Genomic DNA, 112,468 nt, shown 5'->3' with positions numbered 1-112,468 from the left:
GGGTGAACGGCCGGGCCTGTGTGTCGACCCGCCCGGAGCTGCTGTCGCAGCTGACCGCCGTGGGCAAGCCGCCGGCCAGCGCACTGGTGCTGGGGATCGAGGAGGTGTACCCGCACTGCCCCAAGTCGCTGCTGCGCAGCGGGGCCTGGAAGCCGGACGAGTGGCTGCCGGCAGACGCCCAGCCGACCTCGGCGGAGGTGACGCTGGCCCAGCTGCGGATACCGGAGCTGACCCTCGCCGACATCGAACAGGCGGAGGCGGACTCACTGAGGTACCGGTACGAGTGACTCCGACATCGAACAGGCGGAGGCGGACTCACTGAGGTACCGGTACGAGTGACCGGCCGGCCCCCGCACGCCGAGCGCCCAGCCGGTCGCCGGTGACCCCGGCCCCTGGGCGCTCGCCGACCTCCAGGGCTTGTACCGCCGGCTACTTCGTCTTCCGGTGCGCGCGAAGGCAGGCTCTTTCCGGAGCGCACGCAGCCAGAGGTCGCCGCCCAGCAACGCCTCGAACTGCACCGACATGAACCGCATCTTTTTCCGGAGGGAGGGGCTTGTCGGCGCCTGATCGACTTCCCTGAGCGGGCAGCGCGGGGACCAGCTCCTCCGTTCCCCTGCGGGGTATGACACACGGCGCGTCAGCACACCCTCGGGCCTCCCCCAGGGCGGCGGGCTGGTGACCGGGAGCCGAAGGCGTCACGCGTATGGCGGTACGCCGTGTCGCAGTCGATGTGGGTGGTCCTGGATCCCGCCTGTCGCGCGGTTCCCGGCGCGATCAGGTAATCAGGAACGGTGAACAAGGATGCGAACGACCCCTTCGTGCATGTCCGGGGCGCCAGTGAGAACAACCTGCGGAACATCGATGTCGACGTTCCGCGGGACGCGATGGTCGCCTTCACCGGCGTCTCCGGTTCGGGCAAGTCCTCGCTCGCGTTCGGCACGCTCTACGCGGAGGCCCAGCGCCGCTACTTCGAGTCCGTGGCACCGTACGCCCGAAGGCTGTTGCAGCAGGTCGGCGCACCGCACGTGCACGAAATCACCGGTCTGCCACCGGCCGTGGCCCTGCAACAGCGACGCGGGTCGCCCAGTTCGCGCTCGACGGTCGGCACCATCACCACGCTGTCCAATCTGCTGCGCATGCTGTACTCCCGCGCCGGCACCTACCCGCCCGGGGCCGAACGGCTGGAAGCCGAGTCGTTCTCACCCAACACCGCGGCCGGCGCCTGCCCGGAGTGCCACGGGCTGGGCGTCGTGCACGACGTCGCCGAGGACCTGCTCGTCCCGGACCCCTCGCTGAGCATCCGCGAGGGGGCGATCGCCGCCTGGCCGGGCGCCTGGCAGGGCGCCAACCTGCGCAGTGTCGTGAACGGCCTGGGCATCGACATCGACCGGCCGTGGCGCAGGCTCAGGAAGAAGGACCGGGACTGGCTGCTGTACACGGACGAGCAGCCCTCCGTGTACATCGAGCCGGAGGAGGACCGTATCGACTACGGCTACCAGGGCAAGTTCTGGAGCGCCCGCAAGCACGTCATGCACGTCCTCGCCGACTCCAAGAGCGAGAGGATGCGCGAACGGGCGCTCCGGTTCGTCAGGAGTGTGCCCTGCCCCGAGTGTCACGGCAGCGGACTGCGGCCCGAGGCGCTCGCCGTGACCTTCGCCGGACGTTCCATCGCCGAGATCAACGCGATGCCGCTCACCGAGGTCGTGGCGCTGCTGCGGCCCGTCGCACAGCGGTCGGAGGCCGACGCCACCACCTCGACCGCCCGTTCCGGGGAGACCACCGAGGTCGCGGTCCGGATCTGCGGCGATCTGGTCGCGCGGATCGACGTACTGCTCGACCTGGGTCTCGGATATCTCAGCCTCGGGCGCCGCTCGACGACCCTGTCGCCCGGCGAGGCACAGCGCCTGCGGATCGCCACCCAGCTGCGCTCGGGGCTGTTCGGCGTCGTCTACGTCCTCGACGAACCCTCCGCGGGCCTGCACCCCGCTGACGCGGAACCGCTGCTGGACGTGCTGGACCGCCTCAAGGCGGCGGGCAACTCGCTGTTCGTCGTGGAGCACGACATGGACGTCGTACGGCGGGCGGACTGGGTGGTCGACATCGGCCCCGGCGCGGGCGAGGGCGGCGGACGCGTGCTGTACAGCGGCCCGGTCGCCGGTCTTGAACGGGTCGGGAAGTCCGCCACGAGCCAGTACCTGTTCGGGCGCGCCCAGCCGCTCGATCACCGCCGGCGTACACCGCACGGCTGGCTGCACCTGCGCGGCGTCTCCCGCCACAATCTGCGCGACGTGTCCGTCGACGTACCGCTCTGCGTCATGACGGCGGTGACGGGGGTGTCCGGTTCCGGAAAGTCGACGCTGGTGACGCAGGTGCTCGCCGAAGTCGTCCGCGGCCACCTCGGACTCGCGCCCGAGGAACCCGACGAGGCGCAGCTGGAGGTCGACGTCCAGGACGCGTCGGGGGTCGAGTCGTTCGACCGGCTGGTCCTGGTCGACCAGCGGCCCATCGGCCGAACTCCCCGGTCCAACCTGGCCACGTACACCGGGTTGTTCGACGCGGTGCGCAAGCTGTACGCGGCGACGGAGGAAGCCAGGACACGCGGCTACTCGGCCGGGCGGTTCTCCTTCAACGTCCCCGAAGGGCGGTGCGAGACCTGCCAGGGCGAAGGATTCGTCGCCGTCGAACTGCTGTTCCTGCCCGGCACCTACGCGCCGTGCCCGACCTGCCACGGCGCCCGGTACAACGCCGAAACGCTGGAAGTCACCTACCGCGGCAAGAACATCGCCGACGTACTGGCGCTGTCGGTCGACGCTGCCGCCGACTTCCTGTCCGCCGTCCCGGCCGCCTCCCGCAGTCTGGAGACGTTGCGCGAGGTGGGACTGGGGTACCTGCGGCTGGGCCAGCCCGCGACGGAACTCAGCGGTGGTGAGGCGCAACGCATCAAACTGGCCACCGAACTGCAGCGAGCCCGCCGCGGCCACGCGCTCTACCTGCTCGACGAGCCGACGGCGGGACTGCACCCCTCGGACATCGCGCTGCTGCTGCGGCAGTTGCACCGGCTCGTCGATGCCGGCAACACCGTCGTCCTCGTCGAACACGATCTGGACACCATCGCCACCGCCGACTGGATCATCGACCTCGGTCCGGGCGGGGGCGACGCGGGCGGGCGGGTGGTCGCATCGGGCCCGCCGGCCAAGGTGGCGAAGGCCCGCCGCAGCGCCACCGCACCCTATCTCGCGGCCCGGCTCGCGCGCCCCTGACGACAGGATCGCGGTCGCCGGTCCGCAGGCACCTGCGGCGCGACCCGGTGACCGGGTGGTCCCGCGCACCAGCGCGGTGCGCGAAAACGCCGACGTTACGGCAACCGCGGGACCCGACCCGCCGCGTCCGCTGCGCAGCCCGGCGTTGAGTGGTCGCGTGGGGCAAGAATGCCCCCATGCACTTGGTGATCGCGGGTGGACACGGAAAGATCGCGCGTCGGCTGACCCGGCTGCTCTCGGCGCGCGGCGACAACGTCACAGGGCTGATCCGCAACCCGGACCACGCCGACGACCTGCGCGCGGACGGCGCGGAACCGGTGGTGTGCGATCTGGAGCACGCCTCGGTGGAGGAGGTGGCCGGCCACCTCGGGGGAGCCGACGCGGCATTGTTCGCCGCGGGCGCCGGACCGGGCAGCGGCGCGGAACGCAAGCAGACGGTGGACCGGAACGCGGCCATCCTGCTCGCCGACGCGGCTGAGCGCGCCGGGATCCGCCGCTTCCTGGTGATCTCCTCGATGGGTGTGGACAGCCCCCCACCGCCCGGCACCGACCCCGTGTTCGCCGCCTACCTGAAGGCCAAGGGCGAGGCGGACGCCGACATCGCCTCCCGCCCGGGACTGGACTGGACGATTCTGCGCCCGGGGATGCTGACCGACGATCCCGGCAGCGGGCGCGTCACGCTCGCCGAACACACCGACCGCGGCCGGGTGCCGCGCGATGACGTGGCTGCGGTTCTGGCCGCCCTGCTCCACGAGCCCAGGACCGCCGGGCGCATCCTCGAGCTGATCAGCGGGTCCACCCCGGTGGAGGAGGCGGTGCGCGCCGTGGCCGGCGGCTGACGCCGCCCTCGCCCGGGTGCGGGTGATGACTCACACCCGGGCGGTGCGACGGGCGCAGCGCAGTCGAGGCCGCGAGTCGCGCATGATGGGGCCGCCCGCCGCAGGGTGATCGAACACGGTCAGCCCAGCACTTCTGCGATCGGGGCGTCGGCGTCCACGTAGCGCACGAGCTTGCGGTTCGCGAATTCCACGATGCCCACGTCGCCGAGTTCGCGCCCGTAGCCGGAGCGCTTGATCCCGCCGAAGGGCAGCTCCGGCCGGGACGCGGTCGGGTGGTTGATCCACACCATGCCCGCCTCCAGCCGGTCCGCCACTCCGCGAGCACGTGCCGGGTCGGCGGCGAAGACCGCGCCACCCAGGCCGTAGGGGGAGGTGTTGGCCAGTGCCACGGCCTCGTCCTCGTCGGCGACCCGGTAGGCGACGGCGACGGGGCCGAAGAGCTCTTCCCGGTAGGCCCGCATCTCCGGTGTGACGTCGGTGAGAAGGGTCGGCTCGACGAAGGCGCCCGGCAGGTCGGGCCGGCCGCCGCCCAGCACCACCGTGGCCCCCTTGTCCACCGCGTCACGAACCTGCTCCATCAGGAGGTCGGCCGCGGCCTCGGAGGACAGCGGGCCGAGCGTGGTGGCGGGGTCGGCCGGATCTCCCGGTCGCACCTCGCTCATCCGGTCACGCAGCCCGGCGACGAAGGCGTCGTAGACGTCGGCGAGGACGATGAAACGCTTGGCCGCCACGCAGCACTGCCCGGTGTTGCCCATGCGGCCGAGGAACGCGGCGTACACGGTGCGCTCGAGGTTGTGATCGTCCAGTACGACGAAGGGATCACTGCCACCCAGCTCGAGGACGGACTTCTTGACGTTGCGGCCGGCGATCTCACCCAAGCTCACGCCCGCCCGCTCGCTTCCGGTCAGTGACGCTCCTTGCACGCGCGGGTCATCGATGATCTTCCCGACGTCTTTCCCCCGCACGAAGAGATTCGTGTAGACCCCGGTCGGCACACCCGCGTCCGTGAACAGCTGCTCGAGTGCCAGTGCGGACTGGGGGCAGCTGCTCGCGTGTTTGAGCAGGATCGTGTTGCCGAGGACGAGGTTCGGACCCGCGAACCGGACGACCTGGTACAGCGGGAAGTTCCACGGCATCACACCGAGAAGGACGCCGAGCGGCTCGTTCACCAGCACGGCCGTGCCCTCGGGCACCGGCAGGGGCCGTTCCTCCAGCAACTCGGGGCCGTGCTCGCCGTAGTAGGTGAGGATGTCGGACGCCAGGTCGACCTCCGCACGGCTCGAGTCGATGAGCTTTCCGACCTCAAGGGTCAGGAGGTGCGCCAGTTCCTCCTTGCGCTCCCTCATGAGCCGGCCGGCGCGTTGCACGACGGCCCCCCGGTCGGCCGTCGACCGGGCACGCCAGTCCGGAAAGCCGGCGTGTGCCGCGTCGATCGCGCGCCCTACGTCGTCCGCGCTCAGCGCCGGGAACTCACGCACCCGTTCACCGGTGTACGGGTTGACCGTGGCGATGGGGCTTCCCTGGGCAGTGACATGGGCGTCCATGACGCCTCCCTGCAGTCGGGGCCCTTCGGGTTTCCCCGCCCGGGCCCGCTCACACGTGCTGATTCGCAGCATGCCGCGGCATGCTGCGGCGTGGGCAGGCGCGGGCCGGGTCGGCGTGACAGGCTTGCAGGGATCCGCGCCGTTCGTCGCAACACAGCAGCGAAGGAGGACGACGCATGGATGAGCAGGAATTCGTCCGCACCGTCGCCGAGCGCACCGGACTGAGCCGGCAGGAGGCGGGGGACCTGACCCGGGCCACACTCGAGACGCTGGCCCACAGGCTGAGCCCGGGGGAGGCCAGGGACTTGATCATCGAGCTCCCGGAGGGCCTCGCTGAGGCGGTGCGCCGGGGAACCACGGACCGCATCGAGCGCTTCGGCCACCGCGACAGCGTCCGGCGCGTGGCCGAACGCACCATGCTCAAGGAGGAGGAAGCCGACCGGGGTGTGCGGACCGTACTGGCCGTGCTCCGCGAGGCGATCAGCGAGAAGGAGTTCAACGACCTGCTGTCGCAGCTCGGATCGGACTTCTCCCAGGCCATCGAATCCGCCGGGTGACCGGGGCCTCCAGCAGGGCGCCCGTGGTACGGCGCGGCGGCCCTGACGCTGCGGTGTGCCGCGGCACGTGAGCATTCCTCCGGCGGGCCCGGGCCTGTCGCGGTGGCGAACGACCCTGGTCCGCCGCCGGAGACCGCTCGGGCTCTCGCCCCGCTCGCCCCTCCCTCCGGCGTGTGCGACACGGCTGTCTGGGAGGCGCGGGCCTGGGCACCCGGTGCGGGTGCGCGTGACTCTAATCCGCGGCGGACGGGAGGCCCGAGATGTCTGCGGAATCGGCCAGAACGATTGCGCTCCCCGCCGGTGAGGAGATCCCGGCGCTCGGGCAGGGCACCTGGTACCTGGGCGAGGACCCGGCCCGGCGTGAACAGGAGATCGCCGCGCTGCGGCTGGGCGTGGACCTGGGCATGACCGTCGTCGACACGGCGGAGATGTACGGCGACGGCGCAGCCGAGGAGCTCGTCGGGGAGGCCCTCCGAGGGCGGCGGGACGAGGTCTTCCTCGTCAGCAAGGTGCTGCCCGGCCACGCCGACCGGAAGGGCACCGTCGCCGCCTGCGAGAACAGCCTGCGGCGGCTGCGTACGGAACGGCTGGACCTGTACCTGCTGCACTGGCGGGGACGGTGGCCACTCGAGGAGACCCTTGCGGGATTCACCGACCTGATGGAGACGGGGAAGATCCGTCACTGGGGCGTGAGCAATCTGGACGTCGCCGACATGGCCGAGCTGGCCACCCTCCCCGGTGGCGACGCCGCGGCCGTCGACCAGGTGCTGTACAACCTCTCGCGGCGCGGCATCGAGTGGGACCTGCTCCCCTGGTGCCGCGAGGCCGGGGTCACGGTCATGGCCTACTCCCCGATCGAGCAGGGGCGGATCCTGGAGGCCGAGGCACTGGGCGCCGTGGCCCGGGCCCTCGGAGCAACACCGGCCCAGGTGGCACTCGCCTGGGTGCTGGAACAGGGGGTGGCCGCGATCCCGCGTTCCGGATCACCCGACCACGTCCGGGAGAACCACGGCGCGGTGGACCTCCGCCTTCCCACCGAGGCGCTCGACGCCCTCGACGAGGCGTTCCCGCCACCCGGCGGGCCCACGCCCCTGGAGATGCTCTGACGGAGGTGACAGGATGACGCGCCCGCTCGTCGTCGGAATGGGAGGATCGCTGCGCACCCCGTCGACCAGCCTCACCGCACTGTGTGTGGCCGTCGAGGGGGCGGCCGACGCGGGTGCCGACACCCAGGTGCTCGACCTCAAGCGGCTGGGTCTCCCGCTCTACACATCCGAGCGCGAGGCCCCTGACTCCGCCCGTCGGCTCGCGGACACCGTGCGGGCCGCCGACGCCCTGCTGTGGAGCAGCCCGACCTACCACGGGTCGGTCAGCGGTGCGTTCAAGAACGCGGTGGACTGGCTCGCCCTCCTGGCCGGCCATGACCCGCCCTACCTCAGCAACAAACCCGTCGGGATGCTGACGACCGCCGGTGGAGTGCAGGGCCTGCAGGCGATCAACGCGATGGAGTTCATCGTGCGGTCGCTGCGCGGCTGGGCCGTGCCACTGGTGTTCGCGGTCCCACGGTCCTCCCGGGTCTTCGACGGCGACGGACTCCTCACCGACCAGGCGGTCGCGGACCAATTGCGCGGCCTCGGCGCCGAGGTGACCAGAGCGGCCCTGCAATTCCGGGCGGAGGGCACCTGCGACTACGCGCAGGAGCGGCCGGCCGGGGCCGTGCGGGACTGAGCTCGCCCCGTCGCACAGGGCGTGCCGGGCTTGAACCCGCCCCATCACACAGGGCGTGCCGGGCTCGTGCTCTCTCAGGGCCCGGTCCGCTCCACGGGCCGGTGCTCCTCGCGCATCCCGGAGCGTCCGGGCGGGAAGTGCGGCAGCACGTGTTCGGCCAGTTCGTCGATCACTTCGGCGACCGGCCGGCGGCTGTGCTTGAAATTGATCATCAGCTGGTCGATGCCGATGCCCTGCCAGGCGCGCATCATCGCCAGGAGCGACACCCGGCCCACCGAGAAGCCCTGGTGGATACGCCGGGGCAGGGCCAGTGGATCCTCGGCCAGATCCAGATACGTGGCCTGCGCGAACGGCTTGAACCCACCGTCAGCGCCCCGGCTCAGCTCCCGCCACCGCTCGATGGTCTCGGCCTGCTGCTCGAGCGGCGGGGTGTAGTACAGCCAGCCGTCCGTGTTGTCGGCGATCCACCGGACGTCCTGCCTGCCGCGCCCCGTCATCAGTACCGGGATCCGCCGGTACACCGGTTTGGGCAGCAGATCGGTGCCGCCCATCCGGCCGAGCGGGGACTCCACGTGCGGGAAACGGTGCTCGAGGACGACACGGAAGTACTCCAGCGACTGCCGGAACCTCTCGGCCCGGCCGCCCAGATCCTGACCGAAGGCCGGGAACTCCACGGGCCGGTCACCGGTGGCCACCCCGAGCAGGAGCCGTCCGCCTGACAACTGGTCCACCGAGGCGGCCGCCTTGGCGGTGTGCAAGGGATGCCGTAGCGGCATGACGATGCTGGCGGTCCCCAGTGTGATCGAGGTGGTGCGGGCACTGAGCAGCCCCAGGTACACCCACGGGTCGAAGACCTGCCCGGTGTCTCCGAAGCTCGGGTCCAGCAGCGGCACGTCACGGACCCATACCGAGGCGAATCCGGCCCGCTCGGCCTGCTGGATCCGCTCGACGTGCCCGGCCAGGGACGGCACGGGCCCGTCGAAGCCCTCCAGGGGCGTGATGGCGCCGACGGTCATCCTGCCGCCGGGGTACGCCCTGGCCATGGCCGCGTGCTCGGGGAACGGCCGCTGTGCCTCGCCCTGGACGTCCACGGGGGCATCGGCTGAGGGAACGGTCGGTTGGGTCATGCGATCCTCCGGCGAATCGGGCGTGTCAGGTTCCGCGTCCGTGCGCTGGCTGACCGGGCGTCTCATCCGTCGACCGTGGCACGGGCGGCACGAACCGCGGTGAGGATGGTCCGGGGGTTGGCCGGCACCGGGACGCCCTGGACCGCCACGGTCGGCGTTCCCCCCACCCCCCGCTGGACGGCTGTCGCCGTCACGTAGGAGCTCCAGTCCAGGTACACGCCCTGCCTGACGCACGCGGCGAACGAGCTGTCCGCCAGTCCCACCGCGCGGCCGAGCTGGACCAGTTCATCGTCCGACAGGCCCGGCCCGCCCTCGGGGGGCTGGTTGGCGAACAGCGCGTACAGGTACTCCCTGAAGTGCCCGCCGTCGGACGCGCAGCCTGAGGCCGCCGACGCGCGGGAGGAGTACCGGGTGGTGGACAGACCGTCGAGAAATCCCATGGGGTGATGGACGAGACTGATCACCTCGTCCGCCACCAACTCGTCGAGGAGCGGCCCGCTCTTCCCCTCGAACTGCTTGCAGAACGGGCAGAGGAAGTCGATGAAGGCGTCCACCAGTACCGGCCCGGTTCCGACGACGATCCCGTCCCCGCTCGGCGAGGCACCGGCCGGAACGCGGGAAGGCGAGCTGATGCGCGGCGTCTGAGTACTCATACCGATCTCTCTGTCGGTCGGTCGATGGAATGGGCGTCATCCACACGCGGCAGGAACGGCAAGCCCCTGCCCCTCGACGATGGCGCCGACCTCGGCGGTCGTGGCACCTCTAGCCCGGGGCGCCGACGAGAGCCTCGAAGTCCCGGGGGAGCTGGGACATCACGTGGCGGAACTCGCCGTCACTGACCGCGTCCTTCAGAGTGCTCAGCTCGGCCCGTACGCCCTCGCGGGCCTCGTCCGGGCTCACCCCTGCTCGCCGGCTCACCCGATCGATGAACTCGTCGAGTCCGAAGGACTCGGCCTCCGGAGTGGGAGAGACCAGGGGTTCCTTCAGCGGCTTGGGCAGTTCGGAGGCGAGGTCCTCCGCCTCACCCCTGGTGAGCCGCTCGGCCAGGGTTTCCAGGGTGGCTCGGGTGAGAGGCTCGGCCTTTTCCGGGGGGACAGAGGCGCGCCGGGTGATGGTGTCGATGAAAGTGTTGTAGTCCACGAGTGGTCCCTCTTCTGAAGCCTTGCGGCTGTCACAGGCGGAGTGGCATCGGACCTCTCCATGCTCCGGACGCGAGACGCGCTCTGCCTGCTCCCTGCGGGAGGAAAAGCAGTGGGCTCGGTACACCTGCGAGCACAAGCGGTTCAGCCATGCCTCCGGTCCGAGGCCCGGCGCATTCATGCTGCTCTGCCAGGGCAGGAGGAACGGATCCTTTTCGGCCTCGGGTGCGGAGGCGCTCAGCGGAGGGCTCTGCGAATCTCGACCGGGTAACAGCCGACGGCGGCGCGGACGCGAGCGGACGACGCCGTCCGGTTCCTATGCGAGAAGCGAGCCGGCGAGAGGCATGTCCGTGATGGGTGTGCCGGAGTCCGAGTGGTTCGCGCCGCCCGTCGCGACGACGGCTGGATCAAGCGCGGACCCTTCTGGATGTCCTCGCCGCTCGCCTCGTCCTACCGGCGACTCATGAAGGGAGCTGTACCGTGACACAGGAACTCCGAGGAATGCGGGTGGGAATCCTGGCCACCGACGGCGTCGAACGCGTGGAACTCGACCAGCCGCGCGGTGCGTTGCAGGGTGCGGGGGCGAAGACCGAAATCCTCTCGCTCCATCACGGCGAGATCCAGGCCCGCCAGTTCGACCTCAACCCGGCGGGAACCTTCCCCGTGGACCGCCTGGTCGCCGACGCCTCCGTCGACGACTACCACGCCCTGCTCCTGCCCGGCGGCACCATGAACCCTGACCAGTTGCGCATGGACCGCGACGCGGTGCGGTTCGTCAGGGACTTCATGGCCAGCGGGAAACCGGTCGCATCGATCTGCCACGGCCCGTGGACCCTGGCGGAGGCCGACGCCGTGCGCGGCCGCCGTCTGACGTCCTGGCCCAGCATCCGCACCGACCTGCGCAACGCCGGCGCCGAGGTCATCGCCGACCAGGAGGTGGTCGTCGACGGGCAGCTGATCACCAGCCGAGGCCCGGCCGACCTGCCCGCCTTCTGCGCCGCCGTCGTGGAGCAGTTCGCCCGGGCACACCACCCCATGCCCGGCTGAACCCACCGGCCTGGCTGCGGCCGTCCAGGCGCCGGTGCGCCGAGTGATCACAACGGCGCGCCGAGGGCCGGGACAACAAGTCACCTGCCCAGAGAGGTTCGTTACGCCGGACACGCCGCTGTCCATGGCGGTCGGGGTCGACGGCGGCTCACAAGCCGGGATCATCGAACTGGTCGAGGTCGAACTGGTCGAGCAGGAAGTCGACCGGTGCGAGGCCCGAGGCGGTGGATTCGCCGCCGTGGAGAAGCTGCTCCGTCCAGATGACCTTGCCGCGGGTCGTGTACCGCGTTCCCCATCGCTGCGCGAACTGCGCCACCAGGAAGAGCCCCCGCCCGCCCTCGTCGGTGGTCGCCGCCCGCCGCAGGCGCGGCGAGGTACCGCTGCCGTCCGAGACCTCGCAGATCAGACAGCGTCCGTGCAACAACCGCACGCCGATCGGCGGCGAGCCGTACCGGATCGCGTTCGTGACCAACTCGCTGACGATCAGCTCCGTGGCGAATCCGATCTCCTCCAGCCCCCACTCCCGCAACGTCTCCCTGCAGCGCGCCCGCACCGAGGGAACCAACGCCGGATCGGGCTGCACGTCCCACTCGGCCACGCGCGAGGGCGGGAACATCCGGGTACGGGCCGTCAGGAGCGCGATGTCGTCGGAGGGGCGTGAGGGCTTCAGCGCGTCGATCACCGCCTGACACATCTCCTCCGGAGTGCGTTTCCCGGACCCGCTCAAAGCCCGGCGCAGCCTCTCCAGCCCGACGTCGAAGTCGTGGGCGCGGTTCTCCACCAGGCCGTCGGTGTACAGCACCAGGTGTGCACCCTCCGGCAGGGACACCTCGCTGCTCTCGAAGGGGTAGCCGCCCAGACCGAGGGGCGCCGAGACCGGCACACCAAGGGAGGTGACCGTCCCGTCCGGGCGCACCACCATCGGTTCCGGGTGTCCCGCACGGGCCGTCGTGCAGGTCCCCGCCACCGGGTCGTAGACCGCGTACAGACAGGTCGCTCCGGTCACCGCCTCCCCTTCGTGGCCGTCCATGGCATCACCGCTGTTCTCCTCGTTGTCCATGCGCACGACCAGGTCGTCCAGGTTCCCGAGCACCTCGTCCACGGGCAGGTCGAGGGTGGAGAAATTGTGCACAGCGGTGCGCAGCCGCCCCATCGTCGCCGCCGCGTGCAGCCCGTGACCGACGACGTCACCCATCACCAGGGCCACGCGCGCGCCCGGAAGCGGGATGACGTCGAACCAGTCCCCGCCCACCCCCGCCTCCGAGGGCAGATACCGCCAGGCCACCTCCAGCGCGTCCTGCTCCGGCTGTCCACGCGGCAGCAGACTGCGCTGCAGCGCCACCGCCGTCGCGTGCTCCCGGGTGAACCTCCGGGCGTTGTCGATGGCTACCGCCGCCCGTACGGCCAGTTCCTCCGCGAAGGTGAGATCCTCCGGCTCGAAGGCAGGGGAATCCGCCGTCCGGTAGAAGTTCGCCACGCCCAGCGGTACGTTCCGTGCCCGCAGCGGCACGGCCACCAGCGACCGCAGCCCGCCCTCCAGGACCTTCCGGGCGCGCTCCGGGTCCTGTTCCCGCCAGCCGTGTGCCCGGCGCAGGTCCGTCTCCAGCATCCCCCGCCCCTCCTGCAGTGTCCGCATCTGCGGGGTGCGGGGCGAGAACGCGATCACTTCGTCCAGCGGATACACCGGCATCATCCGGTGTTCGCCGCCGATCGCCGCCCGGCGCAGATGCCGCCAGCCCTCCGCCGTCGGCTCCCACCCCCGCAGCACCGCGTCGAGCAGATCCACCGTCACGAGGTCGGCGAACTGCGGCGCCGCCACGTCGGCCAGCTCCTGGGCCGTACGCCGCACATCCAGCGTCGTCCCGATCCGCACCCCGGCCTCGTACAGCAGCCTCAGCCGCTCCCGCGCGACCTCGGCCCGACCCGAGATCTCCGCCAGCTCCGTGGTGTCCCGGAGGGTCACCACGCTGCCTCCCCGGTCGCCCTGCGGGTACGTCGGCCGTTTGTTCACCGCCAGCAGTCGGTCCCCCGCGCGAAGCACCTCGTCGGTGGCCTCCTCCGGCGACGACAGCAGGCTCACGACCGGCTCCGGCAGTCCCAGCTCCCGCACCGAGCGTCCCCGCACGTCAGCCGGCAGTCCGAGAAGCCGCGTGGCCTCGTCGTTCGCCAACAGCAGCCGGCCCTCGGCGTCCGTGATCAGCACCCCTTCCCGCACCGCGTGCAGGACCGCGTCGTGGTGCTCGTACAACTGTGCCAGCTCCACCGGAGCCAGGCCGAAGGTCTGCCGCCGCAGCCGCCGGGACACCAGCGTCGTTCCCGATATGGCCAGCGCCAGCGCGACCGCGCCACTGGCCAGGATGATCGGCAGCTGCGGCAGCCACCGCCCCGCCACGTTCTTGACCGTGATTCCGGCGGAGACCAGGCCGACCACCTTGCCGCGCGAGTCGGTCACCGGGACCACCGCCTGCACGGCCGTCCCCCCGCCCGCGGGCAGCGGCGGCCCACCGGCCTGCTCGACGACGGTACGGCCCTTCAGCGCCGGTGCGATGGTGCCGACGAACTTCTTCCCGATCTCCTCCGGATAGGGGTAGGTGTATCGAATCCCCTCCGTGCTCATGACGACGACGAAATCCATGCCTGTGCGCTTGCGCGCCGCCTCGGCCCGCGGCTGGAGCACCGCCGAGGGGTCCCGGCTCTGCAGTGCCGCGGCCACGCCAGGGGCACTCGCGAACGACTGGGCCGCGATGACCGACTCCCGTCGCCCCTGCTGCAGAGCGTCACTCGCCGTTTGGAGCACCATGGCCACCACCGCGGCCACCACCAGCAGGAACACGATGACGACCTGGAGGAGGAACACCTGACCGGCCGCACTGCGCAGGTGCGTCCAAGAAGCGCGACCTTCGCGCGTGCGTCCGACGGGCGGATGACGTTCCGGGCCCGGAGGGCGTCCGGAGAATGCCTCCATACACCCTTGATAACACCATTGTGGGCAAGCCGACGCTGACCAAATCCGCCTGCTCACCGGGAGCAGACGCAGCCGTGACACGGCTTCCCGCCACCTGCGCGGAGCACTCCGGAGTCGCGGGGCGCCTCCAGCGGACGGCGCACGGCGACGGCCGGGATGTCGTCATCGAGCCTTCCGCCGCTGTGATGCAGGAGGCACCTGGCGACAGCTGACCGCGCATGCGAAACGTTGTAGCCTCCGAATACCGCCCTTGACCTGCAAGAAGCAGGCAGGGAGCAGACAAACCGGGAGTGTTCTCCATGTTTCGCACCATGTTCAAGTCCAAGATCCACCGAGCCACCGTCACCCAGGCCGACCTGCACTACGTGGGATCCGTGACCATCGACGCCGACCTGCTCGACGCCGCCGATCTGCTGCCCGGCGAGCTCGTGCACATCGTGGACATCACCAACGGCGCCCGTCTCGAGACGTACGTCATCGAGGGCGAGCGCGGATCCGGTGTGATCGGGATCAACGGAGCCGCCGCCCATCTCGTCCACCCCGGCGATCTGGTGATCATCATCAGCTACGCCCAGGTGACGGACGCCGAGGCGCGGGCACTCGCCCCCCGGGTCGTGCACGTCGACCACGACAACCGGATCGTGGCCCTCGGCGCCGACCCGTCCGAGCCGGTGCCGGGCTCGGACCAGCAGCGCAGTCCGCAGGCCGTCGGGGCCTGACGGACGCATCCGCAGCAGAGGAGGAGCGTGTCCATGAGCGACCCGGAGATCCGCGACGACCGGGCGGCAGGCCGGCTGGAGGCCGTGTCCGGCGGCGAAGTCGTCGGCCGCATCGAGTACTTCGTGCTCGAAAGCCCCGAGCGTGCGCTGGTGCCCGTCCACACGGTGGTCGAGCCGGCCCACGAGGGCAAGGGCATCGCCGGTTCGCTCGCGCGCGAGCTGTTCGCCCTCGCCGGACGCGAGCACAGCGCCGTCGTCTCGCTCTGCCCGTACGTCACCAAGTGGGTCGAACGCCACCCGGACGAGGCCTCGCCGGCCGATCATAAGCTGCTCGCGGCGGCGAAGGACTGGCTGAGGGCCCACCCCGGCCGTTTCTGAGGGCCCATCCCGGCCGTCTCCGAGGGCCCACCCCGGCCGTCTCCGAGGGCCCATCCCGGCCGTTTCTGAAGGCCGTTCACGCCGCCGACCCCGGTACCCCCACCTGGTCCCCTCCCCGTCGCGCGGGGGAGTGACTGCGGAGGCGGGTGCCGGGTAGGCGGGGGTAGTCCAGAGCCGGAGCCGTCTACTGGCTGGAGGACCTGATGACGAACCCGATCCCCGACCCCGTACCGCCGGCGCCCACCCCCGGCCCGGATCCCCAGCACCCGGATCCGCACCCCGACCCGGTACCGAACCCGCAACCCCCGCCGGGCCCGGAGCCGACCCCGCCTCCGCCGTCGCCCACGCCGCCCCCGGGGCCCACCCCGCCCGGCCCCGACCCCGTGCCGGGCCCCGACCCGTCCCCGATCCCCCCGGGACCGGAACCGGTGCCGAACCCGGAGCCCGGGCCGCCGTTGTCCTGACCCCCGCACCGCTGCGTCGGCGGCGCCGCCTACGCGGAGGTCTCCGACCGGTCCCCGCCCCACAGCGTGTGGAACGAGCCGTCACGGTCCACCCTCCGGTACGTGTGCGCACCGAAGTAGTCCCGCTGCCCCTGCGTCAGCGCCGCCGGCAGCCGCTCCGCGCGCAGGGCGTCGTAGTAGGCGAGGGCCGCGGCGAAACCGGGCGTCGGCACACCCTGGCGGGTCGCGGCGACCAGCACCTCGCGCCAGTCGTCCTGGGCGTCCGCGATCTCCTGCGCGAACGTCTCGTCCGACAGCAGGCTCGGCAGGTCCGGTCGGGCGTCGTACGCGGCCCGGATCCGGTCCAGGAACGCCGCACGGATGATGCAGCCGCCCCGCCACAGGGCCGACACCGCGCCGAGGTCGATGTCCCAGCCGTACTCGTCGCGCGCCGCGTCGATCTCGTGGAAGCCCTGCGTGTACGACACGATCTTCGAGGCGTACAGCGCCTGCTCCACCCGGTCCGCGAAGGCCCGGGCCTCCGCCTCGCTCAGCGGCTGCGCCTTCGGGCCGGCCAGCTCGCGCGAGGCCTCCCGCAGCGCCGCGTGGCCCGACAGGGAGCGCGCGAAGACCGCCTCGGCGATACCGGAGACCGGCACACCCAGGTCCAGCGCGATCTGCACGGTCCAGCGGCCGGTGCCCTTCTGCTCCGCCTGGTCGACGACCACGTCCACGAACGGCTTGCCCGTCTCCGCGTCCACGTGCGACAGCACCTCGGCCGTGATCTCGATCAGGTACGAGTCGAGACGGCCCCGGTTCCAGGTCCGGAAGATCTCCGCGATCTCGGCGGGGGAGTACCCGGCGACGTCCCGCAGCAGCTGGTACGCCTCGCCGATGAGCTGCATGTCGGCGTACTCGATGCCGTTGTGCACCATCTTCACGAAGTGCCCGGCGCCGTCCGGACCCACGTGGGAGACGCACGGCGAGCCGTCGGCCGCCTTGGCCGAGATCTTCTCCAGCATCGGGCCCAGCGAGTCGTAGGACTCCTTCGGCCCGCCCGGCATGATGCTCGGGCCGTTCAGCGCGCCCTCCTCGCCGCCGGAGACACCCATGCCGACGAAGTGGATGCCCTGCTCGCGCAGGTCCCGCTCCCGGCGCCGGGTGTCCGAGAAGTGCGCGTTGCCGCCGTCGATGATCATGTCGCCGGGCTCCAGCAGCGGCGCGAACTCCTGGATCACCGCGTCCGTCGGCTCACCGGCCTTGACCATCACGACCAGACGCCGCGGCCGTTCCAGCGCGGCCACGAAGTCCTTCGCGCTCTCGCACGCGACGAACTCCCCCTCCCCGCCGAACTCGTCCACCAGGGCGTGCATGCGCGCAGGCGTCCGGTTGTGCACCGCGACCGTGTAGCCGTTGCGGGCGAAGTTGCGGGCGAGGTTGCGGCCCATGACCGCGAGACCCGTGACGCCGATCTGCGCTGTACTGCTCATTCGGTTCGCTCCTAAAGACCTCGGTATCGGTGCTGCCGGTGGGGCCCCACCAGCATGCCCCCGTCGACCATCCTGACGTGCCGCTACTTCGTCCGCACGCGCGGGTCGCACGACGTCGCGCAGGCTGATACGGACGGAAGCCCCGTCGCGCTCAGCGATGGCATGCGTCCCCGCGCACGCCGCACCCGCGCACCGGGTGCCGTACACGATGCACCGCCGGGGCGCACGTCGCGCAACAGGTGCCTCATACCGGCCATTTGGGCTCCCGGGCGGCGAAAAGCCGTCTTGTTCTGGCCGGTTCGCAGCGCTTACTTTTGCCCCTCCTGACGCATGTCTAGGGGGGCTTTCGATGGCCGTACGCGGCCGGCACCGCCGGTATCAGCCGAACAGGATCAACCGCGCCTCACTCACCGTCACGGCGGGCGGGGCGGGCATGGCACTGCCGTTCATGGGCACCGGCGCCGCCGAGGCGGCGGACATGGACACCTGGAACAAGGTCGCCGCCTGCGAGTCGACCAGCAACTGGAGCATCAACAGCGGCAACGGCTTCTACGGCGGACTGCAGTTCACCCAGTCCACCTGGGAGGCCTACGGCGGGCGGGCCTACGCGGCGCGCGCCGACCTGGCGACCAAGGACCAGCAGATCGCCGTCGCGGAGAAGGTGCTCGACGGGCAGGGCCCGGGCGCCTGGCCGGTCTGTTCCGCACGGGCGGGACTGACCCGGGGCGGCGGCGAACCCGACATCCGGCCGGCCACCGGTCACACGAAGCACAGGGACACGAAGAAGACCTCCATCGAGGAGGTACGGCCGCAGTCCACGCCGCAGTCCCGGGCGGGCAGCGCCGAGATGTACACCGTGGTCCGCGGCGACACCCTCTCCGGCATCGCCGACGACCAGGACGTCCGGGGCGGCTGGCGGGGCCTGTACGCCGCCAACCGGTCGGCCATAGGGTCCGACCCCGATCTGATCGTGCCCGGCCAGCGCCTCGCGCTGCGCGGCGAGGGCGCCACCAGGACGCGCCCGGCGCACAAGCCGTCGCCGTCGGCCGAGCCCACCAGGAAGAAGCCGGCCCAGGACCGGGTCGAGGAGCGGCCGAAGGAGCGGACCCGGGACAAGAAGGAGCGGACCCGGGACAAGAGCGACGAGCGGGCCGGCCGTTCCACGGCCACCCGGCAGGGTCTCGTCGCCCCCGTGAGCGCCTCCCTCGGGACGCCCTACCGCAAGGCGGGGTCCTCCTGGTCGAAGGGCTACCACACCGGCATCGACTTCCCCGTGCCCACGGGCACCTCGGTGAAGTCGGTCGGGGCGGGCAGCGTCGTCAGCGCCGGGTGGGGCGGCTCGTTCGGCTACCAGGTCGTCGTCCGGCACGCCGACGGCCGCTACAGCCAGTACGCCCACCTGTCCGCGATCTCCGTGCGGTCCGGGCAGTCGGTCAGCGCCGGCCAGCGCATCGGCCGTTCCGGCTCCACCGGCAACAGCTCGGGCCCGCATCTGCACTTCGAGGTGCGGACGGGGCCCGGTTTCGGCTCGGACGTCGACCCGGTGGCGTACCTGCGGGCCGGGGGCGTCACGATCTGACGCGTATGCGGTGCCGGTCGACCGCGGGGAGCGGGACGTACGGGATGTCGTAGAAGGGCACGTAGGGGAGTGGGCGTCCGCCGGCGGAGGACGGCGCCGCCTGCTCCCCGCTCCCGTCCTCCGTCCCCGCCGCCCCGGCCGCACCCGGCACGAGCGCGGCGGCCGGTGCCGCTCCGCGCGCGGCGCCGGGCGACCTCGGCACGGGGGCGGAGGCGAGCAGCGCCGCCGCCGTTTCCGGCACCTGCACCGGCACGTCCTCCGCGCGCGCCCGCACACCGTCCCGCACGGCACCGGCGGGCTCGGTCACATGCCCCCGACTCTCCCGCACGACCCCGGCCCCGGCCCCGGCCCCGGAGGGCTCGTTCACCCGCCCCCGACTCCGCGGGAACCCGCCCATCGGCGCGGGCACATCGCGGGCGTCCGTCTCGACCGGCTCCTTCGCCGGAGCCGGCACCGCTGCCGGCTGCTCGTGCGTGAGGCGCTCCGTCGTCAGCAGGATCAGACCGCCCGCCGCCACCACGCCGCAGCTCAGCGCGAGCGCCGTCCCCGTCGTGCCGTAACGGAAGGTCTCGCCGAACATCGTGATGCCGACCGCGGCCGCCACCACCGGGTTCACGACCGTCAGCGTGGCCAGCGGCGCCGCGAGACCCGCGCCCCGGTAGGAGGCCTGCGACAGCAGCATGCCGGCCGTGGCGAGGACGCCGATCACGGCGAGGGAGGGCACGTCCGCCGCCGACACACCGCCCGTCCAGTCGACCGCGACGGTCTTGGTGAACACCGAGGACATGCCGAACGCGACACCGGAAGCCGTCGCCAGCAGCAGGCTGCGGACCGCCGGGTGACGGTGCGCCGCCCGGGCGGTGACCATCAGCGTCACGACCACGCCGGCCGTGGCGACGGCGACGGCCACCCGCTGCGTCGTGTCCAGGGACCGCGCGTCGGAGGCGGCGACCAGGGACAGCAGACCGGCGAGTCCGACCGTCGCCATGATCGCGCCCCGCCAGGCCGTGGCACCCGACCTGCGGCCGACGAACAGCGCCGACATCGGCAGCGCCAGCACGATGGTCAGCGCACCGAGCGGCTGCACCAGGCTCAGCGGACCGTAGGCCAGCGCCACCACGTGCAGCAGTCCACCGAGGCCGTTCAGCGCGACCGCCGCCCACCAGCCCGGCCGGCGCAGCGGCGCGTACTGCTCACCCGGCGAGGTCTCCGCGACCCGCTCCTGCACGATCGCCCCGCCCGCGTAGGCGAACGCGGAGACGACGGACAGGAGAACGGACAACGCGAGGGCGCTCATCGGCTGCTCCTTCGCGGGAGGCGGGGGCGCTCGGCCCGGCGCGGTGAAAGGTCGGCTTTCATGAGCAACACCCTGCCCTGTCCGGGTGTTCCCGTCGTCGTCCCTGAGCACTCATTGGGTCCTACTGCCGATGGAGTACGAGGGGACCCCCGTCATCCCCAGGGTGGGGAAGTCCGGGCGGGGGCCACCGGGTCACGTCCCTTAGGGGCCTTGGTACTACTGCTCTTCGTGGACCTCGACCCCGACCTCGCCGCGCTCCGCCCGCTCGCCGGCTTCTTCGTGCTGCGCACGGGAGGAGCGCCGGGCGGGCCTCTTCCCACTCTCGCACAGGCGTACGCCACCGCGTCACCGGATATGTCGGGAAATCCCCTGACTTTTCGCGTAGGGAACGTCGCGGCCGCCCTGCGGGCCCCGGAGGTGCGCGTCGCCGCGTCCCTCACCCACCAGGGTCTCGCGGCCCGGCTCTGGTCGATCGCCCTCGGCTGCGCCGCGCTGTACGGCCACGTCCCCGACCTCGACGCCCGGTTGCTGCTCTGGGACGCCGACGGCAGCGCCCCCGACGACCTGTGGCTCACGGACGTGCGGCCCCTTCCCGGCGACGCGCCGACGGTCGCGGACGTCGTCCTGCGCGGCCACCTCGCCCCCCTGGCGGCGGCCCTGCGCGCCCACCACGGCCTCGCCCCGGGCCTGCTGCGCGGCAACGCCGCCTCCGCGCTGGCCGGCACCGCCCGGGAGCTGGACCGCTGGGCCCGGCGGCACGGCCGTACCGACGTCGCCGCCCGGGCCCGCTCCCTGACCGCCGAACTCCTCGCGCACCCGCTCCTCGACGGTGCCGGAACCCTCACCGGCACCGCCTTCCGGCGCCGCAGCTGCTGCCTGTACTACCGGGTGCCCGGCGGGGGCGTCTGCGGCGACTGCTGCTTCACACGGCCTCCCCGCTCTTCCCCGCGCGACCCATCTGGGTGACCATGAAAGGGAACGGCCGCTGAGAGCAGGGAGTTGCGGGTGCGCGTCGGACTGCTGACCCGGGAGTACCCGCCGGACGTGTACGGCGGAGCAGGCGTCCATGTGGAGTTCCTCGCCCGCGAGCTCAGACCGCTCGTCGACCTGGACGTGCACTGCTGGGGCGAGGGCCGCGCCGACGGCGTGCGGCGGCACCGGCCCTGGCCCGCGCTCGACGGGGCCAACGACGCGCTGCGCACGTTCTCCGTCGACCTCGCCATGACGGCCGCCCTCGAGGGCCGCGAGCTGGTCCATTCCCACACCTGGTACGCCAACCTCGGCGGCCATCTCGCCAAGCTCCTGTACGGCATCCCGCACGTGATGACCGCGCACTCCCTGGAGCCGCTGCGCCCCTGGAAGGCCGAGCAGCTCGGCGGCGGCTACGACCTGTCCAGCTGGGCCGAGCGCACCGCGATCGAGGCCGCCGACGCGGTGATCGCCGTGTCCGCGGCCATGCGCGAGGACATTCTCGGCTGCTACCCGGCGCTGGACCCCGAGCGGGTCCACGTCGTGCACAACGGCATCGACACGCGCCTGTACCGGCCCGACCACGGCACGGACGCCCTGGACCGGATCGGACTCGACCGCACCCGCCCGTACGTGCTGTTCGTCGGCCGGATCACCCGCCAGAAGGGCGTGCCGCACCTGCTGCGCGCGGTGCGGGACATCGACCCGGCCGCCCAGGTCGTGCTGTGCGCCGGAGCCCCCGACACACCGGAGATCGACCAGGAGTTCCGCGAGCTGTTCGGCGAGCTGAGCGCGGTCCGCGACGGAGTGTTCTGGATCCCGAAGATGCTGCCGCGCCCGGAGGTGATCCAGCTCCTCACGCACGCCGCCCTGTTCGTCTGCCCGTCGGTGTACGAGCCGCTCGGCATCGTGAACCTGGAGGCGATGGCCTGCGGCACGCCGGTGGTGGCCTCGGCGGTCGGCGGCATCCCCGAAGTCGTGGACGACGGCACGACCGGGCTGCTCGTCCCGCCCGGTGACGGTTTCGAGGCGGGCCTGGCCCGGGCCATGGACACCGTGCTGGGCGATCCGGACGCCGCCCGGCGGATGGGTGAAGCCGGGCGGGAGCGCGCGGTCGGCGAGTTCGGCTGGGACGCGGTGGCCCGGCGCACGGTCCGGCTCTACGAGGAGATCGTCAAAGAGGCTTAGCGGGTACTGCTCAGGGGCAGGCATCGGAAAATCGGCGTGAGGGGAGCGGCCATGCGTGGTGGTGGTCCTTCGGTCCTGGGGATCGTGCTGGCGGGCGGCGAGGGCAAGCGGCTGATGCCCCTGACCGCGGACCGGGCCAAACCGGCGGTGACCTTCGGCGGCACCTACCGTCTGGTCGACTTCGTCCTGTCCAACCTGGTCAACGGCGACATCCTGCGCATCTGCGTCCTGACGCAGTACAAGTCGCACTCGCTGGACCGGCACATCACGACCACCTGGCGGATGTCCAACCTGCTGGGCAACTACGTCACGCCGGTCCCGGCCCAGCAGCGCCTCGGCCCGCGCTGGTACCTGGGCAGCGCGGACGCGATCCTGCAGTCGCTGAACCTCGTCTACGACGCGCAGCCCGAGTACATCGCGGTCTTCGGCGCCGACCACGTCTACCGCATGGACCCGCGCCAGATGCTCGCCCAGCACATCGAGAGCGGCGCGGGCGTCACGGTCGCCGGGATCAGGGTGCCGCGCACCGAGTCCTCGTCCTTCGGGGTGATCACGCCGGGCTCCGACGGGCAGACGGTCGAGCGCTTCCTGGAGAAGCCCACGGCGCCGCCCGGTCTGGCGGACGACCCCGACTGCGTGTTCGCCTCGATGGGCAACTACATCTTCACCACCAAGGCCCTCATCGAGGCGCTCAAGCGGGACGCGGAGGACGAGTCGTCCGTGCACGACATGGGCGGCTCGATCCTGCCCCAGCTCACCGACCGGGGCGAGGCCGCGCTGTACGACTTCAGCGCCAACCACGTCCCCGGCGAGACCAGCCGCGACCAGGGCTACTGGCGGGACGTCGGCACGCTGGACGCCTACTACGAGGCCCACATGGACCTGATCGCCGAGCGGCCCGCCTTCAATCTGTACAACCGCAGCTGGCCGATCTACACGCACTCGTACCAGCTCTCACCGGCCCGCTTCAACGCCGGCGGCATCGCCAGCGAGTCGATCATCAGCGCCGGCTGCCTGGTGCGCGGGCAGGTCACGCGGTCCGTGCTGTCGCCGGGCGTGGTGGTCGACCCGGGGGCCGTGGTGCAGGGCTCGGTGCTGCACGACAACGTCCACATCGGCCGGGGCGCGGTGGTGCGCGGCGCCGTCCTCGACAAGAACGTCGAGGTGCCGCCCGGCGCGACCATCGGCGTCAACCCGGAGCGGGACGCCGAGCTGTACACCGTCTCGAGGGGCGGGGTCATCGCCCTCGGAAAGGGCCAGTTGGTCACCTGACTCCGGCCGGATCGGGCCTGTTTGTCCGGACATGCGCCCGGGGTGGCGTACGGCGTTCCGTGACGCCTCCCGGGTGACTCCCACGAGGTGCCCGGCGGCGCAACCTGTGCTGGACTGACGGCACATGCACCATAAGTCCCGCCCCCCTATGCCGGGGTGGGACTTAATGCGCTGTTAACTGTACGTAGCCTGATCGTACTTGACCGTAATCGGCTGGGGGCGGTTGACTGCTGGCCCACCCGTCGTCGACGCGAGGCAAGCCCTTGACTGCTGATCTGCTCGCCCCTCTGGACCTGGCGTTCTGGAACCTCGAGTCCGCCGAACACCCGATGCACCTCGGCGCGCTCGGGATCTTCTCGGCCCACTCGCCCGCCGCGGGCGCCCACGCGGCGGACCTGCTCGCGGCCCGGGCCGCCGGCGTCCCCGGGCTGCGGATGCGCATCCGCGACGTGTGGCAGCCACTGCCCTCCGCGCTGCGCCGCCCGCTCGCCTTCGGCGGCGCGGCCCGCGAGGCGGACCCGGACTTCGACCCCCTGAACCACGTACGGCTGCACGCCCCGACCGCCGATTTCCAGGCGGTGGCGGGCCGGCTCATGGGGCGCCCCCTGGAGCGCGACCGGCCGCCCTGGGAGGCCCATGTGCTGCCCGGCGAGGACGGCGTCTGCTTCGCCGTGCTGTTCAAGTTCCATCACGCCCTGGCCGACGGGCTGCGGGCGCTGACCCTCGCCGCGGGCGTCATGGACCCGATGGACATGCCCGCGCCCCGGCCGCGCCCCGCCGCGGCCCCGCGTGCTCTCGTGCCGGACGTGCGCGATCTGCCCGGCATGATGCGCGGAGCTCTGTCCGACATGAGCCGTGCCCTGGACATCGGCGCCGCCGTCGCCCGCTCCTCCCTCGACGTGCGCTCCACCCCCGCCCTGACCTGCCAGCCGAGCGGCACCCGCCGCACCGCCGGAGTGGTGCTCGACCTCGACGACGTCCACCGCGTGCGCAAGACCGTCGGCGGCACCGTCAACGACGTCCTCATCGCGGTCGTGGCGGGCGCCCTGCGCCGCTGGCTCGACGGGCGCGGCGACGGCAGCGAGGGCGTCGCGCCCCGGGCGCTGATCCCCGTCTCCAAGCGCCGCCCGCGCACCGCGTACCCGCAGGGCAACCGCCTCTCCGGGTACTTGATACGGCTTCCGGTGGACGACCCGGACCCGCTGGCCCGTCTGGCCTCGGTCCGGGACGCCATGGACCGCAACAAGGACGCCGGCCCCAACCGGGGCGCGGGCGCCGTCGCCCTGCTCGCCGACCACGTCCCCGCCCTCGCCCACCGGCTCGGCGGTCCCCTCATGGGCCAGGCGGCCCGCCTCTGGTTCGACCTGCTGGTCACCAGCGTGCCCCTGCCGAGCCTGGGCCTGAAGCTCGGCGGCCACCCCCTCACCGCCGTCTTCCCCTTCGCCCCGCTGGCCCCCGGCCACTCCCTGGCGGTCGCGGTCTCCACATACCGGGGAAGCGTCCACTACGGCCTGGTCGCCGACGGCGAGGCGGTCCCCGACCTGGACCTGTTCGCCACGGCCGTCTCGCAGGAGGTGGCGACGCTGATCAAGGCCTGCCGGTCGTGACCGGGGGCGGGTTTGGCGGAGCGGCCCGGCCCTGAAGTAAAATCCGCCCTTCGAAAGCGGGCGCGACCGGCGCGCCGCGAGGGCAGAGCAGGGAACGACAGCGGCGATGACGGTGACACAGGACGGTCCGCAGGCCATGGACGAGGCCGACGGGCTCTCGTACGGACCCGGCATCGACCCCGAGCGCCTGGCCGTCTGCCTCAGCGTGCTCGAGGAACTCGACAAGCTGGAGGTCGACCACCCGGACGCCGTCGCGGTGCGCCGGGCCACGGCCGGCATCTACCGCACGGTCAAGCAGCGCCGCCGCCAGGAGCGGCGGGCCGCCAAGACCGCCCACGACAAGGCGGTCACGGAGGCCACCGCGACCGGCTCCGCCCAGCGCATCGACGACGAGACCGAGGGCCTGCTGCCGTCGTCGGCCACCGAGGAGGGCAGGATCGCGGGGATACTCCAGCGCCCGCGCTCCTGCTACACCTGCAAGACCCGGTACGTGGAAGTCGACTACTTCTACCACCAGCTCTGTCCGGACTGCGCCCGGCTGAACCGCGAGAAGCGCGACGCCCGCGCCGACCTCACCGGCAAGCGCGCCCTGCTCACCGGCGGCCGCGCCAAGATCGGCATGTACATCGCGCTCCGGCTGCTGCGCGACGGCGCGCACACCACGATCACCACGCGCTTCCCCAAGGACGCCATCCGCCGCTTCAAGGCCATGGACGACTCCGCGGACTGGATGCACCGCCTGGAGGTCGTCGGCATCGATCTGCGCGACCCCGCGCAGGCCGTGGCCCTCGCGGAACAGGTCGCCGAGACGGGCCCGCTCGACATCCTGATCAACAACGCGACTCAGACCGTGCGCCGCCTGCCCTCCGCGTACGCCGCCCTGGTCGAGGGCGAGAGCGCCCCGCTGCCCGCCGGTGAGCTGCCCGCCCACCACGTCATCGGCGCCTTCAACTCCGGCGCGGTCGACGGCATCGCCGCGCTGCCGCTGGGAACCAGCGGGCTCGACGCCCAGAAGGTCGCCGACCTCGCCCTGGTCGCGGGCAACGCCAGCGTCGAACGGCACCTGGACGGCACGGCGATCGACGCGGGCGGTCTGGTGCCCGACGTGGTCGACTCCAACACCTGGGTGCAGACCATCGAGCAGATCTCGCCCGTGGAGCTGCTGGAGACCCAGCTGTGCAACTACACGGCGCCCTTCATCCTGATCAGCGCGCTGCGGCCGGCCATGGCCGAGGCGGCGAAGAAGGCGCAGAGCGGACGCGCCTACGTGGTCAACGTGTCCGCGATGGAGGGTGTGTTCGGGCGCGGGTACAAGGGCGCCGGGCATCCGAACACCAATGCCGCGAAGGCCGCGATGAACATGGTGACGCGGACCAGCGCGCAGGAGATGTTCCAGACCGACGGCATCCTGATGACCTCGGTGGACACGGGCTGGATCACGGACGAGCGGCCCCACTACGACAAGCTGCGCCTCGCCGAGGCCGGGTTCCACGCGCCGCTCGACCTGGTCGACGGCGCGGCCCGGGTCTACGACCCGGTCGTGCGCGGCGAGGCGGGAGAGGACCTGTACGGGGTCTTCCTGAAGGACTACGCGCCCGGCAAGTGGTAGCCGCGGCCCTCTGAGGGGCATGCCGCCTGCCGGGAGCACGACTTGGGGCTCCCGGCAGGCGGATCGTGACCCGGCCAACCGGGCTTGAACTGTGCAGCCGTCCCGAGAGCGGCGTCCTCGACGTACGCCGTTCGAGTGATACGCAAAACGCCACAAAGCCTACAAAACCATACGTAAACCGGAGTTGAACGCGGGATGACGCGCGATCGTTACCCGTTGTTTTCAGCCCCATCGAGCGGTGCCCTGCTCATTTGGTTAGTCTGATGCGGACGGACAGCAGTACGGGGTCCTACCCACACCCACGGTCCGTCATGGGACCAGCCGGTTCACCACGGCCTGCTCTCCCGTGAGTCGACCGGCGCCACCGCGTCCGAACTGCATTTGACGAAAGAGGCCCGAGCGGGCGTCAGGCGCAGCAGGACCGGCGCGTACGTCCCGAGGGTGACCGACACATAAGGAGTGCGCGGTGACACCGGAGAAGACGAAGAGCGATCAGCGCCCCAAGGAACGCGGCGAGCGCGCCGGCCGACGGGCCGACGAGCTCGGCAGCCTCGACGTGTGGGCCCGTTCGGCCCCGATCCGCCTCGCGGGCTACGAGGACGACCTCGCAGAGCCCCACATCCTGCCCAGCGTCGACTGACACCGGGCGCACCCCTCCGCGACCTCCGAGCGCATGGCCGTGCCAGACTCGCGGCCATGCTGATCAGGGAAGCAACGGCTGACGACTGGCCTCGCATCTGGCCCTTCTGGCACCGCATCGTCGCCGCGGGCGAGACCTACGCATGGGACCCGGGCACCTCCGAGGAGGAGGCCCGGGCCCTGTGGATGAACCCGGCGAAACGCGTCTACGTCGTCGAGGACGACACCGGCGCCGTCGTCGCCTCCGCCTACCTCACCCCCAACTACGGCGGCCCAGCCGCCGGTATCGCCAACGCCGGCTTCATGGTCGACCCCGGTCAAGGCGGCCGGGGCTACGGCCGCGCCCTGGCCGAACACCTCCTGACCGAAGCCCGGACCGCCGGCTTCAGGGGTATGGTCTTCAACGCCGTCGTCGAGACCAACCCCGCGGTGTCACTGTGGACTTCCCTCGGCTTCACCATCCTCGGCACCGTCCCGCAGGCCTTCGACCACCCACGGCACGGGCCGGTGGGGCTGCACATCATGTACCGGGCGTTGTAGAGAGACGGAGGAACCCATGACCGGCCTTCGGACAGCGCCCCTGGACGCCTCCACCTGGCCGGATTTCGCCGGCCTGGTCGAGCGGCACAACGGCGTCTGGGGCGGCTGCTGGTGCATGGCCTTCCACCCCGAGGGCCTGAGCCGCGGCAGATCCCCGGAGCAGAACCGCTCCGCGAAGGAGACCCGGGTCCGCGAGGGCGGCGCGCACGCCGCCCTCGTCTACGACGGGCGGGACTGCGCCGGGTGGTGCCAGTTCGGGCCGCCGTCCGAACTGCCCCGCATCAAGCACCGGCGCGCCTACGAGAAGGACCTCGGCACCCCGCCGGACTGGCGGATCACCTGCTTCTTCGTCGGCCGGGACCACCGCCGCACCGGCGTGGCCGCCGCCGCCCTCGAAGGCGCCCTCCACGAGATCGCCCGGCTGGGCGGCGGAACCGTGGAGGGCTACCCGGAGGACACCGAAGGCCGGCCGGTCTCACCGTCCTTCCTCTACGGCGGCACGGTGAGGCTGTTCGAGGACCGGGGCTTCGAACGGATCCGGCGTCTGGGCAAGCATCACTGGGTGGTGTCCCGTGACGTCCGGGCGGAGCCCGTCAGGGCCGGACGTACGGGCGGGTCATGATCTCCATGTTGTGGCCGTCCGGGTCGTCGAAGTAGGCGCCGCGGCCGCCGAAGAGGTCGTTGACCCGGCCCGGGCGGGTGTGGTTCGGGTCGGCGTAGTAGGTGACACCGAGCGCTTCCAGGCGGTCGATCATGCCGTCGAACCGCTCCTCGGGCACGAGGAACGCGTAGTGCTGCGGCTGGATCGGCTCGTCGGTCTTCTCGTAGTAGTCGAGGGTCACGCCGTTGCCCAGGTCGACGGGCAGGAACGGGCCGAAGGGCGCGCCGACCTCCAGACCCAGGACGGCCGCGAGGAACTCCGCGGACAGCCGTCGGTCACAGGCGTAGACGGCGGTGTGGTCGAGGCGGGCGATCGTGGCCGGGAGTTCGGGGGACTGCGGGGTGCGGGACATGGGTGAGTTCGTCTCCGGGTCTCGGGATCCGTGCGGAAGCGCCGATGAGCGGCGCGGGGATGAGGACACGAAGACGGGAGGCGGGGCGCGTGCCCTCTCCGGCTCTCGGGCGGGCCCGGGCGGGGAGAGTCCCGCCGCGCTCACTCCGAGGCCGGGCGCCTCACTCGTGCATGGCCTACGGCCGACCCGGCAGTCACCCGGCCGACCCTAGTCCATCGGCGCCGTCCGCCGCCACGGGCTACGCGCCTCCAACTGCCCGGCCAGAGCCAGGAGTCGGGACTCCGTGCCGGGGCGGCCCACGAGCTGCACGGCGCACGGGGCGCCCGAGGGGAGGGTGCCGCAGGGGACGGACATGGCGGGCCAGCCGGTCAGGTTCCACGGGGGCGTCAGGGGAGAGTAGGCGGTGTTCGCCAGCAGGTTGCTCAGCCAGCCCCGCTCGTGCCAGGGCCCGGCCTTCGGGGAACGGCGGGCGAGCGCGGGCGTCAGCAGCACGTCGTGCTCGGCGAAGAACGGCTCCAGCCTGCGGCGCAGCCGCTCACGGCTCGCTCCGGAGCTCACCGAGCGCAGGAAGGGCCGGCCGAGCCGGGCGTGCACGCGGGTGCGGCGCGTCAGCAGCCGGGGGTCGAGCGGCAGGGCGTCCGCGGCGGTGCCCGCCGTCCAGTGCGCGAGCGAGGTCGTGGCGAGCGACATCGGGTAGGGCGGGTCGGCACGCCGGACCTGGTGGCCCGCCCGCATCAGCAGCCCCGCCGCGTCCCGGGCGGCCGCCGTGTACGGACGGCTGACGGTGACCCCGGCCAGCGGACTGCGCAGCGACACGGCGATCCTGAGGACGCCGGCCTCGGGCGCGGGGCCGCCGGGCTCGGCGCCGGCCAGGACCGAGAACATCAGCCGGGCGTCCTCGACGGTCGTGGCGAGCGGCCCGTTCTCCGCCATGCCGAACCAGGTGCTGTCCCCTTCGCCGGTGGGGATCACCCCCTGGCCCGGCTTGATGGTCACGAGGCCGCAGTTGGCGGCCGGTATGCGCAAGGAACCCATCCCGTCGTTGCCGAGGGCGATCGGCACCATCCCGGCGGCGACGGCCGCCGCGCTGCCGCCCGACGAACCGCCCGCCGAACGCGTGGGGTCCCACGGGTTGCGGGCGATGCCCAGCACACCGTCCGTCGTGCCGAAGACGCACAGCTCGGGGACGTTCGTGACTCCCACGACCACCGCGCCCGCCGCGCGCAGCCGGGCGACCGTCACATGGTCGCGCGCGGCCGGTGTGTCCGGGGTGGCGGCCGAGCCGATCCGCCGGGACTCGCCGCGCACGGGGAGGTTGTCCTTGACGGCCACGGGCACCCCGGCCAGGGGCAGTCCGGCGAGGTCGCCACGTGCCGCGACCTCGTCGGCCTCGGCCAGGGCCGCCTCGGCGCGCACCGCGCGGAACGCGCCGACCCGGCCGTCGAGCCGCTCGATCCGGGCGAGGTGTTCGGCGACCACCTCGCGGGGCGTGACCCGCTTGTCGCGTACGGCGGCGGCTATCTCGGCGGCGGTACGGCCGGCCCAGGTGGTCACAGCGGCTCCTCGGAGGGCGGAGGGCGGACTTACTGACGAGTACGTAGGGAGAACTGTGCACCCGGCGGGTACCGCGCGTCGAGGCCGCCGGCCGTGCGGGGCCGGACGGCACCGTCGGCGAGGCACTGCCGCGGCCGGCCCGGCGCAGGCGGCGTGCGAGGGCGGCCGGCTCGCACCTATGGCGCAGGTCACACCCGCCCGTGTCACATCCGGAGGGGGCCGCCGCCTCATAGGGGTGTACGGCATCGACAACGGCAAAGGAACTCACCATGAGCGCACGACTGGACGTCTTCGCCATCCCGAGCGCGAGCAAGGTCGTCAAGCAACTCCTGTCCCTGGGCCGGCTGGTGGTGGAGTCGCCGCTGCCGGCCACCACCCGGGAACTGGTCTCCCTGCGCACGAGCCAGATCAACGGATGTGCGGTCTGCATCGACATGCACACCAAGGAGGCCACCGCCGCCGGGGAGAGCTCCGTACGTCTCCATCTCGTCGCCGCGTGGCGGGAGGCCACGGTCTTCACCGAGGCCGAGCGTGCCGCCCTGGAACTGGCCGAGCAGGGCACGCGGATCGCCGACGGCGCCGGCGGCGTGCCGGACGCCGTGTGGCGGCGGGCCGCCGAGCACTACGACGAGGAGCAGCTCATGGCACTGGTGACCCTGATCGCCTTCATGAACACCGCGAACCGGCTCAACGTCATGCTCGAGCAGCCGGCCGGCGACTACCGGCCCGGCCAGTTCGCCTAGTCGCGCGGCGCCGGGGCCGGGTCACGGCCTGCGCCCCGGCCCCGTCAGCCGGGTCGGCGGCAGGTACTCCCGCACGTACGTCCGCTCCCAGCACGCGCCCGTCTCCCGCAGCTCGCGCCACGACGTGAAGCGGTAGCGGAACAGGCGGGCGCGCACGTACCGAGGGGGCTCGTCCGGCGGGAACGGGGAGCGGCGCAGCAGCTTCAGGGTGTCCCGGTCGTTCTCCAGCAGCCGTTCCACCAGCGTCCCGAACCAGGAGTTCGCGTACGCGGGGGAGAGGGCCGCGAACCACATCAGCCAGTCGAGCCGCAGATGGTAGGGCGCGAACTGGCGCGGCCAGCGCCGCGGATCGCCCGGCTTGCCCTTGAACTCGTACTCCCGCCACCCCGAGTCCGCGTGCGGCACGTCGTCCGCGGTGCCCTCCACCACCACCTCGTAGCGCACCCGGCTCACGCTGCCGAACGCTCCGTAGGTGTTGACCAGATGGAGCGGGTCGAAGGAACGGTTCATGACCTGGCGGCGGGACAGCATGTTGCGCACCGGCCGGTAACCGAGGCCGAGCAGCAGCGCCGACACCGCGAGCACCACGACGACGTACCACAGCGGGGCGTCGGGCACCTGCGGTGGATCGGCCGGGAACCGCACCGCCGACAGCGCCAGCACGATCGTGATCCAGTTCAGCCAGGAGAAGTTGCCCGACAGCACCAGCCACAGCTGGGTGGCGATCATCAGTGACGCGGCGGCCGTCGCGACCGGCTGCGGGGTGAACAGCAGGAACGGCACCACGAGCTGGGTGACGTGGTTCGCCGCCACCTCGACACGGTGCAGGGGCTTCGGCAGACGGTGGAAGAACCAGCTCAGCGGGCCCGGCATCGGCTGGGTCTCGTGGTGGTGGTCCAGGCAGGTGAGCTTGCGCCAGCAGGCGTCGCCGCGCATCTTGATCAGCCCCGCGCCGAACTCCACGCGGAACAGGATCCACCGCAGCAGGAACAGCACGACGACCGGCGGCGCCACCTCGTCGTTGCCGAGGAACACCGCGAGGAACCCGACCTCCAGCAGCAGCGACTCCCAGCCGAACGCGTACCAGGTCTGCCCGACGTTGACGATCGACAGGTACAGCGCCCACGGCACCAGCCACAGCACCATGGCGGCCCACAGCGGCAGCAGCGAGTCCAGACCGGCCAGCAGCGCCGCCGACACCGCACAGCCCGTCCAGGCGCACCCCGCGAAGAAGCGGTCCGAGTAGTGCCACTGGAACAGGCTCGGCGCCCGCTGGAACGGCACCCGCTCGACGAACCGCGGCACCGGCAGCATGCCGCGCCGGCCGATCAGCGCGCGGAACTGGAGCGCCGCCGTCAGGAAGGCGACCAGATACACGGCTGCCAGGGCCCGCTGGAAGACCAGCCGGGTCACCCAGTAGCCGGATGCGGCGAACCATTCCACGGCCGTGGGGCCCTCCTTCCCGTAGGACGCGAAGCCCGTCCGTCACGCTCGGTGCACGGTCGCTCCCGGCCGCGTGACCGAACGTGACCGAAGCCCACCATAGTGCCGGGCCCGGCCTCGTACCGGACACCCCCGATCCGCCCGTCGAAACCGGGCCGGTGCCCGGTTGCCGGGCCGCCGGGCGCATCCCCGGCTGCCCCTCGGGCGTCTTCAGTGACCGAGGGCCGATCCGGCACGGTGGCCCGTACACTCGGCGCATCCGGTCGAAGAATCGGACGAACCCTGGCAAGGTGGGCCCATGGCTGATCGGGGAGCGAGCGCCCTGTCCCTCCCGGACGACTGGCCCGCCCACCCGGATCCGATCCTCGCGCTGAACCGGATGGGCAGCTTCGACTGGGATCTGGACACCGGCCTGATGCAGATGGACGCCCAGGCCCACGAGATCTTCGACGTGCGTGCCGACGAGTACGACGACCACCCCGAGACCCTCGCCAAGCGCGTGCCGCCCGACGAGTCCCGGCGCCTGGACACAGCGGTCTCGCAGGCGCTCAAGGACGGCAGCGAGAACTACGGCGCCTACTTCCGCATCCGCCGCCGCGACGGCACCCTGCGCTGGACCCACACCCAGGGCTACATCCGGCGCGACGGCACCGGCCGCCCCCGCCGCATCATCGGCATCGTCCGGGACGCCACCCGGGAACTCGGCGAGATCGACGCCCACCGTGACCGGGCCGCCAAGGACGAGGCCCGCCGGCAACAGACCAGCGTCGTGGAGCTCACCACGGCCGCCCTCGCCCACGCCCGCACCGTCCAGGACGTCATCGACGTCCTCAAGGACACCCACGGGCTGGTCCACCTGGGCGCCACCAGTCTCGTCATGGGCCTGGTCGAGGCCGGCCGCATCCGCCTGGTCGCCGAGGGTCCCTCCGAGAGCTTCGTACCCGGCACCCGTGTCACCCGGATCGACGAGCCCTATCCGATGAGTGAGGCCGTCCGCACCCTCAGCCCGTGCTTCATCGAGTCGCCCGAGGAGTTCGCCGAGCGCTATCCGATCCTGTGGCCGCACCTCACCGGCCTCGACATCACCTCGGCCGCCTACCTGCCGCTCATCGTCCAGGCCCGGCCGATCGGCGCCATGGGCCTGCTCTACAGCGACCGGTACGGCTTCACGTCCGAGGAGCGCAACATCCTCGTCGCCCTGGGCAGCAGCATCGCCCAGAGCCTGCAGCGGGCCATGTTCTACGAGCAGGAGATGGACCTCGCACAGGGCCTCCAGCAGGCCATGCTGCCCCGGACCATCCCGAGCGTGCCCGGCGCCGATGTCGCCGTGCGCTACCGGGCCGCCACCATCGGCGGCTCCGTCGGCCGGGACATCGGCGGCGACTGGTACGACCTGATCCCGCTGCCCGGCGGCCGGGTCGGTGCCGTCATCGGCGACGTCCAGGGCCACGACACGCACGCCGCCGCCGTCATGGGCCAGCTGCGCATCGTGCTGCGCGCCTACGCCGCCGAGGGGCATCCCCCGGCCACCGTCATGGCCCGGGCCTCCGTCTTCCTGCACGAACTCGACACCGATCGCTCCGCGACCTGCCTCTACGCGGAGGCCGACCTGAACACCGGCGTGCTCCAGGTGGTCAGGGCCGGCCACATCGACCCGCTGGTGCGCCACCCGGACGGCTCCTGCCGTCGCGTCACCGTCCCCGGCGGGCTGCCGCTCGGCCTGTCCGCCGAGTTCGGCCGCCTCGACTACCCCGTGAGCACCATGGAGCTCGACCCCGGCGACACCCTGCTGCTGTGCACCGACGGCCTCGTGGAGCAGCCCGGTGCCGACCTCGACGACGGCATGCGCACCCTGAGCGGGCTCGTCGCCACCGGCCCCGACGACGTACGGGACCTCGCCGAGCGGCTCATCGACGTGGCCGCCGAGCGCGGCGGCGACGACGACGTGGCGCTGCTCCTGCTGCGCCGGCGCGGACCCGAGGGCCCGCAGTCCGGCCGCCGGCTCCAGCGGCGCGTGGCACCCGGCGATCCCGGGGCCCTCACCGAGACCCGGCACATGATCCGCACCGCGGTCGCCACCTGGGGAGCGGACGAGCGCGCCGACGAGATCGAACTGGTCGCCGACGAGCTGATCACCAACGCCCTGATGCACACCGAGGGCTCCGCGGTCGTCACCCTGCGGGCCTTCGACGGCACCGAGCGGCGGCTGCGCGTCGAGGTCGAGGACTCCTCGAGCGCCCTGCCGCGCCGCCGTGAGGCGGGCGACTCGGGCGTCTCCGGGCGCGGCCTGCTCCTGGTCGAGCTGCTCACCGACGTGTGGGGCGTGGAGGCCCGGGGCGGCGGCAAGGCCGTGTGGTGCGAGTTCGTGGTCCCCGGCCGGGACTGACCCCGCGTGGCACTCTGGACCTATGCCGGAACTGCCCGAGGTCGAGGCGCTCAAGGACTTCCTGACCGAGCACCTCGTCGGCCGCGAGATCGTACGGGTCCTGCCCGTCGCGATCAGCGTCCTGAAGACGTACGACCCTCCCCTGTCCGCGCTGGAGGGCCAGGAGGTCACCGCCGTACGCCGCTACGGCAAGTTCCTCGACCTCGCGACCGCCGACGGCCCGCACCTGGTGACGCACCTGGCCCGCGCGGGCTGGCTGCACTGGAAGGACCGCCTCCCCGACGGCCCGCCCCGCCCCGGCAAGGGCCCCCTCGCGCTGCGCGTGGCGCTGGAGACCGGCGCGGGGTTCGACCTGACCGAGGCCGGCACCCAGAAGCGGCTCGCGGTGTACGTGGTGGGCGACCCGCAGGAGGTCCCCGGCGTGGCCCGGCTCGGCCCGGACCCGCTCGCCGACGACTTCGACGAGCGGCGCCTCGCGGAGCTCCTGGCCGGTGAACGGCGGCAGCTCAAGGGAGCGTTGCGCGACCAGAGCCTCATCGCGGGGGTGGGCAACGCCTACAGCGACGAGATCCTGCACGCGGCGAAGATGTCACCCTTCAAACTGGCCGCGTCCCTGAGCCAGGAGGAGACCGGGCGGCTGTACGCGGCGCTGCGCGAGACGCTCACCGAGGCGGTCGAGCGTTCCCGGGGCGTGGCGGCGGGGCGGCTCAAGGCCGAGAAGAAGAGCGGACTGCGCGTCCACGGCCGCACCGGTGAAGCCTGCCCGGTGTGCGGCGACACCATCCGTGAGGTGTCCTTCAGCGACTCCTCGCTCCAGTACTGCCCGACCTGTCAGACGGGCGGCAAGCCGCTGGCGGACCGCAGGATGTCACGGCTGCTGAAGTGACCGGGGCCGGGGCCCGCGTCACCGGGACGGCGGCGACCACTGGAACATCAGGATGGTCGCGTCGTCCCGCAGCCGGCTCGTCGGCGAGTCCAGGATGGAGTGGATGAGCCGCCGCAGCGTCTCGGGCGGCAGCTCGCCCGCGGCCAGGGCTCCGATGACGTAGTCGGCGAACTGTTCCAGTCCGAACTCCGCGCCGTCGACGGCCCTCGCCTCGGTGACCCCGTCGGTGTACATCAGCACCCGGTCACCGGGCATCAGCGCGATCTCGTGCGTCTCCCGCCGCCTCTCGGCCAGCAGGGACGGCAGGCCCATCGGCAGGTCCGCCTCGCGCCGCATGGCGTCGACCAGCGGGCGCCGGTCGCGGATGAGCAGGGGGGTGGGGTGCCCGCAGTTCACCCACCGCAGCATCCCCGACGCCAGGTCCAGCTGGGCGAGGACACCCGTGCAGAACTGGTCCGGGAGCCACTGCGACAGCGCCTCGTCGACGCTCTCCACCAGCTCGGGCAGGTCGGCCCCGGTACGCCGGGCGTTGCGGCACGCGGCCAGGGACACCGTCGTGGTGAGTCCGGAGGCCAGGTCGTGTCCCATGGCGTCGAGCACCGCGACGTGCAGCGTCGTCTCCGTCAGGGAGTGGTCGAACCCGTCCCCGCCGAGTTCGTAGGCCGGCTCCAGCACGGCCGTCGACACGACGTGGGAGGTGCCGATCGTCCGGGGCGGGAGGAAGGCCCGCAGCATCTCGGCGGGCAGCCGCATCGGCCGGGTGCGCAGACGCCGTACGAAGGAGTCCTGGTACGCCCGCGTCGACGTGATCATCATGGCGAGCAGCGTGGCCAGGGCGCGGGCGCGGCGCAGCACGTCCGGTGTCAGCGCGGGGGAGTCGACCGCGATGACGCCCAGGCGTTCGGCGCCGTCCACGAGCGGGATCCAGGCGGTCATGCCGCCCTCCTCGGACACCGCGACGCGCAGGGACTGGGTGCGGTAGGTCCAGCCCGCGAGTGAGTCGTCGACGAGCAGGGGGGAGGTCACGTCGGTGAGCGGTACCAGCCGGCGCTGCTGGATGTCGGAGAGGTAGACCACGGAACTCTGCAGACCGAGGGCCTTGGTGCAGCGGGCCGCCGCGGTGGGCAGGTCCAGGGTCGCGTTCTCCGGGTCGGCCAGGAAGTCCTCCAAGCGGCCGTCCCCGGTCTCTGCCGTCACCTCGTCTCCCCTCGCCGGGACCGCCGGCACCCGGCGGTCCTCCGGGTGCGTCGTCCAGCAGTCTCACACCGGGGCGCGCCCGGCGCCCGGTGGCGGGGGCGGACGGATGGTCAGCTCGGCTGGATCCTCCACAGCACCTCGCCGGCCGCCGAGCGGATCTCGTAGCGGGCGATGTCCTCCGGAGGCAGGGAGGAGCTGGCCATCATCGTGTGGGGGTGGTCGTCGTGCCCGGGCCCGTGCCAGCTGGTGGCGGTCTCCTCGGTGCCGTCGTGTCCGATGATCACCAGATGGCAGGCGCGCGCGTCCGAGCCGTCCTTGACCTTCAGCTCGACCTGGCTGCCCGAGGCCGCCTCCTCCGTCGTGACCTGCGCCCACACACCGGTCCGGGTGTCGGTCGCCGCGGCGGTCCGGGCCTGCTCCTGGGCGCTGCCCTCGGCCATCATCGCGATGCCGGGGACCGACGCCGCGAAGACGACCGAGGCGGCCAGGGCGAACAGCAGCCGTCTGCGTCCGGCCCGGCGCCGGGTCGCCACCTCGGCCAGCAGCCCGTCCAGCATGCGCGGGCCGGGCTGGGCCAGGGGGTGCACGAACTGTGGCGTCGACCGCCGGTACAGCATCAACTGCCGTGTGGTGGCGCCGAATTCCGTCACCTCTGCAGCGCACCGAGGGCACTCCATGAGGTGGTCCTCGAAGCGGAAGGCCTCCGCCTCGTCCAGCACGCCGAGCGCGTAGGCCGCGACGTCGCGATGCCTCTCCAGGGACCTCATGCCGAATCCTCGTGCCGTTGGGTGCGGGTGGGGTTACTCCTTGCTCCCACCGGTACGGACCAGGCGGCGGAATCACTCAAGCCGGTGACACAATCGCAACCAAAGGATTCGGAGCCCTCCGGCCCGCGGATTGGTCCGCGGAGGCGGAAATCTAAAAAAGATGGATCGCGAGGTGTCCCAGGGGGAGTCCGAGCTGCCAGGCGGGCGTCCAGACCTTCGGTCCCTCGTCCTCCCCGGCCACCGGCGCACCCCCCGGCACCGCGTTCAGATCGGGCGCGAGCAGCTCCGTCTCCTGCAGCCAGCGCCAGGCCTCCTCGGCGAGGTCGAGGTCCGGCGCGGACCGGCCCGACGCCGCGGCGCCGGTGGTGAGCTCGGCCAGCCGCTCACGCACCCACTCCTGCCACGGCTGGTCGTAGGCGGTCAGCGAGAGCCATGTCTCCAGCTGGGTGACGACCCGGATGCCGGAGAGCTCCCCGTCGGTGTCGGACAGGAAGATGGTCAGCGCCAGGGCATCGCGCCCGGCGCGGAACTCGAAGGACGTCGGCGGCATCAGATCGCCGGTCCGCAGCAGCTCGTCGGCGATGTACTCGGCGTACAACCACGCCATGGGAACGGTCAGTTCACCGTCGGCACCGTCCGTGCCCCCCTGCTCTTCGTCCAGCATCCCTTCCTGCCTTCCTCCGGTACGTGCACGTCGCCCGACACCGGGCCCCGGGGAGCGCTGACGGCCCCCTCCGGAACACGGATGAGGACAGCCGATTACTCAACCGGGGTCCTCGGCAAGGCGCTTTACGGAGGCTTGACCCACCCGTCGGTTTCATCGCAGGTCGGCGGCGTATCCCGGTAGCACCCTGCGCAGGGCGCGCAGCGCGTAGTACGCGCGGGACTTCACGGTACCGGGCGGGATCCCGAGGGTTGCCGCCGCTTCCGCCACACTCGCCCCCTGGAAGTACACGAGCACCAGGACTTCACGGTGCTGCGGAGTGAGTGTCTTCACAGCCTCGCGGACGTCGAGCATCGCCGCGGCCCGCTCGGCGTGGTCGGAGATGACCCGCGCGTTCTCCAGCACCGCGTCGCCGACCTCCGGGGGACGGGCCTGACGGGCCCGCCGGGCGTCGATCGCGAGCCGGCGTGCGACGGTCATCAGCCAGGGCCGCACGGAGTCGAAGTCGTCGGCGCGCAGGGCCTCGGGGTGTTGCCAGGCTCGCACCAGTGTCTCCTGGACGAGGTCCTCCGCGCGCTGCCGGTCGCCGTCGCAGAGCCGCAGCAGCAGAGCGAAGAGGGGCCGGCCGTGCTCGCGCTGCAGTGCGGCGAGCTCGTGCTCGGCGGTCGTTCCGTTCGTGAGAGTGGATCCGGCCGTCATGGCCGTATGCCACCGCAGCGCGCGGCCCCGGCACAGGGCACGTACCCGGCTGTGCGACGGACGGTCGATCGCGTCGGCGAACGGTTCGACGAACGGTCCGGCACCCGGCCATGCGGGTGCCGGGCGGGCTGATGAGCGTGTCGGAGACACGTGGGACGCCAGGAGCCTTCTTTCCTGATGGTGCGTAAATATGACCACAACGCCCACAGTGGGGTGAATGCATGCTCGCGCGCAGTCGACAGATCGCCCTGGCCCTGACCGTCGTCCTCGCCGCAGGCGCCGCCTGCCAGGCCCGCGACCACGACCGGCCCGACCGCGGACGCCCGGCACCGGCCGCCGGGCCCCGCGGCTTCACACTCGTCGCCTCCGGTGACGTCCTCCCGCACAGCACGATCATCGACCGGGCCCGCTTCGACGCCGGTGGCACCGGCTACGACTTCCGGCCGATGCTCTCCGGGATCCGCTCCGTCGTCTCACGCGCCGACGTCGCCCTGTGCCACATGGAGACCGTGTACGGCGCGAACGGCGTCTACACCGGCTACCCCACCTTCAAGTCCCCGCCCGAGGTGGCCCACGCCCTCGCCGCCACCGGCTACGACGGCTGCTCCACCGCGTCCAACCACACCCTCGACGACGGAGCCGAGGGAATCCGCCGCACCCTCGACGCCCTCGACCGCGCGGGCGTCCGGCACGCCGGCTCGGCACGCACCGAGCAGGAGGCACGCACCACCACCGTCCTCCGGGCGGGTCCGGCCGAGATCGCCCACCTCGCCTACACCTACGACACCAACGGCATCCCGTTCCCCGACGGGCAGCCCTGGGCCGTCAACCTCATCGACGAGAACAGGATCGTCGAGGACGCCCGGGCCGCGCGCCGGGCGGGCGCCGACGTGGTCGTGGTCTCCCTGCACTGGGGCACCGAATGGCAGGACGCCCCCGACGACCGGCAGCTGGCCTGGGCCCGCAACCTCACCGCCGCGCGCACCGGGGACCGCCCCGACATCGATCTGATCCTCGGCACCCACGCGCACGTCCCGCAGGCCTACGAGAAGGTCAACGGCACCTGGGTGATCTACGGCATGGGCGACCAGATCGCCGGCGAGATGACCAATCACCAAGGCGCCAAGGACCCGCGCGGCAACCAGTCCACCCTCGGCCGCTTCACCTTCGCCCCGCCGGCCCGGCCGGGCGAGCGCTGGCAGGTGACCAAGGCGGAGTTCGTCCCGCAGCTCTTCGACGTCGACGCCGGCCGGGTCGTGAACCTCAACCGGGCGCTCGCCCGGGGCGCCGACGTCGGGGCCGTCCGCGACCGCATCCGCGATGTGGTGCTCAGCCGCGGCGCGGCCGGGGACGGACTGGTGATGGGGGAGTAGCGGCCCCGGCGACCGGGTGCCGTACGGGACCGCGGCACCCGGGTCTACGGCACCACCGTCACCGGCCAGCGCCCCGCCTTCACCAGGCGCACCGCCACCGAGCCCACGATGCGGTGGCCCGCCTGTTCCGAGGCGCCCACGACGACCGCGTCCGCCTTGAGTTCGTCGGCCGCCGCCACCAGGCCGTTGTACGGGTCGCCGCGGAACGTGTGGAACTCCCAGCGGACCTCGAATATCCCCTTGAGCCGCTCGGCCGCGTCCCGGATCTGCGCCACCAGATCCTCGGCGATCTCGTCCGTCGCCTCCGCCACCGGCACCCCCAGCGCCGCACCGGCCGCCAGCACCGGCTGCACGTACACCACGGCGAGCAGCGCGTGCTGGCGCCGGGCCAGGCCGGCGGCGTAGGCCGCGGCCCGCAGGGAGGAGTCGGAGCCGTCGACCCCGGCCACGATCACCTTCGGCCCGTCCGTGCCCCGCTCGAACCGGGTGGAGTGCTGTTCGTCCGTCACGCCGCGAGGCTATCGGAACCACCAGGGGCGGCCGCCGGGCGGGACGGGGCCCGGCGCAGGGCACCCGGGGCGGTGCGCCGGCTGCCGCCGCGCCGGACCCGCGGCCCGGGGCGGGCCGGCTGTGCCGCACGGGGCGGGAGCGCTCGACGGGCGAGGTGGCGCTGGTGTTCCTAGAGTCGAAAGCATGAGTGTCATCGCGGACACCTCGACGGCCGACGACACCTCCGGCGCCATACGGCCGCCCCGCCGGGCGCACGGTTTCCTCAGCCGGGTACCCGAGGGCTTCGCGGTCTTCTTCGCCGCCCTCGGTCTGCTCTGCGCCCTGCTGGCGCTGATCCCCCCACTGCGCACCGGGCTGCGCCCCCTCGTCCACTTCCTGGACCTGCTGCTCGTCCCGGTCAGCGCCAACCTCGCCTACGCCGTCTTCCTGTTCCTGCTGGCCGCCGCCACCGGCGCCCGCAAGAAGATCGCCTGGTGGCTGGTCGTCGTCTACCTGGGCCTGCTGGTCCTCACCGACATCCTCGGCATGGCCGTCGGCGAGTTCGCCGAGTCGGTCCCCTCCTTCGTGGTGTGCGGCCTCGCCCTGATCCTGCTCGTCTACGCCCGCAAGGAGTTCTACGCCGCCTCCCGCCGGGCAGCGGTCCGCCGGGCGCTGGCCGTCCTGGTGGCCGGACTCGTCGTCGCGATCCTGGTCGGCTGGGCCCTGGTGGAGGCCTTCCCGGGCAGCCTGCCCAGCGGCCAGCGCCTGGCCTGGGCCGCGAACCGGGTCTGCGGCGGTCTCGTCCCGGCCGACAGCTTCGACGGCCGGCCCCCGCACGCCCTGTACTTCCTGCTCGGCCTGTTCGGCGCACTGGCCCTGCTGAACGCCGCCGCCACCCTGTTCCGCTCCCAGCGCCTCGAAGCCGCCCTGCACGACGACGAGGAGACCCGCATCCGGGCCCTCCTCGGCCGCTACGGCGACCAGGACTCGCTCGGCTACTTCGCCACCCGCCGCGACAAGGCCGCCGTCTTCTCACCCAGCGGCAAGGCCGCCGTCACCTACCGCGTGGAGGCCGGGGTGTGCCTGGCCAGCGGCGACCCGGTGGGCGACCGGGAGGCCTGGCCGCGCGCGATCGCCGCCTGGCAGGAGGTGGCCCGCCGCTACGCCTGGGTCCCGGCCGTGATGGGCGCCTCCGAGGAGGGCGCCCGGGCCTACGTCCGCGCCGGGCTCGGCGCGCTCCAGCTCGGCGACGAGGCCATCCTGCACGTCCTCGACTTCGACCTGGACGGCCGCGACATGCGCGTCACCCGCCAGGCCGTCAACCGGGTCCGCCGCACCGGCGTCACCTGCCGGGTCCGCCGCCACTCCAGCCTCTCCGAGGAGGAGATGCGGCAGCTCGTCGAGCGTGCCGACGCCTGGCGCGACACCGAGACCGAGCGCGGCTTCTCCATGGCCCTGGACCGCCTCGGCGACCCCGCCGACGGCGACTGCCTCCTCGTCGAGGCCCTCGACCGGGACGGCCGGCTCCTCGCCATCCAGTCGTTCGTGCCCTGGGGCAAGGACGGCGTCTCCCTGGACCTGATGCGCCGTGACCGCACCGCCCCCAACGGCGTCATGGAGTTCATGGTCGCCGAACTGTGCGCCGCCGCCCCCAAACTGGGCGTGCGCAAGGTCTCGCTGAACTTCGCAGTGTTCCGCTCCGTGTTCGAGGAGGGCGCCCGCATCGGCGCCGGGCCGGTCCTGCGCCTGTGGCGCCGCCTGCTGCTGTTCTTCTCCAAGTGGTGGCAACTGGAGGCCCTGTACCGCTCCAACGCCAAGTACCACCCCGAGTGGTACCCCCGCTTCCTCTGCTACGCGGAAGCCGCCTCCCTCGCCCGGGTCGGCCTCGCCTCCGGCATCGCCGAGGGCTTCGTCTCCGTACCGTCGATGCGCACGTTGTGGGGAAAGGGAAAGGGGCACCCGAAGGGCGGGCAGCGGCCCGCCACCACGGAGGGGCTGCCGTCGTTGGCGGCGCTCGGCCTCGCCGGAGGGGACGGGACCGAGCCCGCCGACCCCCTCGCCGGCCTGTCCGACCAAGTCCGCGTCCGGCACCACAAACTCGACCGGCTGCGCGCCGACGGCACCGACCCCTACCCCGTCGGCGTCCCGGCCCGCACCCACACCCTCGCCGAGGTCCGGCAGGGTGAGCAGGTCACCGTCGCCGGGCGGATCATGCTGGTCCGCGACTTCGGCGGCATCGTCTTCGTCGTCCTGCGCGACTGGTCCGGCGACCACCAACTCGCCCTGACCCGCGACGGCTCCGGCCCCGCCCTGGACCGCTTCACCGTCGACACCGACATCGGCGACCACATCACCGTCACCGGCCGGGCGGGCGTCAGCGACAAGGGCGAGCCGACCGTCTTCGTCACCTCCTGGCAGCTCACCGGCAAGTGCCTGCGCCCGCTGCCCGACAAGCGCAAGGGCCTCGCCGACCCGGAGGCCAAGGTCCGCCGCCGCTACCTCGACCTGGTCGCGAGCCCCGACGCCCGCGAGGTGATCCGCGCCCGCTCCACCGCCGTCCAGGCCGTGCGCCAGGGCCTGCTGGCACGCGGCTACCTGGAGGTCGAGACGCCGGTGCTCCAGCAGATCCACGGCGGCGCCAACGCCCGGCCCTTCACCACCCACATCAACGCCTACGACCTCGACCTCTACCTGCGCATCGCCCCCGAGCTGTACCTCAAGCGGCTGTGCGTGGGCGGCGTGGAGAAGGTCTTCGAGATGGGCCGCACCTTCCGCAACGAGGGCACGGACTACAAGCACAACCCTGAGTTCACGATCCTGGAGGCCTACCAGGCGTACGCCGACTACGACGTGATGCTCGACCTCGTCCGCGAACTGATCCAGGGCGCCGCCACCGCCGCCTTCGGCAAGCCCGTCGCCCACCAGGACGGCAGGGAGTACGACGTCTCCGGGCAGTGGCCCGTCAAAACCGTCTACGGCGCCGTCAGCGAGGCCCTCGGCGAGGAGATCCACCCCGGCACCGACCTGCCGGAGCTGCTCCGGCTCTGCGACCGTGCCGACGTGCCGTACACCCCCGACGACGGCCACGGCGACGTCGTGCTGGAGATGTACGAGCGGCTCGTCGAGGAGAAGACCCAGCTGCCCACCTTCTACAAGGACTTCCCGACGGACGTCTCCCCGCTCACCCGGCAGCACCGCACCGACCCGCGCCTCGCCGAACGCTGGGACCTCGTCGCCTTCGGCACCGAACTCGGCACGGCCTACTCGGAACTGACCGACCCCGTCGAGCAGCGCCGCCGCCTCACCGCCCAGTCCCTGCTCGCCGCCGGGGGCGACCCCGAGGCGATGGAACTCGACGAGGACTTCCTCGACGCCCTCGAGTACGCCATGCCCCCCACCGGCGGCCTCGGCATCGGTGTCGACCGGCTGGTCATGTTCCTCACCGGCCTGACCATCCGGGAGACCCTGCCCTTCCCCCTGGTGCGGCGCCGCTGACCCACTTGCGTGAGCCGAGCGGGTGAATGTGTGCCGCCACACCGGTGTTGCTCGCGAGCGTCGGCCTTCGGCCGGGCGACTGATGAGTCATGAAGAAGGATCAGTTGCTCACCCGGCTGCTCACCCGGCGCCAGGCGTTGATCGCGGGCGCCGGAGCCGTGGGAGCGGCCGCGACGGCCGGAGTGGTCACGGCGGTCACCGGGGACGCGTCCACCCCTTCCGCCCCCGCGGCGGGCCCCCAGGCCCGGCGCCCCGGCACGTCGTCGGCGTACCGGCTGCAGCCCCTGACCGGTTACGGCCCGCCGCGCGCCGCGCCCCGCCGGACCCTGGTACGCCGTGAGGCACCGCTGCGCGTGTCCGGCCGCGGCCGCACCCTGGTGCTGACCTTCGACGACGGCCCCGACCCCCGCTACACCCCGCACATCCTGGACACCCTGGCCGAGTACGACGTGCGGGCGATGTTCTTCGTGTGCGGCGAGATGGTCGCCGGCGGCCGGAACCTGCTGGCCCGCATGGCCGACGAGGGCCACGTCGTGGGGAACCACACCTGGTCCCACCCGCTGCTCACCCGGCTCACCCGACGGCGGATCCGCTCCGAGATGCAGCGCACCAGCGACGTCATCGAGGACGCCTACGGGCAGCGCCCCGAGTGGTTCCGCGCTCCCTACGGCGCCTGGAACCGGGCCGCCTTCGAGCTCGGCGCCGAGATGGGCATGGAGCCCCTCGCCTGGACGGTCGACACCCTCGACTGGACGACCCCCGGCGTCGGTTCCATCGCGAACCGGGTGGAACGGGGCGCCGCACCCGGGGTCGTGGTGCTCTCGCACGACGCCGGCGGCGACCGCTCGCAGAGCGTGCGGGCCCTGCGCCGCTATCTGCCCGAACTGCTGGACTCCGGCTACCACGTCACCGTGCCCCGGCGGCACTACGCCTGAGGCACGCCCCGGGGCCTTCGCCCGCCGGGCCGGGAGCGCTCAGCGCACCGCGACCAGGCGGGCGAAGGCGACGACGTTCCCCGCGTAGCCGTCCTGCTTGGAGAAACCGCCGCCGCAGGTGATGACCCGCAGTTCCGGAGCGCCCTTGGAGGCGTAGACACGGTCGCCCGGGAAGTTGTTCTTCTCGAACACCTCCACGCCGTAGATCTCGAACTCGGCCGTCTTCCCGTCCTGCCGGGCGACCTCGACGCGATGGCCCTTCTTCAGCGCCCCCAGCCCGTAGAACACGGCGGGACCCTGCTGGTTGTCGACATGGCCGACCACGACCGCCGTGCCCTTCTCGCCGGGGGTGACGGCACCGGTGAACCAGCCGGCCAGGTTGGGGTCCTCCGGCGGCGGCGCGCCGACCCAGCCGTCCGGGTCCAGACCCACCGGGATGATCGGCGCGTCGACCTGGATCGCCGGGATCCTGACCCGGTCCGGGAGGGCGTAGGGCAGGGGCCGGACGTCACCCGCGAACGTGCCGCCCGGCAGACGGCTGTCCGCCGCGGCCGCCGTCGCCGGCTGGGGCGGGCCCTCGTCGAACTCCCCCGAACCGTTGCGGATGAGGGCGAGACCGGTCAGCAGGACCAGCGCTATCACGCCCCACGGGGCGCGCTTCCTGGGCCGGGCCTCCTCTTCCGCCTGGGCCAGCTCGGACGCAGACATTCGCCATCCCCTCTCGACGCGGCCGTCGCCGTGTCCATCGCGCATAGCGACACGGTCCATCGCGCATAGCGACACGCTAAGTGGCGTGCGGGAAACCGGCGACGGGGCGGCGGCGAACGGGTGGCCGGGGAGGGTGAGGGGCGGTGCGGCGACCTGAGGTGCGCCATCCGAGTTGCCGCCGCGAGGAAATTTCTGACGGTCCGTGACCTGCGGTGATGTCCGAAAGGGAGCTTTTCCCGCACGCCCTTCGCTCACCGGGACGGACCATTCCCGAAATGCGGCTCGGGGCACGGCAACTGACTGTCTTTCTGGGAGGCGCTTTCTCGCCGATCGACCGGGGACGGGTCCCGGGGCGTCTTCCGCGGAGGTTCACATGCGTAACACTCGTGCCCTGGCGGTCGCCGGCGCAGCGGTCGCCGCCCTCGGCCTCTCCGCCCCCGCGGCCGTCGCGTGGGACACGCCCAGCAACATCACCGCCCTGCCCAGCGTGATCGCCCCCGGCGGCCAGCTGACCATCACGGTCGACGGCTGCCGCAACGGCGGCACCGCGACGTCCAACGCGTTCTCGCCGACGCAGCTGTCGCCGGTCGGCGGTGGCGGCGGCGGCAAGGGCAACGAGGGCGACCGGGGCGGCTCCGGCAGCGGGACCGCGCGGGGCACCGCCGTGATCAACAGCAACGCCCGCCCGGGTCCGTACGACATCACGGTCGACTGCAACGGCCGGCGGATGACCAAGCCGCAGGCGTTCACGGTCATCGGTGGTGTCCGCGGCGGTATCGGCGGCAGCAGCACCACCGGCGCGACCCCGACGGACATGGCCATCGGCGGCGGTCTCGTGGCCGCGGCGCTCGTCGGCGGGGGCGTGTTCTGGATGCGCCGCCGGGCCGAGCGGCGCATCTGACACGGGCGTCTCGCCGCCCGTCGTCCCGACGGCAGTCGTCGCCCCGCGTGTGAACGCGTTTCGCCCCGGCTCCCTCTCACCAGGGGAGCCGGGGCGAAACGCGCTGCCGCGGGCCGGGTCAGCCGGCGTCCTCGTCGGTGCGGCGGCGTGAGAAGTGGTAGGCGACGCCGAGCGACCCGGCGATCAGGGCGGCGCCGAGGCCGATCTCCTCGAGGTCGAAGCCGGCCAGTGTGCCGCCCTCGCCGGCGTGCACACCCTTGTGCGGGTGACGCGTCGGGTGAGGGGTGGGGTGGTGCGTCGGACGGCCGCCCGCGATCGTCAGCCGCGCGGTGCCGTTCGACTCGTCACATGCGAACTCCACGTCGTACACGGCGCCGGGCTTGGCGTCCCAGTCGACCTCCGCCGTGGTCCAGGACTCGTCCGGCGGGATGGTGACCAGGTCGAACACCTGGGAGTTCACCACCGCCTCCCCCCGGCACGCCCGGTTGCGCACGACTTGCACGGTGACCTCGCCCCCCGGTGCCACGGTGGAGGGCATGACGCTGAAGCCGAAGTCGCTCTGCATCGCCGCGTCGGCGGGCACGCAGGAGGTGAGGGCGCCGGCGCCCAGCAGTACGGCCGAGGCGAGGCATATCGCGCGCATGGTCAATCCTCCGGGTCCCGAGGAGCAGCCGCGGACCTGTTCCGCGCACGTCACACATGCACCTCGATGCCCGAAACGCTAGGAAAGCGCGCAGTCCGGCGCGATCGCAGTAGCGCGAATGGGGCACGCGTGTGCGCCGCACGGGGGAACACCGCTGACGCGGCCGGGGGACCGCGACGGCGTGTCACGCGCCCCCCGGCCGGTGTCCGTGGTGCGGGGCGCCGTCAGTCCCCGGCGCCCGGAAAGAGGTTCAGGAAGGGGTCCGCCGAGGCGGTCACGCCCCTGCTGTAGGGCGAGTCGAAGTCCCAGATCAGGAACAGCAGGAAGGCGATCAGCGCCGAGAACAGCCCGGCGAGGACCAGTTCGCGTGTCGTTCTGCGGATCTGCAGCGCGAAGATCATCCCGATGGTGATGACGGCTCCCGCGACCAGCCCGAACCACACCACGCCCGGCATGGTCTCCCCGGTCGACTCGGCCCGGGCGATCCGGGCCTGGTTCGCGGCGGTCACCTGGTCCAGCAGCGGCTGGTAGGCCTGCGCCTCGAAGTCCGACGCCGGCTCGTAGTCGGTGACGTCCTGGCGGATCCGTTCGAAGAGCTCGTCGCCCCGCGCGGTCATCTCGCCGTCGTCGGCCATGGTGTCCCACTCGGTGGTCACCACATGGCTCACGTACGTCCGGATGTCGTCCCTGATCCGGTCGCGTTCCTCGACCGGATACACCCGCACCCGCTCCGAGATCTCGTGCAGCGCGGTCGCCTCGGCCTGGACGTGGTCCTGGGCGGCGCTGCGGCCCTCCCAGACGCCGGCGATCGCCAGGCCCAGGACGATGGCGTAGACCACGCCGATCCACATCGTCATGTACTCGATGACGTCCGGGGTCTCACTGGGATCCTCGTCCTCGGGCGCCGCGCGGTGGCGTACGACGGTGATGACGACCACCACGGCACAGGCGGCCAGCATCGCGAGGGTGAGAACAAGCCATTCCGGCAAGAGGTACCTCCAGGGCTTCAGGGATCAGCGCGCGCGCAGCGCGGCGACGGCCACCACCGCGGGCACCGTGACGAGCAGGACGAAGGTGAGCGGCGACACCGTGCCGTTCGCCCGCCGCGGCCGCGGGGGTGCGGCGCGGTAGCGCGGGTAGTGCACGGGCGCCGCGGACGGCCCGGGTGCGGCGGTGGCCGGCGGGGCCGGTGCCGGGGACGCGGGCGTCGTCGTCACGGGCCGCGCGGCCGGCCGTGACGTGACCGGCGCCGGGCGGGGTGTGGGGCGCGCGGGCGCGGGCGTGGGGGGCGGATCCGGGGGGCGGGGCTTCGGCGAGGGCCGCGGATCTGGCGGCGGCTTCGACGGCGTCGGCTTGTGCGTGGGCGTCGGCTTGTGCGTGGGGGTGGGCGACGGCGTGGGGGACGGGCTCGGCGTGGGGGAGGGAGTCGGACTGGGGGAGGGAGTCGGTGTCGGGGTCGGGCACGGCCAGGTCTTCCTGCTCCCGGCGTACGCCACCGCCTCCGTGCCGTCCGGCCCCGTCGAGGCGTACGCACAGGCGTCGGCCACCGCGACCCCGGCCGGTGCGCCGACGAGCGCCCAGGTCAGCGTCGCCGCTGCCAAGGTCCGTGCCGCCAGGGCGGTTTGAGTGGAAAGGGGTCCATGCACGACGAAGATCATGAGCCCTGTGCAGCCGGGATGGGCCGGGGCGCAAGGGGATTGCCCCGAAAGAGGGACATCCGGGTATCGCCGGTTTGATGGGCGGCCGCCCGCGAGAGGGCCGAGGGGCGCAGATGTGCGAGGGTGTCGCGGGGCTCGTCAGGGGGTCCGGAAAGATTTTTGGCCGACGGTTGAACACAATCGGCGTCCCCATGCGTACTCATGGCCGTGCGGCGGCGCAGCAGGGCGCTGCAACACCCTTGCGAATATGGGGAGTTGACGATGAAGACCTCCTGGCGGAGCGCCTCACTCGTGGCGAGCGCCGCGGCGGTCCTGGCGCTGACGACGGCGTGCGGTCAGGACAGCCCACCGGCGGCCAGCCAGAACGTGGGCGCCACGGCCGCGCCCGGGGACTACGGAAACATCGGCGCGGGCACCGGGAACGGAGCGGCCGGCACCGCGACCGGCCAGCCTGCCGCGCCGAGCGCCTCCAGCTCGCTCAATCCCGCCGGCAAGCTGTCGGTCTCCACGGCCGAGAAGGTCGGCAAGGTGGTCACCGACAGCCTCGGTCTCACCCTGTACCGGTTCGACCAGGACACCGAGCAGCCGCCCAAGTCGAACTGCGATGGTGACTGTGCCAAGACCTGGCCGCCGGTTCCGGCCGACGACGCCGAGGCCGGCGAGGGCATCGACAAGGCCCTGCTCGGTTCGGTGACCCGGGCCGACGGCACCAAGCAGCTCACGGTCGGCGGCTGGCCCGCCTACCGCTACGCCAAGGACGTCAACGCCGGTGACGTCAAGGGCCAGGGCGTGGGCGGCAAGTGGTACGCGCTCGCCCCCGACGGCAAGAAGGCGCAGGGCGGCGCGGGCGGTGCTGGCGGCGGCGGTGAGGCGGTCCAGGCAGGGCTGTCCACGCGCGACGATCCCAAGCTCGGCGAGATCGTCGTCGACAAGAACGGCATGACCGTCTACCGGTTCAAGAAGGACGAGGCCTGGCCGAAGCCGGTCTCCAACTGCTCGGGTGCCTGCCTGGAGAAGTGGCCGCTGGTGGAGCCCGTCGACTTCGCCGACACCAAGGGCATCCAGAAGAAGGGCTACATGATCTTCGACCGGGCCGACGGCAAGGGCAAGCAGCAGACGATCAACTGCTCGCCCATCTACACCTTCGCCGGGGACAAGGCCCCCGGTGACACCAACGGCCAGGGCGTCGGCGGCACCTGGTACGCCGTCCGTCCCGACGGAAAGCTGGTCGGCGCCTCGGAGTAACGGTGAAACCTCCCCAGGGTTGATCGTCTCGTCCATCCGAAGCGCAGGACCCGGTCCGCCCCTCCGTGCCCCACGGAGGGGCGGACCGTTTGCCGTGCTTCACCCGAACTCACCGCATTCCCGACGTTCTCCCCCGTGCGGATCGGAACCCTCCGCAATGGCCCCGGACATCGTTCGTCATGTGTTCGAAGGGCATGCCCAGGGGTATCAATGCGGCACGTGCCGCAGGCAGTGACCGGGAACGGATGGTCAATTTCCGTTTCGGGTCGCTCCATTGGCGGGCGATCAGTAGCCTCTGCTCGAACACCGGATCGCCTACGCCTTGGAGAGATAGATGGAGCGTCCCGCCTGGGCCCCACGGAGCATCGACGTCTCGGTGCCCAGCGTGTCCCGGATGTACGACTACTACCTGGGCGGATCGCACAACTTCGAGGTCGACCGGGAAGCGGCCCGCAAGGCCATGGAGTTCATGCCGGGGCTTCCCAAGATCATGCAGGCGAACCGCGCGTTCATGCGCCGCGCCGTGCGGTACGCCGCCGACGAGGGCATCTCCCAGTTCCTCGACATCGGCTCCGGCATCCCCACCTTCGGCAACGTCCACGAGGTGGCACAGGCCGCCCGCCCCGGCGCCCGGGTGGTCTACGTCGACCACGACCCGGTGGCCGTCGCGCACAGCCAGGCGGTCCTGCAGGGCAACGAGGACGCGGGCGTCGTCGCCGCGGACCTGCGCAAGCCCCAGGAGATCCTGACCAGCCCCGAGGTGGAGCGGCTGATCGACCTGAATCAGCCAGTCGCGCTGCTCCTCGTTGCCATACTGCATTTCGTGGAGGACGAGGACGACCCGTACGGGGCCGTGGCCGAACTGGGCGAGGCGCTCGCGCCCGGCAGCCTGCTCGTGCTGACCCACGCCTCCTACGAGGGGGTCCCGCTGCCGCAGGAGCGGGCCGGGGGCGCGGTGGACGTGTACACGAACATCCGCAACCCGCTGATCATGCGCTCGCGCGAGGAGATCGCGCGGTTCTTCGAGGGGTACGACATGGTGGAACCCGGACTGGTGGCGATGCCGCGCTGGCGGCCCGACGCCGCACCGGAGGACGAGGATCCGTACGCGTTCTCCGGGTTCGCGGGCGTGGGGCGTACCGCGTGACCGCGGAACCGGACGGGCCGGAGGACAGACTGCGGCGGTTCGCGACGATCTGGAGCCGGGCCGTCTTCCCCGTCACCTCGACGTCGTCGACCCGTCCCGAGTTCGAGGCTCAACTGCTCCCCCATGCCCGGCGGCTGAGCGAGGCGCTGCGGGCCCGCGGCTTCGACCCCGAGGCGGGCCGGGCGGTCGGTGCCGCCCTGGTGGACGTGCACTGCACCGACCCCGAGGCGCTCAGCCGCACCCTGGACTGCGTCGACGCCTACCTGGTCCTGTACTGCGGGGGCGACGGCGACCAGGAGGGCCTGCGGGCCCGGTGCGCCCGGCTCCAGCACGCGATGGCCGCCGGCTTCGCCCGGGCGCTGCGCGAGCGGACCCTGGCCGAGCAGGAGGCCGTCGCGCAGGCCGCCCTCAAGGCGCAAGGCGTGGTGGCGCAGGCACTGCACGCGAGCGAGGCCCGCTTCCGCGCGGTCTTCGAAGGCGCCGCCATAGGGATCGGCATGGCCGACCTCGAAGGCAACATCCTGCAGGTCAACGGGGCGCTGCTGCGCATGTTCGGGGTCTCCGAGCAGACGCTGCGCAGCCGCAACGTCCGCCAGTGGACCCACCCCGACGACGCCCCGCAGACCTGGCGGCTCTACGACGAACTCGTCCGCGGCGAGCGGGAGCACTACCACCTGGAGAAGGCGTTCTACCGCCCCGACGGGACCGTGCTGTGGACCAATCTGACGGTCTCCCTGCTGCGTGACGCCGACGGCGATCCGCAGTACCAGCTCGCGCTCATGGAGGACACCACCGAGCGACGGCTGCTCAACCTGCGGCTGCGCTACGAGGCCACGCACGACGCGCTGACCGGGCTGCCGAACCGGACGTTCTTCTTCGAACGCCTGGAGAAGGCACTGGGCGCGGGCGAGGGCCAGCGGTTCGGGCTGTGCTACCTGGACCTGGACGGCTTCAAGACCATCAACGACAGCCTCGGCCACGCCGCCGGGGACCGGCTGCTGGTGGAGGTCGCCGACCGGCTGCAGTCCTGCACCACCGCGCCGGGCGAGATGGTCGCGCGACTCGGCGGTGACGAGTTCGTGGCGCTGACCACCGGGCCCGACACCCAGCGTGGCGTCGACGAGCTCGCCGGGCGCATCATGAACGCGCTGCTGGCCCCGATCAGCGTCGACGGCCGGGAGCTGACCGTGCGCGGCAGCATCGGCATCGTCGAGGGCCCGGCCGGGGAGCGCAGTCCTGCGGAGGTGCTGCGCAGCGCGGACATCACCATGTACCGGGCCAAGTCGGCGGGCGGCAACCGCTTCGAACTCGCCGATCCGGAGGCGGACGCCAGGGCCATCACCCGGCACGGTCTGACCACGGCGCTGCCGACGGCGCTGGAGCGCGGCGAGTTCTTCATCGAGTACCAGCCGCTGGTGCACCTCGGCGACGGCAGTGTCCGGGGCGCCGAGGCCCTGGTGCGCTGGCTGCATCCGCAGCACGGGGTGCTGGGCCCGGACCGGTTCATCCCGCTCGCGGAGCACACGGGACTCATCGTGCCGCTGGGCCGGTGGGTGCTGGAGCAGTCGGTGCGCCAGGCCCGCGAGTGGCGGGAACTGCAGGGCGGTGCCGAGGTGGTGGGGCCGTTGCGGATCAACGTGAACCTGTCGCCGTGCCAGTTGACGCATCCCGGTCTGGTGCAGGACACCGTCGACATCCTGGAGCGCACCGGCGTCGAGCCGGACGCGCTGTGCCTGGAGGTCACCGAGTCGGCGCTGATCGGGGCGGACGACGATCTGCTCAAGCCGCTGCGGCGGCTGGCGGAGATGGGCGTCGACATCGCCCTGGACGACTTCGGGACGGGGTACTCCAACCTGGCCAACCTGCGTCGGCTGCCGGTCAGCATCCTGAAACTGGACCGGTCCTTCACGCAGAGCATGCAGCAGTTCCCGGCCGACCCGGTCGACCTGAAGATCGTCGAGGGCATCGTCTCCCTGGCCCACAGTCTGGACCTGGCGGTCACGGTGGAGGGGGTGGAGACGGGCGCCCAAGCCGAGCAACTGCGCATACTCGGCTGCGACACGGCCCAGGGCTGGTACTACGCGAGGCCGGGCCCACCGGAGAGACTGCACGAGCTGGCGCTGGTCGACGCCACGGGCTGAGTCGACCTTCTCGGGGGCGCGGGGAACTGCGCGAACACCCACGACGCACCCGCACCCCCGACGGAAGCGCACCCACGACGCACCCGCACCCCCGACGGAAGCGCACCCCCTACGGCGCTCCCGGCCGGAAACCGCCTCACCGCTCGAGCAACATCCGCTGCAACTCCCGAGCGGCCCGGGGCGGGGCCACGTCACTGCGATGCGCCAGCGCGATCGTGCGGTGCAGGCCGGGTCTGGCCAACGGCGTCACCCGAAGGCCACGCCCCGACCTCGCCGCCACCATCCGAGGCACCACGGCGACCCCCAGCCCGGCCCGCACGAACCCCAGCACCGCATCCATCTCCCCGCCCTCCACGGCGAAGTCGGGTTCGAACCCCTCGGCGCGGCACGCGGCCACGGTCAGTTCCCGTAGGTCGTAACCGTGCCGGAACATCACCAGCCGCTCACCCTCCAGGTCGGAGACCCGCACGGTGCGGCGCCCCCGGCCCGGGGGCGAGGCATCCGGCGAGGAGACCACGACGAGATCCTCCCGCAACAGCTCCACCGTGGTCAGCGCGGGCGACGGGGTCGGCAGGGGCAGGACCACCAGCGCCAGGTCCAGCGCGCCGCGCGCCAGTTCCCGTACCAGGTCGTGCGAGCCGCCCTCCTCGATCAGCAGCCGGATACCGGGATAGCGGTCGTGGAAGGCCCGCAGCACCTCCGGGAGCAGGCCCGTGCAGAGGCTGGGGGTGGCCCCCAGCCGGACCCGGCCCCGGCGCAGCTGCACGAGCTCCTGCACCTCGTGCCGTGCGGTGTCCGCGTCGGCCAGGATGCGGCGGGCCAGCGGCAGGAGCGCCTCACCGGCGTCCGTGAGCGTGATGTTGCCCCGGGCCCGCAGGAACAGGTCCGCGCCCAGCTCCCGCTCCAGCGCTTTGATCTGCTGCGACAGCGACGGCTGCGCGACGTGGACCAGGTCGGCGGCCCGGGTGAAGTGCCGGGTCTCGGCGACCGCCACGAAGTACTGGAGTTGCTGGAACTGCATGCTCCCACGATAGCTCCGGCCTATGGAATCAAGCCGGACCATGTCTTGGACCGATCGGCCGCGCGTCCGTAGCGTGCTGCGCATGGCTCTGGCAACGCGGACGGACCGGCGGCCGCCCTTCGCACGCACCGTGTGGGACTCCACCGTCGGCAAGAAGACCGTGATGGCGGTCAGCGGTCTGATCATGCTGCTGTACCTGGTCGTCCACATGATCGGGAACCTGAAGATCTTCTTCGGGGCGGGCGAGTTCGACCACTACGCCCACTGGCTGCGCACCGTCGGCGAGCCGTTCATGCACTACGAGTGGACGCTCTGGCTGGTGCGCGTCGTGCTCGTCGTCGCGGTCGTCGCCCACGCCGTCTCCGCGTACCAGCTCAGCCGCCGTGACATCAGGGCACGACCGAGCGGATACGCGCACAAGAAGCGGCGGGCGAGCTACGCCACGCGCACCATGCGCTGGGGCGGGATCATCCTCGGCCTGTTCATCGTCTGGCACATCCTCGACCTGACGACCGGCACCGTGCACCCCGGCTTCCGGCACGGCCACCCGTACCGGAACGTCGTCGACACCTTCTCCACCTGGTACGGCAACGTCGTCTACATCGTCGCGATGCTCGCGCTCGGCCTGCACGTCCGGCACGGCTTCTGGAGCGCCGCCCAGACCCTCGGCGTCGGCAGCCGCACCCGCGACCGCGCCCTGAAGACCCTCGCGAACGTCCTCGCGCTGCTGCTCACGGCCGGCTTCATCGCCGTACCCGTGGCCGTCATGACCGGAGTGGTGAGCTGACATGACCTCTTACGCGGACTACGTGACCGGCGAGCCGGTCGTCGACGCCAAGGCGCCCTCCGGCCCGGTCCACGAGCGGTGGGACAAGCGCCGGTTCGAAGCCAAGCTCGTCAATCCCGCCAACCGGCGCAAGCACACGGTGATCGTCGTGGGCACCGGCCTCGCGGGCGGCTCCGCCGGGGCCACCCTTGCCGAACAGGGCTACCACGTCGTCCAGTTCTGCTACCAGGACTCGCCGCGCCGCGCCCACTCGATCGCCGCGCAGGGCGGTATCAACGCCGCGAAGAACTACCGCAACGACGGCGACTCCGTCCACCGGTTGTTCTACGACACCGTCAAGGGCGGCGACTTCCGGGCCCGCGAGTCCAACGTCCACCGGCTCGCGCAGATCTCCGTCGAGATCATCGACCAGTGCGTGGCCCAGGGCGTGCCCTTCGCCCGGGAGTACGGCGGGCTGCTCGACACCCGGTCGTTCGGCGGCGTGCAGGTGTCCCGCACGTTCTACGCCCGCGGCCAGACGGGTCAGCAACTGCTGCTCGGCGCGTACCAGGCGCTCAGCCGGCAGATCGCCGCGGGGAACGTCGAGATGCACCCGCGCACCGAGATGCTCGACCTGATCGTCGTCGGCGGACGGGCGCGCGGGATCGTCGCCCGTGACCTGGTGACGGGCAGGATCGACACGTACTTCGCGGACGCCGTCGTCCTCGCCTCCGGCGGCTACGGCAACGTCTTCTACCTGTCGACGAACGCCATGAACTCCAACGCGACCGCCGTCTGGCGGGCCCACCGGCGCGGCGCGTACTTCGCCAACCCGTGCTTCACCCAGATCCACCCGACGTGCATTCCGCGCACCGGCGACCATCAGTCCAAGCTGACGCTGATGAGCGAGTCGCTGCGCAACGACGGCCGGATCTGGGTGCCGAAGGCGAAGGGCGACCGGCGGCCCCCGAACGAGATCCCCGAGGACGAGCGCGACTACTACCTGGAACGCATCTACCCGTCCTTCGGCAACCTCGTGCCCCGGGACATCGCCTCCCGCGCCGCGAAGAACGTCTGCGACGAGGGCAGGGGAGTGGGGCCCGGCGGCCAGGGCGTGTACCTGGACTTCGCCGACGCCATCGCCCGGATGGGACGCAAGGCCGTCGAGGCCAAGTACGGCAACCTCTTCGACATGTACCAGCGGATCACCGACGAGGATCCGTACGAGGTGCCGATGCGGATCTACCCCGCCGTGCACTACACGATGGGCGGGCTGTGGGTCGACTACGACCTCCAGACCACGATCCCCGGCCTGTTCGCGATCGGCGAGGCCAACTTCTCCGACCACGGCGCCAACCGGCTCGGCGCCTCCGCCCTGATGCAGGGACTCGCGGACGGCTACTTCGTCCTGCCCTCCACCATCAACGACTACCTCGCCCGCAACCCGCACCACGAGACGCTCACCGACGAACACCCCGTCGTCCAGGAGGTGCTGGCCGACACCCAGGACCGGCTCAACCTGCTGCTGTCCGTCGACGGTGACCGTACCCCCGACTCCTTCCACCGCGAAGTCGGCGAACTCATGTGGGAGTTCTGCGGCATGGCCCGCACCGACTCCGGACTGCGCAAGGCGTTGGAGCGCATCCCGCAGATCCGCGAGGAGTTCTGGCGGCGCATCAAGGTGCCCGGCACGGGCGAGGAGTTCAACCAGTCGCTGGAGAAGGCCAACCGCGTCGTGGACTACCTGGAGCTCGCCGAGCTGATGTGCCTCGACGCGCTGCACCGCCAGGAGTCCTGCGGCGGCCACTTCCGCGAGGAGTCCCAGACGCCCGACGGCGAGGCCGCCCGCAAGGACGAGGAGTTCTCCTACGCCGCCGCCTGGGAGTTCACCGGCACCGGCGCGGCTCCCGTCCTGCACAAGGAAGACCTGGTCTTCGAGTACGTCCACCCCACCCAGCGGAGCTACGCATGAAGCTCACCCTGCGCGTCTGGCGGCAGAAGAACGCCGACGCCGACGGCACGATGTCCACGTACGAGGTGGACGGCATCTCGCCCGACATGTCCTTCCTGGAGATGCTCGACACGCTCAACGAGGAACTCATCGTCAAGGGCGAGGACCCCGTCGCCTTCGACCACGACTGCCGCGAGGGCATCTGCGGCGCGTGTTCGCTCGTCATCAACGGCGACGCGCACGGGCCCGAGCGCACCACCACCTGTCAGCTGCACATGCGGTCCTTCGAGGACGGCGACACGATCGACGTCGAGCCGTGGCGGGCGTCGGCGTTCCCGGTGATCAAGGACCTGGTCGTCGACCGTTCGGCCTTCGACCGGATCATCCAGGCCGGCGGGTACATCACCGCGCCGACCGGGGCGGCCCCCGAGGCGCACGCCACGCCGGTGCCGAAGCCGGACGCCGACCTCGCCTTCGAGCACGCCGAGTGCATCGGGTGCGGGGCGTGTGTGGCGGCCTGTCCCAACGGGGCGGCGATGCTGTTCACGTCCGCCAAGATCAACCATCTGAACGTGCTGCCGCAGGGGGCGCCGGAGCGGGAGACACGGGTGCTGGACATGGTGGAGCAGATGGACGAGGAGGGGTTCGGGGGGTGCACGCTCGCGGGCGAGTGCGCCACGGCCTGCCCGAAGGGGATTCCGCTCATGTCCATCACCAGCATGAACAAGGAGTGGCTGCGGGCTGCGCGAAAGGTGAAGCGGTAGCGCCGTAGGGGCTTTTGCGCTTCGGCGGCTGCGGGTGGGCTGTGGCCGGTCGCGCAGTTCCCCGCGCCCCTTGCCGGGGCGTCGTCACACGCCGGGATCGGCGAGGAGCGGCCCCAGTGGACCGAGGTCCAGATTCAGGTCGCTGCGGCGCAACCCGTGCTGTGCGCACAGCTCGTCCATGCGCTCGTCCAGCAGCATCAGCGCGGTACCGAGCCGGTCCTCCTGCTCGGCGCTGAGCGTGCCCTCGTCGAAACGGCGGACCGCCTGGCGTTCCATGAGCTGCCGCAGGAGTTCCACCACGGTCAGCACCAGGGCCGCCAGATCGTTCGTGACCCGCTCGGGGTCGAGGTCCAGCGCATGGGCGCGCGGGGCGGTCACAGCGGCCCGCTGTCCGACCAGGGCGCGGGGACCCGGTCGCTCACCGACGCCAGCAGGGCGTGCAGGGAGATCCGCACCAACGGCACGTCGGCGATGGCCAGCACCAGGTCGCCGCTGACCACGACGCCCGTCGCCAGCACCCGGTCGAGCAGGTCGACGAGCGGCACTCCGACGGGCGCGTACGGCTCCGGGTCGTCCCAGACAACCGCCGTGCGGTCGGCACCGCCGGGTACGGGTACGGTCATGCGCCGGCCTCCTGGTGCGCATCGGCCTCCGCCGCGTCGGAGCGGGCGAAGGAGTACGGGATCCAGGGCCCCGACAGGGTGACCTCCACGGCCCACCGCCGGGCGTCGCCCGCCAGTTCGCCGACGGCACGGACGAACTCGGCGCGCCGCCCGTCGTCGACCAGATAGGCCGCGTTGAGCAGCTGCGGGACGCTCCTGCCGGTCAACTGCTCGCTCTGCGGCCGGTGCCGCGTCGCCGCGACGGCGTACCTCCGCAGCTCCCGGTCGACGGCGTGGGCCCGCGCCAGGGCCCGCTCGCGCTCCTCGCGCTCGGTGCGCCGGCGTTCGCTCACCCGGCGCAGGTACGACCGTCCGTCGGCGGGTCCGTCCCCGGCGGCGCCGGACGCGTGCGCGCGTGCGGGGCCGTGCACCTTCACCGCCCACTCGGTGCGGTGGCGCAGCCGGTCCAGCAGGCTGCGCAGGGACGCCGCCCGTGCGGTGACGGCCCGCACCGCGTTGTGGTCGTCCAGGTACAGCGTCGCCATCGGCAGGGGGACGACCGGGCCCGCACTCGCGGCCGTCTCCACGCCCCGGTGGTGGGCGCGGGCGCAGCGCTCCAGCTCCTCCGGCCGGTTGAGCCGCTCCGCGAGCACCGCCTCCCCGAAGGCCGCCGCCGGCACGTCCTGCACGATCAGGTGCAGCGGCCCCGCGGCCAGGACACGCAGCGGACCGCCGCCCTCATGGCCCGGTGTCAGCGGCACCGCCTCATGCGGCGGAGGCGTGTCCGTCACGGCGAACACGCAGGTGAGGGTGGGGTTCAGCCTGTCAGGCTCGATCGCGGGGGTCCGGTCGGCCGGCCGCGTGCTCATCGGGCCACCTCGGCGGTGTCGGCGTCGGTGCCCTCCAGGGCTTCGAGCCGCGCGCGCAGTCGGGCGTTCTCCTCGGTGAGGGCATCACGCGCGGCGCGTGAGGACAGCGCCGGGTCGGTCTCCCACCAGTCGATGCCCGCCTTCTTGGCGGTCTCGACCGAGGCGATGAACAGGCGCAGACGAATGGTGAGCAACTCGATGTCGAGCAGGTCGATCTTGATGTCGCCCGCGATGACGATGCCCTTGTCCAGGACGCGTTCGAGCAGGTCCGCGAGGCTTCCGGAAGGCGGCCCGGCCGGCTGGACTCCGGGACCCGAGGGCCAGGTGCCGAGGTCGGTCACGAAGCACCCCCGCGATGTCCTGTGTACCGGACCGGACTGTCCAGGCGGGCGAGCAACCGCTCCTCCTCTGCCTCGAAGGCCTCCTCGTCGATCGCGCCCTCCTCCAGGGCCCGGTTGAGTGCCGCCAGCCGCGCCTGCACCGCACGCGGGTCACGGGCCTGGCGTTCCGCCTCCTGGAGCAGGTGGTCGGCCACCCAGAGCATGCCGCGCACCGGGGCGAGCGGCAGCAGCAGGAGCCCGGTCACGAGTCCCACCGGGTCACCGGCCGGCCGTGACGGACGGCGCGTCGACGAAGCTGTAGCACGGCAGCGGGCCCGTCACGCCGAGCGCCAGCCGGTCCCCGACCTCGCGTGCCTGCGCGGCCACGGCGTGCCGGAAGCGCTGTTCGTCGGCGGACCGCACCAGGAACGACGTGCTGAGCACCTGCTCGTCGTCGACCGGCCCCGGCGCCGTGCGCACGGCGAGCGGAGCCAGGCGCGCGAGCACCTCCCGTGCCGCGCCCCGGGCCTCGCGCGCGACGCCCTTGGCGAGCGCCTCGCCCAGCCGTACGTTCGCCTCGTAGCCGGGGCGCTCCCGTGCCCGGCGGGCGAGCGTGCGCAGCGTGTCGTCCCTGCGCACGAGGTCGGCGAAGCAGCCGGGCACCACCGTGCCCTTCACGTTCATCTCGACGCAATCCCGGACCCCGTCGAGCTGGGCCTCCAAGCGGGCCCGTCCGGTGCGCAGTTGAGCGAGCAGCGACTCCGCGTCGGGAGACAGGACGGCGAAGCGCATGGGCAGGACGGGGCCCTGCGCGGCGAGTTCGCCGAGAACCGCCTGGTGGGCCATCAGGTCCCGTCGACGCGCCCGGACGGACTCCGGCGCGTCCGAGACGGCCGCGCACAGCCCGTCCTCGGTCAGCAGCCGCACCGCCGCGCCGTCCACCCCGGGCGCCCGCGGGGTCCGGACACCCGCGGGGGCGATGCCGTACACGTACAGGGTGCCGAGCGTGCCGGCGGTGGTGAGGGCGGCGGTGGCCGTCACGATCATTCCTCCTCGGCCTTGCGGCGCCGGGGCCGCGGGCGGTCGTCGTCACTGCGGCGCTTGCGCGCCGGACGCGGGGCGCGCTCGGTAGCGGAGCCGGTGTCGTCGTCGGGAGTGTCGTCCGCGTCGTCGTCCGGGGTGAGGACGTCGCGCACCTTGTCGGTCAGGGAACGGGCGGCGCGTTTGGCGCCCGCCTTGCCGATGGTCCTGGAGACCGGTCCGCCGAACAGCTCCGGCACGGTCTTGGAGCGTGTGTCGTGCTCCAGATCCAGGCGGTTGCACGCCTCCGCGAAGCGCAGGTAGGTGTCGACGCTGGCGACCACGATGCGCGCGTCGATCTTGAGGATCTCGATCCCGACCAGCGAGACGCGCACGAAGACGTCGATCACCATGCCGCGGTCGAGAATCAGCTCCAGTACGTCGTAGAGGGTCCCGGCGCGGGGAGCACAGACGATCTCGTCGCTGTAGACGGTCATGCGGCGGTCCTTCCGGTGGGCGGTTGCGGCGTTCCGGTCACTGGTCCTGGGCGCCGCGCCGGAAGCGCGCGATCCGGCGGTACTGCACCAGCTCGCCCGCCGAGTCCAGTTCCACCCGGTACGTCGCGAGCAGGCTGGTGGTGTCGGGGATGCGGGCCAGTTCGAGCACGTCGACGTCGACGACCCAGCCGTCGTCCTCGCCCCGGCACACCGCGGACACCCCTTCGAGGCGGTGGCTGATCAACTCCGTCAGCGCCTCGGCGGCGCGCCGGGCGGCCTCACGGGCACCGCGCACGGTGCGCCGGCGCGTGGTGGACGGGGCCGAGCCCTCGCGTCGCCCGCCGGCTCCGGGTTCTGTCATGCAGCTCACTCTCGCCGCAGGAGCCGGTGTCCGCGTGCGCAGCTACGCCATCCGGGCCCCGGCCGCCGACCCGGAGGGGTCTCGGGGGCGCGAGTCGTTCAGCAACCTCACACCCGCTCTCTCTGCACATGACACGCGACGGTCAGCCGGTCTCGGGAGAACAGAGGCGTACGACCGCGGACACCGCTCAGCGCCCCGCACCGCCTCACCGACCGGCCCGTGACCAGGAGAGTGCCATGACCGGCGTACTGACCGCCGACCGCCCCGCGCGGTCCACGGCCCCCACCCGCTACACCGTCGCCCTCGCCCGGAACGAGGAGGACGTGCGCGCCGCCCAGCGGCTGCGGCACGACGTCTTCGCCGGGGAGATGGGCGCCCTGCTGACCGGTCCGCAGCCGGGCCTCGACGCCGACGCGTTCGACGCGTACTGCGACCACCTGCTCGTCCGGGAGGAGACGACCGGCCAGGTCGTCGGCACCTACCGGCTGCTGCCGCCGGAGCGCGCGGCGGTCGCCGGGCGGCTGTACTCGGCGGGCGAGTTCGACCTGAGCGCGCTCGACGGGATCCGGCCGCAGCTCGTCGAGGTCGGCCGCTCCTGCGTGCACCCCGACCACCGTGACGGCGCCGTCATCGGCCTCATCTGGGCGGGCATCGCCCGCTACATGGTCGACCGCGGCCACGAGTGGCTCGCCGGCTGCTGCTCCGTCCCGCTCGCCGACGGCGGCGCCCTCGCGTCCGCCACCTGGGACCGGGTCAGCGACAAGCACCTCTCTCCGGAGGAGTTCCGGGTCCGGCCGCTGCTGCCGTGGACACCGGGCCCCGCACCCGCCACCCGCGTCGAACTGCCCGCCCTGCTGCGCGGCTACCTGCGCCTCGGCGCCTGGGTGTGCGGCGCACCGGCCCACGACCCGGACTTCGGCGTCGCCGACCTGTACGTGCTGCTGCCGATGAGCCGCGTCAACGGGCGCTACCTGCGCCACTTCCTGTCCCTCGTGCCGGCCTGATGAGCGCCTGGCTGCCCACCGCGCCCTGCACGCCCGAGGTCTGCGTCCGGGCACCGGCGGCCGTGCGGGCGCGGGACGTGCCGCGTGCCGTGCTGCGGCTCGGCGCGGTCGTCCTGCTCCTGCTCGCGGGGATCGCCCTGACGCCCCTCGGGCCCCGGATACCGCAGTCGCTCATCGGGCGCTGGTGCCGGTGGATCGTACGGGCCGCCGGTGTCCGGGTCCGTATCACCGGCGCCGCCGCCCCCACCGGGGGACTGCTGCTGGTCGCCAACCACATCTCCTGGCTGGACATACCGCTGCTCGCCGCCGTACGTCCCGCCCGGATGCTGGCCAAGACCGAGGTGCGGCGCTGGCCCGTCGCCGGCGCGCTGGCAGCACGAGGCGGCACCCTGTTCATCGAACGGGACCGGCTGCGCGCCCTCCCGGACACCGTCGCCCGGATCGCCGGTGCACTGCGCCAGGGCACCGCGGTCGCGGCCTTCCCCGAGGGCAGCACCTGGTGCGGCCGGGCCCAGGGCACGTTCCGCCGGGCCGTCTTCCAGGCCGCCTTGGACGCCGGTGTGCCGGTCCAGCCGGTCCGGCTCCGCTACCGGCTCGGGGACGGCACGACCACCACGGCGCCCGCCTACGTCGGCGCGGACACCCTGCTCGCCTCCCTGTGGCGGGTGGCGACGGCCCGCGGCCTGGTCGCCGAGGTCGAGGTCCGGGACCCGATCCCGCCGGACACCGGCACCGACCGCCGCACCCTGGCCCGCGCCGCCCAGCCCCCCGAGACGACGACACCGTCGTGGACGCACACCGTGCTGGTGGCATGAGGGCCTCCCACGCCGCACAGGCGGCCGGCCCCGGCCCCTCGTCCGCGGTGCCGGGCTCTCTCCCCCGTCCGGGTTCCTCGTGCCCGGCCCGGTGCGCGGCGCGCCGCCCGGCCTCAGCGGGAGCCGGACAGGGCGCGTGCCAGGTACGGGGCCGTCCGGCTGTCCGCCGCGCGAGCGACGTCGCGCGGCGGGCCCGCCGCCACGATGCGGCCGCCCGCGTCGCCGCCGCCGGGGCCCAGGTCGATCACCCAGTCCGCGCCCGCGACGACCGACATGTCGTGCTCGACGACGACCACGGTGTGCCCGGCGTCCACGAGGCCGTGCAACTGACGCATCAGAACGTCCACGTCCGCCGGGTGCAGACCGGTCGTCGGCTCGTCGAGGAGGTAGAGCGTGTGGCCGCGCCGACCGCGCTGCAGTTCGCTCGCCAGCTTGATGCGCTGCGCCTCACCACCGGAGAGCTCGGTCGCGGGCTGGCCGAGCCGCAGGTAGCCCAGGCCGACGTCGAGCAGGGTGCCGAGGCTGCGGGCCACGGCCGGGGTGTCCGCGAAGAACTCCGCCGCGGCCTCCACGGTCAGATCCAGCACCTGCGCGATGTTCCGCCCCCGGTACGTCACCTCCAGCGTGGGCGGGTTGTAGCGCGCCCCGTCGCAGTCCGGGCACGGCGCGTACGTGCTCGGCAGGAACAGCAGCTCCACGCTGACGAACCCCTCGCCCTGGCAGGTCTCGCAGCGCCCGCCCGCCACGTTGAAGGAGAACCGCCCGACGCCGTAACCGCGTGCGCGGGCCCCGTCGGTGGCGGCGAACACCTTGCGCACGACGTCGAAGAGGCCCGTGTAGGTGGCGAGGTTCGACCGCGGGGTGCGGCCGATCGGCTTCTGGTCGACCGAGACGAGCCGGCCCACCCCCGCCGGCTCCTGCGTGATCTCCCCGATCAGCGTCGACTTGCCGGAGCCGGACACCCCGGTGACCGCGGTGAACACGCCGAGCGGGAACTCCGCCGTCACCCCGCGCAGGTTGTGCCGCGAGACGGGGCCGGTCCTGAACCATCCCGTCGCCTCGCGCACCTTCCGGGCCGGGGCGGGGGAGTGGTCGAACAGGTAGCGGGCCGTCGCCGACTCCGCCACCTGAGCCAGCCCGGCCACCGGTCCGCTGTGCAGCACCCGCCCGCCGTGCTCGCCCGCGCCCGGACCCACGTCGACCAGCCAGTCGGCGCCCCGCACCACGTCCAGGTGGTGCTCCACGACGAACACCGAGTTCCCGGCCGACTTCAGCCGCTCCAGCACCGTGAGCAGCGCCTCGGTGTCCGCCGGGTGCAGCCCGGCCGACGGCTCGTCGAGGACGTAGACGACCCCGAACAGGCCCGAGCGCAGCTGGGTGGCGAGCCGCAGGCGCTGCAGTTCGCCCGCGGAGAGGGTGGGGGCCGGCCGGTCGAGGCTGAGGTAGCCGAGACCCAGCTCGACGACCGGCGCGATCCGGGACCTCAGATCGTCGGTGAGGACCCGGGCGGCCTGTGAGGTCGCGTCCAGACCGGCGCCCAGCTCCACCAGGGGCAGTGCCGCCAGCTCGGCGATGGTGCGGCCGCCGAACGTCACCGCCATGGCCTCGGGACGCAGCCGGCTGCCTCCGCACGCCGGACAGGGAGCGCTGGTGAGGAACCGCTCGGCCCTCGCCCTCAGGGTGGCGCTCCTGGAGTCCGCGAACGTCTTCATCACGTACCGGTGGGCGCTCATGTACGTGCCCTGGTACGGCCGTTGGATCCGGTCGGCGTCCCGTACCGGGTGCACGGTGACCACCGGCTGCTCGTCCGTGAACAGGATCCACTCCCGTTCGGCCGCGGGCAGCTCCCGCCACGGCCGGTCCACGTCGTGACCGAGCGCGTCGAGGATGTCCCGCAGGTTCTTGCCCTGCCAGGCTCCCGGCCACGCCGCGATCGCCCCGTCCCGGATCGACAGCGACGGGTCGGGGACCAGCAGCTCCTCGCTGGTGCGGTGCACCCGCCCGAGCCCGTGGCACTCCGGGCAGGCCCCCACCGCCGTGTTGGGGGAGAAGGCGTCGGAGTCGAGCCGCTCGGCGCCGTGCGGGTAGGTGCCGGCCCGCGAGAACAGCATGCGCAGGGAATTGGAGAGGTTGGTGACCGTGCCGACGGAGGAGCGCGAGGTGGGCGCCGCCCGGCGCTGCTGGAGCGAGACGGCCGGGGGCAGACCCGTGATCTGCCCGACCCTCGGCGCGCCGACCTGGTGGATCAGCCGGCGCGCGTACGGCGCCACCGACTCGAAGTAGCGGCGCTGCGCCTCCGCGTAGATCGTGCCGAACGCCAGCGACGACTTGCCCGAGCCGGACACACCGGTGAACACGGCCAGCACGTCCCGGGGGATGTCGGCGTCGACGCCCCGCAGGTTGTGTTCTCGGGCTCCGCGGACACGGACGAACGGGTCATGGGGGTCGCGGTCGTGCATGGGAGACGACTCTAACCGGAGGTGATCGCGGCCAGTCGCCGGTAGGAGTCCAGCAGGGCCTCGCGGTCGTGGGTGCTGGTGGTGACGAGCACCTCCTGCGCGCCCGTCTCCTTCAGCAGGGTCTCCAGCTCGTGCGCCACCTGGTCCTCGGTGCCGGCGATGTGGCCGGTCAGGCCGGACTCGTACAAGCCGCGCTCCTTGCCGGTCATGGTGAGGGTCGCCACGCGCTCGGCGGGCGGCAGCGGCGGGAAGGTGCCGTGGGTGCGGGAGTGCGCCATCGACCAGGCCTCCGGGATCAGCAGCCGCCGGGCCTCCTCGGGGGTGCCGGCCACGGCGATCGTGCCCGAGACGACGACGTAGGGCTCCGCGGCCCAGGGGGAGGGGCGGAACGACTCGCGGTACGTGTCGATGCCGCGCCGCATCCGGTCCCGGTTCCTGAGGTCGCCGATGACCATGGGCAGGCCCGCGCGGGCGGCGACGGCGGCGCCCTCGCCCATCGCCAGGACGAACGGCGGCACGGTCAGGCCCTCGGCGGGCCGGGCGTGGACTCCGGTGGGGGAGGTGCCCCGGAACCAGCCGAGCAGCTCCGCGAGCTGGGCTTCGAAGTCGTCGGCGTCGCCCTTGTCACGGCCCAGGGCCCTGCGCACGCCGTCCGTGAAACCGACCGACCGGCCGAGCCCCATGTCGATCCGCCCGGGGAACAGCGACTCCAGCACGCCGAACTGCTCGGCCACGACCAGGGGACGGTGGTTGGGCAGCATCACCCCGCCGGTGCCGACCCGGATCGTCCGGGTGGCGCCCGCCACGGCCGCGGCCAGCACGGTCGGGGCCGAACCGGCGACGCCGGGCACACCGTGGTGCTCCGAGACCCAGAACCGGTGGTAGCCGAGCCGCTCCAGCTCCTGCGCGAGCCGCACGGTGTCGCGCAGCGCCTCGGGGTGGGTGTGCCCCTCGCGGGTGCGGGAGCGGTCGAGGACGGACAGGCGCACGGGATCCATACCAGCTTCTACGCCGGGCGGCCCCGCCGGTATTCCGTCGTTCCGCGTGGGCCACCGGCCCCGCCGGTATTCCGTCGTTCCGCGCCGGCCACCGGCGGAAAACCGCGTGACCGTCTCCGCGCACGTCAGGACAATGCTGCGGTACCCGTAACGAAAGGCGGCCCACCGTGACCGTCCCCAACGTCCTGCTCTCCGGCATCGTCGGATCGACCGCCTACGGTCTCGCGCGCCCCGGCTCCGACATCGACCGTCTCGGTCTGTTCGCCGCGCCCACCGAGGAGCTGCACGGTCTGCGCCGGCCGAAGGAGTCACACGTCAGCACGGCGCCGGACCGCACCCTGCACGAGGCCGGCAAGTGGTGCCGGCTGGCCCTCGGCGGCAACCCGACCGCCATGGAGCTGGTGTGGCTCCCGGACGACCTGTACGAGGTCCGCACCCCGCTCGGCGACGAGCTCATCGGCATCCGCACGTCGTTCCTGAGCGCCAAGCGGGCCCGGGACGCCTACCTCGGTTACGCCACCCAGCAGTTCCGCAGGCTGGAGGCGCGCGGCGACGGTTCCTTCTCCGCCGACACCCGCAGGCGCACCGCCAAGCACGCCCGGCATCTCAAACGGCTGTGCGCGCAGGGCCTGGAGCTGTACACCACCGGGCGGCTGTCGATACGCGTCGACGACCCGGAGGCGTACCACGCCTTCGGCGAGCGCGTCGCCGCCGACCCGTCGGCCGCCCTGCCCCTGCTCCGACACTATGAGGCCGCGTTCGACGAGGGCCCCACGGCGCTGCCGGACGAACCCGACGAGGCGCCGGTCGAAGCCTGGCTGCGCCGGGTCCGGGCCTGCTTCTGGGCGGAGGCGAGCTCAGCCGTCGGGGCGTAGCGAGCCGCCTGCCGGGTGGTGTCACCGCCGCCCCGGCGGGGTGCCTCAGTCGTCCGCGCCCACGAGCATCCGCACCTCGAACTCCTCGTGCGTGGCGGGATCCTCGGCCGGGCCCCGGTCCAGCACCGTGCCGAGCCAGCCCAGCATGAATCCCGCGGGGATGGAGACGATGCCGGGGTTCTGCAGCGGGAACCAGGCGAAGTCGGCCTCGGGGTAGAACGAGCCCGGCGCCGAGGAGACGACGGGGGAGAAGACGGCCGGCACGACGGAGCAGAGCAGCCCGCCGTACAGGCTGAGCAGGGCCCCCTTCGCGCTGAAGCGCCGCCAGAAGAGGGTGTAGACGATCGTCGGCAGGATCGCGGACGCCGCGATGGCGAAGGCCAGGAAGGCGAGCGTCGCGGTGTTCGCCCCCCAGGCGACAAGTGCCAGCAGAATGCCGAGGACCCCGATGACCGCCCCGGACAGCCGGGCCACGGTCAGCTCCTCCGTCTCGCCGGCCCGGCCCTTGCGGATCACCTCGCTGTACAGGTCGTGGGCGAGGGAGGACGCCGCGGCCAGAGTGAGACCGACCGCCACGGCCAGCAGCGTCAGATACGCCAGACAGGTCAGCAGCGCGGTCAGGACACTGCCGCCCAGCTCGTGCGCGAGCAGCAGGACGGAGGCGTTGCCGGTGCGGTCCGTGCTCTCGATGGCCTCCCGGCCGAGCAGCGCGGTGGCGCCGAGCCCGAGGACGCCGGCGCCGAGACAGACCGCCCCGACCAGCCCGACGGCCCACACCACCGAGGAGCGCAGCACCCTGGCGTCGCGCGGGGTGAGCAGCCGCATCAGCACATGGGGCAGGGCGGCGAGGCCCAGCACGATGGCCAGTTCCAGACTGAGGAAGTCCAGCTTGTCGCCGACCGTGCCGCCGTAGCGCAGCCCGGGTTCGAGGAAACTCAGCCCCGAACCGCTGCGTTCGGACGCCCGCTCCAGCAGCGCGTCGGGGTTCCAGTCGAAGCGGTGCAGCACCCAGCCGGCCGTGAACAGCACACCCGCCACCAGCATCACGGCCTTGATGATCTGGATGACCGTCGCGCCCGGCATACCGCCGACGGAGGCGTACAGGATCACGAACACGCCGATCACGACCACGCACAGGGTGCGGGTGGTGCCGCTCGGCACACCGGTGAACTGGGTCAGCAGGGCCACGCTGCCCACGAGTTGGGCCACCAGGTAGAGCGTGGCGATCACCAGGATGCACACCGCCAGCGCCACCCGGACCGGCCGCTGCCGCCGCGGCAGGCGCAACGCCACGGTGTCTCCGAGGGTGAACCTGCCCGTGCGGTGCAGGGGTTCGGCGATCAGCAGCAGCACCGTCATCCAGGCGACCGTGGTGCCGCCGAGGTACATCAGACCGTCGTACCCGGTCAGGGCGACCAGCCCGGTGCTGCCCAGCAGGGTGGCGGCGGACAGGTAGTCACCGCACAGGGCGAGGCCGTTGCGCAGCGGCGACATGGCGCGGTCACCGAGGTAGAACTCGCTGATCTCGTCGCGCTGAGGCGCGGTCAGCAGGGCCGTGAACAGGGTGATCACGACCACGGTCAGGAACAGGACGAACGTCAGCTGCAGACTGCTGTCGTCGATGGCGGCGGCGCTCACCACGTGCGGAACTCCCTCGACCCGGGCCGGAGCGGCGCCGAACGGGCGCGGCGGCTCTCGGTCTCCCGCAGCCGGGACCGCAGGCCGCGGGCGAGCGGATCCACCCGGGTGCGCATGTGCCGCATGTGGCACCAGACGGTCACGCCCATGAGGGCGAACTGCCCGAGTCCGAGGATCAGTCCGACTGTGACGCGGCCGAACAGCGGCAGGTTCATCACCGCCGGCACAAAACTCGACAGCAGCACGTACAGCAGGAATCCGCCGACCGACAGGACGGTCGCCCTGACGCCGAACCGGCGCTGTGCACGGCGTAGGGAGTGGAATTCGGGATGGTCGGATATACGCGGGGGCGCAGTGTGTTCGATGTGCGGAAGCGGGAATGCGGGGATGTCGTCCCGTTGCGGAGAGAATTCGGGCACAGGCGCACCTTCTTCGCTGCATCGTGCCCCGCACTCGACCCCGTGGGGTCAGTGGACGCGTCCGGTTTCCGGGCAGGGTGAAGGGGCGCCGGACGCGGGATGGGGGTGCGGGCTCTGTGGGGGGTGTGAATCCGTAAAACTGAGAGCGGAGTATGTCAGTGCTGTGCTTGAGACATCAACGGTAAGGCTTGATTCACCTGTGCCGATGGCTTGTTCACGCCCCGCCGCACAGTACGGACCATTTCCGGTTCCGGTGTCCCGCATGCGTTTAGGGTGGGCGGTGTGAGTGACGATCGCAGCAAAGCCCCGCTGGCCGTGTTCGACCTGGACAACACCCTCGCCGACACCACGCACCGGCAGGGCTTCCTGGAGCGCAGGCCGAAGGACTGGGACGGCTTCTTCTCGGCGGCGCCGCAGGACCCGCCCGTCCCGGAGGGCATCGCGCTGGTCCGGGAGCACGCGCGGCAGTGCGAGATCCTCTACCTGACCGGGCGGCCCGAGCGCTGCCGGCGCGACACCCTCGCATGGCTCGCCGCCCAGGGCCTGCCCGAGGGGCGCGTGTACATGCGGCGGGACGCCGACCGGCGCCCCGCCCGGTTCACCAAGCTGGAGATCCTGCGGCGGCTCGCCCGCACCCGCGAGGTCCGCGTCCTCGTCGACGACGACGAACTGGTCTGCGCCGACGCCCGCCGCGCGGGCTTCACCGTCGTCCGGGCCGACTGGGTGACCCGGTCCGCCGAGATGAAGGCGGCGCAGGAGCGCGAAGGGCGGACCTGAGCACTACTCCGTCTCGTCCAGACGGAAGCCCACCTTGAGCCCCACCTGCCAGTGGGCGATCCGGCCGTCCTCGAGCTGGCCGCGCACCTGCGTCACCTCGAACCAGTCCAGGTTGTGCAGCGTCTGCGAGGCCCGGCCGATGCCGTTGCGGATGGCCTGGTCGACGCCGTCCGGTGAGGTGCCGACGATCTCCGTGACCCGGTAGGTGTGGTTCGACATGCCGCTGCCCTTCTTCCAGTGACGTTCCTGTGACGGGAGTGTCACGCGTCATTCCACCGTGCCCCAGGCGGCGGCGATGCGCGAGACGTCGTCTCCCACCGTCGCCGCCGCCGGGTTCCCCGATGTCAGCGCGCCACGCTCAGCGACAGCGCGAACCGGCCCGGGCTGTCGGTCCACCAGTGGGTCAGTTCGAGGCCCGCCGCCGACAGTTCGGCGCGCACGCCCTCCTGCCGGAACTTCGCCGAGATCTCGGTCCGCATCTCCTCACCCGCGGCGAAGTCGACGGCGAGATCGAGGGCCGGCACCTTCACCGTCTGCGCCCTGCGCGAGCGCAGCCGCATCTCGATCCATTCGTGCTCCGCGTTCCACAACGCCACGTGGTCGAACGCGCCGGGATCGAAATCGCCGCCCAGCTCGCGGTTGATCACCGAGAGCACGTTCTTGTTGAACGCGGCCGTCACCCCCGCCCCGTCGTCGTACGCCCGGACCAGCACCTCCTCGTCCTTGACCAGGTCCGTGCCCAGCAGCAGGGCGTCACCCGGGGCGAGCAGGGCGCGCACCGACGTCAGGAACGCGGTGCGCTCGGCGGGCAGCAGATTGCCGATCGTGCCGCCGAGGAACGCCACCAGCCGCGGCCCCGGCGTGTCCGGCAGGGTCAGTTCCGCGGTGAAGTCGGCGATCAGCGCGTGCACGTCCAGTCCCGGCCGCTCGGCGGCGAGGGCCTGCCCGGCCTGGGTGAGGGCACTCTCGCTGACGTCCACCGGGACATAGGTGTGCAGGTCCGTGAGGGCGTCGAGCAGATGCCGGGTCTTCTCCGAGGATCCGGAGCCGAGCTCGACCAGGGTGCGCGCCCGGGTCGCCGCGGCGATGTCGCCGGAGCGCGCGAGGAGGATCTCCCGCTCGGCGCGCGTCGGGTAGTACTCCTCCAGTTCGGTGATCTTCTCGAACAGGTCGCTGCCGTGCGCGTCGTAGAACCACTTCGGCGGCAGCGACTTGGGGCGGCCGGTCAGACCCCGGTGGACGTCCGCGCGCAGCGCGGCGTCCGTGGCGTCCTCGGGCAGGGTGCGGGTGAGGTGGAACGGGCTCACGTACGGGGCTCCTTCGGTGAGGCGGGCACGCAGGCGTCGGCCGGCTCCTTCAGCGGCGTCAGCAGCACATCGGTGCGGCTCGCCGCGAGGAGGGTGCGGTCGGGGACCTCCCGCCAGTGCGGATCGTCGTCGTAGGGCTCGGAGGCCACGACGGTGCCGCCGCCGGGCCGGGTGAGGTACCAGAGGGTGTCGCCCCAGGCGGTCGCGGTGATCGTGTCGCCGTTGGTGAGGAGGAGGTTCAGCCGGGATCCGGGGGCCGCGGCGGCGACCTCCAGGACCGTGTCCGCCAGCGCCTGCCCCTCCTCGTCGCCGCCGCGCAGCCGGGCCAGCACCAGCGCCCACACGAGCGCCGAGTCGTTGCGCGCCTCCAGGGACAGCAGGTCCTCGTGCGGCAGCGTCCGGGAGACGGCGGCCAGGGAGCCGGGCCAGCCCTTCACCGCCCCGTTGTGGCTGAACAGCCAGGTGCCCGCGGCGAACGGCGCCGCGGCGGCCTCCGCGTCCGCGCCCGACAGGGTCGCGTCCCGCACCGCCGCGAGCAGCGCCGAGGACCGTACGACCCGGGCGAGATCGGCGAAGGAGAGGTCCGCCCAGACCGGTCCCGCCCGGCGGTAACGGGCCGGCACCGGGTCGTCCTCGGCGTACCAGCCCACGCCGAAACCGTCGGCGTTGACCGTCCCGTACTTCTGGTGCCGGGGCGCCCACGACTGCCGGTACAGCCCGTACGGGGGCTCCACCAGGAGCCGCCCCAGCGCCTCCGGCGGCCCCACGTAAGCGACATGACGGCACATCAGACGTCCTCCGACCGGGCCGTGCGGAACCCGGAGAAGATCTGCCGCCGGACCGGGTAGTCCCAGTTGCGGAACGTGCCCCGGCAGGCCACCGCGTCCACGGCGAACGAACCGCCGCGCAGCACCTTGTGGTCGGGCCCGAAGAAGACCTCCGAGTACTCCTTGTACGGGAACGCCTTGAAGCCGGGGTACGGCAGGAAGTCGCTGGCCGTCCACTCCCAGACGTCGCCGATCAACTGGCGTACGCCGAGCGGCGACTCGCCCGCCGGGTAGCTCCCGGCGGGCGCCGGACGCAGGTGCCGCTGGCCGAGGTTGGCGTGCTCCGGCCCCGGCTCGGCGTCGCCCCACGGGTAGCGCATCGAACGGTCGCCGGCCGGGTCGTACCGGGCGGCCTTCTCCCATTCGGCCTCCGTGGGCAGCCTGCGTCCCGCCCAGCGGGCGTAGGCGTCGGCCTCGTACCAGCACACGTGCAGCACCGGCTCGTCCGGCGGGACGACCTCGGTGACGCCGAACCGGCGCCGGAGGAACTGCTTGCCGTCGCGCCGCCAGAACAGCGGGGCGTCGATGCCGTGCCCGCGGATGTGCGCCCAGCCGTCGGCGGTCCACCACCGCGGGTCGTCGTAACCGCCGTCCTCGATGAACGCCTGGTAGGCGCCGTTCGTGACCGGCGTGGTGTCGATGCGGAAGGGGGCCACCTCACGCCGGTGCGCGGGGCGCTCGTTGTCCAGGGCCCACGGCTCGCCGGAGGTGCCCATCGTGAACGGGCCGCCCGGGACGAGCACTTCGGACGGGCCGGTGAACAGCGGCGCCGGTTCCGGGTCGGGTGCCGTCAGGGCCTGCGGCCCGGTGCGGAGCTGATGGGTGATCAGCATGGTCTCGTCGTGCTGCTGTTCGTGCTGCGCGATCATCCCGAAGGCGAACCCGGCCTCCGTCAGCCGTGTCCCGTGGAACGTGGCCCGCTCCAGCACGTCCAGGGCCCGGCCGCGCACGTCGGCCGCGTAGGTGCGGGCCTCGGCGGGTGACAGCAGCGGCAGTTTCGGCCGCTCGGCACGCGGGTGTTCGAAGGCGTCGTAGAGGCCGTCTATCTCGGGCCGTATCGCCTCGTGCCCGGCGACCGCCCGCAGCAGCCACTGCTCCTCCTGGTTGCCGATGTGCGCGAGGTCCCACACCAGCGGCGACATCAGCGGCGAGTGCTGCGCGGTCAGGTCCGGGTCCTCCACACAGCTCGTCAGCAGGGTGGTGCGCTCGCGGGCGACGACGAGTGAGGCGACCGCCCGCTCCCGGAGCACCTCGGGGTCGACGGCCTGGGTGTCGACGGCGGATTCGGTGTCGGTCATGGGCGGAAGTCCTTCCCGTGGGCGCGACCGTCCACGCCGCGCTGTCGGTCGAGCAGGTCGTCGGCGGGGCAGCGGCCCAGGACGACGTAGCGGTCCAGATAGGCCGTGACGGCCTCGACGACCTCGGGGCCGGCCCCCAGCCGGGGCAGGGCGTCCAGCGCGGTCGTGAAGCACGTGACGGCCACCTCGCGCAGTTCCGCGTCGGCCAGACCGCCGCGGGCCGCGTCGAGCCACAGCGGGTTGTGCGGCGCGGGCAGCCCCAGCGTCCGCTCGGCCAGCGGCTTCACGGCCCGGTAGACGGTCTCGGCGGCCTCCGGGTCGTCGAACAGCGCCGCCGTCACGGCCAGCGGCACGATCCAGCCGTCGTCGCCCGGCTGCGCGTCGATCATGCGCAGTTCGAGATGGCCACGCGGCCTGACCGGCGGGAACAGCGTCGTGACGTGGTAGTCCAGATCCTCCCGGGTGGGCGGCCGGGGCTCGCCCGTGCGGATCCAGTCCCGGAAGCTGAGCCCCTCGGGAACGTCCCAGGGGCCGCCCTCCCGCCGTACGCACATCACGGGGGAGTCCAGCACGTGCCGGGCCCAGGCGCCGCGCGGGTCGGCGTCCAGGCGTGGTCCGCCCGCCCGGCCGGCGCCGATGCGGGTCCACGTCAGCTGCCGGGTGGACAGCCAGCCGGTCGGCCGGTTGCCGGCGAGCGGGGAGTTGGCGAACGCGGCCACCAGGACCGCGCCCAGGTGATGGGCCAGCCACCAGCGCCGCACCAGGCCGAGCGGCCCGGGCTCCTCGTGGCCTGCGTCCAGGCACACCTGCACGGAGGCGGAGGTGCACATCATGGCGCGGCCGGCGGGGCCGGTGCGGTCCAGGCACGCCTCCATGGCGTCGTAGCGCGGTTCGCGCAGGTACCGGCGGGGTTCGTGCCAGGGATCCTGGCCGAGGCCGACGAGACGGAGGCCGTCGTCGCGCAGTACCGCGCGGACGGCGTCCAGATCGGCGGAGACGGTGGCGACGACCTCCGTCAGGGAGTCGGCGGGGGGCGAGCTCAGCTCCAGCTGGCCGCCGGGTTCCACGGTGAGCGCCGACCTCAGGGGAACGGCGCGCAGAGCGGCGTAGGCCGCTTCCAGCCGTTCGGGTGTGACGGGGAGCTGCGGTGCGCGCAGCTCGTGGACGAGCCATTCCACCTCCACACCGAGGCGGCGTGGCGGGCCGGTCTTGAAACAGATGCCGCGGACGAGAGCCTCGACCTCGGCTTCGGACAGTGCGGTGCGTGGCCGGGTACAGCCACCTACCGAATCGGACATGTCGGGATCCTCCTGAGATTCCACCATGCCACCGGTCCGGGCTCTTCGGCGGCCCGGGCCGGGATCACCGTCCCACCCAAGACGTTCATGCCGTTCCGCACAAGGGGGCGAAGCGGGGCGTTCCCGGGCGGTCATACGGCGCGGCCCGGCGTTTCCAGGGACTTTGCCCGGCGTTCTCCCTCGGCGAAAACCCTGTTGCACCGAGGATCGGACATCACTCACGATGCTTGCGTGAACATGGCAAGACAGGCCGCGCGGGGCGCGGTCACGACGTGGACGGGGGTCGCGTCGTGAGCGCGCGTCTGCGCGGTATCGCGCGGGAGACCGAGCAGATCGTCGCGGCCGGGGCCTACCGCGCGCCGGACGGGCGCGAGGTCTCGATCGCGCCGCAACTGCGGGCGGCACGCGAGGGGACGCGCCTGTACGGGCCGGAACCGGTGCCGGTACCCGCCGATCGGGTGACGGGCGGGCGGACGACCCTGATCGAGGTCACGGGCGAGAGCAGCCTGGAGGCGGCCCACCGGCTGGGCGGCCACGTGGCCGTGCTGAACTTCGCCTCCGCCCGGAACCCCGGTGGCGGCTACCTGAACGGCGCCCAGGCCCAGGAGGAGGCCCTGTGCCGGGCCTCCGCGCTGTACGCCTGCCTGGCCGGCGTCCGGGCCTTCTACGACCACCACCGGGCCCACCGCGACCCGTTCTACACGGACCGTGTCATCCACTCACCGGCCGTGCCCGTCTTCCGCGACGACCGGGGCGGCCTGCTGGCCGAGCCGTACACCGCGGGTTTCCTGACCTCGCCCGCCCCCAACGCGGGCGTGGTGCTCCGCACGGCGCCCGAACGGGCCCACGAGCTGCCGCGGGTGCTCGCGGTCAGGGCCGAACGCGTCCTGGAGACGGCCGCCGCGCACGGTTACCCCCGGCTCGTCCTGGGTGCCTGGGGCTGCGGCGTGTTCCGCAACGACCCCGCGCAGGTGGCGGAGGCCTTCCGGGCGCTGCTCGGGCCCGGGGGCCGGTTCGCCCGGACCTTCGAGCACGTGGTGTTCGGAATCCTGGACCGCACACGGGACCGTGCCGTCCTCGCCGCCTTCGAGGAGGCGTTCAGCTCCAGCCGTAGCGCTCCTGCAGCCGGCGCCTGACCAGGTTGAACCGCATGCGGTCCAGGGCGCAGGCCTCCCGGCGCATGCCGTCCTCGTGCAGGCGCAGCACCCGGTCCACGTCGACCCACGAATCCCGGCCCGTACGGTCCCACGGCCCCCTGCCGATCGGCACCCACTCCAGGTCGCCGTCGTGCCGCTTGCTGGACAGCTGCACGGCCAGGAAGGTGCCGCCGGCCTCGCGGGCGACCACCAGCACCGGGCGGTCCTTGCCCCGGCCGTCGTTCTCCTCGTAGGGCACCCACGTCCACACGATCTCCCCGGGGTCCGGGTCGCCGTCGTGCGCGGGGGAGTACTCCGTCCGCACCCGGCCCACCTCGCGCGGGTCGGCCTGGACGGTGGCGGAGGGGCCGTGACGGCCGGGGACGTGCTCGTCGGCAAACGTGCTCACGGGGGCACCTTAGAGGCTGCCCCCACGAGCACGCCGCCCGGGTTCACTTGTCGTCCACCGGCACCTTCTGCGCGTGTCCGTTGAGGGCGGAGGCGTCCTGCGGTGCCGGCCCGCCGCGGTCCATCGACGCGAGCAGCTGACGGGCCAGGCCCAGCCCCGTGCCGCCCATGGTGAGCGCCTTGGCGAACAGGTCCGCCATGCCGTCGGCGCCGTTGAGCAGCACCATGTTGTCGACGTTGCCGAACGCGGACGCGCCCGCCTGCACGATCTCCGGCCACTTCTCGGCGAGTTGCTGGGCGACGACGGCCTCCTGGTTCTCCGCCAGCGCGGCGGCACGGGCCTTGATGGCGTCCGCCTCCGCGAGGCCCCTGGCCTTGGCCGCCTCGGCCTCCGCCAGGCCCTTGGCCCGCGAGGCCGCCGCCTCCGCCTCACCGGTGGCCCGGGTCGCCTGCGCGGCCGCCTCGCCCCGCGCCTTGGTCGCCTCCGCGTCGGCACCCGCGGCCGTCTTGACCCGGGTCGCCTCGGCCGCCGCCGCGAGCTCCGTCTCCTTCGCCTGCGCCTGGGCCGACGAGATGCGCGCGTCGCGGTCGGCCTCGGCCAGGGTCCGCGTCTCGTAGGCCGCCGCGTCGGCGGGCTTGCGGACGTCCGCCTGGAGTTGCTGTTCGCGCCGGTGCGCCTCCAGCTCCGCGACCCGGGTCTCCTGGACGACGACCTCCTGCCGTGCGCCGGCCTCCGCGAGCGGTCCGGCCTGCCGGGCCTTGGCGGCCGCCTTGTCGCGCTCGGCCTGGTAGCCGGCCTGGAGGATCTCGCTGTCCCGGGTGGCCTCCGCCATCCGGGCGAACGACTGCTGCTCGGCCTCGGTGGCCAGCCGGTTCGCCTCGGCCTGCGCGATGCGCGCGTCGCGCTGCACGGCCGCCGCGTGCGGCATGGCTAGGTTCTGGATGTAACCGGTCGGGTCCTCGATCTCGTGGATCTGCAGCGAGTCCACGATCAGGCCCAGCTTCTCCATCTCGGTGCCGCACGCGGCCCGCGTCTGCCCGGTGAGCTTCTCCCGGTCCCTGATCATGTCCTCGACCGTCAACCCGCCCACGATGGACCGCAGATGACCCGCGAAGACGTTGTGCACACGCTCCGACATCAGCTTCTGCTGGTCGAGGAACCGGCGGGCCGCGTTGGCGATCGACACGAAGTCGTCACCCACCTTGAAGATGACCACGCCCCGCACCTTGAGCGGAATGCCCTGGTGGGTCACGCAGTCCACCTGCAGTTCCGTCTCGTTCAGATCGAGCGACAGTTTGCGCACCGCCTGCACCCCGGGCATCACGAGCGTGCCGCGACCGGTGACGATGCGGAAGCCCATCCCCTCCTCGAGGCCCTCCGTGCGGTGCTTGGACCCCGAGATGATCAGTGCCTCGTTGGGTTCGGCGACCCGCCACATGAGCTTGAACAGACCGATCAGCACGAGGACGGCGGCGACCGCCACCCCCGCTACGACGCCGACGACCATCGGCATTCGCCCCCTTTGGATGGTGCCCTCTCGGCACCGAACGAAGGGGAGTGTGCTCCTCGGCGGAGCGCGGGTACAGCCACCGGCGCATCCTTGACGCAAGCTTGACACCCACGGCTCTCACCTGCGCCGCAGTGGGCTCAACCGTCGTACGCCGCCGTGACGTAGACGGTCCTCGGGGGCAGGTACTCGACCACCATCACGACCGTGCCCGTCTCGATGCGGTCCGTCGCCGACGCCGGGTGGGCGAGGAAGTGCTCGGCGCCGCCGCGCACCCGGACGATCACCTCGCCGACCAGCCCGGGCCCGATCGTTCCGGTGACCCGCCCCATGAGCCCGACCATCGACGCGTCCGCCATGACATCAGCGTACGGTCGCTCAGGCGGCGGCGGAACGCTCCGGGACCGGCGGCGACGGCCACTTCACGTCCCAGCGCAGCTCCGCCTCCAACTGCGCGGCCACCTGCACCAGCAGCGGCTCGCTGTTCGCGGGGCCCAGCAGCTGCGCGCCCACCGGCAGCCCGTCCGGGGTGAACCCGGCGGGCACGTTGACGCCCGGCCAGCCCAGCACGTTCCACGGCCAGGCGTACGGACACGCGGCGATCATCGCCCGGTCGGTGGCGAACCCGCTGAGTTCCAGCAGGGCCCCGATCCGCGGCGGGGGAGCGGCCGTCGTGGGCGCGAGGACGACGTCGTACGAGGTGAAGAAACCGCCGATGCGCCGGTGCAGCACGCTCTCCGCACGCCTGGCCGCCCGCAGCGGGGCCCCGCCGAGCAGCCGCCCCAGCCGGGCCGCGCCCCGGGTGCGCCGGTCCAGCAGCGCCGGGAACGGCGCCTCGCCCACCCGCTCGGCGATCCCGGCCGTGGCACGCGGCACGAACGTCAGCCCGATCTGCCCGTACGGCGGGTCCGCCTCCTCGACGAAGTGGCCCAACGCGCTGAGCCGCTCGGCCAGTTCGACCACCCGCGCGCGCACCTCGGGCAGGAGCCGGGCGGGCACCGCCGTGAAGGGCGGCTTGAGGGAGAGCGCGATGCGCAGCCGTCCGGGGTCGCGGCCGACGGCCCCGGACACGTCCAGGGCCGGGGGCCGGTGCGGGTCCTGCGGGTGGTTGCCGCTCGCGGCGTCCAGCAGCAGGGCCGCGTCCGCGACCGTGCGGGCCAGGGTGCCGTTGACGGTGATGCCCTGGAAGGACTCGCCGCGCGGCCAGGTCGAGATACGGCCGCGCTGCGGCTTGATGCCGACCAGATGGGTCCAGGCGGCCGGGATCCGCACCGATCCGGCGCCGTCCGAGCCCAGCGCGGCGGGTACCAGACCGGCGGCGACCGCGGCGGCCGAGCCGCCCGAGGAGCCCCCGGGTGTGTGGTCGGTGCTCCAGGGGTTGCGGGTCGCGCCGAAGGCGGGCCCCTCGGTGAAGGGCCACTGCCCGAACTCGCAGGTGTTGGTCTTGCCGACGATCACGGCTCCGGCCGCGCGCAGCCGCCGTACCGCCTGGCCGTCCTCGGTGACCGGCGGGAACTCCCCGCAGCAGCCGAACGCGGTCGGCTCACCGGCCACGTCCATGTCGTCCTTCACCGCGACCGGCACGCCGAGCAGCGGCTTTCGGGCACCGTGCGCGGCACGTTCGCGGTCCGCGGCGTCGGCTTCCGCGAGTGCGGCCTCGGCCCGGACGATCCGGAAGGCGTTCAGGCTCCCCTGGGACGCTTCGATCCGCGCCAGCGTCCGCTCGACCAGCGCCCTTGAGGTCACCTCCCCGGCGGCGAGCGCGCGGGCGGTCTCCGCCAGGCCTTCGGAACGGTCGAGCGCCATACGGACACCTCCGGAATCGGCTGTCTACCGAACGGTAACGTCCGGTCGCCGGTGGCGGAATGCCGACGACAGGAGTGTAAGTCCACCCACCCGCCGCGGCTCCCTCACCGGTCGCGCCGGCCCCTGCTCGAACCATTGACGGCCCGTCCCGTCGCCTCTACGTTCTGAGCCCCACTTTTCGATCGATGTCCCGAACTTTGTTCGTTATATCGAACCCGGTGTTCCAGGGAGAGCCGTCCGTGACCTCACGCCCCGCCCCGTCCCGCCGCTCACTGCTGCGCGCCCTGGCCGCCGTGCCCGCCTCGGCGGTCCTGCTCGGCGAGGCGCCCGGACTCCTCGGCACCGCCCTGGCCGCCGCACCCCCGAACGGCTCGGCCACCCGCTACACCATCGTGCCGTTCCTCAACAGTGATGACGGCACGGTCGACGTCTACCAGTCGGACGACGCCACCGACTTCCGGCTGCTGCGTTCCTCCGCGTACACACCACCCGCCAACCGGATCCGTGACGCCTCGGTCATCAGACACACCGACGGCTACTACTACGTCACCTACACCACTCACACCTGGCAGGACCCCAGCACGACCATCGGCTTCGCCCGCAGCTCCGACCGCGTCGACTGGACGTTCCTGTACGACTACCCCGTGCCCATCGCGGGCCTCTCCCGCGCCTGGGCACCCGAGTGGTTCGTCGACAGCGACGGCAGCGTGAGCGTCATCGTGTCCTGCTCCACCACGAACGACGAGTGGATCTTCACGCCGTACCTGATGCGGGCCACGAACTCGGCCCTGTCGCAATGGAGTCCACCCGTCGCGCTCTCCGGCATCGGCGCCAACCACATCGACACGTTCATCGTGAAGACCGGCTCGACCTACCACGCCTTCCCGAAGAACGAGACGACGAAGTACATCGAGTACGCCACCGCCTCGAACCTCACCGGTCCGTACACCATCCGCCGCACCGGCGACTGGGCGGGGTGGGGCAGCTACCGCGAAGGTCCCGCCCTGGTCCGGCTGGACAACGGCGACTGGCGCATCTTCTTCGACGGCTACGGCGACGGGACCTACTACTACAGCGACAGCCACGACACCTTCGCCACCTGGACGGCCCCCGCCGCCCTGCCCCTGATCTCCGGTACGGCCCGGCATTTCACGGTCGTCAAGGAGACGGTCCCGGGCGGCCCTGCCCTGGCCCGGAACGTCACGCGCTCCTTCCGGTCGGCCAACTACTCCACCCGCTACTGGCAGCAGCAGTCCTCACTGCTCAACCTGCCCGTGGTCAGCGCCTCCAGCACCACGGCAGAGAAGAAGGCCGCCACCTTCACGGTCGTCGCCGGCCTCGCCGACGGCAGCGGCTGCTCCCTGCGCGACACCGCCGGGAACTACCTGCGCCACTGGGACTTCCGCGCCCGCTTCGATCCGAACGACGGCACGAGCACCTTCGCCGAGGACGCCACATTCATCCTCCGGGCCGGTACGGCATCGGGCTCGGTCCGCTTCGAGTCGTACAACTACCCCGGCCGCTACCTGCGCCACTACGCCTACCAGCTCCGCGTGGACCGCCCCGACGGCACGGACCGGTTCCGCCAGGACAGCTCGTTCGTGCCGGTGACGGCCTGGGGCTGAGCGGTTCCGGGCGCCTCAGCCGATGTCGAAGACATTCGGCAGGCGGAGACGGTAGCGGGTGCGGTCGTGCCGCTTGAACGCCTCCAGCTCGGGGGCCCGGTGCAAGGGCGTCACGGTGCACCGTTCGGCGGTCGAGCCGGTCTGCTCCAGGAGGGCGTTCACGGCCTGGCGGGCCGAGGTGTTGGCGCCCTCCATGGTGGCGAGGTCGATGGGGACGGCCACGTAGTCGCCCGCCAGGAAGAAGTTGGGGATTCTCGTGGCCGACCGAGGGCGGTGGTGGAAGGTCCCCACCGGATGGATCAGCAGCTGCTCCTCGTTGACCGGGTGCGGAGTGCCCAGTCCGTCCACGGCCGGATCGAGGAACCAGGAATGCAGCACGGAGTCCTTCAGGATGGTGCGGCCGCTGTCGTTGAGCGCCGCCTTGAGCTGCGCCCACACCTCGCGGGCGACTTCGGAACGGGTGCACTGCTTGGCCGTCCTGCCGTACAGGATGCCCGGGCGGTCCCACTCGGAGACGTCCACGGACAGGCAGTCCGCGACCGTCCCGTCGCCGAAGTCGGCCGGGAAGTCGTGACCCGGCCAGTGCTGGGCCTGGGCGATCGCGGTCAGCGACCACGGGGAGTCGATGAGGTTGAGGTGACCGTGCAGGATCGGCGTACGTTCGGTCAGATAGAACTGGATGCCGGTCATCCAGTCCGTCTCCAGCCGGTCGCACCGGGCCAGTTGGGGGTCGGCGGCGCGTACGGCGGAATTCCAGGTGCGGCGGGCGTGCTCGACCGGCATCGCCGAAATGTAATGGTCGGCGGTGACGGTCCGGCGCGCGCCTCCCGGTTCCTCCACGACGGCTCCGGTGATCACACCCCCGCCCAGGGTCAGGTCCCGCACGGTGAAGCCGACGCGGAACTCGACGCCGAGTGAGGTCAAGTACGTCACCCAGGGGTCGATCCAGGCCTCATTGGTGGGTGCGTTGAGGATGCGGTCCAGCGGTCCGTCCGCGCCCCGGCCGAGGAGGTTGAACACGAAGGCCTCCATCAGGGTGGCGACCGTACGGGTGCTGGCCTCCTCCGCCTTGGTGGCCACGATGTTGCGGGTGATGCCGACGGCGAGGATCCGCCGGTAGTCGTCGGACATCCGCTCGGCCCGTACGAACTCCCACCACGGCGTGCGCTCCCACACCTCGTCACGGCGCTCGTCGCAGCTGGTGAGGAAGACCAGGAAGCGGTTGGCGAAGTAGAGGGCCTCGTGGAGGGGGAGGCTGAAGGCCGTGTCCAGGACCGCGGTGAGCGCGCGGCGGATCTCGTCGGGGGTGAGTTCGACAGGGGTGTTGCCGGGCCAGGGGAGCGGGAGCCGGATGTCCTCACGGCCGCCCGACCGGGCGAACAGCATCTCTTTGGGGGCGACGAGGTTGTCGTGGACGCCGCCCGGGTTGCCGGGGAACGGGATGCGCCGCATGGTGTCGGGCAGGTTGTGGTAGATGCCGGGGATGAAACGGAAGCCGTGCTCCCCCGGCAGGGGGCGGCGGCCGCCCGTGCCGCTGCCCGGTACGTCCATGCTGCGTGCCTTGCCGCCCAGCGCCTTGCGCTCGTAGACCGTGACCCGGAAGCCGCGCTCGGCGAGTTCGTGTGCGGCCGTGAGCCCGGCGACGCCCCCGCCCAGTACGGCCACCGTCTGTGCCGCTGCGCCGTTCCCGGCCGAGGCCCGTTGAGCCGTCCCGAGGGCGAGCCCGCCGGTGGCCGCGGCGGTGCCCAGGAATCTTCTGCGTGTGGTGCCGCCCATCACTACCCCTTACCGTCGGTAACACCGGCGCATGAGGATAGGGGTGAGGTGGCGGACCCGGAAGGTGCGGACGCGACCTTGGCTTGATGCCGCCGTACCCGGCGGCAGGAAGGGGACCGGGCCACCACGGCCCCCGCGAAGCGCGGCAGGGGGTGTGATGGCCCGGCTGGAGAGGGTCAGCGGGTGAAGGTGACCCGGTGCTCCTTCAGGGAGCCGCAGTTGGAGCCGTACACCTGCACGTAGGTGTTGGCGATGCTGCCGCCCCAGTCCACGCAGTGGCCCTTGCCGTAGGCGTACGTCGGACCGGCGTACGACGTGAACACGCCCTCGTCGTAGTCGCTCTGCTCGGTGTCCGGGACGGAGATCCAGGCCGACATGCTCACGGCCTGGCCCGGGTTATTGCGGATGGTCGTGACGCAGTTCTTGCCGTTGGAGGCGTTGTAGGTCAGGTAGACGGTCCCCAACGAGCCGACGGTCGCGGAGTTGACCGTCTTGTAGCCGCTGCCGCAGACCTTCTGCGGTGTGGTGTTGGGCGCGGCCGAGGCCGGCGACGCCATGGCGGTCATGGTTCCCACGGACAGCGCCGCCACGGCGGACGCGGCCAGAACGGAACGGGTGAATCGCATATTTCCCCCATGCAACTCTTCGAGGTGGTTGCTCCTGCATGGTGTGACCCGCCCCGCGTCCAAAGGGTTGTGCGTCAGTTGCGAGGAAATTCAGGGGAGTTGAGGGCGCCGGCGGCGCCGGGTGCGGTCGGGGCGCCGTGGACGCCCGAGCGTTCCCGTCCGCCGGCCGTTCTACTCGTGAGTCAGGTGTGGCACACGTGAGATCCAGCGGATCTGTGCAGGGGTGTCACACAGACTGCACACGGCCCTTTCAAAGTCTCGTTAGCGTTACGGCTCGATCCCACGTGCGAACGTGACCAGGCCGCGGCCGGCGAGCCGCCGGAACAGCCAGATCGGGAACACCACACATGGACTACTGCTCGTCGTGCCGTCGGCACCTCAACGGCGCCTTGGTCTGTCCGGGCTGCGGCGCCTACGCCCCGGACATCGACCCCTCCGTCATCAAAGGCCGCGGCGGCCCGGCCCCCGTGCCCGCCACCGCCCCGGGCGGACCGGCATCCTGGGAGTACCCGGCAGCCCCCGGCACCCGGCACGACGGCACCGTGCGCAACGAGATCCCCCTTCCCGCGCCCACACCGGAGGACCCCGGCTCCGGGGCGTCCGACGGGTACGACACTTCGGACACCGCGCCGGTCGACGGCTTCGAGGCCCGGCCGCAGGGGCGCGCCGCCCGGCGCCGTCAGATGGCCCGCTGGAAGAAGAACCAGCGCCGGGCCGTCGTGGCGACGGCGGTCGCGCTCGTCGGAGGCGGCCTGACCGTCGCCGCGATGAACGGGAACGCCACCCCTGGCGTCCAGGCGGCCGCGACGCCCGGCGACACCCCCATGGGCGGCGCCCTGGAAGAGGCACCGACGCACACCGAACCGACGTCGAACGAGGCCGACACCCCGGCCTCCGCCCCGACCACCCCGTCGCACACCGACCGCGCCCCGCGCCACGAGCGGCCCCGGACCGCCGACCCCCGCACCACGCCCGCGGACCCGCGGACGGACGCCGCCGCCACGCCCCGCGAACTGCCGCTGACGACCCCGCCCCGGCGCAAGACCGCCACGGACACCGTCGGATCGGCCGCGGACGACGCCGCCTCGTCGGCGTCGCGGGCCACCGAGCCGACGACACCCCCGGCCGCCGCCCCCGGCTCCGACGCACAGCAGCCGGAGTCCCCCTCCACGCCCCCGCCCGCGGCGACCACACCACCCGAGACGTCGTCCCCCTCCGGCTCGAAGCCGAAGGAACTCTGCCTGCTGGTCATCTGCCTCGGCTGACGGCGCCCGGCCGCCGGTTCCCGGCGGCCGCACGCTCGCCCTGCCGGACCGGAACCGCCAGGCCCCCCACGACCGTCTCCGAGCACGTCGCGTGACGCCCGGAAACCGCTCCTCCGAGGCGGCCCCGCCGCCTCCGCGGCAAGCGGAAGCCGACCGTACAATCCTCGCGACCAAATCGGGGGCGACATCAGCGGGGGAGTCCGCGTGGAAACGATCATCGTGCAGTTGCCCGGCACCGCCCTGTGGGGCGGGGACGAGAAGGGCAGTCCCGAACTCATCCACCTGGGACCGGGGGACATCGCGGACTTCGGACGGGGCGGGGCAGGGGTCCGCATCGTCCTGGCCGATCCCGGCATCTCCCGCCGGGCCGGGCAACTGGAAGCCGCCGGGGACTACTGGCGACTGTCCAACTTCAGCCGCAGCGTGTCGTACGTGGTGGAGAACCTGGAGGGCGCCGGCGAGTACCTCACCGTCGCGCCCGGGCGGCTCGGGGCACCCGTGCCGTTCGAGTTCTCCCGCGTGGTCCTGCCCGCCCTGTCCGGCACCGCCACCTTCAAGGTGTTCGCACCCCAGCACGCCTACCTGGGCGAACAGTCCCTGCCCGGCGGCGGTGAACAGACCGTCCACCCCTTCGCCCTGGACACGACGTCGAAGTACTTCCTCGTCCTGGTGGCCCTGTGCGAACCCCGGCTGCGCGACCCCTCCGACGCGGCGCTGCCCGGCGTCGGGCAGATCGTGGAACGGCTGCGGCCGCTGGAGTCCTGCCGGGACCTGACCCGCTCCGCGGTCAACTACCACATCGACTACCTCGCCTTCGCCAAACTCCGCCTGGACCTCGGCGAGGAGGCCACGGCCGCGGCCGAGAGCAGCCGCACCGGCGCCAAGCGCACCCGGCTCGCCTCCGTCGCCCTGCGCTTCGGCCTGGTCCGCGAGGAGCACCTCGGGCTGCTGCCGCCGCGCGGCGCCGGCCGCCTCGGCGCCCCGCAGGAGGCCGGCGCGTGACCACACCGGAGGAACACGACGACGACCTGCGCGCACCCCGTCCGCCCGGCCTCCCCGAGGGCTTTTGCATCGAGAGCTGGGAGGTGGGCGCGGTCATCGGCTCCGGCGGCTGGGGAACCGTCTACGAGGCCCGTGCGGTCGCCGACGGCACGCCCGTCGCCGTGAAGGTGCTCCCGACCGGCACCCTCGGGCCCGGGCAGCGCGCGGCCCTCGGCGAACTCGTCGCCCGCGAGGTGCGGTTCAGCTCCGAGGCCGACCACCCCCACCTCGTCCGCACCCACGCCGTGTGCACCGTCGAAGCACCCGAACTGCCCACCCTGGACGGTGCCATCGCCCTGGTCATGGACCGGGCCGAGGCCAGCCTGAAGGACGTGCTGGACACCGCCGGGACGGGCGGGCCGATCGCCGACGCCGACCGCGTCCTGCGCGGGGTCGCCGCCGGACTCGCCCACATGCACGACGCGGGCTGGGTGCACGGCGACCTCAAACCCGCCAACGTCCTGCTGGGACCGGGCGGCCGGGTGTGGCTGGCGGACTTCGGCCTGGCCACCGAACTCGACGGCACCCACGCCCACGTGCCGCCCCTCGGCACGCTCGACCACATGCCGCCCGAGTGGTGGTCCCAGCGCACCGGCACCCAGGGCGCCGTCGTCCGGCCCACCGCCGACATCTGGGCCTTCGGCGTCCTCGCCCACCAGGTCCTCACCGGCGGGCTCCACCCGTTCCCGGGCGCGACGGCCCGGGCCCGCTCGCTCGCGGCCCAGACCTACGCGCGCGGCGCCGCGCCCCTGCGGCTCGACGTCGGCCTCGACGAGGACATGCGGCGGCTCATCGCCGACTGCCTCGCCCCGGACCACACCGCCCGCCTCCCGCTCACGGCCCGCGCCGTCGCCGCCCGGGTCGAGGGCGCCACCAGGGGGCCCCAGCGGCGCAGAAGACGCCCGGTGCCCGCCGTCGCCGCCGGGCTGGTCGTGCTGACCGCCGCCGCGGTCGCCGGGGCGGCCCTGCTCGGGGGCGGCGGCGGCACCCAGGACGACCAGCGCGACCGCGGCACCCCGGCGGTCTCCGGTGCGCCCAGCCCTCCGGCCGGTGAGATCCCCGAGAACTCCGACGTACCCGCGGCGCTGCGCCCCGTCATCGCCCGCGCGGCCCACCGCTGCACCGACGAGGAGATCACGCCCGCCCTGCTCGCCGCGATGATCAAGGCGGAGAGCAACTTCGACCCCAAGGCCTCCCGCCCGCGGAGCGAGGAGTACGGCATCGCCATGTGGACGCCGTCGGTGTTCCGCGCCTGGGCGGTGGACGGGGACGGCGACGGCGACAAGGACCACATGTCGCCCCCGGACGCCGTCTCCACCATGAGCCTGTACCTGTGCTGGCTCGACCAGCGCTTCAAGCAGGCCGGCCTGCCGAAGAAGGACCTGCCCGCGCTGGTCGCGGCCGGGTACCGCACCAGTGACCGTACGGTCATCGAGGAGCGTGGCGTACCGGAGCGGGTACGGCCGCACGTGGACAAGGTGCTGCGCTACCTCGCCGAGTACCAGGGCCGGGACACGTGAACGCGAGCGGTGGGCAGGGCCGCGGCCCCGCCCACCGCTCGTCCCCCGTTCCCGTCACGGCTGCGGCGCGCCGCACTCCGGGACGTTCGGCAGCCGGTTGTCCGGCGAGCTGATGTAGATGTTGGAGATGTAGCCCCCGTACTGGGGCAGATAGGCCCACCACTCGTTGGTGTACGGCGGCACGCTGACCTCTTCGCCGCGGATCTGGCAGCCCACCAGCACCTCGACACCGGCCGGGAGCTGGGTGATCCGGTCGTCGCGCGTGGCCGGGCCCTTGCGGACGTTCACGAACTCGCCCCACGTGCCGAACCAGGTCTCGGCGGGCCGTACGCCGCCCGGCACGTTCAGCGAGCGGGTCAGCCGGCCGACATCGGTGTACGCCTTGCCGTAGGAGGTGCCCTCCGGGTGCAGGGTCAGCACGGCCACGATCGTCCGGTCGTCCGCGCCCACCGTGCCGGTGGTGTGCAGGGCGGGACGGGTGAGGTCCACGGCCGCGGCGGCACGCGGAGCCGGGGCGGCCGGCTCCGGCTGCGCCTGAGAGGACGCGGTCCCGGGACCGCACGTGCCCTTCGCGTACGCCCCGGACCAGCCCTGCTTCACCGCCCAGGGCCGGTCGAACGACCCCGCGATGCCGAAGTGCTGGTCGACGTGGTCGGTGGAGGAACAGCGGGTGGAGCGGCGCAGGTTGTCCATGATGAAGGCACGCACCGGTGCGGGGGCCTTGTCCAGGATGTACCGGTAGACCGCCACCGTGTCCCGGGCGGAGAGGGCGGTGTACCCCCAGAAGCCCTCGTACCCGCGGGGTGGTGGCGCGGTGTCGCGCAGACCGAGCGCGGGCCGGGCGGTCATCCGGTCGATGATCGCCGGACCGCCGTACGTCGACCAGTAGTGGTCGGCGGCGTCGTCGTCGCTGCCGCGCAGCATCGGCTCCAGCCGGGCGCGGTCGGCCGCGGGGACGGTGTAGTCGGGCCCCCGGTCCCACAGGAAGTCCAGGACCAGCAGCAGCTTGACGACCGACGCGGACCGGAACTGCGCGCTCTCGTCGACCTGTTCGGTGAACGTGCCGGTCCGGCGGTCGAAGACGGCCACACCGGCGGTGACACCCGGCGGAATCAGGGCGGCTTCCCCGGCCTGGACGGCCTCGACGGTCCCGGCGGCCTGTCCCGTCCGGGGGTGTGCCGCCGCACCGCTCGTGAGGGACGCGACCGTGACGACGGCCGCGAGCGCGGCGGCGCCGCGCAGGAGCATGCGCATGGTTGCCCTTTCTGGCTCACCCGGTTGTCCGACGGGACCTCGGCCCGCGTCGCCACGTTAGGGGCGGGGGAGGGGAGACCGGTCCTGACGAATGTCAGGACTCGGCGGGAGGGAAAGCGGCCTGGGGGAGCTGCCCGAGGGATGGGCCCGGGGGGAGGGGCCCGGGGGAGGGCCCGGGGTGGTGGGGTCTCCACCCTGATAAGTGTCAGGTGCCGGTGGTGCGGTGCCGCCCCGTACGGTCACGACCAGCGAGCGACGGACGGCCGGGGGGGCCGGCCGTCACGCACGAGTCGATTCACCCGCCGACACACGAAATGAGGGCTCATGAGCCGCCGATCACTCAGGACACTGCTGGCCGCGGGGGGCGCCGCCGCGGTGATGGCGCTCCTCCCGGTCTCCGCCCGGGCCCAGCCGTTCTCGGGCGGCAACTACGGCCTCTACGGCATGGAGGGGCAGTACCCCACCACCTCGTTCTGCTCGGGCACGTTCCGCCAGATCGGGGCGACCAAGTACGCCGCGGGCATGGCCCTGAAGTACTTCTACTCCGACAAGTGCGGTTCGTTCGCCCGGATCGAGAACTCCCGGCCCGGCTGCGCGGCCGTCCTGCAGCGCTCCGACAACGGCACGGGCCGCAACGACGGCTGGGTCTCCGAGACCGTCGACTCCGGCATCGACTACGCCTATACGCAGATCGGCAACAACCTCAACGGCCGGGTCTCACGTGCCCTGCTCGCCTGCGACGGCCACGACCTGGTGAACACCGGCTGGTACTGAGGCGCACCCGGGTCGGGCCGACCACGCCCCCGCACCTCCCTCCGACGACGTGGCCCGAGACGGGACCCGGGGCTCGTGCTGAGCCCATGGACACCTGCGGCGGACCACCGTGACACGGTGGTCCGCCGCAGGCATGTGGGGGGGAAGGGAGGACGTCAGCAGTCCGGAACCCCGGCGATCTTCTCCCCGCCCCGGATGTAGAGGTTGTTCACCCAGGCGATGTCGCTGCCCGAGAACTCCATGACGGCGGTCCACCAGTTGTTGGTGCCGACGGCCGGGTCGTGCACGGTCTGGCCCTGCTTCTGGCACACCGCGTCCGCCCACCACTGCGAACGCACCGCGAGCCGCGGGGAGTCGGTGGTGGGCTGCTGGCGCAGGTTGACGTCGGTGGCCCAGATGTAGACGTCGGTGAGCGTCGGGTCGCCGCCGTTGGCGGTGGCCGGGGTCGCCCGGGCGGTGGTGGCGAGCCCGCCGACGGCGAGCGCGGCCACGGCGAGGCCCAGGGCGGAACGGCTGATCAGTCGCTTCATGTGTCTGTCCCCCGAAGGACGAAAGGCGATGCTGGTGTGGCCGGAACCGGTCTCGTTCCGGTGCGGCGGGGCACCGGACCCGGCTGCCTGCCGACGAGCAGAACTGTAGGGAGACCGCGCGCCGCGCGGTCCTGACAACTGTCAGGAGCAGCCGGTCCGTCGGGGGGGCGGGCGCGACCGGGTGCGGTGGGGGGCCGGGGCGGCCCCACGACCGGGCGGACGCCGCGAACACGGCCGAAAACAGCTCGACGGCCCCGACCGCCCCTGCCTACGATCCACCGCGCGGCATCGCGTGCCGGTCACCGGCCGGGTGAGGCATGGAGGCGCCGCGGAGATGCCCGTGGAGGCATTCAACCGTGTCAGTCGAGTTCAATCACACCATCGTTCTGTCCCGGGACCGGGAGAAGTCGGCCCGGTTCCTCGCCGAGATCCTGGGGCTGGAGGTCGGGGCGCCGACGGGGGTGTTCCTGCCGGTGACGACCGCCAACGGCGTCACGCTGGACTTCCTCACCATCGACGCCGACATCCCCATGCAGCACTACGCGTTCCTCGTCTCGGAGGACGAGTTCGACCAGGCGCTGGCCCGCCTGGTGAAGGCCCGGATCCCCATCCAGGCCGACCCGCACGGCAACCACCCCCGCAAGATCAACCGCAACGACGGCGGCCGGGGCGTCTACTTCCTCGACCCTGCGGGCCACGGGCTGGAGATCCTCACCCGCCCCTACGGGACCGATCCGGCCTCCGAGCTGAACGGGGTCACGGAGGACGTGCCCGGAGCGGTGTAGGCCGGGCCCCGGTCCGGGGCCCCTGCTCGCGCCCCGGACCGGCCCCACCGTCCCGGCGACGACCCTCAGCCGCCGTCCGACTCCACCGCCACGGGGGCCGGTTCGACACCGGCCGCCGTGGTGTCGTCCCGGCGGGGCAGCGACAGCGGTGTGAGCAGAAGCAGGGCACCGGCCAGTGCGATGGCCGTGCGGGGACCGGTCCGGGCGGCCAGGACACCCCACAGGGCGGTCACCGCCGCGGTGGTCGCCTTGCCGGTGGCCGACCAGGCGGACAGGGTGCGGGTGACCCGGCCGGCCGGGGTGCGGTCCAGACGGTGGGTGGCGAGGACCGGGTTGAACACGCCGCAGCAGGTGATCAGGCCGAACTCGACCAGCATGACCAGGGCCAGGCCGGGCACGCCGGGGCCGGTGAAGGCCAGGCCGATCGACCAGCAGGCCCGCAGCACCCCGGCGGTGACCAGGACCCGGTGCCGGCCGTGGCGCGCGACCAGGTGGGGGGCCAGCCGGGAACCGAGCAGACCGCCCGTGCACGGCACGGCGAAGGCGAGCGCGTACTGCCAGGCGGCGAAGTGCAGGTCCTCCACCATCAGCACCAGCAACGGCGGGGACGCCGCCATGATCAGGGAGTTCACCAGGAGGGTGTTGAGGAACAGCGGCCGCAGCGCCGCATCGGCCAGGATGTGCCGCCAGCCCTCCAGCAGGTCGCCGGGCCGCACGCCTCTCACGTACCGACCCGCGGGCTGCTTGTCCGCGTCGCCGATCGCGTTCTCCGCGTGGCCGATCGCGCGGAGCCCCAGCGCCGAGAGCAGATGGCTCACCGCGTCGGCCACCACCGTCGTCACCGGGCCGAACAAGCCGATCGCGGCCCCGCCCAGTGGCGGGCCGACCATGCTGGCGGTCCAGGACGTCGCCTCGAACCGACCGTTCGCCACGAGCAGCTCGTGGCGGGGCAGCAGATCCTTGAGGAACGCCCCGGCCGCCGCGTTGAAGGTGATGTCGGCCGCCGCGACGGCCACCGACACCAGCAGCAACTGGGCGAAGGTGAGCCGGCCGAGCGCGAACGCCACGGGAACGCTCAGCAGGACGACGCACCGGGCCAGGTCCGTCGCCATCATCACCGGTCGTTTGCGACGGACCTCCACCCACGGCCCGAGAGGCACGGACACCACCGCGCCCACCGCCGGTCCCACCGCGGCCAGCAGCGACACCTGCGCCGGACCGGCCTCCAGCGCGAGGACCGCGATCAGGGCGAACGCGTCGAACGCGAGCCACGTGCCCGCTGTGCTGACCGCGTAGGCGGCCCACAGCCACCGAAACCGCCGCCCCAGCGACCGTCTGCCCGCCATACCCGGCGCACTCCCCGCTCCCGTGGACAACCCGGCGTTGTCCGGGAGTCATCCAAACCAGGAGGGGGCCCGCCGGGCAAACAACCGCCGGGCTCCCACGTCACAACCAGACGTTGTGACGCGACGGTGTACGGGCGGTGGGGGCGACGGTGGCACGGGTGGTGGGCGCCACGGTGGCACGGGTGGCGGAGGCGACGGTGGCACGGGTGGTGGACGCGACGGTCGCACGGGTGGTGGCGGAGGCGACGGTGACACGGAGGGCGGAGGCGACGGTGACAGGGGAGTGGCGGCTCAGCGCTGGTACAGCCCCACCAGCGTCCCGTCCGCGATGCGGCGCTTGTCGACCTCCTCGTGCACCTGCTCGGCACGCGGCGCGTCGGGCAGGACACACGGTTCGGACAGGGCGTAGAGGGAGAAGACGTAGTGGTGGGCGTCGTCACCCGGCGGCGGATGCGGTCCGCCCCAGCCGTGCTGGCCGTAGCCGTTGACGAGTTCCGTGCCGCCGGGTGGGCTCTGCCCGGCCTCGACGCCGTCGCTGTGCGGGTCGATGCCGACCACCACCCAGTGCGCGAAGGTGCCCGACGGGGCGTCGGGGTCCTCGCACAGCAGGACCAGTTCGGTCGCGTCGTCCGGTACACCGCTCCAGGACAGCGGCGGAGAGATGTTGGGTCCCTCGTACGCGTACCGGCGCGCGATGAAGGAGTGATCGTTGAACGCGTTGCTGCTCAGTTCGATGCCGGTCATGTGCCCGGGGTACCCCCGGCGGCTCCGGGGCACACGGTTCGGCACCGATCCCCCGGGTACCCGTCGGGACGGGCCGGACCAAGGCGGGGGAGAGAGGAACCCGACGATGTCTCCCCTGGCAGAAGACCCCGCGACGGACGCCCGGGATGACCGTCGCGCCCCCGCCCGCACCGCTCGCCTGCGCAGCCGCATCCCCGAGCCCGACGAGGAGCCCGACCTCCTCGGCCAGTACCTCGCGCAAATCTCCGCGACGGCGCTGCTCACCGCGGAGGACGAGGTGTGGCTGGCCCGCCGGATGGAGAGCGGCGTGGGCGCGCTGGAGGAACTCGGCCGGGCCGAGGCCGGGGAGCACCACCTCGCGGCGGGCCGGCGCCGGGAACTGGAGGAAGCAGTCCGCGACGGGCAGGCCGCCAAGGACCACATGGTCCGGGCGAACCTGCGGCTCGTGGTGTCGATGGCCAAACGGCACGCCCACCGCGGTCTGCCCCTGCTGGACGTCATCCAGGAGGGCAACCTGGGGCTGATCCGGGCCGTGGAGAAGTTCGACCACACCAAGGGCTTCAAGTTCTCCACGTACGCGACCTGGTGGATCCGCCAGGCCATCGAACGCGGCCTGGCCGCGCACGCGCGGTCCGTCCGGCTGCCGATGCACGTCGTGGAGCAGCTGCAGAAGATCGCCAAGGTCGAGCGGCGCCTCCGGCTCGAACTGGGGCGTGAGCCGACCGTCGAGGAGGTGGCCCGCGAGAGCGGCCTCGCCGAGGACCGGATCGGCTGGCTGCGCCACGTCGGACGGGACGCGGTCAGCCTGGACACGCCGGTCGACGAGAAGGGCGAGACGGTCGTCGGTGACCTCATCGCCGACACCGAGGTGCTCCAGGCCCCCGAGGTGGCCGAGTTCCGGGCGCTCGCCGAGGAGCTCCGCGAGGCCGTGGGCACGCTGGCCCCCCGCGAGGCCATGATCCTCAGCCTGCGGTACGGACTGCACGACGGTCACACCCGCACGCTGAACGAGGTCGCCGAGCGCGTCGGTCTGACCCGGGAGCGGGTGCGCCAGCTCGAGAAGGAGTCGCTCGCGAGGCTGCGGGAGCCGGAGAGCCGCGAACGGCTCGTGGCGTGGGCGGGCTGACCTCCCGCAGGCCCCGCGGTACCGCACCTGACACGGCCGGCGCCGCACCCGACGCGGCGGCCACTGCCGCACCTGTCGCGGCCGGCGCCGCACCCGACGCGGCCACTGCCCCTGGCCACTCCTCACGCGGTCACTGCCCACGGCCACGTCTCACGCGGTCACTGCCCACGGCCACGCCTCACACGGCTACTGCCCACGGCCACGCCTCACACGGCTACTGCCCACGGCCACGCCTCACACGGCTACTGCCCACGGCCACGCCTCAAGCTGTCGGCACCGCGACGACCAGCGAACCGTCGGCCGACCGCCGCCGTACCGTCACCCCACCGCTGATCCGGTTCAGCGCGGCGCACAGCCAGGCACGGTCCGCCTCCGACGCGGGCTCCAGCCGCATCCGCCGGACCCGGAACGGCACCATGCGCAGCCCCGCGAGACGCCCGCTGTCCGCCTCGACCGACACGAGGAAGGCCACCCGCAGGTCGTCGCGGTACTCCTCGTAGCCGGAGATGCCCTCGTAGTCGTCGACGAAGTCGCCGCATCCGTAGAGGACCAGTCTGCCCCGGTACACCTCCATTGGGCGGGGGTGGTGCGAGGAGTGCCCGTGGACGACGTCGGCTCCACCGTCGATCAGCGCGTGCGCGAAGCGGACCTGCTCCCGGGGTACGCGATATCCCCAGTTCGAGCCCCAGTGCACGGACACCACCGTCAGGTCACCGGCCCCGCCCAGCCGCCGCACCACGGCTTCGGCCGCGGCCGGCGAGAGATCGGGCAGATACGCGACGCCCGGCCGGTCCGCCGTCGCCGCCCAGCCGGACGGGACACCGCTGGAGTGCGCTCCGAGGGCGAACACCCGCAGCCGCCGGCCGCCGGGCAGCGGGACGACCGCCGGCGCGTGCGCCCCCTCGGCGTCGCGGCCCGCGCCCGCCGTCCGCAGACCCGCCCGGGCCAGCACGTCCAGGGTCTCCAGCAGGCCCTCGTGGCCGAAGTCCAGGACGTGGTTGTTGGCGAGGACCGTCACGTCCGGCCGGACCACCGCGAGGGCCGGCAGGTTCCCCGGGTGCATCCGGTAGTGGATCTCCTTGGCGGGCGCGAAGGTGCTCGCGCGCGTCACCGACGTCTCCAGGTTCAGGATCCGCGCGTCCGGGGCGGCCTCGTCCAGCACACCGAGCGCCGCACCCCACGGCCACGACGCGGGCGCGGGGACGGGCACCGGGCCGTGGGCCGCCTCCGCCAGCCGGACGTAGGAGCGCGCGTCCGCCACGTACGCCTCCCGCAGTGCCGGGTCACCGGGGTGCGCGAGGATCTGGTCGACACCGCGCCCGAGCATCACGTCACCGCACAGGAACAGCGTCACGACACCGCCGCCCACCACTCCACGGTAGACGTGCCCCGGCCGCCGGGGTCAGGCCTCGACCCGCACCGCGCACGACCAGCCGTACGGATCGGGCCACATCCGCAGATCGTCCCAGTCCACCGCCGTCGGGACGGCGCCCGTGACCTCCACGTCCGCGAGTCCTGCGACCGCCAGCCGTACGTCCAGACCGCCGTCGGCCTCGTCCGCCTCCACGTCGACGGGCACGTGACCGTAGGCCTCCAGCCGGAAGAGCACCTCGTCCAGCAGCGCGGCGAGCAGATCGTCGTCGCAGGCCTCCGGCAGCCGCACCCGGTCCACCGCGGTGGGCCGCACCCGGGAGACGTCCGCGAAACACTCGACCACCGCCAGGACGGCCTCCGCCAGACAGTGCTCTCTGCACGCCGCCCACGCCTCGATCCGGATGTCGCCGGGATGCGGCACCGCCCGGTGCCCCCACTCGCCCGGCTGCCGCCCTTGCCCTCCGTCGCCCGTGTCACCACCCATGACCATCGCCTGCCCGAGGCTCGCCCACCCATGCGGCCCCGCCACCGTCACACCACTCGAACGGGCTCGTCCGCGAGGTACGGCGGCGCCGGCTCGTACTGGATCCAGCGCCGCACCGCCCGCGCGTGCTCCCGGCCGTGCAGCTGCCCGACCAGCCACAGCGCGCTGTCGATCCCGGCCGATACGCCCTGGCTGGTGACCAGGTGGCCGTCGACCACGTAGCGGGCGTCCCGGACCACGGTCACGTCCCCCCGCGCCTCCAAGGTGTCCTCCTGGCTCCAGTGCGTGGCGACCCGGCGGCCCCGGGCAGGCCCGGCGGCATGCAGCAGAAACGTGCCGGTGCACACGGCGTGCACCCAGGCGGCCCGCTCCGCGGTCTTCGCCATCCAGTCGGTGACCACCGGGTTGTGCAGCTGTGTCTCCCGCGCGCCCAGGCCACCGGGTACGTGCAGTACGTCCAGCGGCGGATGGTCGTCGAAGGTGTGGTCGGGCAGCACACGCAGGCCCTTGTTACAGCGCACCGGTCCCGGCCGCTCACTCACGAGCACGGCCGAGTCGGCCTCCTTCCGAAGGTGCGCGGAGACCGTGAAGACCTCCCAGGGCCCCACGAAGTCGAGTTCCTCGGCGTCCTCGAAGACCAGCAGGCCATAGGTCGTCATGCGGTACGTCCTTCCTCTGCTGTGGCGTCTGCCAGTGATCCCAGGAGCCCCGTGGTGGAGCGGAACCTGGCGCGGTAGTCCGACGGTGTGACACCGAGCCGGCGGTGGAACGTGCGGCGCAGGGTCTCGGCGGTGACGAAGCCGCAGCGGCGGGCGATGGCCTCGACCGGTTCGTCCCCGTCCGTGAGCGCCCGCCGGGCCGCCTCGACGCGTACGCGTTCCACGTACGCCGCCGGGGGCAAGCCCAGTTCGGCGGTGAAGCGGCGTTGCAGGTGACGCGGACTCAGCCCGGCGTGCGCCGCCAGGCCGGCGATGTCGTGCCGGGCACCCGGATCGGCGTGGATCGCGGTGACGGCGGCCCGCACCGGGTCGGTAGCCGGCTGCCGGGACCACAGCGCCACACTGAACTGCGATTGACCGCCCGGACGGCGCAGGAACAGCACCAGCCGACGGGCCACCTCGTGTGCGGTGTCTCTGCCCAGGTCGTCCTCCACCAGGGCGAGCGCCAGATCCATCCCGGCTGTGACGCCTGCCGACGTCCATATCCGCCCGTCGCGGACGAAGATCGGGTCGCGGTCCACCCGGACCTCGGGGTGCTCCCGGGCCACCTGCTCCGCGCGGGCCCAGTGCGTGGCGACCCGTCGCCCGTCCAGCAGCCCCGCGGCGGCCAGCAGCAGCACGCCGCTGCACACCGACGCCACCCGGCGGGCACCGGCCGCAGCGGCGGTGACCCAGGCGAGCAGCTCCGCGTCCTCGCGGGCCCGGTCGACGCCCTGACCGCCGACCACCACGAGGGTGTCCGTCCCGGCCGGATCGAGGTCGTGCACCCCGTGTGCGGCCTGCACGATCAAGCCGCCGGCCGACCGGACCGGCCCCGCCCGGGTCGCCACGACCTCGCAGGCGTACGCGCCCGCGCTGTGGAACACCTCGTGCGGTCCGGTGAGGTCGAGCGACTGGAAGCCGTCGAAGACGACGAAGACGATGCGGCGATCGGGCATGTGTCTCACGCTCCAGCGGCGCACGGTGCGGCGTCAACGACACGTATCCCACAGATCGCGCCACGGGACGTCCGGCCGGGCGTGGGTAGCACGGACAGCGGGGGAGAGAGGAGGCTGGAGACGGGGGGTGAGAGGAGACTGATGATGATCTCCCGGACGGTCACCCTGCCCGTCGGCGGTGACGGCATCACCGGCGACCTGATGCTGCCGCCGGACGCCCGTGCGGTCGTGCTCTTCGCGCACGGCAGCGGCAGCTCCCGGCACAGCCCCCGCAACCGTGAGGTCGCCGCCGGTCTGCGTGCCGCCCGGCTCGGCACCCTGCTGATCGACCTGCTCACCGAGGACGAGGAACGCCGCGACGCCGTCACCGCCGAACTCCGTTTCGACATTCCCCTGCTGGGCCGCCGGCTGGTGGCCGCCCTCGACTGGCTGGGCCAGGACCGGGACACCTCGGGCCTGCCCGTCGTCCTGTTCGGCGCCAGCACCGGCGCGGGCGCGGCCCTCGTCGCCGCCGCGCAACGTCCCGGCCCGGTACGGGGGGTCGTCTCGCGCGGCGGACGGCCCGACCTGGCGGGCGACGCCCTCGACGCCGTCCGGGTCCCGGTCCTGCTGATCGTGGGCGGCCGGGACACGCACGTACTGCGGCTCAACGAGGAGGCGGCCCGGCGGCTGCCCGGCCCGCACTCTCTCCACGTGGTGCCCGGCGCCACTCACCTGTTCGAGGAACCCGGCGCACTGGACGAGGTCACCGACACCGCCCGGCAGTGGTGCGACGAGCAGTTGACCCGAAGCGGAGGTGACCGACATGCGGTTCCGTGATCGCCGGCAGGCCGGTGAGGAACTGGCCGCCACACTGCGCACCCGACGGCGTGCCGGGGACCTGCCCGACCCCTTCGTGCTCGCCCTGCCCCGAGGCGGGGTCGCCGTGGCGCGCGAGGTCGCCGCCGCCCTGGACGCCCCGCTCGACGTGCTCGTCGTACGGAAGATCGGGGCACCTCACCAGGAGGAACTCGGCGTCGGCGCGATGGCGGGGGACGAGGTGCCGCTCCTCGACGCGGACGCCCTGCGCCACCTCGGCATCGACGAGGCCGACCTCGCCCCCGTCATCGAGCGGGAACGTGCCGAACTGCGGCGCCGCGAGCGGCTGTACCGGCAGGGCCGACCGGCCCCCGACCTGCGGGGACGGACCGTGATCGTCGTCGACGACGGCCTGGCGACCGGCTCCACCGCCCGCGCCGCGGTGCGCCACGTGCGCCGTCAGGCACCCGCGCGGGTGCTGCTGGCCGCGCCCGTCTGCTCCCCGGAAGGAGCCGACGCGCTGCGCGCCGAGGCCGACGAGGTGATCTGCCTGCACCGGCCGACCGCGTTCATGGCCGTGGGCCTGTGGTACGAGAACTTCGGCCAGCTGACGGACCAGGACGTCCTGGAGGCGCTGCACGTGCAGCTTTGACCCTGTGTTCACCTGACAGGAGTGGCGGAAACAAGCCACCACCGCGGACGCGACGGGAGATCATGTCGCCGAGCCCGCCGAGCCCGCCGAGCCCGCCGAGCCCGCCGAGCCCGCCGAGCCCGCCGAGCCCGCCGAGCCCGCCGAGCCCGCCGAGCCCGGAGAGTCTCGGCGAGTCCCGCCGAGTGCCGCTCTGTTCCGCCGAGTCCCGGCGGGCGTGCGCGGAGGGGCGGCGCTCAGACGACTCCCTCCGCGCGCAAGGCCGCCACCTCCTCCTCGGTGCGGCCCAGTTCGGCGAGGATCGCCCCGGTGTGCTCGCCCACCGAAGGTACGGGGTCCATGCGCGCGGGCAGACCGGCCAGGTCGGCGGGCGGGAGCAGCGCCTCCACGGTGGCCCCCGGCACCTCGACCTCGCTCCAGCGGCCCCGCGCGGCGAGCACGGGGTGGTCCAGGAAGGCGGCCACGTCGTTGACCCCGGCGCACGCGATGCCGATGCGGTCCAGGTCCTTGAGGATCTCGTCGGAGCCGGAGCGGGCGAAACGCTCGGCGACGAGAACGTTGAGCTCCTCGCGGTGGGCGACGCGGTCGGACCCGGTGGCGAAACGCGGGTCGTCGGCCAGCTCCGGCCGGCCGAGGAACTCGGCGCACAGCGCCACCCATTCCCGCTCGTTCTGGATGGAGAACAGCACCTCCTTGCCGTCGGCGGCCGCGTACGTACCGTACGGCGCGATGGTGGCGTGCTGGGTGCCGAGCCGCGGGGGCTGGGTGCCGCCGTGGCGGGTGTAGTAGGCGGGCTGGCCCATCCACTCCGCGAGCGCCTCGAACAGGGACACTTCCACCGGGTGGGCCTCGCCGGTGGTGGCCCGTGTGTACAGGGCAGTGAGGATGCCGCTGTAGGCGTACATCCCGGCGGCGATGTCGGCCACGGAGATCCCGGTCCGGGCGGTCCCCTCGGGGGTCCCGGTCAGCGAAACCAGCCCGGTCTGGCACTGCACGAGCAGGTCGTAGGCCTTGCGGTCGGACCAGGGGCCGGTCGTGCCGTAGCCGGAGATCGTGCACGGGATGAGGTTCGGCCGGCGGCTGGTGACCGCGGCGGCGTCGAGACCGAGCCGGGCGGCGGCGCCCGGGGCGAGGTTCTGCACGAAGACGTCGGCGCCGTCGAGGAGGTCGTGCAGGATCTCGTGGCCGCGGGGGTCCTTCAGGTCGAGGGTGAGGGACTCCTTGGAGCGGTTGAGCCAGACGAAATAGCTGGAGTGCCCGTGCACGGTCGTGTCGTACCGGCGGGCGAAGTCGCCCTCGCCCGGCCGCTCCACCTTGATCACCCTGGCCCCGAGGTCGGCGAGCTGCCGGGTGGCGTAGGGCGCGGCCACCGCCTGCTCCAGACTGACCACCGTCACCCCGGCCAGGGGGTACCGCTGCACACTCATGCCTCAAGCTCCCGAATCGCGTACGGAGGGCGCCCGGACAGTCTGCCGCAGCGCGGCGGCGAGAAGGCGGCCCGCCGACGCGATCCGGATCACGCCGATGGGCGGTTTCACCGGCGGCGGACGCCGCTGACCAGTGGTTTTCGCCCACGCGTGATTCCACCGGCGCACCGCGAGGCCGCCGTGCGGCAGGGCCGGCGTCCGGCAGTCACCGGCGGCGGCTCAGCCGTCTGGCACGGCTCGTCGACCACCCGGGCTATACCCTTTCCTATTACTTAGGCTGATTGATACGGTTTGACCGTCATCCGACAGGGATGAGATTGCGGTGACGAGGGAGCAGCGGGCGCCCGGGCTGCCCGGCGCGCACGGCACAGCGCGCACCGACGTGCTGCCGTTCCGTCCGCACGTTCTCACCACCGCCCGGCGCGTGGCCGGGGGCGCGGCCCTGGCGGCCGGCCTGCTGGGCCTCGTGAGCCTCATCGGATGGATCTCCGGGGCCGATGCCCTGAAGGAAGTCCTGCCCGGCGTCTCGGTGGCCATGAAGGCCAACACCGCCGTCGCCGTCGTCGCCCTCGGCCTGTCCCTGTTCGTGATCGTCCGGGCCCGGCCACGGGCGGCGGCGCTCGTCCTGTCCCGTGCGGCGGCGGTCCTGGTCGCCGTGATCGGCGCGCTCACCTTCGCCGAGTACGCGACCGGGGGAAGCATCGGGATCGACGAACTCCTCTTCCACGACGACACCGCCTACCAGGGCACGGGCCCACCGGGACGCATGGCGCCCAACTCGACCGCGGCACTGATGGCCGCGGGGGCGGGATCCCTGTGCGCCGGAGTGAAGCGCGTCCCCGCCTGGGTGAGCCAGATCCTGGGCCTGACCGTCGGAGCTCTCGGCATGCTGAGGCTGTACGGGGCCGCCTACCGGGTGCCGGAACTGGAGCAGTTCGGCCCGTACTCGGGCATGGCCCTGCACACGGCTGCGGCGCTGGTGCTGATGGGGACGGCGCTTCTCCTGGCCCGTCCGGGAGAGGGCCCCGCAGGACTGCTGCTGAACGCGGGCACGACCGGTGCGCTGGGCCGATGGCTGTTCGTCACCGTGGTGACCGTGCCGCCGCTGCTGGGGTGGGCCGTGCTGAAGGGCGAGGACGAGGGGGTGTTCGGGCCACGGCTGGGCACCGCGCTGCTCGTCTGCGGCCTCGTCGCCGTGTTCACCGCGGTGATCTTCACCACGCTGACCGTGGGCCGTCGGGTCGAGGTGGCGCACAGCCGTCTGGAGTGGCAGGTACGCCAGAACGAACTGCTGCAGGCCTTCATGGACCACACGCCCGCAGTGGTCTTCATCAAGGATCTGGAAGGCCGCTTCCTCGCCGTCAACACGACGTTCGAGCGCAGTCTGAACCTGCCCCGGCACCGGGTCCTGGGCCGCCGGGACGAAGACGTCATGCCGTCCGACCTGGCACGGCAAGCGCGAGCCGCCGACCTGGCGATGCTGGCGGAGGGCAGGCCCGTGCAGCGGGAGGAACAGCTCGTCCTGCCGGGCGGTCCGCGCGAGTTCCTCTCCACCCTCTTCCCGCTCAAGGACGCCTCCGGCACGCCCTACGCCCTGTGCGGCGTCGTCACCGACATCACCGAGCGGGTCGCGGCCCAGCGCGAGGTCGAACGGTCGCACCAGCGGTTCGTCGCGCTACTGGAGTCTGCCCCCGACGCCATCCTGATCCTGGACGGCGACGGCACCGTCGTCATGGCCAACCCGCAGGTCAAGCGCTTGTTCGGGCGGGAGCCGGGCGACCTCGTCGGCACCGGGGTGACCGGACTGGTGCCCGCCGCCCGGCGCCGACGGCACGGCGCCCTGCTGAAGGCGTATCTCGGCCTGCGCGACCCGAGGCCGACGGTCCTGGACGCCGACCTGTTCGGGCTGCGCGAGGACGGCTCCGAGTTCCCCGTCGAGGTGAGCGTCAGCAGCCTGCGGGACGAGCAGGAGACCCTGGTGCTCCTGACCGTCCGGGACATCACCGAGCGCAGACGCCTGGAGGCCGAACGCGCCGAGCGCTACGAGCAGCAGCGCCGCATCGCCTACACCCTGCAGCACAGCCTGATGGGGGAGCCGCCGCGGCTGGCGCACCTGCCGTGCGCCTACCGCTACCTGGCGTCCGTCCAGGACCCCGGCGTCGGCGGGGACTGGTTCGACGTGATCCCGCTCGACGAGCGCCGTACCGGCGTCCTCATCGGCGACGTGATGGGCCGGGGCCTGGAGGCCGCGGCCGTCATGGGGCAGTTGCGCGCGGCGTCCCACGCCCTGGCCCGCACGGGGGCCACGCCCAGCCGCCTGATGGAGGCCCTCGACACGTTCGTCGGCGACTTGGGGGACCAGCTCGTCACCTGCGTCTACCTGGTCCTGGACCAGGGCAGGCACGAGGTCACCCTGTGCTCGGCGGGGCACCTGCCCGTCCTCGCCCTGCCGCCCGACGGGCCGGCCCGCAGACTGAAGACACCGGTCGGCGTGCCGCTGGGTGTCAACGGCGTCGCGGCCGCGGTGCCGTTCGAGGAAGCGACGTGGCCGCTGCGGCCGGGCAGTGCCGTCGTGCTCTACACCGACGGGCTGGTCGAGAGACCCGGCACCGACATCGAGGCCCAGATCGACTTCCTGGCCCGCACCGTCGACGTCGCGCTGAGCGGCGCTCCCGTCGACGACCCGGGCGCCCTCGACCAGGCGGCGGACCACCTGCTCAAGACCCTCATCGCCGACACGGACACCTTCGACGACGACGTGACGCTGCTCCTGCTCGGCGTGCCCGGCCGGGCAGCGGACCGGCCAGGACCGCAGCGGGCGGACCGGCCCGGTCCGGGGTAGGCGTTCCGGCTCGCTGCCCTCGGTGGTACGGCCCGGCCCTTTTGTCACGGTCCGGGTACGCCTCGCGCAGCGTCCTGGCCATGCAACCGAAGTGGCCGAAAGATGTGTCTCCGAGCGTGTGACCGGCCGCTGGGGAGCGGCCGACCCGGGGGGTGGGACATGAACGCATGGGCGGTGCCCGGATACACCGAGTCGCTCGAACTCGGCTCGGGGGCCAGCGGCCGGGTCGTCCTCGCCGTGCACGAGGAGACCGGCGTGCCGGTCGCCGTGAAGTACCTGAGCGAATCCCTGCGCACCCGGCCGGGGTTCGTCCACGACTTCCGCGCCGAGGCCCGGCTGCTCGGCGGGCTGGAGAGCCCCCATGTCACCGGGCTGTACGAGTACGTGGAGAGCCCGGACGGCGCCGCCATCGTGATGGAGCTGGTCGACGGCGTCCCCCTGCGCACGCTGCTCAGGCGGGAGGGCCCCCTGGGCCCCGAGGCCGCGCTCGTCGTCCTCAAGGGATCTCTGCTCGGCCTGGCCGACGCGCACCGGCTCGGCGTCGTCCACCGTGACTTCAAGCCGGAGAACGTCCTGGTCGTCCCCGAGGGGTCCTCCAAGCTCGTCGACTTCGGCATCGCGGTGGACGCGGGCACCAGCGCCGGCGTGGCGGGGACCCCCTCCTACATGGCCCCCGAGCAGTGGACCGGCGCACCCGCCTCGCCCGCCGCCGACGTGTACGCCGCCACGGCCACCTTCTTCGAGTGCCTGACGGGCCACAAGCCGTACGCGGGGGACAACCTCGCGGAACTCGCACTGCGGCACCTCGACGCGCCCGTTCCCGCGGAGGAGGTCCCCGAGGCGGTGCGGGAGCTGGTGCGGCGCGGTCTGGCCAAGGATCCGGCACAACGGCCCGCGCAGGCCGAGGTGTTCGTCACCGAGCTGGAGACCGTCGCCGGCACCGCCTACGGCCCCGACTGGGAGGAACGCGGCCGGGGCAGGCTCGCCGCGCTGGTGGCCCTGCTGCCGCTGCTCCTGCCGTCGGCCCGCACGGCCCCCCGCAGCACCACGGACACCGCTCGCACGGTGCTCAGCCGGACGCCGGGCCCCGGCCGGGCGCACCCGTGGCTGCCCGGCCGCGCCGGACTGCTCGTGTCCGCCGCGGCCGTGCTCCTCGGCGCCCTCCTGACGTACGGGCCGCCGTTCGACCCCGGCACCGCGGCGCAGCGGGCATCGCAGGCCCTGGCCACCACGGGTGCCGGATCCGGTGCGGAGCCGGCGGCCTCCGGCACACCCGCGGCGGGCGCCCCGCAGGCCACCCCGACCGCCTCGGACAGCGGGTCGCCGTCCCCCTCGCCTTCGGGCCCGGACCCCGCGGCCACCGGCACCGCTGCGCCCCCGGCCTCCGCCACCCCGCCCGTCGGCTCCGGCGACCCGGGTGGTGCGGTGACGACCACTCCCACGGCGACGGCCACCGTGGCGCCGCCGACGGCTACGACCACCGCCCCGGCGACGCCCACCGGACCCGCGGTCAAGGACGTCACCGTGTCCGGCTTCCGGCAGACGGGCCCTACGACCGCCACGGCGACTCTCGGCGTCACCACGGACGGCACCGGCCCCGTCACCATCACCGTCTCCTGGTCCGCCGGGGACACGGCGGGGCAGCCCGGCACCGCGGACGGCGCGCCGCAGACCTTCGAGCGCAGCGGCGCCACCCAGTACACGCTCAGCGTCGACCACACCTTCCAGAACCCCGGCTGCTACTGGACGGTGCAGGCCGGCACGACCCCGGCCGCCGCCGACGGCGGCGCCTCCCAGCAGATCCTGACCCGGCGGTGCGACCTGCGATGACCGCACACGACGACGAGCGCGGACCCGGCGCCGACGCGGAGTACAGCGCGACGGTGCTCGCCAGCCACTGGATCCAGCGGCCCGAAGCGGACGAGACTCTCGTGCAGCAGCGGGAGGGGGCGACGCTCCCCGACCGTGCAGCGGACGAGACCCTCGTGCAGCAGCCGGGGGCGAGGGCGGCGACGCTCCCCGACCGGGTCGAAGGGACCGTGCTGCGTTTCGGGCCGGGTGTGACCGCCGCAGCCCGCCGGCGCACCCACCGGACGCCCCCCGCCGCCCCGCCGCCGACCCCGGCACCCGGGCCCCGGCGGCTGCGCCGGCACGCCCTGCCGGCGCTGGTGCTGGTCTGCGTCCTCGCGTTCCTCGCCTGGCAGCGCCTCGGGCCGCCGCTGGAGGTGAGCACGGTGACGGTCACGGCCCGGCCCACGTCCCTGGGCTGCGACGCGACCGCGGACCTCGTCGCCCTCGTCACCACCAACGGCCGCCCGGGCACGCTGTCCTACCGCTGGGTCCGCAGCGACGGCACCGCTTCGGGTGTCCTCAAGGAGGTACTGGCCCGGGGCCGGACACAGACCCGTCTCCACCTGCGCTGGACCTTCGAGGGCCCCGGCCACCGCACCGCACGGGCCGAACTGCGCATCCTCTCGGGCACCCCGCGCACGGCCACCGCCGCCTTCACCTACGACTGCCCCTGACGACCCGCAGCCGCCTTCGCCCACGACCGTCCCCGGCGCACCGGTGCGCCGAGCCGCAGGGGCGCGGGGTGCGTCTGACCGCGGCCGCCGAGAGTCTGCTCGCGCACGCCGACGCCATCCAGGCCCGGTGGGACCAGGCCGAGCTGGATCTGCGGGCCGATCACGGGGCGCCTTCCGGGGTGCTGAGGGTGACCGGTTTCCCGGTGGCCGTCTCGGTGCTGCCGGCGCCGATGACGGCCCGGCTGCGCGAGCTGCACCCACGACTGTCCGTCCGGATCACCGAGGCGGGTGTGCCGGAGAGCTTCGACCTGCTCTTCGAGGGCGAGACCGACCTGGCCGTCGTCGAAGTGACCCCGTACAACCCTCCGTTGAGCGACACACGGTTCGTCCAGCAGCCGCTGCTCGACGATCCGTTCGACCTCGTCGTACCGGACGGGCACCGGCTGGCGGGGCGGGCCAGGATCGATCTCGCCGAGGCCGCGCGGGAGGCGTGGATCGCGCCCGTGCAGGACAGCCCCTGCCGTCCGCACGTCCTGTCCGCCTGCGGCGCGGCCGGATTCACCCCCGAGGTGGTCCATCACGCCCTCGACTGGAACGTCTGCGCCCACCTCGTGGCCCATGGCCTGGGCGTCGCCCTCGTGCCGCGACTGGCCCAGCTGTCCCCGCAGTTGCCGATCACCCGGGTCCGCTGCACCGGCAACCCGCACCGCAAGTTCCTGACCTGCACCAGGAGCGGCGGCCACGCCCGGCCGGCGGTGACGGCGGCACTGGAGGAACTGCGGACCCTCGCGGCCACGGCGGTCGCCTGACGGGGAGAAAGGCCGGCTCGTCCGCAGGAGCCGACCGCCCGGCCTGCGCGTTCCCTCCCGGACCGACCGACCGACTGACCGCCCGGCCTGGCACCCGGGTGCGTTCCCTCCCCGGGGCCGACCGACCGGCCTGGCGCCCGAGCCGCGCGGGTGTCCGCGCGGCTCACCCCCGGGGCGCCCCCACGCGCAGCCCGTCCATGACGAAGTCCAGCAGGCGGGTGGCGCGCGGCTGCCAGTCGGTGCCGGGGTCGATCGTCCAGAGGCCGCCGATGACGAGGAAGAGGTCGTCCGCGGTGACCCCCGGGCGGATGGTGCCGGCCTTCTCCGCGGCGCGGAGCAGCAGTTCGGCTGCCTCGGTCACCGGGGCGTGCCCCGGCTTCGCCGGCTGCCCCGGGGCGCTGGTGGCCTGGCGGATCGCATCGGCGAGGCCCGCCTTGGCCATGGCGAACCGCGCGAGCCGGTCCATCCACTCGCGCAGGGCCCGGTCGGGCTCCCGGCTCTCCAGCAGCGGCGCCGCGGTGTCGGCGACCTGCTGCATCTCGTGCCGGTAGATCTCCAGGACGAGGGCCTCGCGGGTGGGGAAGTGGCGGTAGAAGGTGCCCTGACCGACGCCCGCCTTCCTGGCGATCGTGCTCAGCGGGACGTCCGCCGCCCGCGTCAGTTCCTCCAGGCCCACCGCCAGGATGCGCTCGCGGTTGCGCTGCGCGTCCGAGCGCAGGGGTGCGTCCTTGTTCTGCCGCACTCGTACTCCTCGCGGTCCGCGGCCGAAACCGGACCTTGCTAACCGGACAGTTGTCCGTTACGTTTCCCGGGTAGTGGACAACTGTCCGCTTGTTCCATCGTATCGGCGGGCCATCCGTGCGGACACCCCGCGTCCGGCGCGCTGCGCGCAGGCACGCCCCGCATCCCGCACGGCCGCGTACCGGCATCAGCGCCGGGCGGCGACACCGCCTCAGACCTCGCGATGTGAGAGAGAAGGCTCCCATGCCCCCATCGACGTCCAGCGACCTCACCCTGTCCGTCAATGGCGAGAAACACACGCTGACCGTCGACCACCGCACCACCCTGCTCGACGCCCTCCGCGAGCGCCTGGACCTGACCGGGACCAAGAAGGGCTGCGACCAGGGGCAGTGCGGCGCCTGCACCGTCCTCGTCGACGGCCGCCGCAAGGTGGCCTGTCTGCAGCTGGCGGTCGCGGCCGAAGGACGCGAGATCACCACCATCGAGGGCGTGGCCGACGGCGAGCGACTGCACCCGGTGCAGCAGGCGTTCCTCGACCTCGACGGCTTCCAGTGCGGCTACTGCACCCCGGGCCAGATCTGCTCGGCCATCGCCGTGATCGAGGAGCACGCGGCCGGCTGGCCGAGCGCGGTCACCGGTGACGTCCGGCCCGAAGCGGGCCCCCCGCCGCTGACCCCGGAGGAGATCCGGGAACGCATGAGCGGCAACCTGTGCCGCTGCGGCGCGTACGTGTCGATCGTCCAGGCCGTGGCCCGGGCCGCCCAGGAGACGAACGGAGCTGTGGCATGAGGGAGTTCGGCTACCAGCGGGCGTACGACGTCTCCGGCGCCGTGGCACTGCTCGACGGCGACGGGGAAGCCCGGTTCCTCGGCGGCGGCACCAACCTCGTCGACCTCATGAAGACCGGCGTCGAACGGCCCGCCCGGCTCGTCGACGTCACCGAACTGCCCCTGAACACCATCGAAGAGGCGGAGGACGGCGGGCTGCGCATCGGCGCGACCGTCACCAACAGCGACCTGGCCGCCCACCCCGAGGTCAGAGGCCGCTACCCGGCCCTGGCACAGGCGGTGCTGGCCGGCGCCTCCGGGCAGCTGCGCAACATGGCCACCGTCGGCGGCAACCTGCTCCAGCGCACCCGCTGCGGCTACTTCACCGACGTCACCTCCCCCTGCAACAAACGCGCTCCCGGCAGCGGCTGCCCCGCGATCGAGGGCGAGCACCACAATCACGCCGTCCTGGGCGCCTCGGATCACTGCGTGGCCACCCATCCGTCCGACATGGGCGTGGCCCTGGCCGCCTTCGACGCGCGCGTCACCTACGAAACGGCGGACGGACCGGGGGAGTTGCCGCTCACCGACCTGTACCTGCCGGTGGGGGAGACCCCGCACCTGGAGACGGCCCTGCCGCCGGGTGCCCTCATCACCGGCGTCACCCTCCCGGCCACCGCCACAGCGGCCAACTCCCGCTACCGCAAGGTGCGTGAGCGGGCCTCGTACGCCTTCGCCATCGGCTCCGTCGCCGCCGCGCTCGACGTACGGGACGGCCACGTCCACGACGTGCGCCTGGCGTTCGGCGCGGTCGCCTCCCGCCCGTGGCGCGCCCGCACGGCCGAACACGTCCTGACCGGCGCCCCGGCCGACGCCGGGACCTTCGCGGCCGCCGCCGACGCCGAACTGGCGGCCGCCCGGCCCCTGCCCCACAACGGATACAAGGTGACCCTGATGCGCAACCTCGTCGTGGCCGTGCTGAGCGAACTCGCCGAGGAGGCCGCCCGATGACCACCGCCACCAAGGGCAGCCACGGCACCGCGCACACCCGCGTGGAGGGCCGCGACAAGGTCACCGGCGCGGCCCGCTACGCCGGCGAGATCCCCTTCGCGGACCTCGCCCACGGCTGGCTGGTGCTGTCGACCGTGGCCCGCGGCCGCGTCCGCGCCCTGGACACCGAGGCCGTGCTCTCCCTGCCCGGAGTCCTCACCGTCCTCCACCACGGCAACGCCCCGCGGGTCGAAACCGGCTTCACCGGCATGATGGGCGTCCCGCCGGACCCGAGCACCGGCCTCTTCCAGCACGACCGGGTGCCCCACATGGGCTGGCCGGTGGCCCTGGTCGTCGCCGAGACGTCCGAACAGGCCCGGGAGGCCGCGGAGTCCCTCGTCGTGCACTACGAGCAGGAGCCGCACGACGTCGCGTTCTCCGCGCTGCGCGACTCCGAGGCGTACCCGCTCGACGGGCACGCTCCGGCCGTGGTGGAGAAGGGCGATCTGGAGGCTCAACTGGCGGCCTCCGCCGTCGTGGTGGACGCCGAGTACACCACCCCCGAGGAACACCACAACCCCATGGAGCCGCACGCCGCGGCCGCCAGATGGGACGGCGGCCGGCTGGAGGTCGTCGACTCCAACCAGGGCACCGGCTGGGTCGCCGACGAGCTCGCGAAGCTCTTCTCCCTCGACCCGGCCTCCGTGCGCGTCCGCTCCGAGCACGTCGGCGGCGGCTTCGGCAGCAAGGGCACCCGGGCGCACCAGGTGGCCGCCGTGATGGCCGCGACCGTGCTGCAGCGCCCCGTCCGGGTCGTCCTCACCCGCCGGCAGATGTTCTCCCTCGCAGGCCACCGCAGCCCCACCGCCCAGCGGGTCAGGCTCGGCGCCGACGCGAACGGGCGGCTGCGCGCCCTGGAACACCGGTCGCTGAACCAGACCTCGACCGTGCACGACTTCGTCGAGCCCAGCGCGGCCGCGAGCCGCTCGATGTACGCAGCCGACGCCCACCACACCACCAACCGGCTCGTGAAGCTCGACGTCCCCACCCCGACCTGGATGCGCGCCCCGGGAGAGGCGCCGGGCTCGTTCGCCCTGGAGTCGGCGCTCGACGAACTCGCCGAGCGGTGCGGCGTCGACCCCCTCGAACTGCGGATCCGCAACGAGCCCGAGGTCGGCCCGGTCTCCGGACTGCCGTTCGGCGGGCGCAACCTGATCGCCTGCTTCCGAGAGGGCGCCAAGAGGTTCGGCTGGGCCGGCCGGGACCCGCGCCCCGGGCTGCGCCGGGAAGGCCGCTGGCTGCTCGGCACGGGCACCGCCGCCGCCTCCTTCCCCGCCATGGCCATGCCGTCCACGGCGTCCGTGACCGCGCAGGCGGACGGCACCTTCACGGTGCGGATCAACGCGGCGGACATCGGCACCGGCGCCAGGACCGCGCTCACCCTGGTCGCCGCGGACGCCCTGGAGGTGCCCGCGGACCGGGTCCGGGTGCGCATCGGGGACAGCGACCTCGGCCCCGCGATGATCGCCGGCGGCTCGGCGGGCACCCGCTCCTGGGGCTGGGCGGTCATGGAGGCGGCCGGGGAACTGCGCCGCAGCCTCGCGCCCGGCGCCGACATCCCGCCGGACGGCGTCACCGTACGGTCGGACACGACCGGGGCCGTCGGCACCCTCGCCCAGAAGGAGCGGCACTCCTTCGGCGCGCAGTTCGCCGAGGTCGCCGTCGACCCCGCCACCGGGGAGGTCCGCGTACGCAGAATGCTGGGCGTCTTCGCGGCCGGCCGGATCGTGAACCCGCTCACCGCCCGCAACCAGCTCGTCGGCGGCATGGCCTGGGGCATCTCCATGGCCCTGCACGAGGAAGCGGTCCGGGACCGCGCGAGCGGCGGCCTGTACGGCGCCGACCTCGCCGGCTACCACGTCGCCGCGCACGCCGACGTACCGCACATCGAGGCCGACTGGGTCGACGACCACGACCCGGACGACCCGGTGGGCATCAAGGGCATCGGTGAGGTCGGCATCGTGGGCGCGGCCGCGGCGGTCGCCAACGCGGTGTGGCACGCCACCGGGGTACGCCACCGGAACCTCCCGATCCGGCCCGACCGGGTGCTGCTGGCGGGCGCCGATGCTTGATCTCGCGGGCCCCCTGAACGCATGGATCGAGGAGGGCCGGGACTTCGCCGTCGCCACGGTGGTCGCCGTCGGCGGCAGCGCCCCGCGCCCGGTC

106 protein-coding genes and 2 pseudogenes (1 of these 108 cut by a window edge) are annotated in these 112,468 nt (G+C 72.7%); 54 read left to right on the top strand and 54 right to left on the bottom strand.

All coding sequences use genetic code 11. The features are described from left to right. Positions 1–287, top strand: the end of a protein-coding gene (locus ACFV20_RS05810; RefSeq protein ID WP_385652782.1) for an MSMEG_1061 family FMN-dependent PPOX-type flavoprotein. Its footprint begins 373 nt before the window's first position; the window shows 287 of its 660 coding nt (coding positions 374–660); the start codon falls outside the window, past its left edge; its stop codon occupies positions 285–287. Between the two features lie 159 nt (positions 288–446). Here ACFV20_RS05810 and ACFV20_RS05805 read toward each other — a convergent pair. Next, positions 447–554 (bottom strand): annotated as a pseudogene (locus ACFV20_RS05805) (threonine aldolase); the annotation flags it as partial. Positions 555–791: 237 nt separating this feature from the next. On the opposite strand from ACFV20_RS05805, the gene uvrA reads away from it, so the two are divergent. Together uvrA and ACFV20_RS05795 are read left to right on the top strand one after the other, a co-directional pair. Next, positions 792–3,260, top strand: coding sequence for an excinuclease ABC subunit UvrA (uvrA, locus tag ACFV20_RS05800; RefSeq protein WP_385652781.1), 2,469 nt, complete (start codon positions 792–794; stop codon positions 3,258–3,260). Between the two features lie 176 nt (positions 3,261–3,436). After that, positions 3,437–4,099 carry an SDR family oxidoreductase gene (locus ACFV20_RS05795; RefSeq protein WP_385652780.1) on the top strand — a complete coding sequence of 221 codons (663 nt, stop codon included), beginning with the start codon at positions 3,437–3,439 and terminating at the stop codon, positions 4,097–4,099. A gap of 119 nt (positions 4,100–4,218) precedes the next feature. Here the strand turns inward: ACFV20_RS05795 and ACFV20_RS05790 are convergent, their stop codons facing one another. Next, positions 4,219–5,643, bottom strand: a complete 1,425-nt coding sequence (locus tag ACFV20_RS05790) for an NAD-dependent succinate-semialdehyde dehydrogenase (protein WP_385652778.1) — start codon at positions 5,641–5,643, stop codon at positions 4,219–4,221. Positions 5,644–5,819: 176 nt separating this feature from the next. On the opposite strand from ACFV20_RS05790, the gene ACFV20_RS05785 reads away from it, so the two are divergent. The 3 genes from ACFV20_RS05785 (at position 5,820) to ACFV20_RS05775 (ending at position 7,928) form a co-directional block, all read left to right on the top strand. Further along, entirely contained in the window at positions 5,820–6,200 is a 381-nt protein-coding gene (locus ACFV20_RS05785; RefSeq protein WP_385652777.1) for a DUF2267 domain-containing protein, read from the top strand. A gap of 260 nt (positions 6,201–6,460) precedes the next feature. Further along, positions 6,461–7,306: an aldo/keto reductase gene (locus ACFV20_RS05780; RefSeq protein WP_385652775.1), complete on the top strand. Its 846-nt coding sequence runs from the start codon at positions 6,461–6,463 to the stop codon at positions 7,304–7,306. A gap of 13 nt (positions 7,307–7,319) precedes the next feature. Next, positions 7,320–7,928 (top strand): NADPH-dependent FMN reductase, encoded by a 609-nt coding sequence (locus tag ACFV20_RS05775; protein ID WP_385652773.1) that lies wholly within the window; start codon positions 7,320–7,322, stop codon positions 7,926–7,928. Positions 7,929–8,002: 74 nt separating this feature from the next. Here the strand turns inward: ACFV20_RS05775 and ACFV20_RS05770 are convergent, their stop codons facing one another. The 3 genes from ACFV20_RS05770 to ACFV20_RS05760 all read right to left on the bottom strand — a co-directional run bounded on the left by ACFV20_RS05770 (position 8,003) and on the right by ACFV20_RS05760 (position 10,195). Continuing rightward, positions 8,003–9,055, bottom strand: coding sequence for an LLM class oxidoreductase (locus ACFV20_RS05770; protein WP_385652771.1), 1,053 nt, complete (start codon positions 9,053–9,055; stop codon positions 8,003–8,005). Between the two features lie 62 nt (positions 9,056–9,117). Next, the gene (locus tag ACFV20_RS05765; protein ID WP_385652770.1) at positions 9,118–9,708 is read right to left on the bottom strand and encodes a DsbA family protein; all 591 of its coding nucleotides are present in this window, start codon (positions 9,706–9,708) and stop codon (positions 9,118–9,120) included. 109 nt (positions 9,709–9,817) lie between these two features. Beyond that, the gene (locus ACFV20_RS05760; protein WP_385652768.1) at positions 9,818–10,195 is read right to left on the bottom strand and encodes a DUF2267 domain-containing protein; all 378 of its coding nucleotides are present in this window, start codon (positions 10,193–10,195) and stop codon (positions 9,818–9,820) included. Positions 10,196–10,674: 479 nt separating this feature from the next. On the opposite strand from ACFV20_RS05760, the gene ACFV20_RS05755 reads away from it, so the two are divergent. After that, positions 10,675–11,241, top strand: coding sequence for a type 1 glutamine amidotransferase domain-containing protein (locus ACFV20_RS05755; RefSeq protein WP_385652767.1), 567 nt, complete (start codon positions 10,675–10,677; stop codon positions 11,239–11,241). Between the two features lie 148 nt (positions 11,242–11,389). On the opposite strand, the gene ACFV20_RS05750 is transcribed toward ACFV20_RS05755, so the two are convergent. Beyond that, the gene (locus tag ACFV20_RS05750) at positions 11,390–14,206 is read right to left on the bottom strand and encodes a SpoIIE family protein phosphatase (RefSeq protein WP_385652765.1); all 2,817 of its coding nucleotides are present in this window, start codon (positions 14,204–14,206) and stop codon (positions 11,390–11,392) included. A 299-nt stretch (positions 14,207–14,505) separates the two neighbouring features. Between ACFV20_RS05750 and panD the strand changes: the two genes are divergently transcribed. Both panD and ACFV20_RS05740 read left to right on the top strand, forming a co-directional pair. After that, a complete protein-coding gene (panD, locus tag ACFV20_RS05745; protein WP_385652764.1) occupies positions 14,506–14,925 on the top strand; it encodes an aspartate 1-decarboxylase in 420 nt (139 codons plus the stop codon). 33 nt (positions 14,926–14,958) lie between these two features. Beyond that, positions 14,959–15,303 carry a GNAT family N-acetyltransferase gene (locus tag ACFV20_RS05740; protein WP_385652761.1) on the top strand — a complete coding sequence of 115 codons (345 nt, stop codon included), beginning with the start codon at positions 14,959–14,961 and terminating at the stop codon, positions 15,301–15,303. A gap of 493 nt (positions 15,304–15,796) precedes the next feature. Here ACFV20_RS05740 and gndA read toward each other — a convergent pair whose 3' ends face one another. Beyond that, a complete protein-coding gene (gene gndA, locus ACFV20_RS05735) occupies positions 15,797–17,236 on the bottom strand; it encodes an NADP-dependent phosphogluconate dehydrogenase (RefSeq protein WP_385652758.1) in 1,440 nt (479 codons plus the stop codon). A 349-nt stretch (positions 17,237–17,585) separates the two neighbouring features. Between gndA and ACFV20_RS05730 the strand changes: the two genes are divergently transcribed. Continuing rightward, positions 17,586–18,815: a transglycosylase family protein gene (locus ACFV20_RS05730; RefSeq protein WP_385652756.1), complete on the top strand. Its 1,230-nt coding sequence runs from the start codon at positions 17,586–17,588 to the stop codon at positions 18,813–18,815. On the opposite strand, the gene ACFV20_RS05725 is transcribed toward ACFV20_RS05730, so the two are convergent. Continuing rightward, entirely contained in the window at positions 18,805–20,112 is a 1,308-nt protein-coding gene (locus ACFV20_RS05725) for a DMT family transporter (protein WP_385652754.1), read from the bottom strand. The genes ACFV20_RS05730 and ACFV20_RS05725 overlap by 11 nt on opposite strands. 210 nt (positions 20,113–20,322) lie before the next feature. On the opposite strand from ACFV20_RS05725, the gene ACFV20_RS05720 reads away from it, so the two are divergent. The 8 genes from ACFV20_RS05720 (at position 20,323) to ACFV20_RS05685 (ending at position 28,558) form a co-directional block, all read left to right on the top strand. Next, positions 20,323–21,078 (top strand): (2Fe-2S)-binding protein, encoded by a 756-nt coding sequence (locus tag ACFV20_RS05720; RefSeq protein ID WP_385652752.1) that lies wholly within the window; start codon positions 20,323–20,325, stop codon positions 21,076–21,078. 39 nt (positions 21,079–21,117) lie between these two features. Then, a complete protein-coding gene (gene glgA / locus ACFV20_RS05715) occupies positions 21,118–22,269 on the top strand; it encodes a glycogen synthase (RefSeq protein WP_385652750.1) in 1,152 nt (383 codons plus the stop codon). Positions 22,270–22,320: 51 nt separating this feature from the next. Then, a complete protein-coding gene (glgC, locus tag ACFV20_RS05710) occupies positions 22,321–23,541 on the top strand; it encodes a glucose-1-phosphate adenylyltransferase (protein WP_385652747.1) in 1,221 nt (406 codons plus the stop codon). Between the two features lie 263 nt (positions 23,542–23,804). Beyond that, positions 23,805–25,148 (top strand): wax ester/triacylglycerol synthase family O-acyltransferase, encoded by a 1,344-nt coding sequence (locus ACFV20_RS05705; RefSeq protein WP_385652745.1) that lies wholly within the window; start codon positions 23,805–23,807, stop codon positions 25,146–25,148. 106 nt (positions 25,149–25,254) lie between these two features. Next, on the top strand, positions 25,255–26,757 hold the full coding sequence (locus ACFV20_RS05700) for an SDR family NAD(P)-dependent oxidoreductase (protein WP_385652743.1): 1,503 nt from the start codon (positions 25,255–25,257) through the stop codon (positions 26,755–26,757). 466 nt (positions 26,758–27,223) lie between these two features. Then, a complete protein-coding gene (locus ACFV20_RS05695; protein ID WP_385652740.1) occupies positions 27,224–27,397 on the top strand; it encodes a hypothetical protein in 174 nt (57 codons plus the stop codon). Between the two features lie 56 nt (positions 27,398–27,453). Further along, the gene (locus tag ACFV20_RS05690; protein WP_385652738.1) at positions 27,454–27,936 is read left to right on the top strand and encodes a GNAT family N-acetyltransferase; all 483 of its coding nucleotides are present in this window, start codon (positions 27,454–27,456) and stop codon (positions 27,934–27,936) included. A 16-nt stretch (positions 27,937–27,952) separates the two neighbouring features. Beyond that, on the top strand, positions 27,953–28,558 hold the full coding sequence (locus tag ACFV20_RS05685; RefSeq protein WP_385652735.1) for a GNAT family N-acetyltransferase: 606 nt from the start codon (positions 27,953–27,955) through the stop codon (positions 28,556–28,558). Here ACFV20_RS05685 and ACFV20_RS05680 read toward each other — a convergent pair. Beyond that, positions 28,530–28,949 (bottom strand): VOC family protein, encoded by a 420-nt coding sequence (locus ACFV20_RS05680; RefSeq protein ID WP_385652733.1) that lies wholly within the window; start codon positions 28,947–28,949, stop codon positions 28,530–28,532. The two genes, ACFV20_RS05685 and ACFV20_RS05680, sit on opposite strands and share 29 nt — an antisense overlap. A gap of 207 nt (positions 28,950–29,156) precedes the next feature. Beyond that, positions 29,157–30,503, bottom strand: a complete 1,347-nt coding sequence (locus ACFV20_RS05675) for an amidase (RefSeq protein ID WP_385652729.1) — start codon at positions 30,501–30,503, stop codon at positions 29,157–29,159. A 269-nt stretch (positions 30,504–30,772) separates the two neighbouring features. Between ACFV20_RS05675 and ACFV20_RS05670 the strand changes: the two genes are divergently transcribed. Continuing rightward, positions 30,773–31,246, top strand: a complete 474-nt coding sequence (locus tag ACFV20_RS05670) for a carboxymuconolactone decarboxylase family protein (protein WP_385652726.1) — start codon at positions 30,773–30,775, stop codon at positions 31,244–31,246. 21 nt (positions 31,247–31,267) lie between these two features. Here ACFV20_RS05670 and ACFV20_RS05665 read toward each other — a convergent pair whose 3' ends face one another. Beyond that, the gene (locus ACFV20_RS05665) at positions 31,268–32,689 is read right to left on the bottom strand and encodes a lipase maturation factor family protein (protein ID WP_385652724.1); all 1,422 of its coding nucleotides are present in this window, start codon (positions 32,687–32,689) and stop codon (positions 31,268–31,270) included. 298 nt (positions 32,690–32,987) lie between these two features. On the opposite strand from ACFV20_RS05665, the gene ACFV20_RS05660 reads away from it, so the two are divergent. Together ACFV20_RS05660 and ACFV20_RS05655 are read left to right on the top strand one after the other, a co-directional pair. After that, positions 32,988–35,075, top strand: coding sequence for a SpoIIE family protein phosphatase (locus ACFV20_RS05660; RefSeq protein ID WP_385652722.1), 2,088 nt, complete (start codon positions 32,988–32,990; stop codon positions 35,073–35,075). A gap of 22 nt (positions 35,076–35,097) precedes the next feature. Further along, the gene (locus tag ACFV20_RS05655) at positions 35,098–35,961 is read left to right on the top strand and encodes an Fpg/Nei family DNA glycosylase (RefSeq protein WP_385652719.1); all 864 of its coding nucleotides are present in this window, start codon (positions 35,098–35,100) and stop codon (positions 35,959–35,961) included. An 18-nt stretch (positions 35,962–35,979) separates the two neighbouring features. Here the strand turns inward: ACFV20_RS05655 and ACFV20_RS05650 are convergent, their stop codons facing one another. The 4 genes from ACFV20_RS05650 to ACFV20_RS05635 form a co-directional block, all read right to left on the bottom strand. Beyond that, positions 35,980–37,158, bottom strand: a complete 1,179-nt coding sequence (locus ACFV20_RS05650) for a PP2C family protein-serine/threonine phosphatase (RefSeq protein WP_385652717.1) — start codon at positions 37,156–37,158, stop codon at positions 35,980–35,982. A gap of 110 nt (positions 37,159–37,268) precedes the next feature. Further along, positions 37,269–37,925 (bottom strand): zf-HC2 domain-containing protein, encoded by a 657-nt coding sequence (locus tag ACFV20_RS05645; protein ID WP_385652715.1) that lies wholly within the window; start codon positions 37,923–37,925, stop codon positions 37,269–37,271. 151 nt (positions 37,926–38,076) lie between these two features. Continuing rightward, positions 38,077–38,589, bottom strand: a complete 513-nt coding sequence (locus tag ACFV20_RS05640) for a hypothetical protein (RefSeq protein ID WP_385652712.1) — start codon at positions 38,587–38,589, stop codon at positions 38,077–38,079. Between the two features lie 153 nt (positions 38,590–38,742). Then, positions 38,743–39,288: a sigma-70 family RNA polymerase sigma factor gene (locus ACFV20_RS05635; protein ID WP_385652709.1), complete on the bottom strand. Its 546-nt coding sequence runs from the start codon at positions 39,286–39,288 to the stop codon at positions 38,743–38,745. A gap of 221 nt (positions 39,289–39,509) precedes the next feature. On the opposite strand from ACFV20_RS05635, the gene ACFV20_RS05630 reads away from it, so the two are divergent. After that, entirely contained in the window at positions 39,510–40,661 is a 1,152-nt protein-coding gene (locus tag ACFV20_RS05630; RefSeq protein WP_385652707.1) for a CapA family protein, read from the top strand. A 44-nt stretch (positions 40,662–40,705) separates the two neighbouring features. On the opposite strand, the gene ACFV20_RS05625 is transcribed toward ACFV20_RS05630, so the two are convergent. Beyond that, a complete protein-coding gene (locus tag ACFV20_RS05625) occupies positions 40,706–41,170 on the bottom strand; it encodes a universal stress protein (RefSeq protein WP_385652705.1) in 465 nt (154 codons plus the stop codon). 184 nt (positions 41,171–41,354) lie between these two features. Between ACFV20_RS05625 and lysX the strand changes: the two genes are divergently transcribed. Continuing rightward, the gene (gene lysX / locus ACFV20_RS05620) at positions 41,355–44,645 is read left to right on the top strand and encodes a bifunctional lysylphosphatidylglycerol synthetase/lysine--tRNA ligase LysX (RefSeq protein ID WP_385652703.1); all 3,291 of its coding nucleotides are present in this window, start codon (positions 41,355–41,357) and stop codon (positions 44,643–44,645) included. Positions 44,646–44,734: 89 nt separating this feature from the next. Beyond that, positions 44,735–45,580 (top strand): polysaccharide deacetylase family protein, encoded by an 846-nt coding sequence (locus ACFV20_RS05615; RefSeq protein ID WP_385652700.1) that lies wholly within the window; start codon positions 44,735–44,737, stop codon positions 45,578–45,580. 39 nt (positions 45,581–45,619) lie between these two features. On the opposite strand, the gene ACFV20_RS05610 is transcribed toward ACFV20_RS05615, so the two are convergent. Then, positions 45,620–46,288, bottom strand: a complete 669-nt coding sequence (locus ACFV20_RS05610; RefSeq protein WP_385652698.1) for a class F sortase — start codon at positions 46,286–46,288, stop codon at positions 45,620–45,622. Between the two features lie 373 nt (positions 46,289–46,661). On the opposite strand from ACFV20_RS05610, the gene ACFV20_RS05605 reads away from it, so the two are divergent. Continuing rightward, positions 46,662–47,189: a hypothetical protein gene (locus ACFV20_RS05605; protein WP_385652695.1), complete on the top strand. Its 528-nt coding sequence runs from the start codon at positions 46,662–46,664 to the stop codon at positions 47,187–47,189. Positions 47,190–47,307: 118 nt separating this feature from the next. Here the strand turns inward: ACFV20_RS05605 and ACFV20_RS05600 are convergent, their stop codons facing one another. From ACFV20_RS05600 to ACFV20_RS05590, 3 genes are all read right to left on the bottom strand, one after another. After that, entirely contained in the window at positions 47,308–47,832 is a 525-nt protein-coding gene (locus ACFV20_RS05600; RefSeq protein ID WP_385652694.1) for a hypothetical protein, read from the bottom strand. A 224-nt stretch (positions 47,833–48,056) separates the two neighbouring features. Then, positions 48,057–48,821 carry a DUF4239 domain-containing protein gene (locus ACFV20_RS05595; RefSeq protein WP_385652692.1) on the bottom strand — a complete coding sequence of 255 codons (765 nt, stop codon included), beginning with the start codon at positions 48,819–48,821 and terminating at the stop codon, positions 48,057–48,059. Positions 48,822–48,845: 24 nt separating this feature from the next. Further along, positions 48,846–48,977, bottom strand: a complete 132-nt coding sequence (locus tag ACFV20_RS05590; protein WP_385652691.1) for a hypothetical protein — start codon at positions 48,975–48,977, stop codon at positions 48,846–48,848. A gap of 28 nt (positions 48,978–49,005) precedes the next feature. Here ACFV20_RS05590 and ACFV20_RS05585 point away from each other — a divergent pair, with 28 nt between their 5' ends. The 4 genes from ACFV20_RS05585 (at position 49,006) to ACFV20_RS05570 (ending at position 54,023) form a co-directional block, all read left to right on the top strand. Further along, on the top strand, positions 49,006–49,458 hold the full coding sequence (locus tag ACFV20_RS05585; RefSeq protein WP_385652688.1) for a hypothetical protein: 453 nt from the start codon (positions 49,006–49,008) through the stop codon (positions 49,456–49,458). Positions 49,459–49,751: 293 nt separating this feature from the next. Further along, positions 49,752–50,735, top strand: a complete 984-nt coding sequence (locus ACFV20_RS05580; protein WP_385652687.1) for an SCO0930 family lipoprotein — start codon at positions 49,752–49,754, stop codon at positions 50,733–50,735. A 334-nt stretch (positions 50,736–51,069) separates the two neighbouring features. After that, positions 51,070–51,882, top strand: a complete 813-nt coding sequence (locus ACFV20_RS05575; protein ID WP_385652685.1) for an SAM-dependent methyltransferase — start codon at positions 51,070–51,072, stop codon at positions 51,880–51,882. Continuing rightward, positions 51,879–54,023 carry a putative bifunctional diguanylate cyclase/phosphodiesterase gene (locus ACFV20_RS05570; protein WP_385652682.1) on the top strand — a complete coding sequence of 715 codons (2,145 nt, stop codon included), beginning with the start codon at positions 51,879–51,881 and terminating at the stop codon, positions 54,021–54,023. Before ACFV20_RS05575 ends, ACFV20_RS05570 begins: the two co-directional genes overlap by 4 nt. Positions 54,024–54,159: 136 nt before the next feature. Here ACFV20_RS05570 and ACFV20_RS05565 read toward each other — a convergent pair whose 3' ends face one another. After that, positions 54,160–55,044: a LysR family transcriptional regulator gene (locus tag ACFV20_RS05565; protein ID WP_385652679.1), complete on the bottom strand. Its 885-nt coding sequence runs from the start codon at positions 55,042–55,044 to the stop codon at positions 54,160–54,162. A gap of 82 nt (positions 55,045–55,126) precedes the next feature. On the opposite strand from ACFV20_RS05565, the gene ACFV20_RS05560 reads away from it, so the two are divergent. The 3 genes from ACFV20_RS05560 to ACFV20_RS05550 are packed head-to-tail and all read left to right on the top strand — an operon-like array spanning position 55,127 to position 58,525. Beyond that, positions 55,127–55,831, top strand: coding sequence for a succinate dehydrogenase (locus ACFV20_RS05560; RefSeq protein ID WP_385652676.1), 705 nt, complete (start codon positions 55,127–55,129; stop codon positions 55,829–55,831). A gap of 1 nt (position 55,832) precedes the next feature. Then, positions 55,833–57,782, top strand: coding sequence for a fumarate reductase/succinate dehydrogenase flavoprotein subunit (locus ACFV20_RS05555; protein ID WP_385652673.1), 1,950 nt, complete (start codon positions 55,833–55,835; stop codon positions 57,780–57,782). Continuing rightward, positions 57,779–58,525 carry a succinate dehydrogenase/fumarate reductase iron-sulfur subunit gene (locus ACFV20_RS05550; RefSeq protein WP_003994568.1) on the top strand — a complete coding sequence of 249 codons (747 nt, stop codon included), beginning with the start codon at positions 57,779–57,781 and terminating at the stop codon, positions 58,523–58,525. Before ACFV20_RS05555 ends, ACFV20_RS05550 begins: the two co-directional genes overlap by 4 nt. Before the next feature lie 84 nt (positions 58,526–58,609). Here ACFV20_RS05550 and ACFV20_RS05545 read toward each other — a convergent pair whose 3' ends face one another. Genes ACFV20_RS05545 through gvpO form a run of 8 tightly spaced genes read right to left on the bottom strand, consistent with a single transcriptional unit; the run spans position 58,610 to position 62,194 of the window. After that, positions 58,610–58,903: a gas vesicle protein K gene (locus ACFV20_RS05545; protein WP_385652670.1), complete on the bottom strand. Its 294-nt coding sequence runs from the start codon at positions 58,901–58,903 to the stop codon at positions 58,610–58,612. After that, positions 58,900–59,148 (bottom strand): gas vesicle protein, encoded by a 249-nt coding sequence (locus ACFV20_RS05540; RefSeq protein WP_385652668.1) that lies wholly within the window; start codon positions 59,146–59,148, stop codon positions 58,900–58,902. Before ACFV20_RS05540 ends, ACFV20_RS05545 begins: the two co-directional genes overlap by 4 nt. After that, positions 59,145–59,996: a GvpL/GvpF family gas vesicle protein gene (locus tag ACFV20_RS05535; protein WP_385652666.1), complete on the bottom strand. Its 852-nt coding sequence runs from the start codon at positions 59,994–59,996 to the stop codon at positions 59,145–59,147. The genes ACFV20_RS05540 and ACFV20_RS05535 overlap by 4 nt, the downstream gene beginning before the upstream one ends. Next, positions 59,993–60,337 carry a gas vesicle protein gene (locus ACFV20_RS05530; RefSeq protein WP_385652663.1) on the bottom strand — a complete coding sequence of 115 codons (345 nt, stop codon included), beginning with the start codon at positions 60,335–60,337 and terminating at the stop codon, positions 59,993–59,995. Before ACFV20_RS05530 ends, ACFV20_RS05535 begins: the two co-directional genes overlap by 4 nt. Continuing rightward, a complete protein-coding gene (locus ACFV20_RS05525; protein ID WP_385652660.1) occupies positions 60,334–60,591 on the bottom strand; it encodes a gas vesicle protein GvpG in 258 nt (85 codons plus the stop codon). The genes ACFV20_RS05530 and ACFV20_RS05525 overlap by 4 nt, the downstream gene beginning before the upstream one ends. A 4-nt stretch (positions 60,592–60,595) precedes the next feature. Beyond that, the gene (locus tag ACFV20_RS05520; protein ID WP_385652657.1) at positions 60,596–61,363 is read right to left on the bottom strand and encodes a GvpL/GvpF family gas vesicle protein; all 768 of its coding nucleotides are present in this window, start codon (positions 61,361–61,363) and stop codon (positions 60,596–60,598) included. Then, the gene (locus ACFV20_RS05515) at positions 61,360–61,833 is read right to left on the bottom strand and encodes a gas vesicle structural protein GvpA (protein ID WP_385652655.1); all 474 of its coding nucleotides are present in this window, start codon (positions 61,831–61,833) and stop codon (positions 61,360–61,362) included. Before ACFV20_RS05515 ends, ACFV20_RS05520 begins: the two co-directional genes overlap by 4 nt. Positions 61,834–61,870: 37 nt before the next feature. After that, the gene (gene gvpO, locus ACFV20_RS05510; protein ID WP_385652652.1) at positions 61,871–62,194 is read right to left on the bottom strand and encodes a gas vesicle protein GvpO; all 324 of its coding nucleotides are present in this window, start codon (positions 62,192–62,194) and stop codon (positions 61,871–61,873) included. Positions 62,195–62,430: 236 nt separating this feature from the next. Between gvpO and ACFV20_RS05505 the strand changes: the two genes are divergently transcribed. Together ACFV20_RS05505 and ACFV20_RS05500 are read left to right on the top strand one after the other, a co-directional pair. Further along, entirely contained in the window at positions 62,431–63,198 is a 768-nt protein-coding gene (locus tag ACFV20_RS05505) for a GNAT family N-acetyltransferase (protein WP_385652649.1), read from the top strand. Beyond that, the gene (locus tag ACFV20_RS05500; RefSeq protein WP_385652647.1) at positions 63,198–64,013 is read left to right on the top strand and encodes a lysophospholipid acyltransferase family protein; all 816 of its coding nucleotides are present in this window, start codon (positions 63,198–63,200) and stop codon (positions 64,011–64,013) included. Before ACFV20_RS05505 ends, ACFV20_RS05500 begins: the two co-directional genes overlap by 1 nt. A 113-nt stretch (positions 64,014–64,126) precedes the next feature. Here ACFV20_RS05500 and ACFV20_RS05495 read toward each other — a convergent pair whose 3' ends face one another. Continuing rightward, positions 64,127–66,472 (bottom strand): ATP-binding cassette domain-containing protein, encoded by a 2,346-nt coding sequence (locus tag ACFV20_RS05495; protein WP_385652644.1) that lies wholly within the window; start codon positions 66,470–66,472, stop codon positions 64,127–64,129. A gap of 11 nt (positions 66,473–66,483) precedes the next feature. Further along, positions 66,484–67,470 (bottom strand): LLM class flavin-dependent oxidoreductase, encoded by a 987-nt coding sequence (locus tag ACFV20_RS05490; RefSeq protein ID WP_385652640.1) that lies wholly within the window; start codon positions 67,468–67,470, stop codon positions 66,484–66,486. A gap of 167 nt (positions 67,471–67,637) precedes the next feature. On the opposite strand from ACFV20_RS05490, the gene ACFV20_RS05485 reads away from it, so the two are divergent. Further along, positions 67,638–68,345 (top strand): DNA polymerase beta superfamily protein, encoded by a 708-nt coding sequence (locus tag ACFV20_RS05485; protein WP_385652638.1) that lies wholly within the window; start codon positions 67,638–67,640, stop codon positions 68,343–68,345. A 45-nt stretch (positions 68,346–68,390) separates the two neighbouring features. Here the strand turns inward: ACFV20_RS05485 and ACFV20_RS05480 are convergent, their stop codons facing one another. Further along, a complete protein-coding gene (locus ACFV20_RS05480; protein ID WP_385652636.1) occupies positions 68,391–69,986 on the bottom strand; it encodes a cation acetate symporter in 1,596 nt (531 codons plus the stop codon). After that, positions 69,980–70,402 (bottom strand): DUF485 domain-containing protein, encoded by a 423-nt coding sequence (locus tag ACFV20_RS05475; RefSeq protein WP_385652633.1) that lies wholly within the window; start codon positions 70,400–70,402, stop codon positions 69,980–69,982. The genes ACFV20_RS05480 and ACFV20_RS05475 overlap by 7 nt, the downstream gene beginning before the upstream one ends. A 282-nt stretch (positions 70,403–70,684) precedes the next feature. Between ACFV20_RS05475 and ACFV20_RS05470 the strand changes: the two genes are divergently transcribed. Continuing rightward, on the top strand, positions 70,685–71,179 hold the full coding sequence (locus tag ACFV20_RS05470) for a hypothetical protein (RefSeq protein ID WP_385652631.1): 495 nt from the start codon (positions 70,685–70,687) through the stop codon (positions 71,177–71,179). A 3-nt stretch (positions 71,180–71,182) separates the two neighbouring features. Here ACFV20_RS05470 and ACFV20_RS05465 read toward each other — a convergent pair whose 3' ends face one another. The 5 genes from ACFV20_RS05465 to egtA all read right to left on the bottom strand — a co-directional run bounded on the left by ACFV20_RS05465 (position 71,183) and on the right by egtA (position 75,909). Continuing rightward, positions 71,183–71,398, bottom strand: coding sequence for a dodecin (locus ACFV20_RS05465; protein WP_385653179.1), 216 nt, complete (start codon positions 71,396–71,398; stop codon positions 71,183–71,185). Between the two features lie 125 nt (positions 71,399–71,523). Continuing rightward, positions 71,524–72,486: an L-histidine N(alpha)-methyltransferase gene (egtD, locus tag ACFV20_RS05460; RefSeq protein WP_385652628.1), complete on the bottom strand. Its 963-nt coding sequence runs from the start codon at positions 72,484–72,486 to the stop codon at positions 71,524–71,526. After that, entirely contained in the window at positions 72,483–73,274 is a 792-nt protein-coding gene (egtC, locus tag ACFV20_RS05455) for an ergothioneine biosynthesis protein EgtC (RefSeq protein WP_385652626.1), read from the bottom strand. Before egtC ends, egtD begins: the two co-directional genes overlap by 4 nt. Then, positions 73,274–74,611, bottom strand: coding sequence for an ergothioneine biosynthesis protein EgtB (egtB, locus tag ACFV20_RS05450; protein WP_385652624.1), 1,338 nt, complete (start codon positions 74,609–74,611; stop codon positions 73,274–73,276). Before egtB ends, egtC begins: the two co-directional genes overlap by 1 nt. Next, on the bottom strand, positions 74,608–75,909 hold the full coding sequence (gene egtA / locus ACFV20_RS05445; protein ID WP_385652622.1) for an ergothioneine biosynthesis glutamate--cysteine ligase EgtA: 1,302 nt from the start codon (positions 75,907–75,909) through the stop codon (positions 74,608–74,610). Before egtA ends, egtB begins: the two co-directional genes overlap by 4 nt. Before the next feature lie 290 nt (positions 75,910–76,199). On the opposite strand from egtA, the gene ACFV20_RS05440 reads away from it, so the two are divergent. Beyond that, entirely contained in the window at positions 76,200–77,045 is an 846-nt protein-coding gene (locus tag ACFV20_RS05440) for a TIGR02452 family protein (protein WP_385652619.1), read from the top strand. Here ACFV20_RS05440 and ACFV20_RS05435 read toward each other — a convergent pair. The 4 genes from ACFV20_RS05435 to ACFV20_RS05420 form a co-directional block, all read right to left on the bottom strand. Continuing rightward, positions 77,008–77,454, bottom strand: coding sequence for a type II toxin-antitoxin system PemK/MazF family toxin (locus tag ACFV20_RS05435; protein ID WP_385652616.1), 447 nt, complete (start codon positions 77,452–77,454; stop codon positions 77,008–77,010). The two genes, ACFV20_RS05440 and ACFV20_RS05435, sit on opposite strands and share 38 nt — an antisense overlap. A gap of 43 nt (positions 77,455–77,497) precedes the next feature. After that, positions 77,498–78,967 carry an SPFH domain-containing protein gene (locus ACFV20_RS05430; RefSeq protein ID WP_385652613.1) on the bottom strand — a complete coding sequence of 490 codons (1,470 nt, stop codon included), beginning with the start codon at positions 78,965–78,967 and terminating at the stop codon, positions 77,498–77,500. A 134-nt stretch (positions 78,968–79,101) separates the two neighbouring features. Next, entirely contained in the window at positions 79,102–79,320 is a 219-nt protein-coding gene (locus ACFV20_RS05425; protein ID WP_385652611.1) for a hypothetical protein, read from the bottom strand. A 19-nt stretch (positions 79,321–79,339) separates the two neighbouring features. Then, a complete protein-coding gene (locus ACFV20_RS05420; RefSeq protein ID WP_385652610.1) occupies positions 79,340–80,767 on the bottom strand; it encodes an amidase in 1,428 nt (475 codons plus the stop codon). 239 nt (positions 80,768–81,006) lie between these two features. Between ACFV20_RS05420 and ACFV20_RS05415 the strand changes: the two genes are divergently transcribed. After that, positions 81,007–82,392 carry a glycoside hydrolase family 43 protein gene (locus ACFV20_RS05415; RefSeq protein ID WP_385652608.1) on the top strand — a complete coding sequence of 462 codons (1,386 nt, stop codon included), beginning with the start codon at positions 81,007–81,009 and terminating at the stop codon, positions 82,390–82,392. Positions 82,393–82,407: 15 nt separating this feature from the next. On the opposite strand, the gene ACFV20_RS05410 is transcribed toward ACFV20_RS05415, so the two are convergent. Both ACFV20_RS05410 and ACFV20_RS05405 read right to left on the bottom strand, forming a co-directional pair. Then, positions 82,408–84,168, bottom strand: a complete 1,761-nt coding sequence (locus tag ACFV20_RS05410; protein ID WP_385652606.1) for an FAD-dependent oxidoreductase — start codon at positions 84,166–84,168, stop codon at positions 82,408–82,410. 176 nt (positions 84,169–84,344) lie between these two features. Further along, the gene (locus ACFV20_RS05405) at positions 84,345–84,794 is read right to left on the bottom strand and encodes a spore-associated protein (RefSeq protein ID WP_385652605.1); all 450 of its coding nucleotides are present in this window, start codon (positions 84,792–84,794) and stop codon (positions 84,345–84,347) included. Positions 84,795–85,141: 347 nt separating this feature from the next. Here ACFV20_RS05405 and ACFV20_RS05400 point away from each other — a divergent pair, with 347 nt between their 5' ends. From ACFV20_RS05400 to ACFV20_RS05390, 3 genes are all read left to right on the top strand, one after another. Beyond that, entirely contained in the window at positions 85,142–86,059 is a 918-nt protein-coding gene (locus tag ACFV20_RS05400; RefSeq protein WP_385652603.1) for a hypothetical protein, read from the top strand. A 204-nt stretch (positions 86,060–86,263) separates the two neighbouring features. After that, positions 86,264–87,061 (top strand): serine/threonine protein kinase, encoded by a 798-nt coding sequence (locus ACFV20_RS05395; protein WP_385652601.1) that lies wholly within the window; start codon positions 86,264–86,266, stop codon positions 87,059–87,061. After that, positions 87,058–88,620, top strand: coding sequence for a protein kinase (locus ACFV20_RS05390; RefSeq protein WP_385652598.1), 1,563 nt, complete (start codon positions 87,058–87,060; stop codon positions 88,618–88,620). Before ACFV20_RS05395 ends, ACFV20_RS05390 begins: the two co-directional genes overlap by 4 nt. A gap of 54 nt (positions 88,621–88,674) precedes the next feature. On the opposite strand, the gene ACFV20_RS05385 is transcribed toward ACFV20_RS05390, so the two are convergent. Then, the gene (locus ACFV20_RS05385; RefSeq protein WP_385652595.1) at positions 88,675–89,874 is read right to left on the bottom strand and encodes a hypothetical protein; all 1,200 of its coding nucleotides are present in this window, start codon (positions 89,872–89,874) and stop codon (positions 88,675–88,677) included. 324 nt (positions 89,875–90,198) lie between these two features. Between ACFV20_RS05385 and ACFV20_RS05380 the strand changes: the two genes are divergently transcribed. Further along, complete coding sequence (locus tag ACFV20_RS05380; RefSeq protein WP_385652592.1) at positions 90,199–90,648, top strand: hypothetical protein; 450 nt, start codon at positions 90,199–90,201, stop codon at positions 90,646–90,648. Between the two features lie 155 nt (positions 90,649–90,803). Here ACFV20_RS05380 and ACFV20_RS05375 read toward each other — a convergent pair whose 3' ends face one another. Next, on the bottom strand, positions 90,804–91,178 hold the full coding sequence (locus ACFV20_RS05375; RefSeq protein ID WP_385652589.1) for a peptidase M23: 375 nt from the start codon (positions 91,176–91,178) through the stop codon (positions 90,804–90,806). 356 nt (positions 91,179–91,534) lie between these two features. Between ACFV20_RS05375 and ACFV20_RS05370 the strand changes: the two genes are divergently transcribed. Beyond that, complete coding sequence (locus tag ACFV20_RS05370; protein WP_385652587.1) at positions 91,535–91,963, top strand: VOC family protein; 429 nt, start codon at positions 91,535–91,537, stop codon at positions 91,961–91,963. A 65-nt stretch (positions 91,964–92,028) separates the two neighbouring features. On the opposite strand, the gene ACFV20_RS05365 is transcribed toward ACFV20_RS05370, so the two are convergent. Both ACFV20_RS05365 and ACFV20_RS05360 read right to left on the bottom strand, forming a co-directional pair. Next, positions 92,029–93,309 carry an MFS transporter gene (locus ACFV20_RS05365; protein WP_385652586.1) on the bottom strand — a complete coding sequence of 427 codons (1,281 nt, stop codon included), beginning with the start codon at positions 93,307–93,309 and terminating at the stop codon, positions 92,029–92,031. 291 nt (positions 93,310–93,600) lie between these two features. Beyond that, positions 93,601–94,053, bottom strand: a complete 453-nt coding sequence (locus ACFV20_RS05360; RefSeq protein ID WP_385652584.1) for a YbhB/YbcL family Raf kinase inhibitor-like protein — start codon at positions 94,051–94,053, stop codon at positions 93,601–93,603. 106 nt (positions 94,054–94,159) lie between these two features. Between ACFV20_RS05360 and ACFV20_RS05355 the strand changes: the two genes are divergently transcribed. Beyond that, complete coding sequence (locus tag ACFV20_RS05355; protein WP_385652582.1) at positions 94,160–95,179, top strand: sigma-70 family RNA polymerase sigma factor; 1,020 nt, start codon at positions 94,160–94,162, stop codon at positions 95,177–95,179. 262 nt (positions 95,180–95,441) lie between these two features. Here ACFV20_RS05355 and ACFV20_RS05350 read toward each other — a convergent pair whose 3' ends face one another. The 4 genes from ACFV20_RS05350 to ACFV20_RS05335 are packed head-to-tail and all read right to left on the bottom strand — an operon-like array spanning position 95,442 to position 98,694. Further along, positions 95,442–96,548 (bottom strand): CapA family protein, encoded by a 1,107-nt coding sequence (locus ACFV20_RS05350; RefSeq protein ID WP_385652581.1) that lies wholly within the window; start codon positions 96,546–96,548, stop codon positions 95,442–95,444. A gap of 33 nt (positions 96,549–96,581) precedes the next feature. Then, complete coding sequence (locus ACFV20_RS05345; RefSeq protein ID WP_385652579.1) at positions 96,582–97,037, bottom strand: archease; 456 nt, start codon at positions 97,035–97,037, stop codon at positions 96,582–96,584. 47 nt (positions 97,038–97,084) lie between these two features. Then, positions 97,085–97,696 (bottom strand): DJ-1/PfpI family protein, encoded by a 612-nt coding sequence (locus ACFV20_RS05340; RefSeq protein WP_385652577.1) that lies wholly within the window; start codon positions 97,694–97,696, stop codon positions 97,085–97,087. Further along, the gene (locus tag ACFV20_RS05335) at positions 97,693–98,694 is read right to left on the bottom strand and encodes a GlxA family transcriptional regulator (RefSeq protein WP_385652576.1); all 1,002 of its coding nucleotides are present in this window, start codon (positions 98,692–98,694) and stop codon (positions 97,693–97,695) included. Before ACFV20_RS05335 ends, ACFV20_RS05340 begins: the two co-directional genes overlap by 4 nt. Positions 98,695–98,838: 144 nt before the next feature. On the opposite strand from ACFV20_RS05335, the gene ACFV20_RS05330 reads away from it, so the two are divergent. Both ACFV20_RS05330 and ACFV20_RS05325 read left to right on the top strand, forming a co-directional pair. Further along, the gene (locus tag ACFV20_RS05330; RefSeq protein ID WP_385653177.1) at positions 98,839–99,513 is read left to right on the top strand and encodes a dienelactone hydrolase family protein; all 675 of its coding nucleotides are present in this window, start codon (positions 98,839–98,841) and stop codon (positions 99,511–99,513) included. Next, positions 99,500–100,144 carry a phosphoribosyltransferase gene (locus ACFV20_RS05325; RefSeq protein ID WP_385652575.1) on the top strand — a complete coding sequence of 215 codons (645 nt, stop codon included), beginning with the start codon at positions 99,500–99,502 and terminating at the stop codon, positions 100,142–100,144. The genes ACFV20_RS05330 and ACFV20_RS05325 overlap by 14 nt, the downstream gene beginning before the upstream one ends. 233 nt (positions 100,145–100,377) lie before the next feature. Here the strand turns inward: ACFV20_RS05325 and ACFV20_RS05320 are convergent, their stop codons facing one another. Then, entirely contained in the window at positions 100,378–101,568 is a 1,191-nt protein-coding gene (locus ACFV20_RS05320) for a CaiB/BaiF CoA transferase family protein (RefSeq protein WP_385652573.1), read from the bottom strand. A gap of 322 nt (positions 101,569–101,890) precedes the next feature. Between ACFV20_RS05320 and ACFV20_RS05315 the strand changes: the two genes are divergently transcribed. The 4 genes and pseudogenes from ACFV20_RS05315 to ACFV20_RS05300 form a co-directional block, all read left to right on the top strand. Continuing rightward, positions 101,891–104,410: a SpoIIE family protein phosphatase gene (locus ACFV20_RS05315; RefSeq protein ID WP_385652571.1), complete on the top strand. Its 2,520-nt coding sequence runs from the start codon at positions 101,891–101,893 to the stop codon at positions 104,408–104,410. 159 nt (positions 104,411–104,569) lie between these two features. Further along, the gene (locus ACFV20_RS05310) at positions 104,570–106,240 is read left to right on the top strand and encodes a serine/threonine-protein kinase (RefSeq protein WP_385652568.1); all 1,671 of its coding nucleotides are present in this window, start codon (positions 104,570–104,572) and stop codon (positions 106,238–106,240) included. Beyond that, positions 106,237–106,935 carry a hypothetical protein gene (locus tag ACFV20_RS05305; protein WP_385652565.1) on the top strand — a complete coding sequence of 233 codons (699 nt, stop codon included), beginning with the start codon at positions 106,237–106,239 and terminating at the stop codon, positions 106,933–106,935. Before ACFV20_RS05310 ends, ACFV20_RS05305 begins: the two co-directional genes overlap by 4 nt. 50 nt (positions 106,936–106,985) lie before the next feature. Continuing rightward, a pseudogene (locus ACFV20_RS05300) lies at positions 106,986–107,744 on the top strand (LysR substrate-binding domain-containing protein); the annotation flags it as partial. A 163-nt stretch (positions 107,745–107,907) separates the two neighbouring features. Here ACFV20_RS05300 and ACFV20_RS05295 read toward each other — a convergent pair. Beyond that, positions 107,908–108,486, bottom strand: a complete 579-nt coding sequence (locus ACFV20_RS05295; RefSeq protein ID WP_385652562.1) for a TetR/AcrR family transcriptional regulator — start codon at positions 108,484–108,486, stop codon at positions 107,908–107,910. Between the two features lie 242 nt (positions 108,487–108,728). On the opposite strand from ACFV20_RS05295, the gene ACFV20_RS05290 reads away from it, so the two are divergent. From ACFV20_RS05290 to ACFV20_RS05275, 4 genes are all read left to right on the top strand, one after another. After that, complete coding sequence (locus ACFV20_RS05290; RefSeq protein WP_385652560.1) at positions 108,729–109,274, top strand: (2Fe-2S)-binding protein; 546 nt, start codon at positions 108,729–108,731, stop codon at positions 109,272–109,274. After that, on the top strand, positions 109,271–110,263 hold the full coding sequence (locus ACFV20_RS05285) for an FAD binding domain-containing protein (RefSeq protein ID WP_385652558.1): 993 nt from the start codon (positions 109,271–109,273) through the stop codon (positions 110,261–110,263). Before ACFV20_RS05290 ends, ACFV20_RS05285 begins: the two co-directional genes overlap by 4 nt. Then, complete coding sequence (locus ACFV20_RS05280) at positions 110,260–112,374, top strand: xanthine dehydrogenase family protein molybdopterin-binding subunit (protein ID WP_385652556.1); 2,115 nt, start codon at positions 110,260–110,262, stop codon at positions 112,372–112,374. The genes ACFV20_RS05285 and ACFV20_RS05280 overlap by 4 nt, the downstream gene beginning before the upstream one ends. Next, on the top strand, positions 112,367–112,468 hold a 102-nt coding region (locus tag ACFV20_RS05275), incomplete at its 3' end, for an XdhC family protein (RefSeq protein ID WP_385653175.1). The genes ACFV20_RS05280 and ACFV20_RS05275, both read left to right, overlap by 8 nt.

This window comes from Streptomyces sp. NPDC059696, assembly GCF_042733745.1.
GTDB lineage: Bacteria > Actinomycetota > Actinomycetes > Streptomycetales > Streptomycetaceae > Streptomyces.
The sequence above is the reverse complement of the archived record's forward strand: the minus strand, read 5'-3'. Positions and strand labels throughout refer to the sequence as shown.

Coding starts and splice junctions, on each gene's coding strand:
- ACFV20_RS05795 (WP_385652780.1), top strand. CDS start 3,437: ATGCACTTGGTGATCGCGGGTGGACACGGAAAGATCGCGCGTCGGCTG.
- ACFV20_RS05790 (WP_385652778.1), bottom strand. CDS start 5,643: ATGGACGCCCATGTCACTGCCCAGGGAAGCCCCATCGCCACGGTCAAC.
- ACFV20_RS05785 (WP_385652777.1), top strand. CDS start 5,820: ATGGATGAGCAGGAATTCGTCCGCACCGTCGCCGAGCGCACCGGACTG.
- ACFV20_RS05780 (WP_385652775.1), top strand. CDS start 6,461: ATGTCTGCGGAATCGGCCAGAACGATTGCGCTCCCCGCCGGTGAGGAG.
- ACFV20_RS05775 (WP_385652773.1), top strand. CDS start 7,320: ATGACGCGCCCGCTCGTCGTCGGAATGGGAGGATCGCTGCGCACCCCG.
- ACFV20_RS05770 (WP_385652771.1), bottom strand. CDS start 9,055: ATGACCCAACCGACCGTTCCCTCAGCCGATGCCCCCGTGGACGTCCAG.
- ACFV20_RS05765 (WP_385652770.1), bottom strand. CDS start 9,708: ATGAGTACTCAGACGCCGCGCATCAGCTCGCCTTCCCGCGTTCCGGCC.
- ACFV20_RS05750 (WP_385652765.1), bottom strand. CDS start 14,206: ATGGAGGCATTCTCCGGACGCCCTCCGGGCCCGGAACGTCATCCGCCC.
- panD (WP_385652764.1), top strand. CDS start 14,506: ATGTTTCGCACCATGTTCAAGTCCAAGATCCACCGAGCCACCGTCACC.
- ACFV20_RS05740 (WP_385652761.1), top strand. CDS start 14,959: ATGAGCGACCCGGAGATCCGCGACGACCGGGCGGCAGGCCGGCTGGAG.
- gndA (WP_385652758.1), bottom strand. CDS start 17,236: ATGAGCAGTACAGCGCAGATCGGCGTCACGGGTCTCGCGGTCATGGGC.
- ACFV20_RS05730 (WP_385652756.1), top strand. CDS start 17,586: ATGGCCGTACGCGGCCGGCACCGCCGGTATCAGCCGAACAGGATCAAC.
- ACFV20_RS05725 (WP_385652754.1), bottom strand. CDS start 20,112: ATGAGCGCCCTCGCGTTGTCCGTTCTCCTGTCCGTCGTCTCCGCGTTC.
- glgC (WP_385652747.1), top strand. CDS start 22,321: ATGCGTGGTGGTGGTCCTTCGGTCCTGGGGATCGTGCTGGCGGGCGGC.
- ACFV20_RS05700 (WP_385652743.1), top strand. CDS start 25,255: ATGACGGTGACACAGGACGGTCCGCAGGCCATGGACGAGGCCGACGGG.
- ACFV20_RS05690 (WP_385652738.1), top strand. CDS start 27,454: ATGCTGATCAGGGAAGCAACGGCTGACGACTGGCCTCGCATCTGGCCC.
- ACFV20_RS05685 (WP_385652735.1), top strand. CDS start 27,953: ATGACCGGCCTTCGGACAGCGCCCCTGGACGCCTCCACCTGGCCGGAT.
- ACFV20_RS05680 (WP_385652733.1), bottom strand. CDS start 28,949: ATGTCCCGCACCCCGCAGTCCCCCGAACTCCCGGCCACGATCGCCCGC.
- ACFV20_RS05670 (WP_385652726.1), top strand. CDS start 30,773: ATGAGCGCACGACTGGACGTCTTCGCCATCCCGAGCGCGAGCAAGGTC.
- ACFV20_RS05660 (WP_385652722.1), top strand. CDS start 32,988: ATGGCTGATCGGGGAGCGAGCGCCCTGTCCCTCCCGGACGACTGGCCC.
- ACFV20_RS05655 (WP_385652719.1), top strand. CDS start 35,098: ATGCCGGAACTGCCCGAGGTCGAGGCGCTCAAGGACTTCCTGACCGAG.
- ACFV20_RS05645 (WP_385652715.1), bottom strand. CDS start 37,925: ATGAGGTCCCTGGAGAGGCATCGCGACGTCGCGGCCTACGCGCTCGGC.
- ACFV20_RS05640 (WP_385652712.1), bottom strand. CDS start 38,589: ATGCTGGACGAAGAGCAGGGGGGCACGGACGGTGCCGACGGTGAACTG.
- ACFV20_RS05635 (WP_385652709.1), bottom strand. CDS start 39,288: ATGACGGCCGGATCCACTCTCACGAACGGAACGACCGCCGAGCACGAG.
- ACFV20_RS05630 (WP_385652707.1), top strand. CDS start 39,510: ATGCTCGCGCGCAGTCGACAGATCGCCCTGGCCCTGACCGTCGTCCTC.
- lysX (WP_385652703.1), top strand. CDS start 41,355: ATGAGTGTCATCGCGGACACCTCGACGGCCGACGACACCTCCGGCGCC.
- ACFV20_RS05615 (WP_385652700.1), top strand. CDS start 44,735: ATGAAGAAGGATCAGTTGCTCACCCGGCTGCTCACCCGGCGCCAGGCG.
- ACFV20_RS05610 (WP_385652698.1), bottom strand. CDS start 46,288: ATGTCTGCGTCCGAGCTGGCCCAGGCGGAAGAGGAGGCCCGGCCCAGG.
- ACFV20_RS05605 (WP_385652695.1), top strand. CDS start 46,662: ATGCGTAACACTCGTGCCCTGGCGGTCGCCGGCGCAGCGGTCGCCGCC.
- ACFV20_RS05600 (WP_385652694.1), bottom strand. CDS start 47,832: ATGCGCGCGATATGCCTCGCCTCGGCCGTACTGCTGGGCGCCGGCGCC.
- ACFV20_RS05580 (WP_385652687.1), top strand. CDS start 49,752: ATGAAGACCTCCTGGCGGAGCGCCTCACTCGTGGCGAGCGCCGCGGCG.
- ACFV20_RS05575 (WP_385652685.1), top strand. CDS start 51,070: ATGGAGCGTCCCGCCTGGGCCCCACGGAGCATCGACGTCTCGGTGCCC.
- ACFV20_RS05565 (WP_385652679.1), bottom strand. CDS start 55,044: ATGCAGTTCCAGCAACTCCAGTACTTCGTGGCGGTCGCCGAGACCCGG.
- ACFV20_RS05560 (WP_385652676.1), top strand. CDS start 55,127: ATGGCTCTGGCAACGCGGACGGACCGGCGGCCGCCCTTCGCACGCACC.
- ACFV20_RS05555 (WP_385652673.1), top strand. CDS start 55,833: ATGACCTCTTACGCGGACTACGTGACCGGCGAGCCGGTCGTCGACGCC.
- ACFV20_RS05550 (WP_003994568.1), top strand. CDS start 57,779: ATGAAGCTCACCCTGCGCGTCTGGCGGCAGAAGAACGCCGACGCCGAC.
- ACFV20_RS05540 (WP_385652668.1), bottom strand. CDS start 59,148: ATGACCGTACCCGTACCCGGCGGTGCCGACCGCACGGCGGTTGTCTGG.
- ACFV20_RS05535 (WP_385652666.1), bottom strand. CDS start 59,996: ATGAGCACGCGGCCGGCCGACCGGACCCCCGCGATCGAGCCTGACAGG.
- ACFV20_RS05520 (WP_385652657.1), bottom strand. CDS start 61,363: ATGATCGTGACGGCCACCGCCGCCCTCACCACCGCCGGCACGCTCGGC.
- ACFV20_RS05515 (WP_385652655.1), bottom strand. CDS start 61,833: ATGACCGTCTACAGCGACGAGATCGTCTGTGCTCCCCGCGCCGGGACC.
- gvpO (WP_385652652.1), bottom strand. CDS start 62,194: ATGACAGAACCCGGAGCCGGCGGGCGACGCGAGGGCTCGGCCCCGTCC.
- ACFV20_RS05505 (WP_385652649.1), top strand. CDS start 62,431: ATGACCGGCGTACTGACCGCCGACCGCCCCGCGCGGTCCACGGCCCCC.
- ACFV20_RS05500 (WP_385652647.1), top strand. CDS start 63,198: ATGAGCGCCTGGCTGCCCACCGCGCCCTGCACGCCCGAGGTCTGCGTC.
- ACFV20_RS05495 (WP_385652644.1), bottom strand. CDS start 66,472: ATGCACGACCGCGACCCCCATGACCCGTTCGTCCGTGTCCGCGGAGCC.
- ACFV20_RS05490 (WP_385652640.1), bottom strand. CDS start 67,470: ATGGATCCCGTGCGCCTGTCCGTCCTCGACCGCTCCCGCACCCGCGAG.
- ACFV20_RS05465 (WP_385653179.1), bottom strand. CDS start 71,398: ATGTCGAACCACACCTACCGGGTCACGGAGATCGTCGGCACCTCACCG.
- egtC (WP_385652626.1), bottom strand. CDS start 73,274: ATGTGCCGTCATGTCGCTTACGTGGGGCCGCCGGAGGCGCTGGGGCGG.
- egtB (WP_385652624.1), bottom strand. CDS start 74,611: ATGACCGACACCGAATCCGCCGTCGACACCCAGGCCGTCGACCCCGAG.
- egtA (WP_385652622.1), bottom strand. CDS start 75,909: ATGTCCGATTCGGTAGGTGGCTGTACCCGGCCACGCACCGCACTGTCC.
- ACFV20_RS05430 (WP_385652613.1), bottom strand. CDS start 78,967: ATGCCGATGGTCGTCGGCGTCGTAGCGGGGGTGGCGGTCGCCGCCGTC.
- ACFV20_RS05425 (WP_385652611.1), bottom strand. CDS start 79,320: ATGGCGGACGCGTCGATGGTCGGGCTCATGGGGCGGGTCACCGGAACG.
- ACFV20_RS05420 (WP_385652610.1), bottom strand. CDS start 80,767: ATGGCGCTCGACCGTTCCGAAGGCCTGGCGGAGACCGCCCGCGCGCTC.
- ACFV20_RS05410 (WP_385652606.1), bottom strand. CDS start 84,168: ATGGGCGGCACCACACGCAGAAGATTCCTGGGCACCGCCGCGGCCACC.
- ACFV20_RS05405 (WP_385652605.1), bottom strand. CDS start 84,794: ATGCGATTCACCCGTTCCGTTCTGGCCGCGTCCGCCGTGGCGGCGCTG.
- ACFV20_RS05400 (WP_385652603.1), top strand. CDS start 85,142: ATGGACTACTGCTCGTCGTGCCGTCGGCACCTCAACGGCGCCTTGGTC.
- ACFV20_RS05385 (WP_385652595.1), bottom strand. CDS start 89,874: ATGCGCATGCTCCTGCGCGGCGCCGCCGCGCTCGCGGCCGTCGTCACG.
- ACFV20_RS05380 (WP_385652592.1), top strand. CDS start 90,199: ATGAGCCGCCGATCACTCAGGACACTGCTGGCCGCGGGGGGCGCCGCC.
- ACFV20_RS05375 (WP_385652589.1), bottom strand. CDS start 91,178: ATGAAGCGACTGATCAGCCGTTCCGCCCTGGGCCTCGCCGTGGCCGCG.
- ACFV20_RS05365 (WP_385652586.1), bottom strand. CDS start 93,309: ATGGCGGGCAGACGGTCGCTGGGGCGGCGGTTTCGGTGGCTGTGGGCC.
- ACFV20_RS05360 (WP_385652584.1), bottom strand. CDS start 94,053: ATGACCGGCATCGAACTGAGCAGCAACGCGTTCAACGATCACTCCTTC.
- ACFV20_RS05355 (WP_385652582.1), top strand. CDS start 94,160: ATGTCTCCCCTGGCAGAAGACCCCGCGACGGACGCCCGGGATGACCGT.
- ACFV20_RS05345 (WP_385652579.1), bottom strand. CDS start 97,037: ATGGGTGGTGACACGGGCGACGGAGGGCAAGGGCGGCAGCCGGGCGAG.
- ACFV20_RS05340 (WP_385652577.1), bottom strand. CDS start 97,696: ATGACGACCTATGGCCTGCTGGTCTTCGAGGACGCCGAGGAACTCGAC.
- ACFV20_RS05335 (WP_385652576.1), bottom strand. CDS start 98,694: ATGCCCGATCGCCGCATCGTCTTCGTCGTCTTCGACGGCTTCCAGTCG.
- ACFV20_RS05330 (WP_385653177.1), top strand. CDS start 98,839: ATGATCTCCCGGACGGTCACCCTGCCCGTCGGCGGTGACGGCATCACC.
- ACFV20_RS05325 (WP_385652575.1), top strand. CDS start 99,500: ATGCGGTTCCGTGATCGCCGGCAGGCCGGTGAGGAACTGGCCGCCACA.
- ACFV20_RS05320 (WP_385652573.1), bottom strand. CDS start 101,568: ATGAGTGTGCAGCGGTACCCCCTGGCCGGGGTGACGGTGGTCAGTCTG.
- ACFV20_RS05310 (WP_385652568.1), top strand. CDS start 104,570: ATGAACGCATGGGCGGTGCCCGGATACACCGAGTCGCTCGAACTCGGC.
- ACFV20_RS05305 (WP_385652565.1), top strand. CDS start 106,237: ATGACCGCACACGACGACGAGCGCGGACCCGGCGCCGACGCGGAGTAC.
- ACFV20_RS05290 (WP_385652560.1), top strand. CDS start 108,729: ATGCCCCCATCGACGTCCAGCGACCTCACCCTGTCCGTCAATGGCGAG.
- ACFV20_RS05285 (WP_385652558.1), top strand. CDS start 109,271: ATGAGGGAGTTCGGCTACCAGCGGGCGTACGACGTCTCCGGCGCCGTG.
- ACFV20_RS05280 (WP_385652556.1), top strand. CDS start 110,260: ATGACCACCGCCACCAAGGGCAGCCACGGCACCGCGCACACCCGCGTG.